General features: G+C 65.1%; 108 protein-coding genes and 3 tRNA genes (2 of these 111 cut by a window edge). 42 read left to right on the top strand and 69 right to left on the bottom strand.

From position 1 onward, the window contains the following. Together lpxO and AC1Q7Q_RS00780 are read right to left on the bottom strand one after the other, a co-directional pair. On the bottom strand, positions 1–218 hold the start of the coding sequence (gene lpxO / locus AC1Q7Q_RS00785) for a lipid A hydroxylase LpxO (protein ID WP_492375016.1). It extends 685 nt beyond the left edge of the window; 218 of the gene's 903 nt are visible here — the first part of the coding sequence; its start codon is at positions 216–218; the stop codon falls past the left edge of the window. A 191-nt stretch (positions 219–409) separates the two neighbouring features. Then, positions 410–721 carry a hypothetical protein gene (locus AC1Q7Q_RS00780; RefSeq protein WP_150986268.1) on the bottom strand — a complete coding sequence of 104 codons (312 nt, stop codon included), beginning with the start codon at positions 719–721 and terminating at the stop codon, positions 410–412. A gap of 279 nt (positions 722–1,000) precedes the next feature. Here AC1Q7Q_RS00780 and AC1Q7Q_RS00775 point away from each other — a divergent pair, with 279 nt between their 5' ends. Further along, positions 1,001–1,303, top strand: coding sequence for a hypothetical protein (locus AC1Q7Q_RS00775; protein ID WP_492375015.1), 303 nt, complete (start codon positions 1,001–1,003; stop codon positions 1,301–1,303). 129 nt (positions 1,304–1,432) lie between these two features. Here AC1Q7Q_RS00775 and AC1Q7Q_RS00770 read toward each other — a convergent pair whose 3' ends face one another. Continuing rightward, the gene (locus AC1Q7Q_RS00770; protein WP_492375014.1) at positions 1,433–2,116 is read right to left on the bottom strand and encodes a Fe2+-dependent dioxygenase; all 684 of its coding nucleotides are present in this window, start codon (positions 2,114–2,116) and stop codon (positions 1,433–1,435) included. Positions 2,117–2,356: 240 nt separating this feature from the next. Here AC1Q7Q_RS00770 and AC1Q7Q_RS00765 point away from each other — a divergent pair, with 240 nt between their 5' ends. Both AC1Q7Q_RS00765 and AC1Q7Q_RS00760 read left to right on the top strand, forming a co-directional pair. After that, positions 2,357–2,644, top strand: coding sequence for a hypothetical protein (locus tag AC1Q7Q_RS00765; protein ID WP_492375013.1), 288 nt, complete (start codon positions 2,357–2,359; stop codon positions 2,642–2,644). A gap of 123 nt (positions 2,645–2,767) precedes the next feature. Next, a complete protein-coding gene (locus AC1Q7Q_RS00760; protein ID WP_492375012.1) occupies positions 2,768–3,235 on the top strand; it encodes a hypothetical protein in 468 nt (155 codons plus the stop codon). Positions 3,236–3,364: 129 nt separating this feature from the next. Here AC1Q7Q_RS00760 and AC1Q7Q_RS00755 read toward each other — a convergent pair. The 4 genes from AC1Q7Q_RS00755 to AC1Q7Q_RS00740 form a co-directional block, all read right to left on the bottom strand. After that, positions 3,365–3,440, bottom strand: a tRNA-Met gene (locus AC1Q7Q_RS00755). A 113-nt stretch (positions 3,441–3,553) separates the two neighbouring features. Beyond that, positions 3,554–3,835: a hypothetical protein gene (locus tag AC1Q7Q_RS00750; RefSeq protein WP_174427993.1), complete on the bottom strand. Its 282-nt coding sequence runs from the start codon at positions 3,833–3,835 to the stop codon at positions 3,554–3,556. A 114-nt stretch (positions 3,836–3,949) separates the two neighbouring features. Continuing rightward, the gene (locus AC1Q7Q_RS00745; RefSeq protein ID WP_492375011.1) at positions 3,950–4,780 is read right to left on the bottom strand and encodes a DUF1266 domain-containing protein; all 831 of its coding nucleotides are present in this window, start codon (positions 4,778–4,780) and stop codon (positions 3,950–3,952) included. A gap of 274 nt (positions 4,781–5,054) precedes the next feature. Continuing rightward, a tRNA-Arg gene (locus AC1Q7Q_RS00740) sits at positions 5,055–5,131 on the bottom strand. A gap of 123 nt (positions 5,132–5,254) precedes the next feature. On the opposite strand from AC1Q7Q_RS00740, the gene greB reads away from it, so the two are divergent. Beyond that, positions 5,255–5,818 carry a transcription elongation factor GreB gene (gene greB, locus AC1Q7Q_RS00735; protein ID WP_492375010.1) on the top strand — a complete coding sequence of 188 codons (564 nt, stop codon included), beginning with the start codon at positions 5,255–5,257 and terminating at the stop codon, positions 5,816–5,818. Positions 5,819–5,895: 77 nt separating this feature from the next. On the opposite strand, the gene AC1Q7Q_RS00730 is transcribed toward greB, so the two are convergent. From AC1Q7Q_RS00730 to AC1Q7Q_RS00715, 4 genes are all read right to left on the bottom strand, one after another. Continuing rightward, positions 5,896–8,313, bottom strand: a complete 2,418-nt coding sequence (locus tag AC1Q7Q_RS00730; RefSeq protein WP_492375025.1) for a RelA/SpoT family protein — start codon at positions 8,311–8,313, stop codon at positions 5,896–5,898. 257 nt (positions 8,314–8,570) lie between these two features. Beyond that, positions 8,571–8,774 carry a DNA-directed RNA polymerase subunit omega gene (gene rpoZ / locus AC1Q7Q_RS00725; RefSeq protein WP_006162413.1) on the bottom strand — a complete coding sequence of 68 codons (204 nt, stop codon included), beginning with the start codon at positions 8,772–8,774 and terminating at the stop codon, positions 8,571–8,573. 84 nt (positions 8,775–8,858) lie between these two features. Further along, a complete protein-coding gene (gmk, locus tag AC1Q7Q_RS00720; RefSeq protein WP_043344606.1) occupies positions 8,859–9,512 on the bottom strand; it encodes a guanylate kinase in 654 nt (217 codons plus the stop codon). Between the two features lie 5 nt (positions 9,513–9,517). Beyond that, a complete protein-coding gene (locus AC1Q7Q_RS00715) occupies positions 9,518–10,459 on the bottom strand; it encodes a YicC/YloC family endoribonuclease (protein ID WP_492375009.1) in 942 nt (313 codons plus the stop codon). A 178-nt stretch (positions 10,460–10,637) separates the two neighbouring features. Here AC1Q7Q_RS00715 and AC1Q7Q_RS00710 point away from each other — a divergent pair, with 178 nt between their 5' ends. The 5 genes from AC1Q7Q_RS00710 (at position 10,638) to hemW (ending at position 15,505) form a co-directional block, all read left to right on the top strand. Next, the gene (locus tag AC1Q7Q_RS00710; RefSeq protein ID WP_492375008.1) at positions 10,638–11,687 is read left to right on the top strand and encodes a serine/threonine protein kinase; all 1,050 of its coding nucleotides are present in this window, start codon (positions 10,638–10,640) and stop codon (positions 11,685–11,687) included. A gap of 171 nt (positions 11,688–11,858) precedes the next feature. Then, the gene (locus tag AC1Q7Q_RS00705; RefSeq protein ID WP_492375007.1) at positions 11,859–12,773 is read left to right on the top strand and encodes a PP2C family protein-serine/threonine phosphatase; all 915 of its coding nucleotides are present in this window, start codon (positions 11,859–11,861) and stop codon (positions 12,771–12,773) included. Positions 12,774–12,913: 140 nt separating this feature from the next. Further along, complete coding sequence (gene rph, locus AC1Q7Q_RS00700) at positions 12,914–13,633, top strand: ribonuclease PH (RefSeq protein ID WP_150986278.1); 720 nt, start codon at positions 12,914–12,916, stop codon at positions 13,631–13,633. A 13-nt stretch (positions 13,634–13,646) separates the two neighbouring features. Next, on the top strand, positions 13,647–14,264 hold the full coding sequence (rdgB, locus tag AC1Q7Q_RS00695; protein ID WP_492375006.1) for an RdgB/HAM1 family non-canonical purine NTP pyrophosphatase: 618 nt from the start codon (positions 13,647–13,649) through the stop codon (positions 14,262–14,264). Continuing rightward, on the top strand, positions 14,261–15,505 hold the full coding sequence (hemW, locus tag AC1Q7Q_RS00690) for a radical SAM family heme chaperone HemW (protein WP_492375005.1): 1,245 nt from the start codon (positions 14,261–14,263) through the stop codon (positions 15,503–15,505). Before rdgB ends, hemW begins: the two co-directional genes overlap by 4 nt. 81 nt (positions 15,506–15,586) lie before the next feature. On the opposite strand, the gene AC1Q7Q_RS00685 is transcribed toward hemW, so the two are convergent. Then, positions 15,587–16,111 (bottom strand): outer membrane lipoprotein, encoded by a 525-nt coding sequence (locus AC1Q7Q_RS00685; RefSeq protein ID WP_492375004.1) that lies wholly within the window; start codon positions 16,109–16,111, stop codon positions 15,587–15,589. Between the two features lie 273 nt (positions 16,112–16,384). Here AC1Q7Q_RS00685 and AC1Q7Q_RS00680 point away from each other — a divergent pair. Beyond that, positions 16,385–16,474 (top strand) — tRNA-Ser (locus AC1Q7Q_RS00680). Between the two features lie 294 nt (positions 16,475–16,768). Here the strand turns inward: AC1Q7Q_RS00680 and AC1Q7Q_RS00675 are convergent. The 9 genes from AC1Q7Q_RS00675 to gudD form a co-directional block, all read right to left on the bottom strand. Further along, a complete protein-coding gene (locus AC1Q7Q_RS00675) occupies positions 16,769–19,981 on the bottom strand; it encodes a pilus assembly protein (protein ID WP_492375003.1) in 3,213 nt (1,070 codons plus the stop codon). Positions 19,982–20,036: 55 nt separating this feature from the next. Next, positions 20,037–20,582, bottom strand: a complete 546-nt coding sequence (locus tag AC1Q7Q_RS00670) for a pilus assembly PilX family protein (protein ID WP_492375002.1) — start codon at positions 20,580–20,582, stop codon at positions 20,037–20,039. Positions 20,583–20,585: 3 nt separating this feature from the next. Further along, positions 20,586–21,617 (bottom strand): PilW family protein, encoded by a 1,032-nt coding sequence (locus tag AC1Q7Q_RS00665; RefSeq protein WP_492375001.1) that lies wholly within the window; start codon positions 21,615–21,617, stop codon positions 20,586–20,588. After that, entirely contained in the window at positions 21,614–22,204 is a 591-nt protein-coding gene (pilV, locus tag AC1Q7Q_RS00660) for a type IV pilus modification protein PilV (RefSeq protein ID WP_492375024.1), read from the bottom strand. Before pilV ends, AC1Q7Q_RS00665 begins: the two co-directional genes overlap by 4 nt. Next, a complete protein-coding gene (locus AC1Q7Q_RS00655; protein ID WP_492375000.1) occupies positions 22,201–22,689 on the bottom strand; it encodes a GspH/FimT family pseudopilin in 489 nt (162 codons plus the stop codon). The genes pilV and AC1Q7Q_RS00655 overlap by 4 nt, the downstream gene beginning before the upstream one ends. A gap of 3 nt (positions 22,690–22,692) precedes the next feature. Further along, positions 22,693–23,199, bottom strand: a complete 507-nt coding sequence (locus AC1Q7Q_RS00650; RefSeq protein WP_492374999.1) for a type IV pilin protein — start codon at positions 23,197–23,199, stop codon at positions 22,693–22,695. A gap of 508 nt (positions 23,200–23,707) precedes the next feature. Then, positions 23,708–24,082 (bottom strand): hypothetical protein, encoded by a 375-nt coding sequence (locus AC1Q7Q_RS00645; RefSeq protein WP_492374998.1) that lies wholly within the window; start codon positions 24,080–24,082, stop codon positions 23,708–23,710. Between the two features lie 151 nt (positions 24,083–24,233). Next, positions 24,234–25,187, bottom strand: a complete 954-nt coding sequence (locus AC1Q7Q_RS00640) for a Bug family tripartite tricarboxylate transporter substrate binding protein (protein ID WP_492375023.1) — start codon at positions 25,185–25,187, stop codon at positions 24,234–24,236. 159 nt (positions 25,188–25,346) lie between these two features. Further along, a complete protein-coding gene (gudD, locus tag AC1Q7Q_RS00635) occupies positions 25,347–26,705 on the bottom strand; it encodes a glucarate dehydratase (RefSeq protein WP_150986285.1) in 1,359 nt (452 codons plus the stop codon). Positions 26,706–26,933: 228 nt separating this feature from the next. On the opposite strand from gudD, the gene AC1Q7Q_RS00630 reads away from it, so the two are divergent. Both AC1Q7Q_RS00630 and AC1Q7Q_RS00625 read left to right on the top strand, forming a co-directional pair. Continuing rightward, the gene (locus AC1Q7Q_RS00630; RefSeq protein ID WP_254615405.1) at positions 26,934–27,680 is read left to right on the top strand and encodes a FadR/GntR family transcriptional regulator; all 747 of its coding nucleotides are present in this window, start codon (positions 26,934–26,936) and stop codon (positions 27,678–27,680) included. A gap of 211 nt (positions 27,681–27,891) precedes the next feature. After that, positions 27,892–29,469, top strand: a complete 1,578-nt coding sequence (locus AC1Q7Q_RS00625; RefSeq protein WP_492374997.1) for an aldehyde dehydrogenase (NADP(+)) — start codon at positions 27,892–27,894, stop codon at positions 29,467–29,469. 64 nt (positions 29,470–29,533) lie between these two features. Here AC1Q7Q_RS00625 and AC1Q7Q_RS00620 read toward each other — a convergent pair whose 3' ends face one another. The 4 genes from AC1Q7Q_RS00620 to AC1Q7Q_RS00605 form a co-directional block, all read right to left on the bottom strand. Beyond that, on the bottom strand, positions 29,534–30,709 hold the full coding sequence (locus tag AC1Q7Q_RS00620; RefSeq protein ID WP_492374996.1) for an osmoprotectant ABC transporter ATP-binding protein OsmV: 1,176 nt from the start codon (positions 30,707–30,709) through the stop codon (positions 29,534–29,536). Positions 30,710–30,711: 2 nt separating this feature from the next. Continuing rightward, positions 30,712–31,359 (bottom strand): ABC transporter permease, encoded by a 648-nt coding sequence (locus tag AC1Q7Q_RS00615; protein WP_006162433.1) that lies wholly within the window; start codon positions 31,357–31,359, stop codon positions 30,712–30,714. Positions 31,360–31,369: 10 nt separating this feature from the next. After that, positions 31,370–32,254 (bottom strand): glycine betaine ABC transporter substrate-binding protein, encoded by an 885-nt coding sequence (locus AC1Q7Q_RS00610; RefSeq protein ID WP_492375022.1) that lies wholly within the window; start codon positions 32,252–32,254, stop codon positions 31,370–31,372. A gap of 97 nt (positions 32,255–32,351) precedes the next feature. Then, complete coding sequence (locus tag AC1Q7Q_RS00605; protein ID WP_174423121.1) at positions 32,352–33,068, bottom strand: ABC transporter permease; 717 nt, start codon at positions 33,066–33,068, stop codon at positions 32,352–32,354. A gap of 695 nt (positions 33,069–33,763) precedes the next feature. Here AC1Q7Q_RS00605 and AC1Q7Q_RS00600 point away from each other — a divergent pair. From AC1Q7Q_RS00600 to AC1Q7Q_RS00575, 6 genes are all read left to right on the top strand, one after another. After that, positions 33,764–34,702 carry a pirin family protein gene (locus tag AC1Q7Q_RS00600; RefSeq protein WP_492374995.1) on the top strand — a complete coding sequence of 313 codons (939 nt, stop codon included), beginning with the start codon at positions 33,764–33,766 and terminating at the stop codon, positions 34,700–34,702. Between the two features lie 413 nt (positions 34,703–35,115). Continuing rightward, on the top strand, positions 35,116–36,705 hold the full coding sequence (locus tag AC1Q7Q_RS00595; protein ID WP_492376127.1) for an ABC transporter ATP-binding protein: 1,590 nt from the start codon (positions 35,116–35,118) through the stop codon (positions 36,703–36,705). After that, positions 36,698–37,798 (top strand): ABC transporter permease, encoded by a 1,101-nt coding sequence (locus AC1Q7Q_RS00590; RefSeq protein WP_492376126.1) that lies wholly within the window; start codon positions 36,698–36,700, stop codon positions 37,796–37,798. The genes AC1Q7Q_RS00595 and AC1Q7Q_RS00590 overlap by 8 nt, the downstream gene beginning before the upstream one ends. Before the next feature lie 16 nt (positions 37,799–37,814). Further along, the gene (locus AC1Q7Q_RS00585) at positions 37,815–38,735 is read left to right on the top strand and encodes an ABC transporter permease (protein ID WP_492376125.1); all 921 of its coding nucleotides are present in this window, start codon (positions 37,815–37,817) and stop codon (positions 38,733–38,735) included. A 172-nt stretch (positions 38,736–38,907) separates the two neighbouring features. Continuing rightward, positions 38,908–40,053 carry a BMP family ABC transporter substrate-binding protein gene (locus AC1Q7Q_RS00580; RefSeq protein ID WP_006162440.1) on the top strand — a complete coding sequence of 382 codons (1,146 nt, stop codon included), beginning with the start codon at positions 38,908–38,910 and terminating at the stop codon, positions 40,051–40,053. A 257-nt stretch (positions 40,054–40,310) separates the two neighbouring features. Beyond that, positions 40,311–40,604, top strand: a complete 294-nt coding sequence (locus AC1Q7Q_RS00575) for a YkvA family protein (RefSeq protein WP_043344566.1) — start codon at positions 40,311–40,313, stop codon at positions 40,602–40,604. A gap of 31 nt (positions 40,605–40,635) precedes the next feature. On the opposite strand, the gene AC1Q7Q_RS00570 is transcribed toward AC1Q7Q_RS00575, so the two are convergent. From AC1Q7Q_RS00570 to AC1Q7Q_RS00555, 4 genes are all read right to left on the bottom strand, one after another. Further along, positions 40,636–41,610 (bottom strand): quinone oxidoreductase family protein, encoded by a 975-nt coding sequence (locus AC1Q7Q_RS00570; RefSeq protein ID WP_492376124.1) that lies wholly within the window; start codon positions 41,608–41,610, stop codon positions 40,636–40,638. A 78-nt stretch (positions 41,611–41,688) separates the two neighbouring features. Further along, positions 41,689–42,075 carry a methylglyoxal synthase gene (locus AC1Q7Q_RS00565; protein ID WP_006162443.1) on the bottom strand — a complete coding sequence of 129 codons (387 nt, stop codon included), beginning with the start codon at positions 42,073–42,075 and terminating at the stop codon, positions 41,689–41,691. A 119-nt stretch (positions 42,076–42,194) separates the two neighbouring features. Continuing rightward, complete coding sequence (locus tag AC1Q7Q_RS00560; protein WP_043344562.1) at positions 42,195–42,983, bottom strand: SDR family oxidoreductase; 789 nt, start codon at positions 42,981–42,983, stop codon at positions 42,195–42,197. A 1-nt stretch (position 42,984) separates the two neighbouring features. After that, a complete protein-coding gene (locus AC1Q7Q_RS00555) occupies positions 42,985–43,995 on the bottom strand; it encodes a DMT family transporter (RefSeq protein WP_492376129.1) in 1,011 nt (336 codons plus the stop codon). A 352-nt stretch (positions 43,996–44,347) separates the two neighbouring features. On the opposite strand from AC1Q7Q_RS00555, the gene AC1Q7Q_RS00550 reads away from it, so the two are divergent. From AC1Q7Q_RS00550 to AC1Q7Q_RS00535, 4 genes are all read left to right on the top strand, one after another. Beyond that, entirely contained in the window at positions 44,348–45,502 is a 1,155-nt protein-coding gene (locus tag AC1Q7Q_RS00550; protein ID WP_492376123.1) for an acyltransferase family protein, read from the top strand. A gap of 229 nt (positions 45,503–45,731) precedes the next feature. Further along, positions 45,732–46,670 (top strand): Bug family tripartite tricarboxylate transporter substrate binding protein, encoded by a 939-nt coding sequence (locus AC1Q7Q_RS00545; RefSeq protein ID WP_492376128.1) that lies wholly within the window; start codon positions 45,732–45,734, stop codon positions 46,668–46,670. A 114-nt stretch (positions 46,671–46,784) separates the two neighbouring features. After that, a complete protein-coding gene (upp, locus tag AC1Q7Q_RS00540; protein ID WP_043344561.1) occupies positions 46,785–47,435 on the top strand; it encodes a uracil phosphoribosyltransferase in 651 nt (216 codons plus the stop codon). A gap of 129 nt (positions 47,436–47,564) precedes the next feature. After that, the gene (locus AC1Q7Q_RS00535; RefSeq protein WP_006158366.1) at positions 47,565–47,711 is read left to right on the top strand and encodes a DUF3149 domain-containing protein; all 147 of its coding nucleotides are present in this window, start codon (positions 47,565–47,567) and stop codon (positions 47,709–47,711) included. Between the two features lie 127 nt (positions 47,712–47,838). On the opposite strand, the gene AC1Q7Q_RS00530 is transcribed toward AC1Q7Q_RS00535, so the two are convergent. Further along, positions 47,839–49,389 carry a helicase HerA-like C-terminal domain-containing protein gene (locus tag AC1Q7Q_RS00530; protein WP_492376122.1) on the bottom strand — a complete coding sequence of 517 codons (1,551 nt, stop codon included), beginning with the start codon at positions 49,387–49,389 and terminating at the stop codon, positions 47,839–47,841. A gap of 258 nt (positions 49,390–49,647) precedes the next feature. On the opposite strand from AC1Q7Q_RS00530, the gene AC1Q7Q_RS00525 reads away from it, so the two are divergent. The 8 genes from AC1Q7Q_RS00525 to rng all read left to right on the top strand — a co-directional run bounded on the left by AC1Q7Q_RS00525 (position 49,648) and on the right by rng (position 57,244). Beyond that, positions 49,648–50,373 (top strand): YebC/PmpR family DNA-binding transcriptional regulator, encoded by a 726-nt coding sequence (locus AC1Q7Q_RS00525; RefSeq protein WP_416047880.1) that lies wholly within the window; start codon positions 49,648–49,650, stop codon positions 50,371–50,373. 105 nt (positions 50,374–50,478) lie between these two features. Continuing rightward, on the top strand, positions 50,479–51,747 hold the full coding sequence (purD, locus tag AC1Q7Q_RS00520; RefSeq protein WP_477134028.1) for a phosphoribosylamine--glycine ligase: 1,269 nt from the start codon (positions 50,479–50,481) through the stop codon (positions 51,745–51,747). Positions 51,748–51,965: 218 nt separating this feature from the next. Beyond that, positions 51,966–52,877, top strand: coding sequence for an oxygen-dependent coproporphyrinogen oxidase (hemF, locus tag AC1Q7Q_RS00515; RefSeq protein ID WP_492376120.1), 912 nt, complete (start codon positions 51,966–51,968; stop codon positions 52,875–52,877). Between the two features lie 10 nt (positions 52,878–52,887). Beyond that, positions 52,888–53,658 carry a nicotinate-nucleotide adenylyltransferase gene (locus AC1Q7Q_RS00510; protein WP_253930161.1) on the top strand — a complete coding sequence of 257 codons (771 nt, stop codon included), beginning with the start codon at positions 52,888–52,890 and terminating at the stop codon, positions 53,656–53,658. Positions 53,659–53,674: 16 nt separating this feature from the next. Next, on the top strand, positions 53,675–54,433 hold the full coding sequence (gene rsfS, locus AC1Q7Q_RS00505) for a ribosome silencing factor (RefSeq protein ID WP_183036055.1): 759 nt from the start codon (positions 53,675–53,677) through the stop codon (positions 54,431–54,433). A gap of 23 nt (positions 54,434–54,456) precedes the next feature. Further along, positions 54,457–54,927 (top strand): 23S rRNA (pseudouridine(1915)-N(3))-methyltransferase RlmH, encoded by a 471-nt coding sequence (rlmH, locus tag AC1Q7Q_RS00500; RefSeq protein WP_043344552.1) that lies wholly within the window; start codon positions 54,457–54,459, stop codon positions 54,925–54,927. Between the two features lie 112 nt (positions 54,928–55,039). Then, entirely contained in the window at positions 55,040–55,645 is a 606-nt protein-coding gene (locus AC1Q7Q_RS00495; RefSeq protein WP_492376119.1) for a Maf family protein, read from the top strand. A 132-nt stretch (positions 55,646–55,777) separates the two neighbouring features. Next, positions 55,778–57,244 (top strand): ribonuclease G, encoded by a 1,467-nt coding sequence (gene rng / locus AC1Q7Q_RS00490; protein ID WP_043344550.1) that lies wholly within the window; start codon positions 55,778–55,780, stop codon positions 57,242–57,244. A gap of 12 nt (positions 57,245–57,256) precedes the next feature. On the opposite strand, the gene AC1Q7Q_RS00485 is transcribed toward rng, so the two are convergent. Beyond that, positions 57,257–57,919, bottom strand: coding sequence for a TetR/AcrR family transcriptional regulator (locus AC1Q7Q_RS00485; RefSeq protein WP_492376118.1), 663 nt, complete (start codon positions 57,917–57,919; stop codon positions 57,257–57,259). 89 nt (positions 57,920–58,008) lie between these two features. Here AC1Q7Q_RS00485 and AC1Q7Q_RS00480 point away from each other — a divergent pair, with 89 nt between their 5' ends. Then, positions 58,009–58,929 (top strand): sterol desaturase family protein, encoded by a 921-nt coding sequence (locus AC1Q7Q_RS00480; protein ID WP_492376117.1) that lies wholly within the window; start codon positions 58,009–58,011, stop codon positions 58,927–58,929. 118 nt (positions 58,930–59,047) lie between these two features. Next, positions 59,048–59,557 (top strand): hypothetical protein, encoded by a 510-nt coding sequence (locus tag AC1Q7Q_RS00475; protein WP_492387116.1) that lies wholly within the window; start codon positions 59,048–59,050, stop codon positions 59,555–59,557. A 30-nt stretch (positions 59,558–59,587) separates the two neighbouring features. Here the strand turns inward: AC1Q7Q_RS00475 and AC1Q7Q_RS00470 are convergent, their stop codons facing one another. From AC1Q7Q_RS00470 to AC1Q7Q_RS00455, 4 genes are all read right to left on the bottom strand, one after another. Continuing rightward, on the bottom strand, positions 59,588–60,802 hold the full coding sequence (locus tag AC1Q7Q_RS00470; RefSeq protein WP_492373988.1) for a cation:proton antiporter: 1,215 nt from the start codon (positions 60,800–60,802) through the stop codon (positions 59,588–59,590). 76 nt (positions 60,803–60,878) lie between these two features. Further along, the gene (locus AC1Q7Q_RS00465) at positions 60,879–61,466 is read right to left on the bottom strand and encodes a peroxidase-related enzyme (protein ID WP_492373987.1); all 588 of its coding nucleotides are present in this window, start codon (positions 61,464–61,466) and stop codon (positions 60,879–60,881) included. A 95-nt stretch (positions 61,467–61,561) separates the two neighbouring features. Beyond that, a complete protein-coding gene (gene msbA, locus AC1Q7Q_RS00460; RefSeq protein WP_492373986.1) occupies positions 61,562–63,331 on the bottom strand; it encodes a lipid A export permease/ATP-binding protein MsbA in 1,770 nt (589 codons plus the stop codon). After that, a complete protein-coding gene (locus AC1Q7Q_RS00455; RefSeq protein WP_492373985.1) occupies positions 63,328–64,578 on the bottom strand; it encodes an O-antigen ligase family protein in 1,251 nt (416 codons plus the stop codon). The genes msbA and AC1Q7Q_RS00455 overlap by 4 nt, the downstream gene beginning before the upstream one ends. A gap of 11 nt (positions 64,579–64,589) precedes the next feature. Between AC1Q7Q_RS00455 and AC1Q7Q_RS00450 the strand changes: the two genes are divergently transcribed. Further along, on the top strand, positions 64,590–65,357 hold the full coding sequence (locus tag AC1Q7Q_RS00450; protein WP_492373984.1) for a glycosyltransferase family 2 protein: 768 nt from the start codon (positions 64,590–64,592) through the stop codon (positions 65,355–65,357). On the opposite strand, the gene AC1Q7Q_RS00445 is transcribed toward AC1Q7Q_RS00450, so the two are convergent. Both AC1Q7Q_RS00445 and dnaE read right to left on the bottom strand, forming a co-directional pair. Further along, positions 65,305–66,561, bottom strand: a complete 1,257-nt coding sequence (locus AC1Q7Q_RS00445) for a glycosyltransferase (RefSeq protein WP_492373983.1) — start codon at positions 66,559–66,561, stop codon at positions 65,305–65,307. The genes AC1Q7Q_RS00450 and AC1Q7Q_RS00445 overlap by 53 nt on opposite strands. Before the next feature lie 96 nt (positions 66,562–66,657). After that, a complete protein-coding gene (dnaE, locus tag AC1Q7Q_RS00440) occupies positions 66,658–70,170 on the bottom strand; it encodes a DNA polymerase III subunit alpha (protein ID WP_492373982.1) in 3,513 nt (1,170 codons plus the stop codon). 182 nt (positions 70,171–70,352) lie between these two features. On the opposite strand from dnaE, the gene AC1Q7Q_RS00435 reads away from it, so the two are divergent. Beyond that, complete coding sequence (locus AC1Q7Q_RS00435) at positions 70,353–71,210, top strand: sulfurtransferase (protein ID WP_492373981.1); 858 nt, start codon at positions 70,353–70,355, stop codon at positions 71,208–71,210. A 15-nt stretch (positions 71,211–71,225) separates the two neighbouring features. Here AC1Q7Q_RS00435 and AC1Q7Q_RS00430 read toward each other — a convergent pair whose 3' ends face one another. The 5 genes from AC1Q7Q_RS00430 to rpsP form a co-directional block, all read right to left on the bottom strand. Continuing rightward, entirely contained in the window at positions 71,226–71,906 is a 681-nt protein-coding gene (locus AC1Q7Q_RS00430) for an NUDIX hydrolase (protein ID WP_416047866.1), read from the bottom strand. Positions 71,907–72,049: 143 nt separating this feature from the next. Then, positions 72,050–72,457, bottom strand: a complete 408-nt coding sequence (gene rplS, locus AC1Q7Q_RS00425; protein ID WP_150986317.1) for a 50S ribosomal protein L19 — start codon at positions 72,455–72,457, stop codon at positions 72,050–72,052. A gap of 75 nt (positions 72,458–72,532) precedes the next feature. Beyond that, the gene (gene trmD / locus AC1Q7Q_RS00420; protein ID WP_043344527.1) at positions 72,533–73,339 is read right to left on the bottom strand and encodes a tRNA (guanosine(37)-N1)-methyltransferase TrmD; all 807 of its coding nucleotides are present in this window, start codon (positions 73,337–73,339) and stop codon (positions 72,533–72,535) included. An 81-nt stretch (positions 73,340–73,420) separates the two neighbouring features. Next, positions 73,421–74,008: a ribosome maturation factor RimM gene (gene rimM, locus AC1Q7Q_RS00415; protein ID WP_241754494.1), complete on the bottom strand. Its 588-nt coding sequence runs from the start codon at positions 74,006–74,008 to the stop codon at positions 73,421–73,423. Between the two features lie 160 nt (positions 74,009–74,168). Further along, positions 74,169–74,423: a 30S ribosomal protein S16 gene (gene rpsP, locus AC1Q7Q_RS00410; protein ID WP_043344523.1), complete on the bottom strand. Its 255-nt coding sequence runs from the start codon at positions 74,421–74,423 to the stop codon at positions 74,169–74,171. A 145-nt stretch (positions 74,424–74,568) separates the two neighbouring features. On the opposite strand from rpsP, the gene AC1Q7Q_RS00405 reads away from it, so the two are divergent. The 5 genes from AC1Q7Q_RS00405 (at position 74,569) to AC1Q7Q_RS00385 (ending at position 79,147) form a co-directional block, all read left to right on the top strand. Beyond that, the gene (locus tag AC1Q7Q_RS00405) at positions 74,569–75,702 is read left to right on the top strand and encodes a PQQ-dependent sugar dehydrogenase (protein ID WP_492373980.1); all 1,134 of its coding nucleotides are present in this window, start codon (positions 74,569–74,571) and stop codon (positions 75,700–75,702) included. Positions 75,703–75,861: 159 nt separating this feature from the next. Continuing rightward, on the top strand, positions 75,862–76,269 hold the full coding sequence (locus AC1Q7Q_RS00400) for a hypothetical protein (RefSeq protein WP_492373979.1): 408 nt from the start codon (positions 75,862–75,864) through the stop codon (positions 76,267–76,269). 276 nt (positions 76,270–76,545) lie between these two features. Then, positions 76,546–77,031, top strand: coding sequence for an NINE protein (locus AC1Q7Q_RS00395; RefSeq protein ID WP_492373978.1), 486 nt, complete (start codon positions 76,546–76,548; stop codon positions 77,029–77,031). Positions 77,032–77,066: 35 nt separating this feature from the next. Next, positions 77,067–77,990: a LysR family transcriptional regulator gene (locus AC1Q7Q_RS00390; RefSeq protein ID WP_492373977.1), complete on the top strand. Its 924-nt coding sequence runs from the start codon at positions 77,067–77,069 to the stop codon at positions 77,988–77,990. Positions 77,991–78,064: 74 nt separating this feature from the next. After that, positions 78,065–79,147, top strand: coding sequence for a PA0069 family radical SAM protein (locus AC1Q7Q_RS00385; RefSeq protein WP_492373976.1), 1,083 nt, complete (start codon positions 78,065–78,067; stop codon positions 79,145–79,147). 25 nt (positions 79,148–79,172) lie between these two features. Here the strand turns inward: AC1Q7Q_RS00385 and AC1Q7Q_RS00380 are convergent, their stop codons facing one another. Then, the gene (locus AC1Q7Q_RS00380) at positions 79,173–79,676 is read right to left on the bottom strand and encodes an Lrp/AsnC ligand binding domain-containing protein (protein ID WP_006158394.1); all 504 of its coding nucleotides are present in this window, start codon (positions 79,674–79,676) and stop codon (positions 79,173–79,175) included. A gap of 109 nt (positions 79,677–79,785) precedes the next feature. Between AC1Q7Q_RS00380 and AC1Q7Q_RS00375 the strand changes: the two genes are divergently transcribed. Beyond that, positions 79,786–81,090, top strand: coding sequence for a D-amino acid dehydrogenase (locus AC1Q7Q_RS00375; protein WP_492373975.1), 1,305 nt, complete (start codon positions 79,786–79,788; stop codon positions 81,088–81,090). A 76-nt stretch (positions 81,091–81,166) separates the two neighbouring features. Here the strand turns inward: AC1Q7Q_RS00375 and AC1Q7Q_RS00370 are convergent, their stop codons facing one another. From AC1Q7Q_RS00370 to AC1Q7Q_RS00335, 8 genes are all read right to left on the bottom strand, one after another. After that, positions 81,167–82,951, bottom strand: a complete 1,785-nt coding sequence (locus AC1Q7Q_RS00370; protein ID WP_492373974.1) for an acyl-CoA dehydrogenase — start codon at positions 82,949–82,951, stop codon at positions 81,167–81,169. A gap of 105 nt (positions 82,952–83,056) precedes the next feature. Beyond that, positions 83,057–83,992 carry an electron transfer flavoprotein subunit alpha/FixB family protein gene (locus tag AC1Q7Q_RS00365; RefSeq protein ID WP_477134969.1) on the bottom strand — a complete coding sequence of 312 codons (936 nt, stop codon included), beginning with the start codon at positions 83,990–83,992 and terminating at the stop codon, positions 83,057–83,059. A gap of 19 nt (positions 83,993–84,011) precedes the next feature. Further along, a complete protein-coding gene (locus tag AC1Q7Q_RS00360) occupies positions 84,012–84,761 on the bottom strand; it encodes an electron transfer flavoprotein subunit beta/FixA family protein (RefSeq protein ID WP_006158397.1) in 750 nt (249 codons plus the stop codon). A gap of 204 nt (positions 84,762–84,965) precedes the next feature. After that, positions 84,966–85,763, bottom strand: a complete 798-nt coding sequence (locus tag AC1Q7Q_RS00355; protein WP_043344507.1) for a MetQ/NlpA family ABC transporter substrate-binding protein — start codon at positions 85,761–85,763, stop codon at positions 84,966–84,968. A 68-nt stretch (positions 85,764–85,831) separates the two neighbouring features. After that, positions 85,832–86,485, bottom strand: coding sequence for a methionine ABC transporter permease (locus AC1Q7Q_RS00350; protein ID WP_043344505.1), 654 nt, complete (start codon positions 86,483–86,485; stop codon positions 85,832–85,834). After that, positions 86,475–87,509, bottom strand: coding sequence for a methionine ABC transporter ATP-binding protein (locus AC1Q7Q_RS00345; RefSeq protein ID WP_043344503.1), 1,035 nt, complete (start codon positions 87,507–87,509; stop codon positions 86,475–86,477). Before AC1Q7Q_RS00345 ends, AC1Q7Q_RS00350 begins: the two co-directional genes overlap by 11 nt. Positions 87,510–87,679: 170 nt before the next feature. After that, entirely contained in the window at positions 87,680–88,483 is an 804-nt protein-coding gene (locus tag AC1Q7Q_RS00340; protein WP_492373973.1) for an enoyl-CoA hydratase, read from the bottom strand. A gap of 11 nt (positions 88,484–88,494) precedes the next feature. After that, a complete protein-coding gene (locus AC1Q7Q_RS00335; protein WP_416047855.1) occupies positions 88,495–89,418 on the bottom strand; it encodes a histone deacetylase family protein in 924 nt (307 codons plus the stop codon). Between the two features lie 118 nt (positions 89,419–89,536). Between AC1Q7Q_RS00335 and mltB the strand changes: the two genes are divergently transcribed. Further along, a complete protein-coding gene (gene mltB / locus AC1Q7Q_RS00330) occupies positions 89,537–90,643 on the top strand; it encodes a lytic murein transglycosylase B (RefSeq protein ID WP_416047854.1) in 1,107 nt (368 codons plus the stop codon). Between the two features lie 84 nt (positions 90,644–90,727). Here the strand turns inward: mltB and cysM are convergent, their stop codons facing one another. From cysM to cmk, 11 genes are all read right to left on the bottom strand, one after another. Further along, positions 90,728–91,630, bottom strand: a complete 903-nt coding sequence (gene cysM / locus AC1Q7Q_RS00325) for a cysteine synthase CysM (RefSeq protein WP_150992214.1) — start codon at positions 91,628–91,630, stop codon at positions 90,728–90,730. Between the two features lie 70 nt (positions 91,631–91,700). Next, positions 91,701–93,011, bottom strand: a complete 1,311-nt coding sequence (locus AC1Q7Q_RS00320) for a solute carrier family 23 protein (RefSeq protein WP_492373972.1) — start codon at positions 93,009–93,011, stop codon at positions 91,701–91,703. Positions 93,012–93,287: 276 nt separating this feature from the next. After that, positions 93,288–93,665 carry a ComEA family DNA-binding protein gene (locus tag AC1Q7Q_RS00315; protein ID WP_174423161.1) on the bottom strand — a complete coding sequence of 126 codons (378 nt, stop codon included), beginning with the start codon at positions 93,663–93,665 and terminating at the stop codon, positions 93,288–93,290. 185 nt (positions 93,666–93,850) lie between these two features. Beyond that, positions 93,851–94,846, bottom strand: a complete 996-nt coding sequence (gene rfaD, locus AC1Q7Q_RS00310) for an ADP-glyceromanno-heptose 6-epimerase (protein ID WP_174423162.1) — start codon at positions 94,844–94,846, stop codon at positions 93,851–93,853. Positions 94,847–94,886: 40 nt separating this feature from the next. Further along, positions 94,887–95,834, bottom strand: a complete 948-nt coding sequence (rfaE1, locus tag AC1Q7Q_RS00305) for a D-glycero-beta-D-manno-heptose-7-phosphate kinase (RefSeq protein WP_174423163.1) — start codon at positions 95,832–95,834, stop codon at positions 94,887–94,889. A 70-nt stretch (positions 95,835–95,904) separates the two neighbouring features. Beyond that, positions 95,905–97,278 carry a UDP-glucose dehydrogenase family protein gene (locus AC1Q7Q_RS00300; RefSeq protein WP_492373971.1) on the bottom strand — a complete coding sequence of 458 codons (1,374 nt, stop codon included), beginning with the start codon at positions 97,276–97,278 and terminating at the stop codon, positions 95,905–95,907. 66 nt (positions 97,279–97,344) lie between these two features. Continuing rightward, a complete protein-coding gene (gene lapB / locus AC1Q7Q_RS00295) occupies positions 97,345–98,583 on the bottom strand; it encodes a lipopolysaccharide assembly protein LapB (protein ID WP_492373970.1) in 1,239 nt (412 codons plus the stop codon). Between the two features lie 3 nt (positions 98,584–98,586). Next, complete coding sequence (locus tag AC1Q7Q_RS00290) at positions 98,587–98,916, bottom strand: lipopolysaccharide assembly protein LapA domain-containing protein (RefSeq protein WP_492373969.1); 330 nt, start codon at positions 98,914–98,916, stop codon at positions 98,587–98,589. A gap of 205 nt (positions 98,917–99,121) precedes the next feature. Further along, the gene (locus tag AC1Q7Q_RS00285) at positions 99,122–99,619 is read right to left on the bottom strand and encodes an integration host factor subunit beta (protein ID WP_492373968.1); all 498 of its coding nucleotides are present in this window, start codon (positions 99,617–99,619) and stop codon (positions 99,122–99,124) included. Between the two features lie 32 nt (positions 99,620–99,651). Beyond that, positions 99,652–101,346, bottom strand: a complete 1,695-nt coding sequence (rpsA, locus tag AC1Q7Q_RS00280) for a 30S ribosomal protein S1 (protein WP_006158411.1) — start codon at positions 101,344–101,346, stop codon at positions 99,652–99,654. 151 nt (positions 101,347–101,497) lie between these two features. Continuing rightward, positions 101,498–102,160 (bottom strand): (d)CMP kinase, encoded by a 663-nt coding sequence (gene cmk, locus AC1Q7Q_RS00275; protein WP_492373967.1) that lies wholly within the window; start codon positions 102,158–102,160, stop codon positions 101,498–101,500. 134 nt (positions 102,161–102,294) lie between these two features. On the opposite strand from cmk, the gene AC1Q7Q_RS00270 reads away from it, so the two are divergent. Then, positions 102,295–102,528 carry a DUF2061 domain-containing protein gene (locus AC1Q7Q_RS00270; protein WP_492373966.1) on the top strand — a complete coding sequence of 78 codons (234 nt, stop codon included), beginning with the start codon at positions 102,295–102,297 and terminating at the stop codon, positions 102,526–102,528. On the opposite strand, the gene aroA is transcribed toward AC1Q7Q_RS00270, so the two are convergent. The 7 genes from aroA to gyrA form a co-directional block, all read right to left on the bottom strand. Then, positions 102,529–103,839, bottom strand: coding sequence for a 3-phosphoshikimate 1-carboxyvinyltransferase (gene aroA / locus AC1Q7Q_RS00265; RefSeq protein WP_492373965.1), 1,311 nt, complete (start codon positions 103,837–103,839; stop codon positions 102,529–102,531). A 93-nt stretch (positions 103,840–103,932) separates the two neighbouring features. Further along, entirely contained in the window at positions 103,933–104,841 is a 909-nt protein-coding gene (locus AC1Q7Q_RS00260) for a prephenate dehydrogenase (RefSeq protein WP_492373964.1), read from the bottom strand. 140 nt (positions 104,842–104,981) lie between these two features. Then, positions 104,982–106,097 (bottom strand): histidinol-phosphate transaminase, encoded by a 1,116-nt coding sequence (gene hisC, locus AC1Q7Q_RS00255; RefSeq protein WP_492373990.1) that lies wholly within the window; start codon positions 106,095–106,097, stop codon positions 104,982–104,984. Between the two features lie 44 nt (positions 106,098–106,141). Then, positions 106,142–107,281, bottom strand: a complete 1,140-nt coding sequence (pheA, locus tag AC1Q7Q_RS00250; RefSeq protein WP_492373963.1) for a prephenate dehydratase — start codon at positions 107,279–107,281, stop codon at positions 106,142–106,144. A 117-nt stretch (positions 107,282–107,398) separates the two neighbouring features. Continuing rightward, positions 107,399–108,559, bottom strand: coding sequence for a 3-phosphoserine/phosphohydroxythreonine transaminase (gene serC, locus AC1Q7Q_RS00245; RefSeq protein WP_043344478.1), 1,161 nt, complete (start codon positions 108,557–108,559; stop codon positions 107,399–107,401). A 122-nt stretch (positions 108,560–108,681) separates the two neighbouring features. Continuing rightward, a complete protein-coding gene (locus AC1Q7Q_RS00240; RefSeq protein WP_043344476.1) occupies positions 108,682–109,245 on the bottom strand; it encodes a DUF2059 domain-containing protein in 564 nt (187 codons plus the stop codon). Between the two features lie 81 nt (positions 109,246–109,326). Next, positions 109,327–112,003, bottom strand: partial view of a DNA gyrase subunit A gene (gene gyrA / locus AC1Q7Q_RS00235; RefSeq protein WP_253931343.1) — the 3' portion only. It continues 38 nt past the right edge of the window; only the last 2,677 of its 2,715 coding nucleotides appear in the window; the start codon falls outside the window, past its right edge — the gene reads right to left on this strand; the stop codon is at positions 109,327–109,329.

Genomic DNA, 112,003 nt, shown 5'->3' with positions numbered 1-112,003 from the left:
GGCCATGCGGCGCGGATCTTCTCCAGCTCGGGAAAACGCTCGACGGGGATGTAGGGCGTGCGCGGCACGCCGGAAAAGATGTACATGAAGCAGTTGACCGGGGCCACCAGGGCCGAATGGTCGAGCAACTGGCGCCAGATGCGCAGCCTCACCTTGCCGCGGAAATGCACGTACAGGATCGCTCCCAGGTACGCCGCGACGATTATCCACTTGATCACCCGAAATCCTCCATATCAGCAGTACCGCGCGCAGTTGCATACGCGTAGCAACGCGACGGTGTCGGGGGCGAAAACCCGTAGTGTATCGAAATGGGAGGCGCCCTGCTGGATGATAGCGATACGCCACACGCCGATCCATCGCTCAGGATCGGCGGCGCAAGCGGCCTAAGCCGCCGGAGGGCGGCCCCGCCTCAGGGCGTGCCGCGGGATTGCCGGGCGATGCGCTCGATCAGCGCGTTGGCGTCGTCCGGCAAGCCCTGCAGCGTCAGCAGGCGCGCGTTGAGTACCATGTTCTCCAGCACCAGCTTGGCGGTGGAAGCCCACATGGTCGCCAGCAACGCGTCCACCGGCATGCCGGCCGTCTCCATGGCGCTGGAGCGCTGCGCCACCAGGCGGCACACCAACGCGCGCAGCGTGGCGTCGTCGAAAGGCAGGTCGGCATAGTCGATGGGGTCTTCCTTCTCGACTTCCACCATCAGTTGCAGCAGCATGTCTTCGGTCATCGGCAAGCTCCCAGGAAGGCTTCAAGGGTCGGATGGTCCTGTTGATGACGCTAATCCTCGGCCCTTGCGTTGTCAATGTGGTGGCCGATCGGCACTGGCGCATTGGCACAATGACGCAATGACAACAGGCACCGGGCCCGGCACCCGCACCCGCGCCTGGGACGGGGACAGGGACATCCGATGACTCAGGGTAAGCGATAGACAGGTCCCATCAATCAGCAATGAACAAAGCGTGTAAGCTCCGGTCTGATCTTTACTTCCAACCAAACACCAGAGTTCATGACCGAGCGTTTGTTGTCAGCCATGCGTCAATACGCATGGTTCAGTGGTGTCAAGCACCACGTGGTCCAAGGTGTCGAAGCGCTGGCTACCTTGCTCAAGTCTCCCGCAGTCGCAGCCCGCGCAGTGGCTGCCATCGTTGCAGAAACCGAACAGGGCGTGCAGGTGTGGGTGTCCTACTTCGGCAAGCCGATGGATCCGCATACCCAATACGTGTTCTGGCCGATGCAGCGCGCGCTCAAGCCCGCGCGACGACGCGTAGCCATGGCCCCGCTGCCACCGCAGCACCGGGATCGCCGCTAGCCTCGCTGCACCATGCATCGCGAATGGCTGGCCGATGCCGGCGATTCGCGAGTATCAAGCCGAGGCATCCTGCCTCAACATCCCCTCCCCGCTTCGCTCCCCCGTTTCCCTCGTTTCCCACGCCGCCGCTCAGGAGTCGGCCCAGCGCCGCAGCAGGTTGTGATACACGCCGGTAAGCCCCACCACGGCCGCGTCCTTGTGCCCCAGTGCCTGGCCGACACGCTGGATCTGCGTATCGAGCTCAAACAGTACCGAACGCTGACCCTCGTCGCGCACCATGCTTTGAATCCAGAAAAATGACGATACGCGCGCACCGCGCGTGACCGGGCTGACGTGGTGCAGGCTGGTCGCCGGGTACAGCACCATATGCCCCGCTGGCAGCTTCACGCGTTGCTGCCCGTAGGTATCCTCCACCACCAGTTCGCCGCCGTCGTAGTCTTCCGGCTCCGTCAGGAACAGGGTCGCCGAGAGGTCGCTGCGCACGCGGAAGTTGGTGCCGCGCAGGTGGCGGATCGCGTTGTCGATATGGTTGTCGAACGCGTGCCCGCCCTCGTAGCGGTTGAACAAGGGCGGATAGACCTTGAGTGGCAGCGCGGCCGAGATAAAGAGCGGATTGGCGCCCAGCGCATCCTGGATCAGGTCGCCTACCTGGCGCGCTACCGGCGAGCCTTCGGGCAGTTGGAGGTTGCGCTTGGCCAATGCCGACTGATGCCCGGAAGTGGCGTTGCCGTCGGTCCACTCAGCCGCGTCCATCCAGGCGCGGCATTGGGCAACCTGCGCCTTTGTCAGCACATCGGGGATCTGCAGCATCATGATTTCAATTACCTCGGCAAGACGGTTGGTCTGGGGCACCTTGCCGTGCCCCAGGCGAGCGCCGATTGTAAGAGAAAGCCATCGATCATACAAATGGGAATCATTATCAGTAACGACTGACCTTGACCTGACGCAAGCCCTGTACAGGGGAGCCGCCCTGTAGGCCTTGTGCCGACATGCGTCGGGCATGCGGCCTACTACAATGGATTGCACCCAGTCCACATTGCCAAGGAGACGGAAATGCCCGAACCGGTACACGACGAAGCGTTGGTCAACCTCTACCTCGAGCAGATTTCCGCCCTGTCGATCAGCGCCTTCGATGGCGCGGATGTGACCGAGGAACTGGGACAGGTCGTGCGCGAGGCCGTCGGTCAGTGCGGCGCAAGCAAGACCGCCCCGCAGGGCAATAACCTGCGCGTGCTGATCGAGCGCTTGACAGCCCGGTCCGAGGCAGCGGCGCGCGAAGGCCAGCCGCAAGTGCGAGACACGTTTTCGCGCGCGGCCGAACTGGCCCGGGCGCCCGCCTGAATCTCTGGCAGGCGCTGTGCGGGCACAAGCCAGCGCGACACTGAACCACTCAGCGGATCACAGTCTCTTATTGTTATCGCCCGGCGCCCGCCGGGCGCGATCCGTTGGCGAACCCGAAGCCCCATGCACCACGCCTTGCTCCGCTTGTTGTTAACTGTGACAGTGCTGTGCGTGGGCGCGTGCGCCGGATACCCTTACTACGACCCTTACGACAGCTACAACCCCTACGATCCCTACGGGTTCCACGAGGGCGGCGTAGCCTATCCCGCTGGCACTTACGCCTACGGGTATGGGTACGACTACGCGCTGCCCTACTATGGCGGGTTCTACGGCCCCGCCTTCTACTACGGTTACGGCGGCTATCAGGGCTATCACGGCTATCGCGCCTATGGCTACTATCGCGGCCCCGGCTACCACGCGGGCGGGCCACGATACTACGGCGGCTATCACTATCACTCCGGCATGGCGCACGGCTCCTACCATGGCGGTGGTGGCTGGAGAGGTACGGGAGGTACGGGAGGTACGGGAGGTACGGGAGGTACGGGAGGCGCACGAGGCGGACGCAGCGGAGGCGGCCGCGGGCGGCACTGATCAGCGCGAACCCATGGCGCACGCAATGCAAAGCGGCCCCGCGCAACGCTCGGGTTTCGTACCTTTGGGAATTTGCAGAACTTGGCCAGGACGGCCCGGAGACTAGCTTCGGAGACCAGAAAAGGTCTTTGGTTGCGGGGGCAGGACTTGAACCTGCGACCTTCGGGTTATGAGCCCGACGAGCTGCCAACTGCTCCACCCCGCGTCCGAGAGGCCGGATTATGGTGGATCCCGCCGCGCATTGCAATCGCTTTGTGACGTCATCGTGAAAAACCCGCCATCGAGCACACCTCGCGCACGGCAAGGACGATATGCCCGCTAGTCCGTCACCGGGCCCACGAGCTTATCCACAAGCTGGTAGGCCGCAGCGAACGCAGCAACTTCGGCAGCGTGCCGGGTAGCAAACTGCGCGCCGTCGCCCGACAAGCGCTCGATGTCGCCGGCATCGGAGGGATCCGCCCCCTCCTGGCAGACGCGCACCTCGTACCCCCACTGGGCGACCTTGCCCAAAGCCGGGACGCCGCCGTCACCCGGCTTCGATACGAGGACATAGACGTCCATGCCCCGATACGCCTCCACCCGCCAGTCCGCATTGCTCATTGGATCCTCCCATGGCTCTTGCCGCAAGCAAGAAGCATAGCGCCTGGCGCCCGCCCCAACGCGCTCCTGAACCAGCCTATGCCGCCAGCACCGGCCCCGCAAGACGGCGCGCGCCTATACACCATGGCGCGCAGCGTGATAGCGCACCCCGCGCATGGGACTATCCGAATCGTCGAGGCAATGCCGGACAAACGCCAGCTGCCGCTGCAAACCCGCGCCAGGCCCGGCCCACATTGCCCGGCCCAGCAGGTAGCTCACCGCAACCTCCTGCCAGGACGCCATCTGCGCGAAGACCTGCGACGCCGCCTGCTCGATCACGGCCCAGGACTGCGCCTCGGTTTGCATGCCACAGTCGTAGGCGGCCCGCGCGACATGTATCGCCCGGCTCATGTCCCAGGCCAGCACGCCACGCGCAAGATCGACCCGCGAGCCGAGCAGGCGACTCGCGCGCAGGTCCGGCATGGCGCGCTCGAGATTGTCAATGCAATGGGCAAGGCGCACCGGATCGAAGCGATCATTGAGCAGCACGATCTCACGCTCGCGCGCCGTGCGCGGCACCGAGAACAGGATCCGGCAGACCTGCGGATACAGCGCGCGGTGCCCCTCCTCCAGCAGCCACGCCAGCGTGCCCCGCGCCTCGCCGGCCGTATGGATATGCCAGTCGGCAGCCAGCGCGCACGCCTGCGTGCGCGAATCCACACCGGTGGCAAGGGTGCTGACGTTAAGGGTCAACCGCGCATCGTGCAAAAAGCCCACCAGCAAACTGCACGTGCGCTCGCCGATGGCCGACGCAGCCTTGCCCTCGATCGCCTGGCTACAGACACGGTCTTGCAAGACCGGCCCGCGCTCCGCCGCTGGCGGCATGCCCGGCTTGCGCTGACGGCATGCGGCACTGGCCACAACGGCGAGCACGGCGGCACAGACGAACCACGGCAACGATCGCATCGCAAGACGCTCCAGAGGAAAGCGCGATCGCTCGGCCCGGCAGATCGGGAAGCAGCAGCAAGAGAGCAATCCGGTTATGAACGCGCGAGGATGCGCACCGGAATAGAGATTAGCGAGAGGAAGCTCGGCACACGATGAGACAAGTCTCAATCGCAGCGATTGCCGTCGACGCACGGCGGAACGCCGTAGAATGGCCAGACCAGGAACCGAGAGCGTTGGCGGAAGCCAAAATGAAAAAAGAGCTTCCATTTCTGGAAGCTCTTTTTGCAATGAGTGGTGCGGCTGGCAGGATTCGAACCCACGACCCCTTGGTTCGTAGCCAAGTACTCTATCCAACTGAGCTACAGCCGCACTCGAGAAAGAAATTATAACGTACTTTTGAAATTTGGGAACCCCCCTGCCCCACTTTTTTTGCTTTTCCCGCCGGCAGGCCGCCGCTTCCTATAATGACAGCCCCGCAGATGTGATCGGATCATGAACAAGGCATTTGTCAAAGAGTCACCCGGCGACGAGGACGACGACCTTCCCGAAGGCGCCACCCCGCTGCCACCCGGCACCAAGAACTACATCTCGGCGCAAGGCTACCAGCGCTTGCGCGATGAACTGATGCACCTGATCGACACGGCGCGCCCGGAGGTGGTCCAGATCGTTTCGTGGGCCGCATCCAATGGCGATCGTTCCGAGAACGGCGATTATCACTACGGCAAGAAGCGCCTGCGCGAGATCGACCGCCGCATCCGCTTCCTGACCAAGCGCCTGGAGAAGGCCGAGGTGGTGGACCCGTCCCTGCAGGGCGACAACGACCAGATCTTTTTCGGCGCCACCGTCACCTATGCCGACCAGGCCGGCGAGGAAACCACCGTGACGATCGTCGGCACCGACGAGGTCGACCTCGACAGCAACCACGTGAGCTGGATCTCGCCGATCGCGCGCGCGCTGCTCAAGGCGCGCGAAGGCGATACGGTGCCGCTGCGCACGCCAGCCGGGGTGGAGCAGATCGATATCCTGAAAGTCAGCTATCCCGGCAGGGAAGCGTAACCGATCGCCGCCGCGCAGCCGGAAAAGCACTGAGCCCGGCTCGGCCGGGCTCAGTGCTTGCGTGCGGGAAGGCTGCGTCAGCCGTCGTTGCGGTCGCGGAAGATGCGGATGACGTCGGGGTTGCGCCGCAGAGCCCGCATCACGTTGGCAAGATGCAGGCGGTTCTGCACCTGGATGATGAACTGCATGTAGGTGGCTTCCTGATGGCCGCCCTCCTGCTGCTCCATCGCCACGTGCGCGACGTTGGCGTCGGCCGAAGTCAGGTCGGCCGCCACGCGGGCGACGATGCCCTTGACGTTGCGCACCATCACCTTGATCGACACATCGAACGAGCGCGTGGTCTTCTTCGCCCACATCACATCGATCCAGTGCTCCGGGTCCTTGCTGTGCAGGCGCTTGGCTATCTTGCAATCCTGGACGTGAATCTGCAAACCCTCGCCCTTGCCCAGGTAGCCGACGATGGAATCGCCGGGAATCGGCCGGCAGCATGACGAGAAGATCATCGACATGCCTTCATCGCCGGTGATCGGCACCGCGGGGGCTTCTTCGCCAGCGAAGGTCTGCACGGCCGCCAGCAGCGCGCTGTCGACATCGCCGGAAAGCTCTTGCAGCAGGATCTCCATGCGCTTGGCCACGACGGCCGGCACGCGCCGCCCCAGCGCCAGGTCGGCAAAGATGTCCTCCTTGTGCTTGTTGCCGGTCCACTGCACCATGCGGTCCCACACCGACTGCGGCAGCGCCTTGAGCTCGATGCCGAGCTGTCGCGCCGACTGCTCCAGCAGGCGTTCGCCAAGCTGGATGGCTTCGTCGAGCCGGGTGGTCTTGAGATAGTGGCGGATGGCCGCGCGCGCCTTGCCGGTGCGCACGAACGCCAGCCACGCCGGATTGGGCTTGGAGTACGGTGCCGTCACCACCTCGACAATATCGCCGCTCTTGAGTTCCGTGCGCAGCGGCAGCAGCTCGTTGTTGATCTTGACCGCCACGCACTGGTTGCCGAGGTCGCTGTGCACGGCATAGGCGAAATCGAGCGCGGTGGCGCCGCGCGGCAGCGCGCGGATATGCCCCTTGGGCGTGAACACATAGACCGCATCCGGGAACAGGTCGATCTTGACGTGCTCGAGAAATTCCTGCGAATCGCCGGTCTGGCTCTGGATATCGAGCAGCGACTGCAGCCACTGGTGCGCCTGCTGCTGGATATCGTTGGCCTGGTCGGCCTGATGCTTGTACATCCAGTGCGCGGCCACGCCGGCTTCCGCGATCTGGTGCATGTCGCGGGTGCGGATCTGGAACTCCACCGGCGTGCCGAACGGGCCCACCAACGTGGTGTGCAACGACTGGTAGCCGTTGATCTTGGGAATGGCGATGTAGTCCTTGAACTTGCCCGGCATGGGCTTGTACAGCCCGTGCAGCGCGCCCATCGCCATATAGGTGTGCATCTGGGTTTCGACGACGACGCGGAAACCATACACATCGAGCACCTGCGAGAACGACAGCTGCTTGTCGTGCATCTTGCGGTAGATGCTGTAGAGCGTCTTTTCACGCCCCGACAGCTCCGCCACGATGCCCGCGTCGCCCAGCGCCTTCTGCGCCGTTTCGAGAATGCGCTTGACCACCTCGCGCCGGTTGCCGCGCGCGGCCTTGACCGCTTTTTCCAACGTGGCATAGCGGAACGGCGAACCAACCTTGAAGGACAGTTCCTGCAGTTCCCGGTACGTGGTGTTGAGACCGAGCCGATGCGCGATCGGCGCGTAGATCTCCATGGTCTCGAGCGCAATCCGGCGCCGCTTTTCCGGCGGCACGAAATCCAGCGTGCGCATGTTGTGGGTGCGGTCGGCCAGCTTGACCAGGATCACCCGCACATCGCGCGCCATCGCCAGCAGCATCTTGCGGAAGCTCTCCGCCTGCGCCTGCTCGCGGCTCTGGAATTCGAGCTTGTCCAGCTTGGTCAGGCCATCGACCAGCTCGGACACCTTGGGGCCGAATTTTTCCGCCAGCTCGCTCTTGGTGATGCCCTGGTCTTCCATCACGTCGTGCAGCAACGCCGCCATGATGGATTGGACATCGAGCTTCCAGTCGGCGCACAGTTCGGCCACCGCTACCGGATGCGTGATATAGGGCTCGCCGCTCTGGCGATACTGGCCGAGGTGAGCCTCGTCCGAGAACTGGAAGGCTTCGCGCACGTGCGCCTGATCCGCCGGCTTGAGATAAGCAAGCTTCTCCATCAGCCGGGTGATCGAGATCACCTGCTGGCGCGGGGGCACTGCGGGTTGCGAGGTCGGGCCGAAGAAGTGACGATAGGACTGCGCCAGCACCGCGTCGATGAAGAGCGCATCGCCCGGCGCCGCGCCCTGCGGCGCATCGCTCAGCTCACTTTCGGCGGCGGTCTGGGCGGCTCTTGCCTTGCCTGCACCCATTGCGGGGGCAACGGCACGCTCGCCAACGACATCGTTGCCAAGCGGATCGGGAAGATTGGGAGCGCCGGTACGCGCCGTCACGGTCGACTGACTGGGCACGGCGCGCTTGCGCTGAACGGGTGGCACTGCATCGCCACTCGCGTCACCAGTGGCTTCTCCGCGCGATCGCGCCGGCGTGGCCGTAGGGCTGGCCGTCGCGACAGGGGAGGAAGGCTGGGAGGAAGACATGTGGGCGGCTTCTGTAATCTGGCTGGTTAAGCAAGTACGCGAACAAGTACGTTAGCAGAGTCTCAATGCAAAGGTACGCGTTGCTAGGACTGGCCACCGCCGCCCGAAAATCAGGTCGGTACCTTCTTGAGCATCTCGATGCCGATCTGGCCCGAGGCGATCTCGCGCAGCGCCACAACCGTGGGCTTGTCCTTGGCCTCGACCTTGGGAGTGTGACCCTGCACCAGCTGACGGGCCCGGTACGTTGCCGCGAGCGCGAGCTCGAAGCGATTCGGGATGTGTTTCAGACAATCTTCGACGGTAATACGCGCCATATGTAATCCACCTCGGGACAAAACCTTATGCGATGCCGGCTATTTTACAGCACGCGGCAAGAAACGTTCCCGCCGCGCTCCGGATCAATGAATACCGAGCTCGATGAAGAGGTCGGCGTGACGCGCCTTTTGCGATGAAAACCGCAGACGGGTAGCGCGGATGACGCTGCGAAGCTGTTCGAGCGCCTGCTCGAAAACCTCGTTGATGATGACATAGTCCGACTCGGACGCGTGGGCCATCTCGCTGCCGGCTGCCAGCAGGCGGCGCACGATCACGTTCGGCTCGTCCTGGCCGCGCTTGTTCAGGCGCTCTTCAAGCGCTTGCAGCGACGGCGGCAGGATGAAGATCTCCATGGCGTTGGAAAAACGCTGGTGCACCTGCTGCGCGCCCTGCCAGTCGATTTCCAGCAGCACATCGTTGCCCTGGGCCATCTGTTGCTCGATCCACACCCGCGAGGTGGCGTAGTAGTTGCCGTGCACTTCCGCCCACTCGAGGAATTCGCCGCGATCGCGCGCCGCGCGGAACGCGTCCACGGTGGTGAAGTGGTATTCGCGGCCATCCTGCTCGCCGGGACGCGGCGCGCGCGTGGTGTGCGAGATGGATAGGCGAATGGCCTGGTCCTGCGCCAGCAGCGCGTTGACCAGGGTGGACTTGCCGGCGCCGGAAGGCGCCACCACCATGAACAGGTTGCCGGGGTAGGCGGTGTCGATGGCGACGTGGGACGACGTTTCACTCATGATGATTATTCTAGGTTCTGAATCTGTTCTCGCATCTGCTCGATCAGCAGTTTGAGTTCCATGGCGGCATCGGCCAGTTCTTTGGCCGCTGATTTGGAGCCCAGCGTGTTCGCTTCGCGGTTGAGCTCCTGCATCATGAAATCGAGCCGCTTGCCAACCTGCCCCCCCTTCTTGAGGATATGGCGGGTTTCGTTCAGGTGGGCCTGCAGGCGCGACAGCTCTTCGGCGATGTCGATGCGGATGCCGTAGACCGTGGCTTCCTGACGGATGCGCTCGCCGATTTCGTCTCGGCTCATCGAGGGCATGCCGCCGGGCGCTACCAGGTTGAAGGCCTCCTGCAGGCGCTCGGTGAGCTTGTCCTGGTGGTGGGCGATCAGTTGCGGGATGGTGGGCGTGAGGCGCTCGACGATGGCCAGCATGGCTTCGATGCGCTCGTCCAGCGTGGCCTTGAGCGCGTCGCCCTCGCGGCGGCGCGCTTCCAGCAACTGGCCCAGCGCTTCCTTGGCCGCGCCCGTCACGGCCTCGCGCAAGGCGTCCTGCGACAACTCGGGTTCCACCAGCACGCCGGGCCAGCGCAGGATCTCGCCCATGCGCAGCGAGCCGGCTTGCGTGAAGGTGACTGCTACCGTGGCCTCGATCGAGCGGATCTGCGCCAGCAAGGCATCGTTGAGCGCCAGCGTGGTGCCGCCGGCGCCGGCATCGGCGCGCTGCAGATTGATGCGGCATTCCAGCTTGCCGCGCGACAGCTTCGCCATGAGCATTTCCCGCAGCGCCGGCTCGAAGGCGCGGCATTCTTCGGGAGCCCGGAAAAACAGGTCGAGGAATCGCGAATTGACTGTGCGGAACTCCACCGAAACGGATGCGGTCCTGCCGGTTGGCGCGCCTTGCGCGTCCGTCAGCGGCGCCTGGCGCGTCGCCAGGCCGTAGCCTGTCATGCTGTGGATCATTAAGTAGTCTCGCGAAATGGCCATCTGGCCGCATGGGTTCAAACAGCCCGGGGAGCCGGCAGCCCCGCAACCACGCTGGTTGAACGCCGAAAAGAGAGGCCAAAATGGCCGCTATTGTGTTCTTTACAAGTCTTCGATTAGTCAGGACAATCCGGAGGCAATCAAGGTCCCGAATCCTATGACAGAGCCAAAGGGCGCATCACCTCCAAAGAGCGCACCGCTGCCCATCGGCACGCTGCTGTCCAACTATCGTATTGTAAAGAAGTTGGCCAGCGGGGGGTTCAGTTTCGTCTACCTTGCCACCGACGAGACTGGCTCCCCTGTCGCGATAAAGGAGTACCTGCCGTCGTCGCTGGCACGCCGCCAGCCCGGCGAGCTGATCCCGGTGGTGCCCGAGGAAAGCGCGGCGTCGTTCCGGCTGGGGCTCAAGTATTTCTTCGAGGAAGGCCGCTCGCTGGCGAAGATTTCGCATCCCAGCGTGGTGCGCGTGGTGAATTTCTTCCGAGAGAATTCCACCGTCTACATGGTGATGAACTACGAGCTGGGCAAGACACTGCAGGAACACATCCTGCACGCGCGCCAGCAAGGCCGCGCCAAGGTGCTGCGCGAACACTTCATCCGCAAGGTCTTCCACGACCTGATGAGCGGCCTGCGCGAAGTGCATATCCACAAGCTGCTGCACCTGGACATCAAGCCCGGCAACATCTACCTGCGCGAAGACGAATCGCCCATCCTGCTCGATTTTGGTGCCGCCCGCCAGATCCTGACCATGGAGGCCGCGCGCTTCCAGCCCATGTACACGCCGGGCTTTGCCGCGCCGGAGCTGTACGGCAAGCATTCCGAGCTGGGCCCGTGGACCGACATCTACAGCCTTGGCGCCACGCTCTACGCCTGCATGGCCGGCATGCCGCCCCAGGAGGCCAACCAGCGCGAGAAGGACGACCGCATGGCGGACTCCATCACGCGACTGCGCGCCAGCTATACCGACGGCCTGGTGGACCTGGTCGAATGGTGCCTGCGGCTGCCCCCTTCCGAGCGGCCGCAGAGCGTGTTCCGGCTGCAAAAGGAGCTGCGCGAACAAACCAATGCACTAGGCGAGCAGGCCGCCGCGCCTGCAGCCGCGGCCGCCGAGCGCCCCCTCGCAAGCCGGTTCCTGACGCTGCTGCGCAAGCGCGAGGAGCCAGCCGCGGCAGTCCAGGCCAAGGAGGCCGGCGCAAGCGGCGAATAAAGCACGTAGTGGCGCCATCCCCCGCGCCATGCGCAGCCGCCTCCGTGCCCCCCTTCTGCCACCATTTACAACTATGATGAGAACCGTCGCCTCGCGGCCCGCCCGCACGCTGTGCCGGTGGAGCGCGCGGATGACGCCGCCGTCTCTCAAGAACTGACTCCTACAGCCACCATGCGATTCTCCGTCTACCAGGAAAGCAGAAAAGGCGGCCGCCGCATCAACCAGGACCGCATGGGCTATTGCTTTACGCGGGATGCCCTGCTGATGGTGCTGGCCGATGGCCTGGGCGGCCACGCGCTGGGCGAAGTCGCCGCGCAGCAAGCCTTGCAGACCCTGGCGCGCCAGTTCCAGGCCCAGGCCCGGCCTTCGATCCGCAATCCTGCCGATTTCCTGCAGGACACCATCATGCTGGCCCACCGGGAAATCCATCGCTACGCCGAGGCCAACCAGCTGGCCGACGTCCCGCGCACCACTGTGGTCTGCTGCCTGGTCCAGAACGGCCAGATCCACTGGGCCCACGCCGGCGACTCGCGCCTCTACCTGGTGCGCAAGGGCAACCTGCTGACCCGCACGCGCGACCACTCCAAGATCGAGAACCTGCTGCAGCAGGAGCGCGTGCTGCCAATGGATGTGGCCAACCACCCCGAGCGCAACAAGCTCTACAACTGCCTGGGTTCGCCCAACCTGCCGCTGATCGATATCGGCGGCCCGCTGCGGCTGGAGCCGGGCGACGTGGCGCTGCTGTGCTCCGACGGGCTGTGGGGCAGCATCGAAGAGCAACTGCTGATCGAGAAGGTCACCAACTTGTCCGTGGTGCATGCCATCCCGGACCTGATCGAGCAGGCGCTGCACAACGCCGGCGACGGCGCCGACAACACCACAGCCATCGCCATGATGTGGGAACTCGACGCCCACCTGTCCAACGAGGACTCGGTCGCCACCGAGACCCTGCCGCTCAACACGTTCACCACCTCGATCCTGGAGAACAACGGCGGCGATACCGACCTGCTCTCCGAGGAGGAGATCGAGCGCTCCATCGCTGAGATCCGCGCGGCGATCGACAAGACCAGCAATTTCATGCGCTGAGCCCGGGCCAAAGTACCGCCCGCGCCGCAATGGCGCGGGAATTCGCATGCCCCCGCGGGGGGAGTTGGCGCAGGACGCGCACGCGCAGCCCGGCGGCGTTAAAATCCGGGTCCTGAATCGATTTCCGAGAAAACCCCCACATGCGACCCAGCGGACGCGCAGCCGATGCGCTGCGCCCTATTGCTCTGACCCGCCACTACACCCGCCACGCCGAAGGTGCTGTCCTGAGTGCCTTTGGCGACACCAAGGTGCTGTGCACCGCCAGCGTGCTGGCCAAGGTGCCCCCCCACAAGAAGGGCAGCGGCGAAGGCTGGGTCACCGCCGAGTACGGCATGCTGCCGCGCGCCACCCACACGCGCTCGGACCGTGAAGCCGCCCGCGGCAAGCAGACCGGGCGCACGCAGGAGATCCAGCGCCTGATCGGCCGCGCGATGCGCTCGGTGTTCGATCTGTCCGCGCTGGGCGAATTCACCATTCACCTGGACTGCGACGTGCTGCAGGCCGATGGCGGCACCCGCACCGCGGCCATCACCGGCGCGTTCGTGGCCGCCCATGACGCTGTTTCCGCCATGCTGCGCGACGGCCAGATCAAGGCCAGCCCGATCCGCGACTTCGTTGCCGCCGTGTCGGTTGGCATGGTGGATGGCGTGGCCGTGCTCGACCTGGATTATGCCGAGGACAGCAACTGCGACACCGACATGAACGTGGTGATGACCGGCAGCGGCGGCTTTGTCGAAGTGCAAGGCACCGCCGAGGGCGTGCCGTTCAGCCGTGCCGATCTCGATGCGATGACGCGCATCGCCGAGCAAGGCATCGCCGAACTGGTGGCGCACCAGCGCCGCGCGCTGGGCCTGGCCTGATACGGTGAACGCCATGCAACGCCTGGTCCTCGCCTCCAACAACCCCGGCAAGCTCGGCGAGTTTGGCGCGCTGCTGGCGCCGCTCGGCTTCGAGGTGGTCCCGCAGGGGCAGCTCGGCATTGCCGAGGCCGAGGAGCCCTACGCCACCTTCGTCGAGAACGCCCTCACCAAGGCGCGCCACGCCAGCCGCCTGGCCGGCCTGCCCGCGCTGGCGGATGACTCCGGCATCTGCGTCGACGCGCTGGATGGCGCGCCGGGCGTCTACTCGGCACGTTATGCGCAACTCGTGGGCAAGCCCAAGTCCGATGCCGCCAACAACGCGCACCTCATCTCGCAGCTGGCCGGCAAGCTCAACCGCCACGCCTACTACTACTGTGTGCTGGTGCTGGTGCGCCATGCCGAGGATCCGCGGCCGGTGATCGCCGAGGGCGTGTGGGCTGGCGAGGTGGTCGACGCGCCGCGCGGCAACGCCGGCTTTGGCTACGACCCACACTTCCTGCTGCCGCACCTGGGCAAGACCGCGGCCGAGTTGAGCGCCGAGGAAAAAAACGCCGTCAGCCACCGTGCGCTCGCGCTCAAAGCGCTGACCGAGCGCCTGCAGGCCGGCGGCCCCGGGACTGGCTGCCCATGATCCCGATCGTTCCCCTGGCGTCCACGGGCGCCAGCGCCCCCGCCGATACCAAGTCATTGTGGCTGCAGCCGGGCCAGCTCGCGCTGCCCGGCTCCCCGCCGCTGTCGCTCTACGTGCATATTCCGTGGTGCGTGCGAAAGTGCCCGTACTGCGATTTCAACTCGCATGCCGTGCCCGGCGCGGCGGACAGCCACGACATCCCGGAAGACGCCTACCTGGATGCGCTGCGCGCCGACCTGGAGCAATCACTGCCGCTGGTGTGGGGCCGCCAGGTGCACACGGTCTTCATCGGAGGCGGCACGCCTAGCCTGCTGTCGGCCGCCGGCATGGACCGGCTGCTGTCGGATATCCGCGCGCTGTTGCCGCTGGACGCCGACGCCGAGATCACGATGGAGGCCAACCCCGGCACGTTCGAAGCAGAGCGCTTCGCCAGCTATCGCGCCAGCGGCATCAACCGCTTGTCCATCGGCATCCAGAGTTTCAACGACCGCCATCTTGCCGCGCTTGGCCGCATCCACGGCGGCGCCGAAGCCCGCGCGGCGATCGGCATCGCGCTGGACAACTTCGACAACGTCAACCTCGACCTAATGTACGCGCTGCCTGGCCAGACGATGGCGGAATGTGCCAATGACCTGGAGACGGCACTCTCGTTCAACACCACGCACCTGTCGCTCTATCACCTGACGCTGGAGCCCAACACGCTGTTCGCCAAGTTCCCGCCGGCGCTGCCGGATGACGACAGCGCGTATGAAATGCAGGACCTGATCGAAGCACGCACCGCGCAGGCGGGCTACGTCCACTACGAAACCTCGGCCTACGCCCGGCCGCACCGGCAAGCGCGCCACAACCTGAACTACTGGCGCTTTGGCGACTACCTGGGCATCGGGGCCGGCGCGCACGGCAAGCTATCGTTCCCGCACCGGGTGCTGCGCCAGATGCGCCACAAGCATCCCGCCACGTATATGGCGCAGGCCATGGCCGGCAACGCAGTGCAGGAGCAGCACGATGTCGGCGCAGCCGACCTGCCCTTCGAGTTCATGCTGAACGCGCTGCGCCTCACTGACGGCGTGCCGGCCAGCACGTTCTTCGACCACACCGGGCTGCCGCTGCACACCATCAGCCGCGACCTGGCCGCCGCCGAAAAGAAAGGCCTGCTGGAAGCGGATCTCGCTACCATCAAGCCCACAGAACTGGGACGGCGCTTCCTGAACGACCTGCAGGAGATGTTCCTGAAAGGTTGATCGCATACCACGCTGCCACAAGCAAAACGGCCACCCGAGGGTGGCCGTTTTGCTCGCGTGCGCGGCGCGAAGGCACGCCGGTCAGTACGGCGTCGCCATGTCGTTGGCCACCTGGGCGCGGGAACCGATGCGCAGACTGCTTACGTTGCGTTGCGTCACGGTAGCCATGCGGCCATCGTCCAGCCGCACGTTGACGCGATACACGGTATCGGTGCTGCTGCCTGCGCGCTTCTCGATCTGGTTGCCCGCCACGCCACCCGCCACGGCGCCGCCGATGGTGGCAATGGTATTGCCGGTGCCCCCGCCGATCTGGTGGCCCAGCAAGCCGCCGGCCACGCCGCCGATTACCGTGCCGAGCAAGCCCGAGCTGTTTTGCTGCGTCGTCACCGGCTCGATCGATTCCACCCGGCCATAGAACACCGAATTCGCGGGCGCCTGGTAGGTGTTGGTGCCCGGGGGCGGGGGCGGTGCCTGATAGGCTGCTTGCTGCGGCGCACCGTAGCCACCACCATAGCCGCCGCCATAACCACCACCGGGCGCCGCGCAACCCGCCAAACCCACCACCGCGGCCGCCGCCGCCACGCCCAACAGAGTCTTGCCGTTCATTGGTTATTCTCCTCGATTGACTGCTACTGCATGGAACAGGAGGGAGCGCCCACATGGGCACGACTCCCCTCACGCATGATAGGAGCATGAATCCGGATTGAAGGTTCCGCCGTGTCCGACAGGCACCGACAAGGCCACAGGCATTTTCTCATGCCCCCAGGCCGCGCGGCCTTGCTATAATGCGCGGCGCTGGCCGTAGCGCCAGCATCGAAGCAGCATGCGGCACGGACAGGGGCCTTCCCTGTTCGCGCTACAATGCCTGCTCTTCCCCCGGGAAGCGTGGCCGAGTGGTTTAAGGCAGCAGTCTTGAAAACTGCCGATGGGGTGACCCATCCGTGAGTTCGAATCTCACCGCTTCCGCCATCAATCCAATGTAAATCATTGATTTACAAATGGATTTCTATTTCGTCGCAACGCCCACCTACGCTTTTACCTGCACGCAAGCGTACTCACAGCCGACCGCAGCGCTTTTGTAGATTCATCACAGCATGATGCATTCTTTGCCGAGTCGCTCTCGCCTCTGCGGTACGTCGGCTGACGGGTTCCATTTCCCGCCGCACAAGCGAACGGTGCCCACCCCAGGGGCCTTCCGAAACGCGAACCCATTTCAAACGTTGGCGACAGGCTTTTCGAGTGCGGCATGACACCTGTGCCACGCTAGTGCTTGTCGCTCTCCGGATACCAGTAGATGCGCTTGCGCTTGCCGACCCCCGCGATATTGATCTTTTGGGCACCTAGCGCCGAGGTGGCATCCCCCCCTCCGGCGCCGGTCTGGTTGCCACCGCCGAGCAAGACCGGCACTACACCGCTGCCAATCGATACCATGCCGAATACCGGGGAAGGCGGAAAGCCGCCGCCATCCAGGATGATCGAACGCTGTGGGTTTTGGCCTGAAGCTGTAAGGAAGCTGAAGGAATAGCTCCGGGCAATGCCAAGATTGGGGTAGCACATGCCGGCCTGCGGCACGGCTGGCGTATTTGTGCCGATCGTGGTGTAGCCGCTGACGGTCAGTGGCGCGTTCACCGCTTTCTCACCGGGATTCGTGAGCGTGATATAGAAGCCCGCGCCAGTACCGTTGTACTTAGCCGTGGTGCTGGTGTCGTCGACGAGACTGGCCTCGGTGATGGGCGTCCAGGTGGCCGGCATGCCGAGTATGTTGGGGTCCTTCAACATGTAGAGGCGATTGACCACGTTATAGGCAGTCCCCTGCGTCGTTGAGGCGGAATAGAGAGGATGCTCTCGGTCACCCGTGCCGGCTGTAATGGCGTCGTAGGCAGCGGTGGAAATGACGTCGGGTGCATAGAAGAACTTGCGCGCGTTGTTCGTGCTGGCTGCGCCGCCGAGTGCAGCAAGCTTGTTAAGCGTCCAGTTGACAGGCGCATTGCCCGCGGTAGTCTCAAAGTCGGCTCTCCAGAGATTGCCGCCGACGTCGCCAACATACAGGCGTTCGATATAACCGTCGCCATTGCGATCAAGCCCCGTGACATCCGACGGGATGGCCCGGGTCAGGCCGGCAACCGCCAGGCATGTGCCGCTCATACCGCTACAGTTGGGCAGCGCGCTCCACACAACGGCGCCGCTGACGGCATCGAATGCCACGATGCCGCGTCCCATGGTATCAACTCCCGGCGACGGATCACTGTCCTCGGCCGAGTCATAGCCCGCGCCCATCACCACCAACGGGTTGGCGTAGCCGCGCACGCGCATTACGCGCGGCTGGGACCAGGTCTGGCCGAGTTCAGGGATATCAGCATTGGTGCGTTTCCACAGGAAGCGCGGATTGACGGGATCGGTCACGTCAATTGCATAGATCAGCCGCCCGCCGCGGCGTGCCGTCAGGTAAATGACCACACGAGGATTCGCCGCGTCGCGCAAGTCCTGCATCACGGTGGTACTTCCATCGAAGAAGTAATCCCGCGGCGCCGGAGCGGGGGTGATACCGCCAGGCGTGGTCGAGAGCTGCACCTCCGGAGAGTTGGTATAAAGGCGGCTGAGCTTGCCAAGGAACTCCGGTGCGATGAAGCCCCATAGCTCGCCGCCCGGCCTCACGCTGCCGATGCCCTGCGTCTGGTTACCGTTGATAGCATGGAACACGCCATCGTTGGTGCCGTAGAACACCACAACTCCCTTGCTGCCGCCATAGTTGACGACAGCCGGCCTGGAATGCAGTACGTCTGCGTGGATCGAACTGCGCACGGTCACCGGCGTGCCGGGACCTGGCTCTGCTTCGGTGCCGGCCAGGCTGGTGGTATCCGAAGCAGCGACGTCCTGGCCGCGTACCCAGGCGATGAGCTTGGGCAATTCGGTGGCGGTGATGGTCTTCGCGCCGCTGGTCCCCGAGTTGATGACGGCAAGGCCGCCGGTCGAACTCGTGTCCTTCAGCCATGTGTTGGAACTATCGAATGACGGCATCGCCGCGCTCGTCGGGCAACTACCCGCGCCGTTGCAGGTGATCAGTTGCCGGCTGGTCTGGCTGGTCAGCAACTGTGCGCGCAGCATCTCTCCCGCCCCCCCCTTCTCCACGACCTCTCCATCAGGGGAATCAAGGCCCCACCCGACACTTGACGGGCTATTCTGCCAGTATCCCGTGGCCGGCCAACTACCGACTGCGCTGCTCCCGTAGCCGGTCGCGCCAAAGGAAAGCGGCGGCTCCGTAGTCCAAAAACTGATGGCGTTCGGGGAGATGAAGCCCGTCGCCGCGTTGCTGATGGCAGCGTTGCCCTTGGCATCCTGCAGCACGATGTTGCCACCGGCGTCATAGCCGATCTGGTACTGCTTGAGATTGCCTTGCCACCGTGGTGCCGCGGTGGCATCCGGGCGGAACATTCCCACATAGACCTGGTTGAGGAACTGACCTTGGGCATTAACGGAGGCCGGAAGGCTGACCGAGGCAAACACGCTATTGATGGCCTGCACTTCGTTGAAGATCTGCAGCAAGGCCGAAGTCAGTCCATTGACGTCACCGAGCTGTACCACGTAAGTCTTGCCGCCGCCATTGGTCGCCATGCTGCTCGCGAACTGAACATAGTCAGGATTCTTGCTATCGGTCACCGCGATCGTGTAGGTCACGATGTTCTGACGGTTGGCCATGTTGCCCTGGACGTCAGTCTGGTACATGAAGCGAGCCCATTCGTCGCCCCAGTTGCTCTGGTATTTGTTGTTGGGAGCGGGAATGACAATCTGCTGCTGCTGAGCTGTAGTCGCGCCTGCTGCGGCCAGGGCATTGATGACATTCTGGCCGGTGTCTTGCGGCTTGCCGTTGTTCACGGCGTTGGCGATATAGATGACAAAATTGCGCTGACAGGGGTTGTCGATCGGCGAGGTGTACTTGGTGCCGGACAAGCCAGTCTGGCCGGCATAGTAGGCCCACGATTCCTGCATACCGCCACCGACCTGCGAGTTGTTCGAGTTGTCGGCCTGACGGTCGATTGTTTTCACATAGCGAAGGAAGCTGTCGACCCCGCTGTTGTCCATCAGCGGCAACTTGAAAGGTGCCACGGACGGGAACTTGAACTGGCCGCCGACGTTGCTCCCGCTGCCGAACATCATCACGCCGAGATTGAGGTTGCCCAGCAGTGTGGGGCTGGTCTTGATCGACGACACCGCGTTGTAGAGCGCGCATTGCTCGGCGCCGACGTCCTTGCCATCGTTATTGCTGGAGACGACCCCCGATGTGGAGCAGGTGAAGCTGGCCGACGCATCCCAGGTCGATGCATTGTCGAACAGGATCAGCACATTGGGCTTGCCGGCCTGGGGCTGCAAGCCAGTGTACAGATCGATGTCCTCCGCCATTGCCGGGTGCAAGGCAGAAAGCGCGAGTAACGTGGCGATGGCAATGCGCGAGGCAGCGCGTTCAGCGAATTGACGCATTGTGAGTCCTGAGTTCGGAGGTGAGGCAATCGATAACTGAGTCGTGGCCGCAAACTTACGGGCATGCCGTGCCGACCGGCACGCGTACTGAGATGCCCTGGTGCAAGGTGGTGTTGGTCGCAGTGGCTGCGCTATCGCTGACGCTGGCCTTTACATCCCATTGAGTGGCATTGCACAGTGAATTTCCGCCGCCACCGCCGGATGCCGTCAAGATGCCAGTGTCCTGGTTACCATTGCCAACGAAGCAGGAAACGTCGTCAGCATTGGACGTATCGAGATCCGTATTCTTTACCGGCTTGCTGGTCTGGCACACCGGCGCCGCAACCTGCGCCGTATAGTCAGCGCGGCCATCGCCGTTCACATCGACCGGCACGCTAGCCGCCGCTGCCGTGGGGTTGGCAGTGAAGTCATTGCTAATAACCTGCTCAATGCCTTGTTGCGCGGCATTCTGCGCTTCCACGCCGTGCTGCTGGTTAGCGGCGACCTTCACATTGATGACACTGGAGCTGACCAGCGATATCGTCATCAGCAAAAAGATCACCAGGAAAATCAGCGTGACGATCAGGGTGGCGCCGGACTGCCGGCGCAGCGCGATTTGCATGGCTTACTCCCGGCGGCCTGCCACATTGGCCAGCCTTGCCACCCGGGCGTAGACATGGCGCTTGAAGCCGTCGTTGAACGGGCCGCTTACGGTGGCACGTCCGAGATCATAGGTGCGGCTGTCTGTCCAGCCGAGTGAGGCCCTTTGCGTGCGGGCAAGGACGTTAATGCGTACAGAGGTGACGTTCTGCCAGTTGGTAAGGGCGGTCGTCCAATCATATGCGGGTACCGAGGTACAGATCGCGCTGTTGTTCACGCCGGGGTCGCTGACGTAGCAGTCGGCGGAACCGTTATTGTCGAGATCCACGCCGTAAGATAAATGCATGTCCTGAATGCCTTGTGCCACCGAATTGACCTGAAAGGCTCCGCCGGACAGTTCGGCCATCTTCAGCGTCGGCACGCCGTCACCAGCGCCGGAACACACATCGCAGGCGGCAAGATAAAAGATACGGACTACCGCCGGGCGCAACTCCGCGACAACGGTCGGGTCACATGCCTTGGTGCGCATGGTGAAGGCCGGGGCGCTGGCACCGAACACGAACGATGTGGCGTCGCTGGAACAGAACGATACCTGCATATAGGACTGCCCGGCGGCGGCGGCCGCCGCCGGCGTCGTCGACACGCGCCTTACCACAAGTATTTCCGATGCCGGCGCCAGGTTCGGCAAGCATGAGGCCACAGTGCCCGGTGCGTAGCCTTGGAGAGCGAGAGGCACTGTCGCGGGCGAGTTGACAAAACCCAAGGCATTCGGCGCTGCGGCGCACAGAGCGGGACTTGCTACGGTTGCGCCGTTCGCTACGCTGGCGGCACCAAAGAAGCCGGCAAGTTCAATCTCACGGCCTAGCGTGTCTAGCACGTAGCGCCCGTTTTCCACTTGGTCGGCGCCGTTGGAGAACTCCGAGCGTGACCGTGTGGTGGAGAAATACAGACTCCCCAGCGCCGTCAACAGCAGCAGCCCGAGCGTCATCCCGATCATCAACTCGACAAGGGAAATCCCACGCTGCCGGTGGAGTATTGCAATTCGCGGCCGATTCACGAGAGAACTCCAATGCGGACCTGAATGCTCACTGTGCGGCGATAGCTGTCATTGCCGAACTGTCCGTTGCCGCATGGCAGCGCCGGCGCGGTTGTCTTTGCAAGGCCCTGCCAGGCCACTGTGATGCGATAGATCTGGTTCGTGGCATCGAGCGCTTCGATACAGCCAAGCGCACCGATCATGCCCCCGACCGCCTTGCCGCCGTTGTTTTCCGCGCTACCCAGCAATTCCGTCCCCCAAGCTGCCAGGTCGGCGTTTGCGGTGGCTTGCTGGGCGGCGGAACCAACTGTGCAGGCTGGAGCCGGAACCGTGGCGGTTCCCGCTGTAGTCATGGTGGTCCCGCTGGCATAGCAGGCCACGGCCTGGCGGTTCGCATTGAGCCGAGCCGCCATGTCCTGAAGCAGGGTCAGCGCCTGCACGCGTTGATAGGATTCCATTTCCGACTGCCCGGAGCGGGCGATCAGGCCGGCGGTGCCAAGTAGTGCCACCAGCAGGATCACGATCGATACCAAGACCTCGATCAGCGTGGCGCCGCACTGCGCGGACTGGCATAGGCATTTGCACTTACGTGGTGCACGCGAGTTCATGTACATGTCCCCGATACCACAGCGACGCGGCCAGTTCCACTCACCTGCACGCAGATTGTCGAAGCCGCCTGAGGCGATACCGCTGGCGCTACCTGGAACGTCAGGCTGCCGGTAGCGGGCCTGCCGTCGTTGCCGACGGATAGGGAGTTGCCAGCGCTGGCGGTGATCGAAATGCCGTCATACGGACCGAAACTGCGCACCTTTTCGGTTCCCGCCGTTACGGCCCAGCCCCCGGCCCAAGTGCCGGAGGTGGCCATGGTGACGCTGCTGTTGCGCTTGACCGCCTCGCTGCGCGTCAATGTCAGCGCAGCGGAAAGATCCAGCGAGGCATTCCGTGCGCGTTGTGTCGCGATCAGGCTCGAGAACGACGGGGCTGCGGCAAACGCTACGATGGCAAACACCGTCAGTGTTACCAACAATTCTATTAGTGTGAATCCGCGATCTGCGAGCGCGCAGGCTATATTCGATGCACGAGTATTTCGCATAGGCTACTTCCAGCAGCTCGATCCCGTGCCGGAGACGCTCTTGTCCCCGGTACTCGACAGCGTCAGCGTTCCGCACGCGGTGTCGTTCGTGGCTTGCGTGCCCTGCGGCGCCGCCGTCAGGACATATCCAAGCGGCGGACCTGCGACCGCGGTGACAGTGATTTGATAGTTGGAGGAAATCGCCGCGGGAAGACTTGCATAGCCGAGTGCGGCCAGGCTTGTGGCATAGCTCCGGTTGTCCACCAGAAAGCGCTCCTGCATGCTGGCGACTTCCAGCAAGAACGACTCTGCCGCTGCGCGATTGGAGCGCACGACGTATTGGACATAGGAGGGATAAGCGGCAGCGGCAAGGATGCCGATGATTGCCACGGTGACCATCAACTCGATGAGCGTAAAGCCGCCCCCTAGCCGAGCGTGGCGACCCGAACCGCCGCACGCCGTGGCTACCCCAAACTCCCGAAATAGCCGATGCTCTCGGCTATATCGCACCGCCGGGCTTCTGTGGCCCATGCTCGCGCTCCTTTTTATTTTCCCCGGATGACCCAGTTCCGAAGTCTTACGCGGCGAGTGTAGTCGCGATTCAAGTCATGGTCAAAGGTGTCAATGAGCGTCCTTCGGGGAGCGTTGCATGGACCCCACTGCGATGCGCCTCGCGCCGCCAGTGGGTGGCCTAGAACGTGAGGTGAATGCCAAGCAGATGGCGATGGCCAAGAGCCGTTATCGCAACATTGATCGCAATCACTTTTGATTTCTTCTGCAGCCCACTCGTTTCGCCAGTGCTTGCGAAGGTGCCACTCACGGAGAGAGGGCAGGTACGCCACGATCAGCGTCGCCGTCAGCGCCACCCACGGCGCCATCCTGGCTGCCTCATTTCGCCGGACATGACGCCTCCCCTCAAGACATCGCCGCACGGAGCCGCAGTGCTAGACCTCCTAGCAATGACCCTTGGCATCGTGGCGCTCGCGCTGATCATCCACAAGTGCAGCGATCTCGGCTGAACCGGTCCGCGCTGCCCGGTTCACCCTGGCTCGACCGGCGCCGTCAGCAAGCGATACGCCTGCTCCTGCGTAATATCCAGCCGGTAGTGCCGCGCCAGCATGCGCGCGAAGTGATGCGCGGCGCCCGGCTCGCAGTGCCTCAACTGCTCGCGGTAGGCCTCCAACTCGAAACGCAGCCGCCAGCGCGGGCTCGCTAGGTAGAGCACGCCCATCAGGCCGCACCAGCGCCAGAACTGGCGCACGTGCACCTTCTCATGCTCGATCAGCGCGTGGCTCACGCCGGGCCGCACCAGGATCAGCGGCCCCGGCGCGAAGCCATCGAACCCGCGCGGAATCAACCACCGGGACTTGGTCTCGATCAGCAGGCAGAGGGGCGATTTGCAGAAGCGGATCATGGCAGGTGACAGCGGCGAGATAGCGCAAGGCGCGCATGGGCGTGCATAGGCGTGTTAGCCCAAGCCTATCAGGTCGCGCAGGCCCGCGTCCAAACCTACCCGCCAAAATAAAAACGCCCCGCTTTTGGCGGGGCAAAGAGCAATCGTGTGCTTAGTCGATGCTGATCTTGCCGGCTTCGATCACGCCCTTCCAGCGCTGGAGTTCCTGCTTCTCGAACTGCTCGAATTGCTCCGGTGTATTGGCGACCACCTCGAAACCGTTCTCGGCCAGCTTCTGGCGCATCTGCGGCTCGTTGAGCGAGCCGACCAGCGCGGCATGCAGTCTCGTCTTGACGTCCTTCGGCAGCCCGCGCGGCGCGGCCACGGCTTGCCACGAATACACGTCCACGTCCTTCACGCCGCCCTCCGCCATGGTGGGCACGTTCGGCAGCACCGCCGAGCGCTTGTCGCCGGTCACCGCCAGCGCCTTGAGCTTGCCGCTGCGGATATGCTGCAGCACCGCGTTGACGTTCTGGAACGAGACGTCCACCTGGCCGGCGAGCAGGTCGGAGATGGCCGGCGCCCCACCCTTATAAGGAACGTGGAGGCCGTCGGTGCCGGACTTTTGCCAGAACAGCGCGGCCGTCAAATGGTCCGACGAACCTGCCCCGGAGCTGGCGAACGCCACCTTGCCCGGATTCTTCTTCATGTACGCGACCAGCTCCTGCAAGTTCTTCGCGGGGAAGTCCGGCTTGGTGACCAGCACGTTGGGTGCGCGCACGGCCACCGTCAGCAGGTCGAAGTCCTTGGCCGGGTCATAGCCCAGGTTCTTTTGCAGGAACGGGTTCACGGCATAGACGCCGATCGACGCCACCAGCAAGGTGTAGCCATCGGCGGGCGCGCGCTTGACCATGGTCGCGCCGATGGCCCCGGTAGCGCCGGGGCGATTGTCGATCACGAACGGCTGGCCCAGCTTTTCATTGAGCGGCACCGCCAGCATGCGCGCGATGGTATCGGTGGAGCCGCCCGCAGGGAACGGCACCACCACGGATACGGCCTTCTGGGGCCATGCCGGCGAGGCGGCCGCTGCACTGGTCACGGCGCCTGCGGTGGCCAGTGCCGCCATGGCAGCGAGCGTGGCCGCGGCAAGCCGGCCGAACTTGCGCCGCGCGGGTGCGGCGAGCATGCCCGCGGCAGCCGGCCGGCCATCAAATTTGTTCATGGTTGTCTCCTTGTGCTTGGTGGTTTTCTTGTCTTGTATTCGTGCGGGGGCCGCAGATGCGGCTCACCGGACCATGCAGGGCGCCTTGTTGTTGAAGGTCCAGCCCGGGATCAGGAATTGCATGGCCACGGCGTCGTCGCGTGCACCCAGCCCCATGCTCTTGTAGCGCTCGTGCGCCAGCGCGAGTTGCGCCATATCGAGCTCCACGCCCAGGCCCGGCTCCGTCGGCACGGCCACCTTGCCGTTCTCGATCTTCAGTGGCGCCTTGGTCAGGCGCTCGCCGTCCTGCCAGATCCAGTGGGTGTCGATGGCGGTGACGCGGCCCGGCGCGGCGGCGGCCACGTGGGTGAACATCGCCAGCGAAATATCGAAGTGATTGTTCGAGTGCGAGCCCCAGGTCAGGCCCCACTCGGCGCACATCTGCGCCACCCGCACCGAGCCCTGCATGGTCCAGAAATGCGGATCGGCCAGCGGGATGTCCACGGATTGCAGGCGCACCGCGTGGCCCATCTGGCGCCAGTCGGTCGCGACCATGTTGGTGGCGGTGGGCAGGCCGGTGGCGGTACGGAACTCGGCCATGACCTCGCGGCCCGAGTAGCCCTCCTCCGCGCCGCAAGGATCTTCGGCATAGGCCAGCACGCCATGCTTGTCGCGGCACAGGCGCACGGCTTCGGCCAGCGACCACGCGCCGTTGGGATCCAGCGTGATGCGCGCCTTGGGGAAGCGCTCGGCGAGCGCCAGGATGGCTTCCATCTCTTCGTCGCCGCGCAGCACGCCGCCCTTGAGCTTGAAATCGTTGAAGCCATAGCGCTCATAGGCAGCTTGCGCCAGGCGTACCACGCCCTCGGCATTCATCGCGGCTTCATTGCGCAGGCGGAACCAGTCGTTGTCCGCCTCGGGCTCGCTGCGATAGGCAAGCGTGGTGCGGTTACGGTCCCCGATATAGAACAGGTAGCCCAGCATCTCCACGGCGTCGCGCTGCTGGCCTTCGCCCAACAGCGCGGCCACCGGCACGCCCAGATGCTTGCCCAGCAGGTCGAGCAGCGCCGCCTCGAGCGCGGTGACCGCATGGATGGCGATGCGCAGGTCGAACGTCTGCAGGCCACGCCCGCCCGCGTCGCGGCTGGCAAAGGCGGTGCGCACGCGATTGAGCAGCGCCTGGTGGTTGCCGATCGACTGGCCGGCGAGGAGTTCGCGCGCATCCTCCAGCGTCTGGCGGATCGCTTCGCCGCCGGGCACCTCGCCGACGCCCGTATTGCCCGCGCTGTCTTTCAGGATGACGATATTGCGGGTGAAGAACGGACCGTGCGCGCCGGACAGGTTCATCAGCATGCTGTCGTGGCCGGCCACCGGCACGACGGTCAGCTCGGTGATGACGGGCGTGCCTGCCATGGGCGCGGCGCAAAGGGATGATTGGGTCATGTTGAACTCCAGCAGGAAGAGCGGCTCGCCGCCTTGGCTGCCGGCCCTTGCGGGTTGTCTCGGGTTGGATACGCCGGCTGCTGCCGGATCCTTGTGCGCGGTGCTTGCCAGGTCCCAAAGCGGCTGCTACAGCCCATGCAACGGGAGACACCTGTTATCTGTCGTCATATAACCTACGACGCAGTATAATGAGGCCATTGCGATCCGGTCAAGTCCCAGCCCATCACCATGTCAAACCCGATGTTTGCCTCCACTCCCCCGCTGCGGCGCCGCGGCCGTACGCTTGCCGAAGAGGCGGTGAGCAACCTGAGCGAGCGCATCCAGCAAGGCCAGCTCAAGCCGGGCGACAAGTTGCCGACCGAGTCCGAGATCATGGCCGCGCTCGGCGTCAGCCGCACCGTGGTGCGCGAAGCGCTGTCGCGGCTACAGGCCAGCGGGCTGGTGGAAACCCGCCACGGAATCGGCACCTTTGTGCTGGCGCGCAGCGCCGAGAACGGCTCGCCCTTTCGCATCGATCCCGCCACCATGGGCACTGCCATGGACGTGCTGGCCATGCTGGAATTCCGCGTCAGCCTGGAAGCCGAAGCAGCCAGCCTGGCGGCATCGCGGCGCAGCGATGAGCAACTGACGGCGATGCGTGGCGCGCTCGATGAGCTCAAGCGCACGGCGGCGGGCGGCGAGGATTCTGTCGGTGCCGATTTCGAGTTCCACCTGCTGATTGCGCGCGCCACCGGCAACCGCTACTTCACGGACATCATGGGCCACCTCGGCACCATGGTGATCCCGCGCAGCCGGCTGCATGTCAGCGCGCAGGAGCGGGAGCAGTACCTTGAGCGCGTCAATATCGAGCACGAGAACATCTTTGACGCCATTGAGCGGCGCGACCCCGAAGGCGCCAAGGCCGCCATGCGCATGCACCTGACCAACAGCCGCGAACGCCTGCGCAAGGCGTCGGCGGCGGTGGAAGCCGGCTAGGGGCGGGCTGCCGGCGCATCCCGGCGGGATCCGGGATTTCCTGCTTGCCCAACGAGCGCCCCATGTTGTAGGATGTCTTACAATAATGCGCGGCGAGGCTATGTCCCCATTTATGCGTCCCGCGTGTCAGCCCGGGACCACATACACGCCGCCTCAAGCGCAAGCTATGGCGCGCCCCCACTTGATTGCAGTTGAAAAGCAGGAAACGCTAATGACCATTACCGGCGAAATGCTGATCGGCGCCAGCGCAGTGCGCGGCACCACCAAGATCCTCCATGCCACCAACCCGGCCACGGGTGAAGTCCTGGCACCGGAATTCCATGGCGGCGGCGCCGCCGAGGCCGAGCGTGCCTGCGCACTGGCCGAAGCCGCGTTCGACACCTACCGCAACACCTCGCCGGAGATCCGCGCCAGGTTCCTGGAATCGATCGCCAGCGGCCTGGAAGCCCTGGGCGACAAGCTGATCGAGCGCGCCCACGCCGAGAGCGCATTGCCTGTTGCGCGTCTGCAGGGCGAGCGCGCCCGCACCGCCGGCCAACTGCGCCTGTTCGCCAGCGTGCTGCGCGATGGCCGCTGGCAAGCCGCCACACTCGACTCCGCCCTGCCGGAGCGCACGCCGCCACGCCCCGACCTGCGCCTGCAGAAGATCGCGGTCGGCCCGGTGGCGGTGTTCGGCGCCAGCAATTTCCCGCTCGCGTTTTCGGTGGCGGGCGGCGATACCGCATCCGCGCTGGCGGCCGGCTGCCCGGTCGTCGTCAAGGCGCACTCGGCCCACCTCGGCACCTCCGAGCTGGTCGGGCGCGTGATCCAGAAGGCCGTGGCCGATGCTGGCCTGCCCGAAGGCGTGTTCTCGCTGCTGGTGGGCGCGGGCGTTGCCGTGGGCACGGCCCTGGTCGCGCATCCGTCGATCCAGGCAGTGGGCTTCACCGGCTCGCGCAGCGGCGGCCTGGCGCTGGTGCAGACGGCCAACAGCCGTCCCCAGCCGATCCCCGTCTACGCGGAAATGAGCAGCATCAACCCCGTGTTCCTGCTGCCGGCGGCCCTGGCCGCGCGCGGCGCGGAGATCGCGCGCAATCTGGTGGATTCGCTGGTGATGGGCGTAGGCCAGTTCTGCACCAACCCGGGCCTGCTGCTGGCGGTGGAAAGCCCGGCGCTGGACGTGTTCCGCCAGGGCGCGGTTGCGGCGCTGGCGGAAAAGGCGGCGGCGACCATGCTGACGCCCGGAATCAGCCAGGCTTACGACAACGGCGTGGCCCAGCTCAGCGATATCGAAGGGCTGCGCCGCATCGGCAGTGGCCAGGCCGCCAGCGGCCCCAACCAGGCCCGCCCCGCGCTGTTCGAAACCACCGCGGAGCGTTTTCTTGCGGACCACCGCATGGAAGCCGAAGTGTTTGGCCCATCCTCGGTGCTGGTCGTATGCCGCGACCACGAGGAGATGCTGGCGGTGGCGCGCCGCCTGGAGGGCCAGCTGACCGCCACCGTGCAAGCGGATGCGGGGGATCGTGCCGAGGCCGCCATCCTGCTGACCGTGCTCGAGCGCAAGGCCGGGCGCGTGCTGTTCAACGGCTATCCGACGGGCGTGGAAGTGTCGTACGCCATGGTGCACGGCGGCCCGTTCCCGGCTACGTCCGACACGCGCGCCACCTCGGTCGGCGCATCGGCCATCGAGCGCTTCCTGCGCCCGGTGTGCTACCAGAATGTGCCGGCGGAACTGCTGCCGCCCGCGCTGCAGGATGGCAACCCGCTGAACGTGTGGCGCCTCACCGACGGGCAACTGGCCCGCGACTAATCCCGCGCACCCATGGAAAAAGGGCCGGAAATTCCGGCCCTTTTTCTATCTCCCTAGCTGAGCATTACGCAGCAATGCGCTCGATGGCAGCCGGCGCCTGCGGCGGCTGGATCACCGGCGCATTCCCGCGCGAGCGGCCCGAGCTGAGATAGTCGGCGATCGACTCCTGCGTGACTTCGCCCAGGTAGACGCCATCGGCATCGACCACCGGCAGCCAGCTGGTGTTGTGCTGGTACATGCGCGAGAGCACGATGCGCAGATGCTCGTCGAACGCGGCGGTCGCCATGAATGGCCGCGTCGCATCCGCGCACATGCCCTGCCCCGCGCGCGCATCGCGCCGCGTGACGTAGCCCAGCGCGCGCTGCGCATCATCCACCACCGGCAGGTGCCGCACGTCGGCCTCGTCCATGATGGCAAACGCCTGCGCCAGCGGCATGCCGGGGCTGCAGGTCTGCGCCATGGTGGCGGCATCGCCGGCGCGCACCAGCAGCAGGCGCTTGAGCGTGTTGTCGTGACCGATGAACGCTTGCACGAAATCGTCGGCCGGACGCGCCAGCAATGCGTCGGGATGGTCGAACTGCACCAGCCTGCCGCCGCGGAACACGGCCACGCGGTCGCCCAGCTTGATGGCCTCGTCGATATCGTGCGAGACCATGATCACGGTCTTGCCGAGCTGGCGCTGCATCTGGAAGAACTCGTTCTGGATGCTCTCGCGGTTGATCGGGTCCACCGCGCCGAACGGCTCGTCCATCAGCAGCACGGGCGCATCCGCCGCCAGCGCGCGGATCACGCCGATGCGCTGCTGCTGCCCGCCCGAGAGTTCGCGCGGATATCGTGTGAGCATCTTGCCGGGGTCGAGCTGCACCATCGACATCAGCTCGCGTGCGCGCTCGCGGCTGCGCTTCTTGTCCCAGCCCAGCAGCCGCGGCACCACCATGATGTTCTCCTCGATGGTCATGTTGGGGAACAGGCCGATCTGCTGGATCACGTAGCCGATCTTGCGGCGCAGCGTGACTTCGTCCACGCGGGTGGTGTCCTCGCCGTCGATCAGGACCCGGCCGGAGCTGGGCTGGATCAGGCGGTTGATCATCTTGAGCGTGGTGGTCTTGCCGCAGCCCGAGGGGCCTAGGAAGACGCAGATCTCGCCCTTGGGCACAGTGAGCGAAACGGCATCGACGGCGCGCACTTCGGCGCCGTCTTTTTGCCTGAAGGTCTTGGTGAGTTGGTCGAGTTCAATCATGTTCAGCGAATTCCTTTCGGTGTCAGCGCCCGCTGCAACCACTGCAGGCAGGCATCGGCCACGATGGCGAGCACGCTGACCAGCACCGCGCCGATCGCCAGCTTGCTCATGTTGCTCTGGCTGATCGCTTGCAGGATCAGCACCCCGAGGCCACCCGCGCCGATGATGGCGGCAATGGTGGCCACGCCGATATTCATCACCACGGCGGTGCGCACGCCGCCGAGGATGACGGGCACGGCCAGCGGCAGGTCCACCAGCCGCATGCGCTGCCAGGTGGTCATGCCGATGCCGCGTCCGGCTTCCTGGATGCCGTCGTCGACATTGGCGAGCGCCACGCAGGTATTGCGCATGATCGGCAGCAGCGAATACAGGAACACCGCGGTCACCGCCGGCACGTAGCCCAGCGCGTGGCCAAAGCGCGCGAAGATCGGGATCATCAGCCCGAACAGCGCGATCGACGGCAAGGTCAGCACGATGGTGGCCAGCGTCAGCAGCGGCGTGGCGAGAAAGCGAAAGCGCGCGCACAGGATGCCCAGCGGCACGCCGACGACGATCGCCAGGCCCACCGCGGACCCCACCAGCGCCAGGTGCTGGCCGGTGAGCTTGAGCAGCGTCGGCCAGCTGTGTTGGAGGTAAGTCAGCAAGTCCATGCGGCCCTCTTCAGATCAGGCCGTGGCCACGCAGGAATTCCTGCGCCACCTTGTCGACCGGCTGCTGGTCGATATCGACCTTGTAGTTCATCTCGGTCATGGCCGCGTTGTCGAGCCGGGCCGCCAGCGCGTTGAGCAGGCCCGCGAGCTCGGGATGCGCATCCAGCGTTGCCTTGCGCACCACGGGCACCGCGTTATAGGCGGGGAAGAAGTGCTGGTCGTCTTCCAGCAGCACCAGGTCGAAGCCCTTGACGCGGCCATCGGTGGTGTAGACGAGACCCAGCTCGACCTGGTCGTTCTTCAGCGCGGTGTAGACCAGCCCGGGATCGAGCTGGATCACGTCGCGGCGCGAGAACGGCAGCTTGTAGAGCCCCTTGAGCGGCTTCAGCCCGTCGGGACGCGCGGCGAACTCCATATCGACCGCGAACGGATGGGCGGTGCCCTCGCCGGCGGCGCGCATCGTCTCGGCGAAGGCCGACAACGTGGTCACGCCAGCGGCCTCGGCGCGCTTTCTCGGCATCGCCAGCGCATAGGTGTTGTTGATGCCGGAAGCATCGAGCCATATCAGGCCGCGCGCGGCGTCGAGCGTCTTGACGCGCTCGTAGCTCTCGGCGGCGCCGAGCTTTTCCTCGACCTTGTTGAACACGATCAGCGCCGTGCCGGTGTAGTCCCACACCACGTCGAGCTGGCCGCTTTCCATGGCCTGGCGCATCAGCGTGCTGCCCAGGCCGGCGGTGAGCTCAGTGGTGAGGCCTTTGGCCTGCAGGTACTGCGTGGTCATCGACGACAGGATCAACTGCTCGGTGAAGTTCTTGCCGCCTACGCGAACGGTGTCGGCGTGCGCCGGCAGCGCCATGGCTGCCACTGCGGCAAGCACGGCGACACTCGCCAGCATGCGTGCCTGGCCACGGGCCGCGCGGCCCGCGCGGGCCAGCGCGCTTGTGATGAAATGCATCGGTTTCTCCTTCATGTTCGGTGCGCCCTTGCGCGCCTTAGCGCGCCAGCCCGCGGCGGCGCAGGTAGCAATAGCCGGCGGCGGCAAACAGGCCATCGAGGGCGAGTGCCAGCAGCGCGGTGGCCGCGGCGCCCAGCAACAGCAGGGGCTGGTTGTTCAGGTAGATGCCGGGGAAAATCAATTCGCCCAGGCTGTTGGCGCCGATCAGGAAGGACAGCGGCACCGTGCCGACATTGATCACCAGGCTGATGCGCACGCCCGCCAGGATCACCGGCAGCGCGTTGGGCAGCTCGACCCGGAACAGGCGCTGCATGGCGGTCATGCCAAGGCCGCGCGCGGCCTCGGTCAGTGCCGGGGAAACGCCGAGCAAGCCCTCGCAGGTATTGCGCACGATCGGCAGCAGCGAAGCCAGCCACAGCGCCAGGATGGCGGGCCGCTCGCCAATGCCGAGCACGGCCAGGGCCAGGGCCAGCACCGCCAGCGACGGCACGGTGTTGCCGATATTGAAGACCTGCATCAGGCGGTCGGCCCAGCGGCGCATGCACGGACGGCTCAGGCCGATGCCAGCCGGGATGCCGGTGACCAGCGCCAGCGCCATCGACCACGCCACCAGGCGCAGGTGGTCGGCAACGTCGTACCACAGGCGGTCCTGATATTGCAGGATGACATCCACGCCGATCCAGGTGACCAGAGCGGCCAGCGCGGCGAGCGTGAGACATCCCCAGGCCAGCGCCTGTACGGATTGCTTGGACATATTCCCCTCTGTCCGCATGCCAGATGTGGGCACGAGAAACCACATCCGGATTGACGGACGAACAAAGTGGGCTCAGGCGGGTGCAAATGGGGGCCCGCCGGCCCTGACTAGATTGCCTTGCCCGCCATGACCGGCAGATGAGCCGGTGGACGGGCGCCGGGTTTCACGCTGGAGAGCGGGAAACCCAATTGAAAGGACACCGTGCCGGTAAGGGCGGGAGTCCCGGGAGCGGCGCAGCCCGCTGCGAGATGCAGGAACGGGAGGCCAGTGGCAGCGCAAATTTGGTGGTTCCGACGCGCCGCCGGATCAATCGGCCGGTGCCACGCTTGGGCAAGCAAGGAGTTGGGGCGACACTCAAAAACGCCTGCCCGGACCCTGCCAACCCGACTTGATTACGCAGCATCGGATGACAACGAGAGCGCTATTATACCCAACTACAGCGATCTTGTCATCTTTACGCCTTCCCCGCGCTTTCGCGCCGCTTTCTGGCCGTATTTATCAGGCTTCGCCTGGCATCCCGGCGCCACTCGCGTTGTTCCAGAATTGAAGCATCACAAGGGATCAGCCGTACCATGGGCAGAACAATCTTTTGCCCGGATGGCCTCTACCGGTTCTGGCCCAAACCCTTAAATTACGAGGGTAGCCTTTGGGGCCGCGCGCCATTGCCGCCATCCCCAGCCAACAGGAGATCGATCATGGAACAACGCACTGCCATCCCTACCGCCCCCACCGTCCCGGCCACCGCCACGGAAACCGTGCAGCGCTCGCGCGCGGTCGACCGCGTGGTGCGCGGCATCGCCACCTCGGACGGCGCCGGCGTCAAGCTCACCCGCGTGCTCACGCAGAACCTGCAGCGCCGCCTGGACCCGTTCCTGATGCTGGACGCGTTTGGCACCGATAGCCGCGACGACTATATCGGCGGTTTCCCCGACCACCCGCACCGCGGCTTCGAGACCATCACCTATATGCTGGCCGGCCGTATGCGCCATCGCGACAGCGCCGGCAACGAGGGCCTGCTGGAAAACGGTGGCGCCCAGTGGATGGTGGCCGGCGCCGGCGTGGTGCACTCGGAGATGCCCGAGCAGGAAGACGGCCGCATGGAAGGATTCCAGCTGTGGCTGAACCTGCCCGCCGCGGACAAGATGACGGCGCCCTGGTACCGCGACCTGCCGGCCGCCGCCGTGCCCACGGTAGCGCTGCCGGGCGGCGCCACGGTGCGCGTGCTGGCGGGCGCCTCGCACGGGGTGGCTGGCGCGGTCACGCGCCCGGTCACGGAGCCGCTCTACCTGGACGTCTCGCTGCCGGCGGGGCAGACCTTCTCGCAAGCGCTGCCGCAAGGGCATAACGCCTTCCTGTACACCTATCGCGGCGAGATCGCGGTCGGCGCGAGCAGCAACGCCGCGGTGCTGGAAGCGCAGCGCATGGGCGTGCTGGACAACGCCGCCGGCGCTGACGGGGTCAATGTCACGGCCACGGCCGATGCGCGCTTCCTGCTGATCGCGGGCAAGCCGCTGGGCGAGCCGATCGCGCAATATGGGCCGTTCGTGATGAACACCCAGGAGGAGATCTACCAGACCCTGGCCGATTTCCGAGAAGGCCGCTTCAACCAGATCGCGGTCAGCCACGGCGCCTGACATGCTGTGAAGCACCCGGGGGCGGCATCGCGCCGCCGCCGTTCCGGTGTAGGCCGAGGCGCTCTGCTCTGGCCGCCAATCCGCCCCTTTTTTCCGTTCCGCCCCCTCCCCCTTCCCGCCAATCGGCCGTGCAGGCCGCCGTCGGCCGCCCGGCCGTCCGCGCCCCCGCCCAAATCGCCCGGCATGCGACTTGCAATCTGCCTGTATCCGTTGTGGGGCCGAGAATACTGGCCTGACCAGGTCGTCCGAACCCCACACACTTATATAATCCACGGTTAATAAACGGCATCACCGCCCAGTGATGGTTGCTGCAATGCGTAACGGCGATCCTGCCCCACGCACTGCCGCAGGTGCTGCCCGATACATAACGAACATTGATCCACGTTGCTGCCATAACAACTCGAGCCGCCTCAGTGACCTTAAGCACACCCCCAAGGCTGGCGCTTGCCCATATCAGCAAGCGCTACCCCGGCGTGACCGCCAACGACGACGTGTCCCTCGTCGTCGCCCCCGGCGAAATCCACGCCGTGCTCGGCGAGAACGGCGCCGGCAAATCCACCCTGATGAAAATCATCTTCGGCGCGGTCAAGCCGGACGCCGGCGACATGCACTTCAACGGTGCACGCGCCGCGATCCACAATCCGCACGACGCACGAAACCTGGGCATCGCGATGGTGTTCCAGCACTTTTCGCTGTTCGATACGCTGACAGTGACCGAGAACATCGCCCTTGGCCTGCCCCGGAGCAGCAAGACGGCCGCCGGCAGCCCGCATGCGGGCACCAATATGAAGCAGCTGGCCGACCAGATCCGCGAGACCGCCCAGCGCTATGGCCTGCCGCTGGAGCCGAACCGCCATGTGCACACCTTGTCGGTCGGCGAGCGCCAGCGCGTGGAAATCGTGCGGGCGCTGCTGGCCAAGCCGCAACTGCTGATCCTGGACGAGCCAACTTCCGTGCTGACGCCGCAAGCGGTGCAGACCCTCTTCATCACGCTGCGCCAGCTCGCGGCGGAAGGTACCAGCATCCTCTACATCAGCCACAAGCTCGACGAGATCCGCGAGCTTTGCCATAGCGCCACGGTGATGCGCATGGGTCGTGTCACCGGCGTGTGCGATCCGCGCCAGGAAAGCGCGGCCTCGCTGTCGCGCCTGATGATCGGCGGCGAGCCGCCGCGCGAGGCGCGCGTGCAGACCGAGCCCGGCGCCTGCCGGCTGGCGGTGCGCGGACTCTCGCTGCCGCGCTCGCATGCGTTCGCGACGGAACTTGCCGGCATCTCGCTGGACCTGCGCGCCGGCGAGATCGTTGGCATCGCCGGCGTGTCCGGCAACGGCCAGCAGGAATTGCTGGCGGCGCTGTCGGGAGAGGATGTGCGCGCCGCGCGCGATGCCATCACGCTGGACAACAAACCGGTGGGCAAGCTGGACGCGCGCCAGCGGCGCCGTGCCGGGCTAGCCTTCGTGCCCGAGGAACGCCTCGGCCGTGGCGCCGTGCCGGGCATGAGCCTGGCCGCAAATATCCTGCTTTCGCACCAGTCCGCACCCTATGTGCGGCGCGGCATGATTTCGCCCAAGGCCGCCGCCGGCCTCGCGCAAGCCGTGATCGGGCGCTTCCGCGTGAAGGCCAGCGGGCCGCACGCGCTGGCCAAGAGCCTGTCGGGCGGCAACCTGCAGAAATTCATCGTCGGCCGCGAGATCGAAAGCGGCCCTAAGGTACTGATTGTGGCCCAGCCGACCTGGGGCGTGGATGTGGGCGCCGCGGCGCAGATCCACAACGAGCTGCTGGCGCTCAAGGCCACCGGCTGCGCCTTGCTGGTGGTGTCGGAAGAACTGGACGAACTGTTCGCCATCTGCGATCGCCTGCACGTGATCGCCAAGGGCCGGTTGTCGCCGTCGATTCCAACCCAGGACGCCACGCGAGAGCAGGTGGGCCTGTGGATGAGCGGTCTTTGGGAAGGTGGGCCAGGCGGCCGGCGCGAACAAGAGGAGGCCGTGCACCATGGCTGATTTCCTCCTTCGCTCACCGCTGTCGCTGGCACCGCGCGGGCTGCCCTCGCGCCGCATGGCCTATGCCTCGCCCTTCATCGCGCTGGCCTTGACGCTGGCCTTCGGCGCGCTGCTGTTCCTGCTGCTCGGCAAGGATCCGGTAGCCGCGCTCAAGGTGTTCCTGGTCGACCCGCTCAAGGACCGCCGCGCCATCGGCGAGGTGCTGCTCAAGACCGTGCCGCTGGTACTGTGCGCGCTTGGGCTTTCAGTGTGCTATCGCGCCAATATCTGGAACATCGGCGCGGATGGCCAGCTCATCGTCGGCGGCATCTTCGCCGGCGCCACCGTGTTGCACTTCGATGTGCCGGGCAATGGCGTGAACGGCACCGTGGTGCTGGTGCTGGCCTCGCTGGCCGGCGTGGTCGGCGGCATGTTCTGGGCGTCGCTCACCGCCGCGCTCAAGGACAAGTTCAACGCCAACGAGATCCTGGTGTCGCTGATGCTGACCTATATCGCGCAGCAGTTGATGCTGTACGTGGTCAACGGGCCGCTGAAGGATCCCAACGGCATGAACTTCCCGCAGTCCAAGGTGTTCTCCTCCGAGTTCCTGCTGCCTAACCTGATGTCGGGCTCGCGCCTGCACGCGGGCTTTGTGGTGATGCTGGTGCTGGTGGTGCTGATGACCGTCTTCATCTTCCGCAGCTTCGCGGGCTACCGCCTGCAGGTGGGCGGCACCGCCCCGGCGGCGGCGCGCTATGCCGGCTTCTCGGCGCGCCGTTCGCTGTGGAGCGCGCTGATGATCTCCGGCGGCACCGCCGGCCTGGCGGGCGCGTTCGAAGTCACGGGCCCGATCGGCCAGTTGCTGCCCTCGATCTCACCCGGCTACGGCTTCACCGCGATCATCGTGGCCTTCGTGGGCCGCCTGCATCCGGTGGGCACCGTGTTCGGCGGCATCGTCATGTCGCTGTTCTATATCGGCGGCGAAATGGCTCAGTCGCGCCTGGGCCTGCCTTCGGCGCTGGGCTCGGTGTTCCAGGGCATGCTGCTGTTCTTCCTGCTGGCCAGCGATACGCTGATCGACAACCGCCTGCGCTGGCGCGCCAAGGCCGCCTGAGCGGAACCCCCAAGACATGGAACAACTCGCCCCTCTTATCGCCACCGCGATCAACGCCGGCACGCCGTTGCTGCTGGCGGCGCTTGGCTTGCTCATCAACGAACGCGCTGGCGTGCTCAACCTGGGCGCCGAAGGCATGATGCTGGTCGCCGCCGCGTTCGGCTTCATGGTCGGCTACCAGACCCAGTCGCCGCTGATCGGCTTTGCCGCCGGCGCGCTGGCTGGCATGCTGATGGCCACGCTTTTCTCGTGGCTGGCGCTGGTGCTGGCCACCAACCAGGTCGCCACCGGCCTCGCGCTGTCGATCTTCGGCACCGGGCTGTCGGCATTCATGGGTCAGCGCTTCGTCGGCTTCGCCATGCCGTCGCAGGCCAAGTCGATTCCCTTCCTGGCCGATATTCCCTTCTTCGGGCCGGCCTTCTTCCAGCAGCACTGGATGGTGTATTTCAGCCTGTTCCTGTGCTGCGCCATCATGTGGTTCCTGTTTCGCACGCGCGCAGGGCTGACGCTGCGCGCGATCGGCGAATCGCCGGAATCCGCGCATGCGCTGGGCTATCCGGTGCGCCTGATCCGCTTTGGCGCGCTGCTGTTCGGCGGCGCCTGCTGCGGGCTGGCCGGTGCCTACCTGTCGTTGGTGTACACGCCGATGTGGGTGGAAAACCTGGTGGCCGGCCGTGGCTGGATCGCGCTGGCGCTGACCACCTTCGCCACCTGGCGCCCGGGCCGCGTCTGGGCCGGAGCCTGGCTGTTTGGCGGCGTCACCATCCTGCAGTTCTACCTGCAGGGCATTGGCGTATCGGTGCCGTCGCAGATCCTGTCGATGCTGCCCTATGCCGCGACCATCGTCGTGCTGGCGCTGATCTCGCGCAACCCGGCGTGGATCCGCCTGAACATGCCGGCCTCGCTGGGCAAGCCGTTCCGCCCGGGTGCCGCCTGACCGATCCCGCCGCCGCGCCTCTCCCGGCGCTGCGCCGTGTTTTCCGTTTTTGTTTCGCTTTTATAAAGTCCGTCAGAGACTTCAGGCTTCAATCCCTCGTTGTTCAGAGCCACAGTTGCAACCTTAATCAAAACATCGGTACTCAGTACCACGGTCATTACAAGGAGAAATCATGATCGTCACGCGCAGGAAAACCCTTGCCGCACTGGCTGCCACCGCCGTGCTGGCTCTCGCGGGCTGCGGCAAGAAAGAAGCCGAAAAGCCGGCGGAAAGCGCGGCTCCGGCCTCCGCTCCCGCTGCCGAGCAAAAGGCCGAGCCGCTCAAGGTCGCCTTCGTCTACATCGGCCCGGTCGGCGATGCCGGCTGGACCTACGCCCATGACGCCGGGCGCAAGGCCGTGGAAGAAAAATACGGCGACAAGGTGAAGACGTCCTTCGTCGAGAACGTGCCCGAATCCGCCGCCGATGCAGAACGCGTGTTCCGCGATCTCGCCGCGCAAGGCAACAAGGTCATCTTCGGCACCAGCTTCGGTTACATGGAATCGATGCTCAAGGTCGCCAAGGAGTTCCCGGACGTGAAGTTCGAGCACGCCACCGGTTTCAAGACCGCCGACAACCTGGCCCAGTACGACGTGCGCACCTATGAAGGCGCTTACCTGGCTGGTGTGGTCGCCGGCAAGATGAGCAAGACCGGCAAGATGGGCGTGGTGGCATCGGTGCCCATCCCCGAGGTGATCCGCAACATCGACTCGTTCACCATCGGCGCGCGCAGCGTCAACCCCAAGGCCACCGTCAAGGTGGTGTGGGTGAACAAGTGGTTCGATCCGGGCAAGGAGCGCGAAGCCGCGACCACGCTGATCGGCCAGGGCGTGGACATGCTGATGCAGAACACCGACTCCGCCGCCGTGGTGCAGACCGCGCAGGAAAAGGGCGTGTACGCATTCGGCTGGGACAGCGACATGAGCAAGTTCGGCGAGAAGGCCCACCTGGCCGCCTCGGTGATCTCGTGGGGCGTGTACTACAACAAGGTGGTCGGCGACGTGCTGGCTAACCAGTGGAAGAACGGCACCACGTGGTGGGGCGTCAAGGAAGGCATGATCGACCTGAAGGGCTTCAACGCCGTGGTGCCGGATGACGTCAAGGCACTGGTGGAAGAGCGCAAGAAGGGCATCGCCGACGGCTCGGCTCCGATCTGGAAGGGTCCGCTCAAGGACAACACCGGCAAGGAACAACTGGCCAAGGACCAGGCAGCCGACGACGGCTTCCTGCACGGCATCAAGTTCTACGTCGAAGGCGTGGAAGGCAAGATCCCGGGCTGATCGCCAGCGCCGGTTTAGCGGTTGCCGGCAGCCTGCGCTCGCAGCGCTGCCGGCACGGTGGCGTGGCGCTTCCCGCGCCCCGCCACCTGCCCTGCACGTCCTTCACTGGATGTCCGTCACTGGATGTCCTTCGCGTCACCCCTCCCCCGCCTGAACGCCCCGCGGAACTTGAAGCGCCGAAGATTGGCCCAAGCTATCTGCGAGTGGCGCAATCGGCCACGCCGCTTGGCGTTTGTGAAAAGTGAAGGAGGCCTCTCATGTGGAAACGATTTTCGGCACTGTGGACCCTGGTGCGGCGCGACGGCCGCCTGCTGTGGTACGCGCTGCGCCATCCCGACGCCCCGCGCTGGTTGAAGCCGGCCGCGTTAGGCCTGGTGCTGTACGCCATTTCGCCCATTGACCTGATTCCCGACTTCATCCCCGGCCTGGGCCTGATGGACGACGTGGTGCTGATCCCGCTGGCGGTGCACTTCATCCTCAGGCGCCTGCCCGCGCACGTGCTGCGGCAGGCCGAGGCGCGCGCCGGCGCCCAGACAGTGCGAGCCCGCTAGCAGGCCAGGCGGCTCGCACCAGGCTTGCGCTTCAGGGCAGCAGGACGGTCGTGCCAGTGGTCTTGCGGCCTTCCAGATCGCGATGCGCCTGCGCCACATCCGCCAGCGCGTAGCGTTGGCGGACTTCAATCTTCACACGGCCGCTGGTCACCATCTCGAATAGCTCGGCCGCCATCGGCTCCAGCAATTCGCGATGGACCACATAGGTCATCAGCGTTGGCCGCGTGATGCGCAGCGAGCCCTTGTTGCCCAGCACGGACAGATCGAACGGCGGCACCGGGCCGGATGCATTGCCGAACACCACCATGGTGCCGCGCGGTTTCAGGCAATCCAGCGAGCCGTTGAAAGTGTCCTTGCCGACCGAGTCGTAGACCGCGGCGACGCCCTTGCCGCCGGTGATTTCCTTGACCTTGTCGACGAAGGATTCACGCGTGTAGACGATGGTGTGATCGCACCCATGCGCGCGCGCCAGCGCGGCTTTTTCATCGCTGCCGGCGGTGCCGATCACGGTGGCGCCCAGCGCCTTGAGCCACTGGCTGGCAATCAGGCCAACACCACCCGCGGCGGCGTGCAGCAGCACGGTATCTCCTGCCTGCACGCGGTAGCTGTCGCGCAGCAGGTACTGCGTGGTCAGGCCCTGCAGCATCATCGCCGCGCCCTGCTCGAACGAGATGGCGTCCGGCAGGCGCACCACGATATCGGCCGGCATGACCCGCACCTGCGCATAGGCGCCCGTGGGACGGCCGGCATAAGCAACACGGTCGCCCACGTTCAGGTGCCCCACGCCGGCGCCAACCGCCTCCACCACGCCGGCGCCTTCCATGCCGAGGCCACCCGGCAGCGGCTGCTTGTACAGCCCGGTGCGGAAATACACGTCGATGTAGTTGAGGCCGACCGCCTCGTGCCGCACGCGCACCTCGCCGGGGCCGGGATCCCCCACCTCGACGTCAACCCACTGCATCACCTCCGGGCCGCCGGTCTCGAAAATGCGGATGGCTTTGCTCATGTCTCTCTCCTTGTCCTGTTGATGCGTGTTGGTACGGTGGGTATGTGTGGGGGCGGCAATGCCTCGGGCCGAAGCCGCTTACTCCGGATACAGGCGCCGCAGCTCCGCGATCAGCAGATCCGCGGTGGCCACATTGGTGGCACAGGGCACGTTGTGCACGTCGCAGGCGCGCACCAGGGCATTGATATCGGGCTCGTGCGGCTGCGGCGTCATGGGGTCGCGCAGGAAAATCACCACGCCCACGCGGCCTTCGGCCAGTTGCGCGCCAATCTGCAGGTCGCCGCCCCAGGGGCCGGAGAGCATGCGCGTCACCGTCAGCCCGATTTCGTCGCTCAGGCGGCCACCCGTGGTACCGGTGGCGAGCAGTTCGCAACGTGACAGGAAATCGCGATGGCGGCCAGCAAAAGCCACGATGTCATCTTTCTTGTGGTCGTGCGCAATCAGCGCAATACGAGGGGGAGTCATCGGCATCATCCTGGCCAATCAGGGAAAAACCGGGCCGGCATGGCCCGGCCGGAAAACGCCCGCGGCGCCGGCACGGCCGCCAGGCCGCGCGCGCGTCGCGGGTTGGGTGCGGCAGCGGCTTAGAACGTGCCGGGGTAAGCGCCGCCGTCGAGGAGCACGTTCTGCCCGGTCATGTAAGCGGCGTGGCGGCTGCACAGGAAGGCGCAGGTGGCGCCGAACTCGGCCGGCTCGCCAAAGCGGCGGCTCGGGTTCTGCGCGGCGCGGCGCTTCGAGACTTCCTCGATCGACAGGCCAGCCTGCCTGGCGCCGCCTTCCATGGTCTTGTAGAGGCGATCCGTATTGAACGGGCCGGGCAGCAGGTTGTTCACCGTCACGCCGTGCTGCGCCACTTCGCGCGCCAGGCCGGCGACAAAGCCGGTCAGGCCCGAGCGCGCGCCGTTGGACAGGCCGAGCACATCGATCGGCGCCTTCACGGCGCCGCTGGTGATGTTGACGATGCGGCCCCATTTGCGCGCGATCATGCCGTCCACCGTGGCCTTGATCAGCTCGATCGGGGTCAGCATGTTGGCGTCGATCGCTGCCAGCCAGGCATCGCGGTCCCAGTCGCGGAAATTGCCCGGAGGCGGGCCGCCGGCATTGTTGACCAGGATGTCCAGGTCGCCCAGCTTGGCGACGGCTTCCAGCGCCAGCTTTCGCCCCGCCGGGGTCGTGATGTCGGTGGCGACCGCCATCACGCGCCGGCCGTGGCGCGCGCGCAGGTCCGCCGCGGCTTTTTCCAGCGCCTCGGCGCCGCGCGCCACGATCACCACATCCACGCCTTCGGCAGCCAGCGCGTCGGCGCAGGCAAAACCGAGGCCCTTGCTGGCGCCACACACCAGCGCATGCTTGCCGCGCAATCCTAGATCCATCTCATCGACTCCTTGTGTCATCGAGGCGGCCACCCGCCTGCTTGTTATCCAGCGTATCCATCGCCTTGCCGCCGCGACGAGCAGCCTGGGCCTTGCCCGCGGCCCCGCTCTTGACCACCTTGCGCGCCGACAGCAAATATATCCCGCCCATCACCAGCGCGCTGCCGGCGAGCTGCACGCCGGTGATCGGCTCGCCCAGCAGCCAGAAGCCCAGGAACAGGGTGGATACCGGTCCGAGCATACCCGCCTGCGAAGCCATCGGCGCGCCGATGCGCGCCACCGCCACCATCGTCAGCGACACCGGCAGCACCGTGCAAAACACAGAATTGACTAGCGAAAGCCACATCACGGGGGCTGGCTGCAGCAGCTCCGACAGCGGGCGGCGCAGCACCAGATATTGCACCACGCAGCACGCGGTGGAAACGCACATCGCATAGGCCACCAGCCGCAACGAACCGATGCGCTGCACCAATTCGCCTGACGCGATCAGGTAGATGCCGTAGGTCAGTGCGCTGCCGAGCACCAGCGCGGCACCGAGCCACACCTGGCCGCCGCTCACGTCGAGATCATGCGCGAAAACCAGCACGATGCCTATATAGGCCAGCGCCAGGGACAGCCACTGCCGCAAGCTGATGCGCCGCTTGAACAGCACGGCGCTGGCCAGCAGCACGAAGGACGGCGTGAGGAACAGGATCAGCCGCTCGAGCCCGGCCGTGATGTATTGCAGGCCGAGAAAGTCGAGGAAGCTGGACAGGTAGTAGCCGATGATGCCGAGGAACACGATGCGGCCGCGATCAGCCCAGGACAGCGCCGGCAGGCGCCGCGACTGCCACCAGCCGATCGCCATGAACAGCGGCACGGCAAACAGCATGCGCAGGCTGATGACCATGACCGCATCGACCTGGTAGCGGTACATCAGCTTGGCGACGATCGCCTTGCCGGAAAAAAGGATGGCGCCGACGGCAGCCACGGCCAGGCCGGCGCGCTGCGCTGCCGGCTCGGCGGCAGGCACGGTGCGGGAAAGTTGGGATGCAGACAAGGGAGAAGCCGGATAGTGGGGCAGCGCGCCGCTGGACGCGGGCGGCCCGCCAGGGACGCGAGCCGTTGTATTCGAAAAGAGGCAACTGCATCCGAGGCACATTGTGCTGCGCACAGGTGTTGGGCGGCGTACCCCAACCCGCGTGGCCAAACCCATGCAGTGCCAATGGCGGCGGTGCCTGCTTCCCGTGCCTCGGCTTTCGCTATGTGGGACGGCGCACCTTCACGCCGTAGCCGCCCGGCTAAGCTCTGCCAAGGAGAGTCCCGCGCTGCGTGCCGCCTTGTGCCAACCGCAGCCCTGGCGAGCCGGAACCGGGAGACTGGTCGTGGATGGCACGGACCGAAGCAAGCAATACGATGTACTGGACCTGATCCGGGCGCTGGCCGCGGGCCTGGTCTGCCTTGGCCATGTCCGCGCGCTGGTCATCGTCGACTATGCGGCGAGCGGGCCGCATGGCGGCGCGGCCGGCGTGGCGCTGCAGTTGTTCTATGCGCTGTGCAGCGTCGGCCACGAATGCGTAATCGTGTTCTTCCTGCTCTCGGGCTACCTGGTAGGCGGCACCGTGCGCCGCAAGATGACGCGTGGCGACTGGTCCTGGCGCAGTTATCTGGCCGACCGCATGACGCGGCTATGGATCGTACTGCTGCCCGCGCTGCTGCTCGGTCTGTTCTGGGACAGTGCCGGGATCCACCTGGCGTGGGGGCCGTTCTACCAGGGCACCGAGGGCAACGCGGCCCAGCAGATCGATATCTCGCATAACCTCGGTGTCGCGGGATTGGTTTGCAACGCGGCGTTCCTGCAAACCCTTGCCTGCGATACCTATGGCTCCAACGGGCCGTTGTGGAGCCTGGCCAACGAATTCTGGTACTACCTCTGGTTCCCTGCGCTATACGGTGCCTGGCACCTGCGCCGCACGCCGCAGGCGTTGCTGTGCGTATTGGCGGTGCTGGTCACGATGGGCCTGTTCCACGGCCTGGTCGAAGGCTTCCTCTTCTGGCTGCTGGGCGTGCTGGCGCAAGCCCTGGAAGCGCGGCTGGCGCAGATCGCAGCGATCGCGCGGCGCAAGTGGCTGGTGCTGCCGGCGCTGCTGGTGTTCCTGGCCGCCATTGCACTGACCAAGCACAAGCCGTACGCCGATGCCGCTGTCGCGCTGGGCTTCTTCGTGCTGTTGCTGGCCGTGCTGTCGACCCGCATCCGCATCGGCCACGCCGGCTTGTCGCGCCTGGCTACGTTGGCGTCCGGGTTTTCGTACTCGCTCTACCTGACGCATTTCCCGCTGACCCTGTTCATCGCCGCGACCCTGGTCAAGGTCCGCCTGCCTGTCAGCGCCGGCAGCCTGGGCCTGGCCGCGCTGATCCTGCTGGGCTGCTATGCCTACGCCTTTGCCGTCTACTGGGTGTTCGAACGCAATACCCAGCGGGTGCGCGGCCTGCTCGGGCACCCGGCGCTGCCAGCGGCGCAGCGCGGGCAGAATATCTAGCAGCCATGCCGTTGCCTGGCTAGCCAGCCTGCCTGGCTGGCTGGCAACCCTGGCAGCCAGCCTGAAACTGCCGTAAGCTCGCCGGTCGGCGCGTCAAACGCGCGCCGCATAAGAAAAACCAGGAGCATTCATGACGGCAGCACCCCTCGCTATTCTTTCCTCGCGCATTCCCGTTCCAGTCAAAAAGCAGACCGCCGCCCGCCCGCTGCTGATCGCCGCCGCGGTTGCCATGCTCGCAAGCGGCTGGCTGCCCTCGGCCGCCAGCGCAGCCGATTACCCCGTCAAGCCAATCCGCTTCATCGTGCCTTACGCTGCTGGCGGCACCACTGACCTCGTGGCGCGCACGGTCGGCCAGAAGGTGGCGGAGAAGCTCGGCCAGCCCGTGGTCGTGGAGAACCGCCCCGGCGCTGGCGGCAATATCGGCATGGAGGCGGTCGCCAAGGCCGCGCCTGACGGCTACACCATCGGCTTCGGCGCCATCTCGACCAATGCGTTGAACCCGCATATCTACAAGCACGTGCCGTTCGACCCGCGCAAGGATTTCACCGCGGTCAGCCTGCTTGGCACCTCCACCATTGTGCTGGAAGTCAGCAACAGCCTGCCGGTAAAGAATGTGGCCGAGCTGGTCAGCTACGCCAAGGCCCATCCCGGCCTGACCTACGCCACCGCGGGCACCGGCACGTCCATGCACCTGGCGGGCGCGATGTTCGCGCAGATGACGCAAACGGGCCTGACCCATGTGCCATACAAGGGCAGCAGCCCGGCCATCAACGACATGCTGGGCGGCCACGTGCAGGTGATGTTCGACAACCTGCCCGCCTCGCTGCCGCACATCCAGGGCGGCAAGCTGCGCGCGCTGGCGGTGGCCGGCAAGAGCCGCTCGCCAGCGCTGCCGAACGTGCCGACGCTGGCCGAGGCCGGCCTGGCGGGCTACGCCGTCGAGCCGTGGTTCGGCGTGTACGGCCCGGCCGGGCTACCCGCGCCGGTGGTGCAGGCACTCAATGCCGCCTTCATCGCGGCGCTGGGCAATGCGGACGTGAAGGACAAACTCGGGCAGGCAGGCTTCAACCCCAAGGGCTCGAGCGCGGCTGACCTGCAGTCGCTGACGCTGTCCGAGTACGAGAAATTCGGCAAGGTCGCCAAGAGCGCCAGCATCTCGGTGGATTGAGCGCAGGCGGGGCTGCGCGCTTGCGGCGGGAGGATCGCCGGGGGCGCGCAGCCCCGCATCCATTACAATCCGGCTGCAACGGGCCCTCGCGCCCACTCCTGCCGACTACCCGCCATGAAGCAAGATCCGCGTTTCCCCAAGCTGTACATCCTCGATCACCCGCTGATCCAGCACAAGCTCTCCCATATGCGCGACAAGGACACCTCCACGCGCACGTTCCGCGAGCTGCTGCGGGAAATCACGCTGCTGATGGGCTATGAAATCACGCGCGACCTGCCGCTGACCACGCGCCGCATCGAGACGCCCTTGGTGGAGCTGGACGCGCCGGTGATCGCCGGCAAGAAACTCACCATCGTGCCGGTGCTGCGCGCCGGCGTGGGCATGAGCGACGGCCTGGTCGAGCTGATTCCCTCGGCCCGCATCGGCCATATCGGCGTCTACCGCGACGACCAGCACCGCCCGGTGGAATACCTGGTGCGCCTGCCCGACGTGGAAGACCGCAGCTTTATCCTGTGCGACCCGATGGTCGCCACCGGCTACTCCGCCGCGCATGCGGTGGATGTGCTCAAGCGCCGCGGCGTCAAGGATGATGCGATTACGTTCGTGGCGCTGGTGGCAGCGCCGGAAGGCGTCGAAGTATTCCAGAAGGCACATCCCGGCGTGAAACTGTTCGTCGCCTCCCTGGACAGCCACCTGGACGAGCACGCGTACATCATCCCCGGTCTCGGCGACGCGGGCGACCGGCTGTTCGGCACCAAGAACTGAGTTTTCCTGGCAAGCCGGGCACTGTCTGCGCCCGGCTTGACCGGCCTCAATCCCGCCGGCCGCGGCGCTCCCTAGACTATCGGCAGCGGCACACCGTCCGGTGTGCCTCGTCTGACCTGGGAGACCCACATGGCAGCCTTGAAGATCCTGTTTTCGACCCCCACCGGGCTGATGAGCCTGGCCGTCATCGCCTTCATCATCGGCATGGGCTGGTTCTTCACCCGGCTGTTCCTGCGCAAGATGCGGGAAGACGAGGCAGCGGCGCAACGCCGCTAAGACGCAAGTCCCGCCCGCTGGCGTTATCGCCGACGGACCGGCTGGCCGATACCACGCCATGGCTATGCGCCGCGCCCGCCGATCTCGCCGGGCGTGGCACACCGGAGCGGCCGACGGCCGGCGCCTCCTACTTCTTCTTGCCCGAGCCCAGCAAGCTGCCCAGCACGCCGCGAATCAGCTCGCGCCCGACCTGCGAGCCCACCGTGCGCGCGGCCGACTTGGCCATCGACTCCAGGATGGAATCGCCGCGCCCGGTCTTGCCCGTGCCCTTGGTCAGCCCGCCGAAGATCTCGCCCGCCTGGTCCAGCCAGCCGCCGCCCTGCGCGGGCGGCGCTTCGGGCTGGCCAGCCGTAGGCGCGGGCGCGGGTGCGCCGCCGCCAGCGGCGGGGGCAGACCCAGGCGCGGCGGCGCGGCCCTTGAGCTTCTCGTAGGCCGACTCGCGATCGATGGTCTGCTCATAGGTGCCGGCCACCAGCGAGTTCGCCAGCAATTGCTTGCGCTCGTCGTCGGTGATCGGGCCGATCCGGCTGCCGGGCGCCAGCACCCAGGCGCGTTCCGTGATGCCGGGGATGCCCTTGGCGTCCAACAACGACACCAGCGCTTCGCCCACACCGAGCTCCCCGATGGCCTTTTCCAGGTCCAGCCCCGGCTTGGCCCGCATGGTGGTGGCCGCCACCTTGACGGCCTTCTGGTCACGCGGCGTGAAGGCGCGCAGCGCGTGCTGCACGCGGTTGCCGAGCTGGCCCAGCACGGTATCGGGGATGTCGACAGGATTCTGCGTAACGAAATACACGCCAACGCCCTTGGAGCGGATCAGCCGCACCACCTGCTCGATCTTGTCGAGCAGGGCCTTGGGCGCGTCGTTGAACAGCAGGTGCGCCTCGTCGAAAAAGAACACCAGCTTGGGCTTGTCAAGATCGCCCGCCTCGGGCAGTTTCTCGAACAGCTCCGACAACAGCCAAAGCAGGAAAGTGGCGTAGAGCTTGGGCGAATTCAGCAGCTTGTCGGCGGCCAGGATATTCACCACGCCCTGCCCGTTCTCGGTCTGGATGAAGTCGTCCAGGTTGAGCATGGGTTCGCCGAAGAACACGTCTGCGCCTTGTGACTCCAGCGCCATCAGCCCGCGCTGGATGGCCCCGATCGAGGCCGCGGAGATATTGCCGTATTCGGTGGTGAACTGGCCCGCGTTGTCGCCCACGTACTGCAGCATGGCGCGCAGGTCCTTGGCGTCGAGCAGCAGCAGCCCGTTGGCGTCGGCGATGCGGAAAACCAGGTTGAGCACGCCCTGCTGGGTGTCGTTGAGTTCCAGCATGCGCGACAGCAGCAGCGGCCCCATATGGGAGACCGTGGCGCGCACGGGATGGCCCTTTTGCCCGAACACATCCCACAGGGTGGTGGGGCAGGCGCCCCACACCGGCTCGGGCAGGCCGAGCTCGGCCAGCCGGGCCTTGAGCTTGTCGGAGAGCTTGCCCGGCTGGGAAATGCCGGTCAGGTCACCTTTGACGTCGGCCATGAAGACCGGCACGCCCAGCCGGGAGAAACCCTGGGCCAGGCTTTGCAGGGTCACGGTCTTGCCGGTGCCGGTGGCGCCGGTGATCAGGCCGTGCCGGTTGCCCATCTCGGGCAGCAGGGCAAGTTCCAGCTCGGCGTTCTTGGCGATGATGATGGGTTCGGCCATGGTCTCTCTGGTTGGCAAGCCGCGCGGCGCTTTCGCCGCGACCGTCCCCGCCCTTCCCGGCGGCTCCCGTGATCGGGAGGCCAGCGGCGGCGGGGCCGCGTGATAAAATGCTGGGCTGATTATGCCAGCCCCCAAGGCCGGCTCACAGACACATAAACCACCCGGCGCGCCGCCAGCGAGCACCCGTTGCCCGCCCGGCACAGCCGGCGCGCAAAGCCAAGGCGCGCGCGTCAAACATTTTCCGCTTCGGAGAGAATCATGGCCGGTCACTCAAAATGGGCCAATATCAAACACAAGAAGGCCGCGGCTGACTCCAAGCGCGGCAAGGTCTGGACCCGCCTGATCAAGGAAATCACCGTCGCCGCGAAGCTCGGCGGCGCTGACCCCGACTCCAACCCGCGCCTGCGCCTGTCCATGGACAAGGCAATGGATGCGAACATGCCCAAGGACAACATCCAGCGCGCCATCCAGCGCGGCGTGGGTGGCCTGGAAGGCGTCAACTACGAAGAAATCCGCTACGAGGGCTACGGCCTTGCCGGCGCGGCGATCATCGTCGACTGCCTGACCGACAACCGTACCCGTACCGTCGCCGAAGTGCGCCATGCCTTCTCCAAGAACGGCGGCAACATGGGTGCGGAAGGCTCCGTGGCGTTCATGTTCACCCATTGCGGCCAGTTCCTGTTCGCCCCCGGCACGCCCGAGGACAAGCTGATGGAAGCCGCGCTGGAAGCCGGCGCCGACGACGTGGTCACCAACGACGACGGCTCGATCGAAGTGCTGTGCCCGCCCAATGATTTCGGCACGGTCAAGGCCGCGCTGGAAGCCGCGGGCTTCAAGGCCGAGATGGCCGACGTCACGATGAAGCCGCAGAACGAAGTCAGCTTCGTCGGCGACGACGCCATCAAGATGCAAAAGCTGCTCGACGCCCTGGAAAACCTGGACGACGTGCAGGAAGTCTTCACCAACGCGGTGATCGAGGAGTAAGGCGCGGATCGGGTAAGACCTCGCCTCACGGCGGCAGCGCGGTTCGATGAGCCATGGCTGCCGCTTTTCGCATTTCGCATGCGTCATTTTTTCTGGCAGTAGATCATGAAAGTATTGGTTGTCGGCTCGGGTGGTCGTGAACACGCGATGGCCTGGAAATTGGCCCAGTCGCCCAAGGTGCAGGTGGTGTACGTGGCGCCGGGCAATGGCGGCACCGCGCTCGACAAGCGGCTGCAGAACGTTCCCCTGACCGATCCGGAAGTGCTCGCCGCCTTCGCCGAGCGCGAAGGCGTGAGCTTCACGGTGGTCGGCCCCGAGGCGCCGCTGGCGGCCGGCATCGTCGATATCTTCCGTGCCAAGGGCCTGCGCATCTTCGGCCCGACGCAGGCGGCAGCCCAGCTGGAATCCTCCAAGGATTTCGCCAAGGCCTTCATGCAGCGCCACGGCATCCCGACCGCCGCCTACCAGACCTTCAACGACGCCGCCGCCGCGCACGCGTATATCGATGCGCAAGGCGCGCCGATCGTGATCAAGGCCGACGGCCTGGCCGCCGGCAAGGGCGTGGTGGTTGCCGCCACGCTGGAAGAAGCGCACGCCGCGGTCGACATGATGCTGGCCGACAACCGCCTCGGCGACGCCGGCGCACGCGTGGTGATCGAGGAATTCCTTGAGGGCGAGGAAGCCAGTTTCATCGTGCTGGTAGACGGCAAGAACGTCCTGGCACTCGCCACCAGCCAGGACCACAAGCGCCTGCTCGATCACGACGCCGGCCCCAATACCGGCGGCATGGGCGCGTACTCGCCGGCCCCGGTGGTCACGCCCGCGCTGCATGCCCGCGCGCTGCGCGAGATCATCATGCCGACCGTGCGCGGCATGGAAAAAGACGGCATCACCTACACCGGTTTCCTCTATGCCGGCCTGATGATCGACAGCGAAAGCAACCTGAAGACGCTGGAGTTCAACTGCCGCATGGGCGACCCGGAAACCCAGCCGATCCTGGCGCGCCTGAAGACCGATCTGGTCGACGTGATGGAGCACGCCGTCAACGGCAAGCTCGACGAGATCGAACTGGACTGGGACCGCCGCACCGCGCTGGGCGTGGTGATGGCCGCCTTTGGCTATCCCGATGCGCCGCGCAAGGGCGATGCCATTACAGGCATCCCGGCCGAGACCGACGACAGCGTGACCTTCCACGCCGGCACCACACTCACGGATGGCACGCTGCTGACCACGGGCGGGCGCGTATTGTGCGTGGTCGGGCTGGCCGATACCGTCAAGGCGGCACAGCGCGCGGCTTATGGCGCGGCCGAGAAGATCCACTTCGACGGCATGCAGTACCGTACCGACATCGGCTACCGAGCCATCAAGCGGTAACGGACGATAAATCTACTGCACGACCCATGGCGAGCCCTGCGGTGCCCGCCATGGGCCGCCCACTACGATTTCTTCGCCCTTTACGATGGTTCGTGCTGAATTTGCCGAATCCGGCCAGGCGTTGCCTCAGCCAGTACAATCATGACATCGCTATGACGGCCGGGCAGGTTGACTGACCTGCCCGGCCGTCACCGCTCCGGCTCACCCGCCCGCATACCATGATCGATTCCCAGGCAGTCCGTGCCTATCTGCTCGGTCTGCAAGACCGTATCACCGACGCTGTTGCCGCCATCGACGGCAAGGCGTTTTCGACCGATGCCTGGGAGAAGCCGCCCACCGAGCGCCTGCGCGGCAGCGGCCGCACCCGGATCCTGGAAGGCGGCGCCGTGATGGAGCGGGCCGGCGTGGGCTTCTCGCATGTGCGGGGCGATGCGCTGCCGCCATCGGCTACCGCCAACCGGCCGGAGCTCGCCGGGCGGGGCTTCGAGGCAATGGGCGTGTCGCTGGTGTTCCACCCGCGCAACCCCTTTGTCCCCACCGTGCATATGAACGTGCGCTGCCTGATGGCGGTGAAGGAAGGCGCCGAGCCGGTGTGGTGGTTCGGCGGCGGCATGGACCTGACGCCGTACTACGGCAACACTGGTGACTGCGCACACTTCCACGCCACCTGCCGCGACGCCCTCGCCCCCTATGGCGATGACCTCTACCCGCGTTTCAAGCAATGGTGCGACGAGTATTTCTTCCTCAAGCACCGCGGCGAAGCGCGCGGCATTGGCGGCATCTTCTTCGATGACTTCTCCGCGCTCGGCTTCGAGCGCAGCTTTGCCATGATGCAATCGGTTGGCGACGCCTTCCTGGACGCCTACCTGCCGATCCTGCAGGCGCGCAAGGACACGGCCTACGGCGAGCGCGAGCGCGAGTTCCAGGCCTACCGGCGCGGCCGCTATGTCGAGTTCAACCTGGTGTTCGACCGCGGCACGCACTTCGGGCTGCAATCGGGCGGCCGCAGCGAGTCGATCCTGATGTCGATGCCGCCGCTGGCCAGCTGGCGCTATGACTGGCAACCGGAACCGGGCAGCGCGGAGGCAGCGCTGTACACGGACTTCCTGCCCGTGCGCGAGTGGGCCTGACGGCAACCCCATGGCACACGACATCGCACGATCGCTCACCGCCAACGCGGCAGACGCAGCAGGCTCGACCAAGAGCCACCGCCCCTACCGCCTCGGCATTCTCGGCGGCACCTTCGATCCGCCCCACATCGGCCACGTGGCGCTCGCCCGCCTGTGCATCGAACATCTCGAACTCGACGAGCTGGTCTGGATCCCGACCGGCCAATCGTGGCAAAAAGGCGACGACGTCACCCCTGCGGCCGACCGCCTCGCCATGACCGAACTGGCCGCGCAGGCATTGTCCGACACCCGCGCGCTGGTCCATGCCAGCCGCATGGAAGTCGACCGCGCCGGCCCCAGCTACACCGTGGATACCGTGCATGAACTGCGCGAGCACTATGGCCCCGATGCCTCGCTGGCGTGGCTCATGGGCGCCGACCAGTTGCTGCGCCTGCACACCTGGCATGGCTGGCAAGAACTGTTCGCGCACGTCCATCTTTGCGTGGCGACGCGGCCCGGTTTCGACCTCGCGGAACTGGACGGTCCGGTGCGCCAGGAGCTCGCGCAACGCCGTGCGTCCACCGACCTGATACAATCCATGCCCTCCGGCCGCATGTGGATCGACCAGACGCTCGCCGTCGACCTCTCCTCCACCGCCCTACGCCAACGCCTGGCTGCCGGACAACCGGCAGATGACCAGCTGCCGTCCGGCGTGGCACACTACATCGCGAGCCGCGGCCTGTATCGGCCGACGCAGTCGGATCTGCCCATCCCGGCCCGCCCCCAAACCGATCTCAGCTGAACTGAAAAAAAGCACCATGGATATTCGCAAACTGCAACGCGCCATCGTCGACGGCCTCGAAGATGTCAAAGCGCAGGACATCAAGGTGTACGACACCACCCACCTGACCGAGCTGTTCGACCGGGTGGTGATCGCCAGCGGGAGCTCGAACCGCCAGACCAAGGCGCTGGCCGCCTCGGTCCGCGATACCGTCAAGGAAGCCGGCGGCCATATCGTTGCGGTGGAAGGGCTGGAAACGGGCGAATGGGTGCTGGTCGACTGCGGCGACGCCGTCGTCCACATCATGCAGCCGCAGCTGCGCATGTACTACAACCTGGAAGAACTCTGGGGTGACAAGCCGGTACGCCTGAAGCTGTCCACGGCCAAGAAGGGCCTGGCCAAGGCCAGCGAGCCGATCGACGGCGAAGATGAAGACGACGCCCCGGTCGTGCGCACCGCGCGCCGCGCCACCGGCCTGCGCCCGGCATTGGCCCGTCTGCCCGAAGGCATGAAAGAGCCTTCGCCGCCGCTTGGCCACGAAGATACGGACCCGGACGCCATCGCCACCAACCGCGCCCCGACCGTGCAAAAACGCCTGACCAGCGCGCTGGGCTCGGCACCGGCACGCAAGGCGCCGGCCAAGACGGCCGCGCCGCGCAAGACCGCAGCCGGCACCGGCGTGGCACGCAAGACCGCCACCAAGACGGCTGCGACCAAGACTGCCGCCAAGGCGCCGGCCAAGACGGCGGCCGCCAAGGCTCCGGTCGCGCGCAAGCGCACCACCCGCTCGGCCTGAGCCGGACCGGTCCGCTTCCCGCCATGCAGTTGCTGATCGTGGCCGTTGGCCACAAGATGCCCGGCTGGATCGAAACCGGATTCGCGGAGTACGCGAAGCGCATGCCGCCCGAGCTGCGCATCGAGCTGCGCGAGATCAAGCCCGAGACACGCTCGTCGAGCAATAACGCCACCACCGTGATGCAACGCGAGGCGGCCCGCATCGAGGCAGCACTGCCCAAGCAATGCCGCATTGTGGCGCTGGACGAGCGCGGGCGCGACCTCACCACGGTGCAGCTCGCCGCCCAGCTGGGCGACTGGCAGCGTGAAGGCGGCGATGTCGCCTTCCTGATCGGCGGCGCCGACGGCCTCGATCCCGCCCTGAAGGCTCGCGCTCAGACCCTGCTGCGGCTGTCCAGCCTGACCATGCCGCACGGCATGGTGCGCGTGCTGCTGGCTGAGCAGCTCTATCGGGCCTGGTCGGTCACGCAGAACCACCCCTACCACCGCGCCTGAAACCAGGCGCGCGCCCGTGTCGCGCACCGGGCGAGGCCGAGGGTACAATGCGACCGAAGCGGCGCATGCGCTGCAGCCGCATTTGGCGTGCCCTACCCCCCACTGCCCTGCCGTGACCCATACCTTCCTCTATCTCGCCTCCCAGAGCCCGCGCCGGCGCGAGCTGCTGACCCAGCTTGGCGTTGCCTACGAACTGCTGCTGGCCGACGGCGACGAAGACGCCGAGGCGCTGGAAGTTGTTTTGCCGGGTGAGAGCCCGGACGACTACGTGCAGCGCGTATGCGCGCTCAAGGCCGAAGCCGCGCTGCGCCGGCGCGAGCGGCGCGCCCTGGCCGATGCCCCCATCCTGACCTCGGACACCACCGTCTGCCTGGACGGCGAAATCCTCGGCAAGCCCGCCGACAATGCCGATGCCGCCCGCATGCTGGGCGCCCTGTCCGGGCGCACCCACCGCGTGCTGACCGCGGTAACCGTGGTTTCCGCGCTCGGCCAGCGCCACGCGCTGTCGGTTTCCGAGGTGAGCTTTCGCACCATGGCCGCCGACGAGATTGCCGCCTACGTCGCCAGTGGTGAACCGGCCGGCAAGGCCGGCGCCTATGGCATCCAGGGCCGCGCCGCCGAGTTCGTCGAGCGAATCGACGGCAGCTATTCGGGTATCATGGGTTTGCCCCTGTTCGAGACGGCTTCGCTGCTCAGACAGGCCCATCTGCGGTTCTGAGAACCCCGCCGCCGCCCATCCGTTCGCGCTTCAAGCTGCTGCCACCCTGGCCACGGCAGCGCCCGCGGGAAGCATGGCAGCACACTGCGGACAACCACCTGGCCGGTCAGCCGGCGACGAGTTTCATCCACTATGACTGAAGACATCCTCGTCAACATCACACCGCAGGAAACACGCGTGGCCATCGTGCAGCAGGCCGCCGTGCAGGAACTCCACGTCGAGCGCACGCTGTCGCGCGGGCTCGTCGGCAATATCTACCTCGGCAAGGTCGTGCGCGTGCTGCCCGGCATGCAATCCGCCTTCATCGATATCGGGCTGGAGCGCGCCGCCTTCCTCCACGTCGCCGACATCTGGCACCCGCGCGATCCGGACAAGAACGCCAACGCCGCGCCACTTGCCATCGAGAAGACACTCTACGAAGGCCAGGCCCTGATGGTCCAGGTCATCAAGGACCCGATCGGCACCAAGGGCGCGCGGCTGTCCACACAGGTCAGCATTGCCGGGCGCACCCTGGTCTACCTGCCGCAGGACCCGCACATCGGCATCTCCCAGCGCATCGAGGGCGAGGTCGACCGCGAAGCCCTGCGCGCCCGCGTGCAAGGGCTGGTACCGGCGGATGAGCGCGGCGGCTTCATCGTGCGCACCATCGCCGAGGAATCCAGCAACGAAGAACTCGGCAACGACATTGCCTACCTGCGCAAGATCTGGGCTTCGATCCGCCAGAACGCCACCACGCTGCCCGCGCCCAACCTGCTTTACCAGGACCTCAACCTGGCCCAGCGCGTGTTGCGCGACTTCGTCAACGATGCCACCAACGTGATCCAGGTGGACTCGCGCGAGAACTTCCAGAAGCTGGTCGAGTTCGCCCAGGAGTACACCCCCGCGGTGCTGCCACGCCTGTCGCACTACACCGGCGAGCGCCCCGTCTTCGACCTCTTCAATATCGACGCCGAGATCGAGAAGGCGCTGTCGCGCCGGGTCGACCTGAAGTCCGGCGGCTACCTGATGATCGACCAGACGGAAGCCATGACCACCATCGACGTCAACACCGGTGGCTACGTCGGCGCGCGCAACTTCGACGACACGATCTTCAAGACCAACCTGGAAGCGGCGCATACGATTGCGCGCCAGCTGCGGCTGCGCAACCTGGGCGGCATCATCATCATCGATTTCATCGATATGGAAAACACCGAGCACCGCGACCAGGTGCTCTCGGAACTCAAGCGCGCGCTGTCGCGCGACCGCACCCGCATCACAGTCAACAGCTTCTCGCAGCTCGGGCTGGTGGAGATGACCCGCAAGCGCACGCGCGAGTCTCTCGCGCACGTGCTGTGCGAGCAGTGCCCCGTGTGCACGGGCAAGGGCCAGGTCAAGACGCCGCGCACGGTCTGCTACGACATCCTGCGCGAGATCATGCGCGAATCACGCCAGTTCAACCCGCGCGAGTTCCGCATCCTTGGCTCGCAGCACGTGATCGATTTGTTCCTGGAGGAAGAAAGCCAGCATCTGGCCATGCTCGGCGACTTCATCGGCAAGCCAATCTCGCTGCAGGTGGAATCGACGTTCCACCAGGAACAGTACGACATCATTTTGATGTGATCAGGAACGGCATCAGGCACCCCTCGCGGCTGCCTGATGCTGCGCGGCACCCTCATTCAGGAATCCCCGGATCAAGCGCACCAGGTTGTCCTCCAGTTCAGGATCGGCCAGCAGGGTTTCGTCCGCCGCCAGCGCGCTGCGCATCACGCCCATGACGGCCTGCGTCAGGACGAAGGCGGCCATCGGCCGCATGACAAGCGCGCGGTTCTCGGCGTCCACGGCGTGGCCCGAACTGAGCCACTGCGCGACCTGCGCCGCGGAGCCTTCCAGCGCCTGCCTGCTGCCCGAGGCCAGCGCTACCTCCAGCAAGAGCTTGCGCACGCGGTGACGGCCGCCAAACGCACTTAGCAATGCACGCACCAACAGCCTGGCGCGCGCCGTCGGATCGGGCGTGCCGGGCGTGCTGAGCAAGAGGCCCAGGCGCCCCATCACGCTCTCGATCTCCCGACGCCCCAGTGCTTCCATCACTTCCTGCTTGTTCGAGAAATACTGGTAAAGCGTACCGATGCTGATGCCGGCCACCTCGGCAATCCGGTTGGTGCTCACCCCCTCCAGCCCCTCCTTGTCCAGGAGGCGGATGGTCGACTCAAATATGAGTTCCAGCTTCTCCAGGGACCGCGCTTGCATCGGCCGGCGCCGCTTCGGGCCGTTGTCTACAGGGGTTTGCAGGGTCATGGCGTGGACTCCGGAACGCGAGTAAGCAAACATGATACTAGCTCATATAATCGTCCGCATACTATCCCCTTCATGCTCCGGGAGCGGTCATGACCCGTCTGGAAATCCTTCAGCTCTATGCCTTGCCGGTGGTGGTCGGCGCGTCCCTGATGGAAGCGCTGGTGCTGCACTGGCGCAAGCCCGGCACGTTCGACTGGCATGAGGCGTGGCTGTCGCTGGTAGACCTGGCCGGGCGCAAGATCCTGGTCTTCCTGCCCTTGTCGCTGGCGGCGCCCATATTCGCGCTAGCCTGGGAGCACCGCCTGCAAACCATCGTGCTCAACAGCTGGCTGCTGGGTTTGGTCTTGTTCATCGGCCAGGAGTTCTGCTACTACTGGTACCACCGCGCGGCGCACCGCGTGCGCTTCTTCTGGGCTACGCACGCCGTCCATCACTCGCCTAACCAGCTCACCTTGTCGACGGCTTACCGCCTTGGCTGGACCGGCAAGCTGACAGGCACCACGCTGTTTTTCACGCCCCTGGTGTGGCTGGGCTTTCCGCCCGAGGTGGTGATCGCGACCTTGTCGCTGAACCTGCTCTATCAATTCTGGATTCACGCGACCTGGATCCCGCGGCTCGGCTGGTTGGAATATGTCCTGAATACGCCGTCCGCGCATCGGGTTCATCACGCCGCCAATATCGAATACCTGGATGCCAACTTCGGCGGCGTGCTGATCGTCTTCGACAGGCTCTTCGGCACCTACGTGGCCGAGCGCGACGAGGTGCCGTGCCGCTATGGGCTGGTCACCCCGATGCGCTCGCGCAATCCGCTGCGTGTCGAGTTCCAGCAGTGGCTCGACCTTGGACGGGACCTCGCGCAAGCACGCAGCCTGGGGGCGATGCTCGGCTTTCTCTTCCTGCCGCCCGGCTGGCGCCCCGACGGACAGGGCCACACCACCGAAGCGCTTCGCCGTCAGCTCACGCTTGTCCGCCCGCTTGCCTCGAAGGGCAGCGGCGCCTCGCCGAAGTAGCGAGAGCGGTGCGCGTGCGCACGCTTTCCTCTCGCCTTCCTTGCCCCATCCTCTATAAATATGGAGACAGGTGGCCGCATTCAGATTTCCTCGCGGGCACCGGGCGCAAGGAGTCACCATGAAGAAGAAGCGCTTGCTGTTGTGGCCGTTAGCTGCCGCATTGGCGGCATGCACGGTGACATTGCCTCCCCCCTCCCCGCCGGCTGCGCGCGTACCCGAGACAAAAAAGGCCCCCGCCCCCGTGGCGCGGGAACGCGCCACGCCCATTCCCCCGCACGACATCGATATCGCCGCCGATTGCCAGCGCACGGAGGAAGACGGCTTTCGCGAGGATGCCCATATGCGGGTGGCCAGCAACGATGTGCGCAGCCTGAGCTGGAAGCTGTGGGTGGGCCGGCATGGTTCCTGCCACTTCGATCTCACCGAGTTCCGCCAGGTGCGCAAGACCCCGCATATCGAACTGCAGGCGATCGATGGCAGCGGTTGCACGCTAATGGTCTGGCAGGACCCGCGGCGCGTCACGCTGGCGCATGCGCATTGCGAGCAGCATTGCACCCCGGGTATCTACGAACAGGCGTGGCCGGTGCTGTTCGATCCGCGCAGCGGCACATGCGCGCAGATCCGCTAGCGCTGCCGGGCTGTTGACGGCAAGCGCGGCTCAGCGCTCGCGCAAGCGCGCCGCCGTGCGCGTCAGCGGCTTGGCCAGCACGGTGGTGGCCAGCGCCATCAGCAGCAGGCCGGAGAAGGCCGTCATGCCGATCAGCCCGGCTTCGAACAAGATTCCCAGCACAACCACTTCCATCAGCCCCTTGGTCTGGACCAGCGCGCCCAGCATCCAGGCCTCGCGCCGCGGCAGGCCGGCCAGGCGCGCCGGCAATGCGGTTCCGACCACCTTGCCGGCCACCGCGACCATGGTACTCAGGCCGAACGCCAAAAGCGTCGCCTGACCGCCGATGGCGATGTCGGTACGCAGCCCGGTCATCAGGAAAAAGAACGGCATCAGGACCACCACGGTGGCGGGCTCGAGCTGGCGCCGGAGCTCGCCGGCCGCATCGCGCGGCAGCACGACGCCAGCGAGAAAGCCACCGAGGATGTAGTGCAGGCCGATCGATTCGGAAATCAGCGCCGAGCCGAAGATCAGCACCGCGACCAGCGCCAGGCGTGCGTCGTTGGTGGCCATCCGCGGCAGCATGCGCGCCAGCAGCGGGCGTACCAGCCACAGCATCGCACCAACGTAGGCAAGGCCCAGGCAAGCCAGCCGCAGGAAGTCATAGGTAGAGGAACGGCCCGCGCTGGCAAGGATGCCCGACAGCACCAGCCAGATGGCCGCATCGCTGAAGGCGGCGCAGCCGACCGCCAGCTGGCCGGGCACGGAGTCGGACAGCTTCATTTCCCGCAGGATGGCCCCCAGCACCGGCAGCGCCGTCACCGCCATGGAAACCCCCACGGCGAAAGCGAATTGCCAGGCGGATGCCGCATGCCCCACGGCACCCGGCGTGGCGTAGGCCAGCCAGGCGCCGGCTGCCGTGCCGAGCGCGAACGGCACCAGCACGCTGCCCAGCGCGGCCGCCATCGCTATGCGCCGTATCCCTGGCTGCTGCGCGCCACCGATGTGCAAGCCAGAGAGAAAGGCAAACAGCACCACCGCCAGCCATTGCAGCCCGGAGAGCGCGGATAGCTGCGCCGGCCCGAACAGGGCCTGCCAGCCTTGCGGCCACAGCGCGCCAAGCAGGGATGGCCCGAGCAGGATACCGCCCACGATCTGCATGGCCACCAGCGGCACAATGCTGCCGATGCGCAGCCCGCGCCACAGGATGAACGGTGTACCGACCACCAGGCAGGCCTGGGCAAAGAAGAGCGAGACGGGATTCAAGGCGACGGGCGGATCGAGAGAAGTGGAACAAGGAGGCGGGCGCGCCAGGCGCCCACCGAGCGTGCATCCAGAGGCGCTACTTAGCCTTCGGCACGCGCCCCATCAGGTAGAACTCTTCGTTCGGCCGCATGCTGATGGTATTCGCCATGCGGTTGGACAGGCCGAAGAAGGCGGTGATGGCAGCGATATCCCAGGCATCCTCGTGGCTGAACCCATGCTTGGCCAATGCCGCGAAATCGGCATCGCCAACCTCGGCCGAGGCCTCGCAGACCTTGAGGGCGAAGTCGAGCATGGCGCGCTGGCGCGGCGTGATGTCGGCCTTGCGGTAATTGACGGCCACCTGGTCGGCCAGCGTCGGCTTTTTCTCGTAGATGCGCAGGATGGCGCCGTGCGCCACCACGCAGTACAGGCACTGGTTGGCGCCCGAAGTGGCCACCACGATCATCTCGCGCTCGCCCTTGGAGAGGCCGCCCTCCTTGAGCATCAGCGCATCGTGGTAGGCAAAGAAGGCGCGGAACTCATCCGGCCGGTGGGCCAGCGTCAGGAACACGTTCGGCACGAAGCCGGCCTTGTCCTGGACTTCCACGATGCGAGCCCGGATGTCCTCGGGCAGGTCGGCGATGGCGGGAACCGGGTAACGGCTCAGTGGCGGCGATGCGGTCATGGTGGTCTCCTTCGGGGTGTTCCCCTCTTTGCACTGCGCATGAACCGCCCGCGCTAGCTGCCGCGGGCAGCGGGAATCTGGCCGGCTGCGCCGGCTTACTGGGTGGCGAACTGGATCCTGTGCAGCCCGGCGTAGAGTCCCTCGGCCGAGAGCAGTTCGTCGTGGGTGCCATGCTCCGCCACCCGCCCGTGGTCGAGCACCACGATGCGATCGGCGTTCTCGATGGTGGACAGGCGGTGCGCGATGACCAGCGTTGTGCGGCCAACCATCAGGGCTTCCAGCGCGGCCTGCACCTGGCGCTCCGATTCGGAGTCGAGCGCCGAGGTGGCTTCATCGAGAATCAGGATCGGCGCGTCCTTGTACAGCGCGCGCGCGATCGCCATGCGCTGGCGCTGGCCGCCGGACAGCTTCATGCCGTTGTCGCCGATATTGGTCTCGAGCCCTTGCGGCAGGCCCTTGATCACATCGGTCAGGTAAGCGGCGGCCAGCGCGCGCTCGACACGCGCCATGTCGATCTGCGCCGCCGGATGCACGCCATAGGCCACATTGGCGGCAACCGTGTCGTTGAACAGCACCACGTCCTGGCTGACAAAGGCAATCTGGCGGCGCAGGTCATGCAGCGAGAACGCGTCGATGGTCTTGCCGTCCAGCAAGATGCGGCCCTCGGTCGGGTCGAAGAAGCGCGGCACCAGGTTGACCAGCGTGGTCTTGCCGCTGCCCGACGGCCCCACCAGCGCCACGACTTCACCGGCGCTGACGTTGAAGTTGATGTTGTCCAATGCCGGGCGGGCGGCCTCGCCGTAGCGGAAGCCCACCTTCTCGAACACCAGTTCGCCACGCGCGCGCTCGAGCGGCAGGCCGCCATCTTGCGGCTCGATCGGCTCATCGATCAGGCCGAAGATCATCTCGGCCGCGGTCAGGCCGCGCTGCAGCGGCTGGTTCAGGTCGGTCAGGTGCTTGAGCGGCGAGACCAGCAGCAGCATCGCCATCACAAAGCCGGTGAAGCTGCCCACCGTGGTGTGGTTGGTCTGCGACTGGATCATCGCTATGGTGAGGATGACAGACAGCGCCAGCGCCGCCAGGAATGCCGTGACGGGCTGGTTCAGCCCGCCTGCCACTGCCATGCGCATGGAATAGCCACGCAGGCGCTCGGCCATGGCCGCAAAACGCGACGTCTCATAAGCCTCGCCGCCATGCAGCTTGACCACCTTGTAGCCACCAGCGGCTTCCTCGACCACGTAGGCCGCGGTGTTGGTCAGCGCCTGGTGATCGCGATTAAGGCGCCGCAGGCGGCGATTGACCTTGGCCATGACGAAACCGATCACCGGCAGGATCACCGCCACCACCAGCGTCAGGCTCCAGTTGGTATAGAACAGGTAGACCAGCAGCGCCAACACGGTGAGCGAATCGCGCACCAGGGTGATCAGCACGCCGGTCAGGATCTGCATGACCTGGTTGACCTCGAAGATCACCGCATTGATCAGCGAGGCCGCAGTATTGCGGTGGTAGAACAGCGCGGGCGCATGCAGCATGCGCTCGAACATCTGCATACGCATTTTCAGCAGCACCCGGTTGGAGATCAGGGCGAGCAGGTAGCCGGAGGCGAACTGCGCCACCCCGCGTACCAGCGCCACGCCAATCAGCAGGGCCGGCACGTGCCAGAGCTTGCCGGCATATGCGCCGCCGAAACCGTTGTCGAGCAGGTCATTGACGACCTTGGGCATGATCCCTTCGGCGCCAGCTACAGCCGCCATCGCGATAATGGCAACGATGAAGACGCGCATTTCCGGACGCAGGTAGGACCAGACTCGCTTCAGGGTGTCGGCTTCCTGTGCCGGGGGCGCATTTTGTTCTTGGACTTTCACGTTTTCTCCACCCCGTCGGCGCGGGGATACTTTGCTTGTACCGCGGCCAGCCCGAGCAACAGCCCGATGATGCCGGCATAAAAAACAATATTTGCCTGGTGCGCCATCGTCACCTGTGTCAGGCCGCTGATCAGGCTGGCCATGACGACGCCGAGCCCGGCACCACTGAGGCTGAGGCCAAGCGCGTTGGCATTGCGGCTGCATTGGCGCAACATCCGCCAGAACATGGCACCGGGAACCAGAAATAATCCCAGCAGCGCCAGCACGCCTGGAACGCCGGTGGTTGCGGCAGCCTCCAGGACGTCGTTGTGTGCATGCTCGAGAACGCACGCGGGCGAGTCGTTCTCCCGGCAGAACGCGGATGACTGCGTAATGCGGGCAAACTGGCCAATACCGACGCCCATCCAGGGATGCAAACGGATCGAGTGCACGGCGAGCTGCCAGATTTCCAACCGCGAACCGACGGACGTTTCCGTATCCCCGGCCTCGAACCGGTCGATTTCGTGGCGCACCTGGTCAATCCGCTTCGCCACCGGACTACCAGGAATGAGATACGAGCCGGTCCCCAACAAGGCAAACAATGCAAGCGCGATGCAGAATCTTGCCGGTCTCAATCCGCGGTACCGGACAAATAGCAGCGGCAGCATCGTAATCAGCATGGCAAGCATTGCGCCTCGCGTGCCATTCAACGCCAGTATCATTGCGGCCAACACTAGGTTTGTCCAAGCAAGCACGTGCGCTCGACGGCTGGTTCCCGGCCTGACAAAGCCGATCAAGCCAAGCGCGGCGACCATATTGGCGAAGGCGATAGGCTGGGTCCATGCAGCGGGCCTGGTGTCGCCCAGCGCCACATACTGGTAAGCCACTAGCACGAGGCTGGCCGCCAGTGCGATCGTAATGCCAAGCCACATCGCCCGAGGATCGGGCGCGCTACGCAGGACAACTAGTAAGGTCAACAGGGCAAGCAGAATTCTCGAAGGATTATCGATCACATTCCACGGCACGTCGAAGTAAAGCTTCGACGCTAAACATACGATTACCAGGGCTAGAATAGCGAGCCCTAAGGGGTACAGCAGGTTGCGGTATGCGCCCCAAGTCTTGCGCATGCCATCGCTAGCAATAAGCGCCAGGAACACAACGCCCGCCAGGAATATCCCTGCCCCCCTCGGTATGCATAGCAACAGGATCGGAAACGCCAGGACAAGGGCGCTTGCGATCGAAGTCAGTTTTGCCGCACGAATTACCATAAACAAGCTCTATGAAAATCTCAGTCGTACTGATTACAAAAAACGAGGCACACAACATCCGGGAGTGCCTGGAAAGCGTGTCCTGGTGCGACCGCGCGATTATAGTGGATTCAGGTAGCCGGGACGGCACGGTCGAGCTGGCCCGGAGCCTGGGCGCGGAGGTCTTCGAAACCGAGCACTGGCCTGGCTTCGGCGCCCAGAAAAACCTGGCGGTATCCAAGGCCGACGGCGACTGGATCTTCTCCATCGACGCGGACGAACGGGTCACCCCCGAGCTGCGCGACGAAATTCTCGCCGCAGTGGCGTCCGGCCAGTCCGATGCGTACGAGGTACCTAGGCTGTCGCGCTTTTGCGGCCGCTTCATCCGCCACGGCGGCTGGTACCCCGACTACGTCACACGGCTGTTCCGCCGTGGCCACGCCCGCTTCACCGACGATCTCGTGCATGAGCGCGTGATAGCCGATGCACCAGTCGGCAGGCTCAATTCGCCATTGCTGCATTACACCTATGACGATTTCTCGCAGGTGCTGCAAAAGATCGACAAATACTCCAGCCTCGGCGCCCAGCAGGGCTTCGCGCGCGGCAAGACGGCGTCGCCCGCCAGCGCCGTGCTGCATGGCGCCTGGGCGTTCCTGCGCACCTACCTGCTGCGCCGCGGTTTCCTGGACGGCGCGCAGGGGCTCGGTGTGGCGCTGATGAATGGCCAGGCCAGCTACTACAAGTACATCAAGCTATGGTACCTGCAGCAGAAGAGCGAGCAGCAGGCGCCCCCACGGTAGGGGCTGCCGCGCCTGCCTGAGGCACGCCCAGCAAGTCCTCAACGCAAGCGCTGAAGGCCGCCGAGGTGGGGCCAAAGCCCATCTGCTCGATGTGCACAGCCGCATAGGCCAGCAGCCGGGCGCGCAGCGGCGCGTCCTCGAGCCCGCGGCGGATCGCCTCCGCCAGCGCGGGCACATCGCCAACCGGCGTCAGCAGGCCAGCCTTGCCCTCGGCCAGGATCTCGCGCGGGCCCACCGGGCAATCGGTACTCACCACCAACTGGCCCAGCGCCATGCCTTCAAGAAGCACATTGGGCAGCCCCTCCATCTTGGAGCTGAACGCCATCAGCCGCGCATGGTGGATCCATGCATAGGGATTGGCCTGGAAACCGGCAAAGCTGACGCGCTCGCTGATGCCGAGCTCGCGCGCGAGCGCTTCGAGCCGGCCGCGCGAAGCGCCGTCGCCCACCAGCACAAGCCGCTCGCACAAGCCCGTGCCCCTGACCAGCGCCGCGTAGGCCCGCAGCAGCGTGGTGAAATCCTTCTGGCTTTCTTCCAGCCGCCCCACCGAAACAATGTAGGGATGCGCCGGCGGCTTGAACGGCGCCTTGCCGAGCGCACGGATGCGATCGAGGTCAGTGGCGTTGTACAGGCGGATGAATTTGTCGGCGGCCTCGGGAATCAGCGCCCGCGCATCGGCCAGCATGCTGTCGTTGAGCACCACGATGCGGTCATAGTGCTCACGGCACTGGCGTCGCAGCTTGCGCAGCTTGCGGCGGTTCTCGCGCTCCAGGTGTGCCACGCTGAAATGCTGGTAGCCGATCATCGGCACCGGCAGGCGACCGGTCAGCCGCGACAGCGACATGTCGTAGTCGATCACCAGGTCATAGTCCCGCGCGATACCGCGAAAGCGCCGGTTGACCAGCGGCTTGCGCAGCGGCGGCAACAACACTTCTTCATAGATCTTGCCCAACGGGCCCAGCTTGCCGGCTTTTTTCAATTGCCGGCAGCGCGAGAGCCAGGCCTCCGGCGCGAGGATATGGATCTTGACGTCCGGCGGCAACATGGCGCGGAAATGCGTCTCCAGCGCTTCGGTCGGATAGGTCAGCGTCAGGCCGATCTCGAAGCGCTCTCGATCCAGCGAGGCCAGCAGCGACACCAGCGAGGTCTCGATGCCGCCGCGCAGGAAGTGGGTCAGGTGGAAGAGGATGCGTTGCTTGGCCATGCGGGGCTTGTGTGATCCATGAAAAGACGGGATGGACGGCAGCAATGCCGGTCAGGGCGGCGCTATGCCGGTACCGCCCCGCCGGCAAGCCCCGGGTCAGCCGTAGAGCATGCGGACGTTCTCGCCCGACAGGGCCGCGCGGAAGCTTGCCAGGGCATCGTCGGATGGCGTGACCAGCCACTGCCGCCCCAGTTCCGCCTCGCAGCGCGCGCCGGTGGTGGCGTAGCTCACGCGCACCGGCACGCCTGGCGCATTGGCCACACTCGCCAGGTAGGGCGTGAGCAACTCGCGCAGCAGTTCCGTGGAGGCATTGCCGTTGAACGCTAGGCCGACCGCCTCGGCGTACTTGGCGCGCGCCGCCACCAGGTCCATCACCGATTCAGCGGTGAAGCGCACGCCACCGGTAAAGGTGTCGTGACGGGCGTTGCCTTGCACGATCACCATCTCGTCCTCGCGGAACATATGGCGGTTGGCATCGAACAATTCGTTGAACACCGTCATCTCGACCTGTCCGGTACCGTCGTCAAGCAAGACAATCAGCATCTTGCCGCGCTGCGTCATCTGGGTGCGCATGCCGGTGATGACACCAGCGATGACTTTGCCACGCACGTCGCGGCCGTAGCCGCCGCCATTGCCTTGCACTTCCTTTTCCAGGCCGGCCAGCGTGCCCTTGAGGAAGCGGCCGACTTCGTCCCGATAGGCGTCGAACAGGTGGCCGGAGAAGTAATAGCCCAGCGCCTGCTTTTCTTCCTGCAGCATGCGCTTGGGCGCCCAGGCCGGTTCGTCGACCAGCGAGGGGCGGTGCGATTCGCCGGCGTCAGCCATCAGGTCGAACAGCGACACCTGGTTGGCTGACTCGGCCTTCTGCTCGGCGGCTTCCATGGCACGCGACACCGAGGCCAGCAACTGGCCGCGATTGGCGTTGAGGCTGTCGAAGGCGCCGGCGCGAATCAGCGCCTCGATGGTGCGGCGGTTGACCTGGCGGCGGTCGACGCGCTCGCAGAAATCGAACAGGTCGGCAAAGGGCTTTTCCTCGCGGGCGCGCAGGATGTCCTCGATGGCACCCTGCCCCGAGCCCTTGATGCCGCCAAGGCCGTAGCGGATGGTCTTGGCATCGGTCGGCGCGAAGCGGTATTCGCTGGCGTTGACGTCAGGCGGCAGCACCTGGAGCTTGTTGAGCTTGCAATCGTCAAAGAGGATCTTGACCTTGTCGGTGTCGTCCATGGCGAGCGACATATTCGCAGCCATGAACGCGGCTGGATGGTGCGCCTTGAGCCAGGCCGTGTAGTAGGCCAGCAACGCGTAAGCGGCCGCGTGCGATTTGTTGAAGCCGTAGCCCGCGAACTTTTCCATCAGGTCGAAGGTGTCGTCCGCCTTCTCGGCGGTCAGGCCGTTCTTGGCCGCACCCTCGCGGAACAGCTCGCGGTGCTGGGCCATTTCCTCGGCCTTCTTCTTGCCCATGGCGCGGCGCAGCAAGTCGGCGCCGCCCAGCGAGTAGCCGCCGATGATCTGCGCCATCTGCATCACCTGCTCCTGGTAGACCATGATGCCATAGGTCTCCTTGAGCACCGGCTCGACGCGCGGGTCCGGGTACTCCACCTTCTCGCGGCCGTGCTTACGGGCGCAGAAGCTGGGGATCAGGTCCATCGGGCCTGGGCGATAGAGTGCCACCAGCGCGATGATGTCCTCAAAGCGGTCAGGCTTGGCGTCCTTCAGCATGCCCTGCATGCCGCGGCTTTCCAGCTGGAACACGGCGACCGTGTTGGCCGTCTTGAGGATGTCGAATGCCTTGCTGTCGTCGAGCGGGATGTGGCTGCAGTTCCAGTCCGCCATGGACGGATCGAGCCTGCGGATATAGCGCTCGGCCCAGTCCAGGATGGTCAGCGTGGTCAGGCCCAAGAAGTCGAACTTGACCAGGCCGGCGGCTTCCACGTCGTCCTTGTCGTACTGGCTGACCACACCGCTCATGCCGTCGTTCTGCGCGCCCTGGGTATAGAGCGGGCAGAAATCCGTCAGCTTGCCCGGGGCGATCAGCACGCCGCCGGCGTGCATGCCGACGTTACGCGTCATGCCTTCCACGCGCTGCGCCAGCTCCAGCAGCTGGCGCACTTCTTCTTCGTTCTTCTCGCGCTCGGTCAGGAGCGGCTCTTCCTTCTTGGCTTCCTCGATGGTGACGAGCTTGCCCGGCTTGAAAGGAATCAGCTTGGCGATGCCGTCGACAAAGCCATAGCCCAGGTCGAGCACGCGGCCCACGTCGCGCACCGCGGCCTTGGCGGCCATGGTGCCGAAGGTGGCGATCTGCGATACCGCGGCGTGGCCGTACTTCTCCTTCACGTACGTGATAACGCGATCGCGCCCCTGCTGGCAGAAGTCGATGTCGAAGTCGGGCATTGAAACCCGTTCCGGGTTCAGGAACCGCTCGAACAGCAGCGCGTACTTGAGCGGATCCAGATCGGTAATACCGAGCGCATAGGCCACCAGCGAACCAGCGCCGGAGCCCCGTCCCGGCCCGACCGGCACGCCGTTGTTCTTAGCCCAGTTGATAAAGTCCGCCACGATCAGGAAGTAGCCGGGGAAGCCCATCTTGATGATGGTACCGGTCTCGAACTCCAGCCTCGCGTAGTACTCGGGGCGCTTGGCCTCGCGCACGGCTTCGTCGGGGAACAGCACCACCATGCGCTTTTCCAGGCCTTCCTTGGCCAGGTGCACAAGGTAATCGTCGAGCGACATGCCGTCGGGAGTCGGAAACAGCGGCAGGCGCGGCTTGCCCAGTTCCAGCGTGAGGTTGCAGCGGCGCGCGATCTGCACCGCGTTTTCCAGCGCGGACGGGATGTCGGCGAACAGCGCGCACATCTCGTCCTGGGTCTTGAAATACTGGTCGGTGGTGAAGCGCCGCACGCGGCGGGGGTTAGCCAGCAGCTCCCCTTCGGCGATGCAGGTGCGAGCCTCGTGCGCCGTGAAATCGTCAGGCGTCATGAACTGCACCGGGTGCGTCGCCACCACCGGCAAGCCCAGCCTGGCCGCCAACTGCACCGCCTGCTGCACATAGGCATCAGTGCCGGGCAGGCCTGCACGCTGCAGCTCGATATAGAAGCGCTGCGGGAACACCTTTGCCCAATGCGCGGCGGCCTGCGCCGCGGCCGCATCGTTGCCATTGGCCAGCGCCATGCCGATGTCACCGCCCATCGCGCCAGACAGCGCAATCAGGCCGGTGGCCAGCGGCTGGCCCTCTTCGCCGGCTTCGTCGAACCAGGCGGGGTCGATCTCGGCGCGGCCGCGGTACTGGTTGGAAAGCCACGCGCGCGACAGCAGCACGCAGAGATTGAGGTAGCCAATCCGGTCCCGGACCAACAGCAGCAAGCGCGTCGGCTTGTCGCGATCGTCGGCGTTGGTCAGCCAGACGTCGGCGCCAACCACGGGCTTGACGCCGCCGCCGCGCGCTTCCTTGTAGAAGCGGATCAGGCCGAAGGCATTGGCCAGGTCGGTCAGGGCGAGCGCGCCCATGCCATCGGCGGCCGCAGCCTTGACGGCATCGTCCAGGCGCACGATGCCGTCGACGACGGAGTATTCGGAATGAAGACGGAGATGAACGAAGCGAGGTGCAGACATGGCCGTAATTGTACCGGCTCGGCATGTCCGCGCCTGCCTTCTTTGCGCTACGAGCCCGACGGCAATACTGAGCCAGGCGCTCGGAAAAGCCCGGCAGGAGGCCTGCGAGGCGCTATAATTTCGCCTTTCCAATCAGGCAGTTACCGCGCGCTCGCAAGGCGCGGTCCCGTCGCGCGCCACCTATGCAGATCGTAAACATCTCCGCTTACAAGTTCGTCTCACTGGACGATATCCCGGTCTTGCGCCCGGAAATGCGCGCGCGCTGTGAAGCACACGGGCTCAAGGGCACGATCCTGCTCGCGCCGGAAGGCATCAACCTGTTCCTCGCCGGCGTGCGCGAGGCCATCGACGGCTTCCTCGCCTGGCTGCATGCCGACCCGCGCTTTGCCGATATCGAGCCCAAGGAGAGCCTGTCGGAAAACCAGCCCTTCAAGCGCATGCTGGTGCGTGAGAAGAAGGAAATCATCACCATGAAGATGCCGCTGATCCGCCCCGAAGCCGGTCGGGCGCCGGCGGTGACGCCAGTCGAGCTCAAGCGCTGGCTGGACCAGGGCCACGACGATGCCGGCCGCCCTGTGGTGATGCTGGATACACGCAACGCCTTTGAGGTCGCCGTCGGCACGTTCGAGCAGGCGGTCGATTACGACATCGCCAAGTTCAGCGATTTTCCGCCAGCCATTGCCGCGCACAAGGCGGAGTTCGCGGGCAAGACCATCGTGTCGTTCTGCACCGGCGGCATTCGCTGCGAGAAGGCCGCCATCCACATGCAGGAAGCCGGCATCGAGCATGTCTACCAGCTAGAGGGGGGCATCCTGAAGTATTTCGAGGAAGTGGGTGGCAGCCACTATCAGGGCGACTGCTTTGTCTTCGACTACCGCACCGCGCTGAACCCCAGCCTGGAGCCGGCTGGCCCCAAGCAGTGTTTTGCCTGCCGCGCCGTGGTCACCGCCGAAGAGCAGCAAAGCCCGCACTACGTGGTGGGCCAGAGCTGCCCGCACTGCATCGGGGAAGGCACCGGGACGGCAGCGGCGGCCGCCTGAGCGCGCTGGCGTCCCTCAGGCGGCCAGCAAGTGGTAGAGGTTGCGCAGCATGCCGGCGGTGGCGCCCCAGATAAACCGGTGGCCGCCATCCTCGCGCGGGAACGGCATGGCGTAGAACAGCCGCTCGCCGTCCACCCAGCGAAACAGGCGCTGCTCGTGATGCGACGGGTCCATCAGGAAACCTAGCGGCACTTCAAACACATCGGCAACCTCGCGCGCATCGGGCCGCAGCGTGAAGCCGTCGCGGACCAGGCCCACCACCGGGCTCACATGGAAGCCGGTGCCGGTGATGTAGTCGGGCAAGCTGCCCAGCACCTCCACATAATCGCGCGCCAGCCCCACCTCTTCCTCCGTTTCGCGCAGTGCCGTCGCCGTCCGGTCAATATCGAACGCTTCGTGGCGGCCGCCGGGGAAACTGATTTGCCCGGCGTGCGCACTCAGGTTGGCGTTGCGCTCGGTCAGCAGCACGGTCAGCCCATCCTCACGCTCCACCAACGGTACCAGCACGGCTGCATCGCGCAGCTTCAGGCTGCGGTCATAGGCGCGCGACTCATCGGTCAGCTCGGGGTCCCAGGCAGGGGGCGACTGGAGCCGATGGCGGATGAATTCCGGGCGCAGGCGCACGTCGGCCAGCGGCGGGTGCCGCGTGTCGGTGGCGACGATGGGGAGGGATTCGGGATCAAAGGCAGGACGCATAATCGTTGCGAGTATGACAGAAGCCGGCCAAACCGTTTGTGCTGCGACGCGGCAAACGTGGCACGCGGAGATGCAAAAAGGGCACCCGAAGGTGCCCTTTTTGCGCAGCCTCGACCGGCAAGCCGATCGAGGCGACTGGCGGCTTACTGAGCAGCAGCAGCCTTGGCAGCAGCCTTGGCCGGTGCCGACTTGTATGCCAGCTTTTCCTTGATCCGCGCGGACTTGCCCGAACGCTGACGCAGGTAGTACAGCTTGGCGCGGCGGACGTCGCCACGGCGCTTCACTTCGATCGCTGCGATCAGCGGCGAGTACAGCTGGAACGTACGTTCCACGCCTTCACCCGACGAAATCTTGCGCACGATGAAGGACGAATTCAGGCCACGATTGCGCTTGGCAATCACGACGCCTTCATAAGCCTGGACGCGCTTGCGGTTACCTTCCACCACGTTCACGCTGACGATCACGGTGTCGCCGGGTGCGAATGCGGGGATGGTCTTGTTCGCGGTCAGACGCGCGATTTCGTCTTTCTCGATCAGCTCGATGATGTTCATCGTTTCTTCTCCTTGTCCATCATGCCGACGTTGTATGCCCCAGGCATGGCCTGGGCCCCGGCAGAGGATGGGGTTTCACTTGGCGGGAGCGAGCTCCCGCCCTTCTTTCGCCAGCCATGTCGACAGGAATTTCTCGTCGACCCGGCTCAGCAACCCTTGACTGCGCGCTGCCTCGATCAGATCGGGGCGCTTCTTCGCAGTATTGGCCAGCGCCTGCTGGCGCCGCCACTTCTCGATCTCGGCATGATGGCCCCCGAGCAAGATATCGGGCACCCGCACACCTTCGTATTCTTCTGGCCGCGTGTAGTGCGGACAATCCAGCAGCCCGTTGACGAAGCTGTCCTGAACCGCCGACTGGGCATCGCCCAACACACCCGGCAAATGCCTGACCACTGCGTCGATCACGGCCATGGCCGGCAGCTCGCCACCGGATAGCACGAAATCGCCGAGGCTGATTTCCTCATCGACCCGACGCTCGATCAACCGCTGGTCAATCGCTTCGTAGCGTCCGCACAGCATCACCAGGCCTGGACGCTGCGCCAGTGACATCACCTTTTGGTGCGTCAGCGGCGCGCCTTGCGGCGACATCAGCACCACGTGCGGCCGCACCGGCGCCTCCTGGCCCTCCGGCTTGGCCTGCGCCGCCTGCTGGGCGGAACACGCCGCGTCGATGGCATCTTCCAGCGGCTTGGCCAGCATCACCATGCCAGGGCCGCCGCCGTAGGGGCGATCGTCGATGGTACGGTAGTTGTCGCTGGTGAAGTCGCGTGGATTCCAGGTGCGCAACGTGTAGCGCTGCTGCTTTGCCGCCCGACTGGTAATGCCCCAGTCGGTCAGCGCGCGAAACATCTCGGGAAACAGCGTGATCACGTCGAACTGCATCCGCCTCTCCCTTTACTTGCCCACCACTCGCCCACCGGCTATCGCCGACCAAGCACCCTTGCCTTCAGCAGCTCGGGCCGCTCAGTAATCCAGGCCCCAGTCCACCACCACGCGCCGGGCCGAGATATCGACCGAGCGCAGGAATGCGTCGACAAAGGGAATCAGGCGCTCACCCGCCTTGCCATCGGGCAAGGCATGCGCCACCTGCAGGATCTGGTGCGCACCGTTGTCGATCAGCCCGGACACTTCGCCCAGCGACTCGCCCTGCTCATTGAACACGGCACAGCCAATCAGATCGACCCAGTAGAATTCGTTCTCATCCGGCGCGGGGAAGTCCTCGCGACGAATCCAGACACGGCGCCCCTTGAGCGCCTCCGAGTGGTTGCGCTCGGACACGCCGCTCGCCTGGGCCACTACGGTACCGCTGTGCTCGCGGGACTGCACGATCTTCACGCACAAGGCCTCGGAGGCCACGGCATCTGCCGCGCCAACCAGGCCGGTTGGCGGCGGTTTGAGCAGCCACCAGCGGCGCGCGTGCAACAGCGCGCTTGCATCGTCGGCATGCGGCTGGACCTTGATCCAGCCCCGTATCCCATAAGCCGCACCGATATAACCGACCTCGATCAGGTCGTCCGGCAGCTTATCGGTATACGCCAGCGCAGCCGGCAACCCGGTTGCACCGCGCTTGAGACTGGGCTTTTCCTGCTCACCGGCCTCGCGCCGGGCCGAGGGCTCGAGCGGCACATTGAGTGGCCGCCGCGCCGGGGCGCCTTGCTTGCGTTCTGTCACGTGTCGTTTGCCACGCGTCGCGAAACGCGCGTCACAACAATCAGGCTGCAGCCTTGGCGGCGTTTTGCTTGACCAGACGGGCAACCGTCGGCGACAGCTGGGCGCCAACGCCGGTCCAGTACGTCAGGCGGTCTTGCACCAGACGCAGGCCTTCTTCGCTTGCCGAAGCCAGGGGGTTGTAGAAACCAATACGCTCGATGAAACGGCCATCGCGACGATTACGCGAGTCAGCAGCGACGATATTGAAGAAGGGGCGCTTCTTGCTGCCACCGCGAGCCAGACGGATTACGACCATGGGTTTGATTCCTCAGAAAACTTGATGTTCGAACACGAAACGCAAGAGTATAGACCAAATTCCGAGGCCAAACAAACACTTAGAGCGATTGACGCGACACCCGGCCGCAGGCATCGTGGTGAAAACCCCGACAGGAGCGCGCGCCATGCGATTTCATCTTCACATTCGCAGCTTCCGAACCCTGCTCGCGAGCACTTTCTCGGCGTTCGCAGCCGCGATCTGGTTCAGCCCCAATGCCAACGCCGCCCTGCCGCTGGATCAGATCCAGCTGCCCCCAGGCTTTCACATCGAATTGCTGAGCGCGGAGGTGCCGGAAGCCCGTGGCATGACCCTGTCGCCGGCAGGCACGCTCTTCATCGGCACCCGCAGCGAAGGCAAGGTGTATGCGATCCGCAACCCGCTGGCGCCCGCCCCGAAGGTGAAGACTATCGCCACCGGCCTGACCATGCCGGTGGGCGTGGCCTTCCGCAACGGCGCGCTGTACGCCTCCTCGACCTCGCAGATCGTCCGGCTAGATGATATCGATGCCCGCCTGGACAACCCGCCCAAACCCATCGTGGTAAGTGATCGCTTTCCCTCCGAAACGCACCACGGGTGGAAGTTTATCGCCTTTGGCCCGGATGGATATCTGTACGTGCCGGTCGGCGCGCCGTGCAATATCTGCGCGCCCGACGAGAACCGTTACGCCAACATCATGAAGATGAAGCCGGACGGCACCGACTTGCAGGTCGTGGCCAGGGGGGTGCGCAACTCGGTAGGCTTTGACTGGCACCCGGCCACCCGGCAGCTCTGGTTCACCGACAACGGGCGCGACATGTTGGGGGACGATGTGCCCGACGACGAGCTCAACCACCTTACCCGGGCGGGCCAGCATTTCGGCTACCCGTACTGCCACGCCGGCAGCGTCCCCGACCCCGAGTTCGGCAAGCAGCGCGCCTGCTCCGAGTTCGAGCCGCCGGCCGCAAAGCTGGGCGCGCATGTCGCCGCGCTCGGCATGCGCTTTTATACCGGCACGCAATTCCCCGCCGAGTACCGCAACAGCATTTTCATTGCCGAACACGGCAGCTGGAACCGGACCAAGCCGGTCGGCTACCGCGTCGTCCGGGTGGTACTGAATGAGCGCGGCCAGGCGGTGCGCCAGGAGGTGTTCGCGCGAGGCTGGCTGCAGGGCGACAAACCCTGGGGCCGGCCTGCCGATGTCCAGGTTGCCCCGGACGGTTCGCTGCTGGTCAGCGACGACATGGCGGGCGCGGTCTATCGCATCCGCTACGCACCCTGAGCCCTTGCCGCGCGCCGGATACAGCCCGGCCCCCAGGACAGTGGAGAAACAATCCGTTACACCGGTAACGGCTTTAGCATAGGCGCACCGAAGACGCGTGCGTACCATGAACCCATATCTCGAACAACCTCACCACGCGACAGGATACTGGGATTCCGCATGCTCCCCCGCACCCTCCTGCGCGACTCGGTGGCTGGCATCCTGTTGGCCGTTTCCTTGCTCGGCCTCAATGCTGTCAGCCATGCACAGGTCGCGTTTTGGCAACATGGCCGGCCCGAAGGCCGGATTGTGAGCAATGCGCATGGCCAGCCAGGCCACGGCGCATGGGAAATGGCGAGTGTACGCGCGGAACGGCAAGACCATGTGCGTGCCCAGATCGAACGAATGGAAGCCCGCGCGCGCGCCGATGACCGCCTGAATGGCCGCCCCCTGCCACCTCAGGAACGCGACGATGAACGCAACCGGCAGTCGGATCGCAATATGCAAGGCGACAACGGGCGTGGCGAGCAGCGCGGCTCCGGCATGGGCCCGGGCTGGCAAGCGCGCGGACGAGACGGCGGCCGCTAGGCACGCCCCCCCCCCTCCTCACTGCCTTCCATGGCTGATTGCCGTGCCCACGGCAATCACGCTCTACTCTCTACTTGCCCCCTCCTCGACGATATGCCGCGAAAGAAACTCTCGCGGGCATCCGCGTCCGACCCGCAAAGCTTCCTGCCCTGCTCCGCCGGAGTCCGCCCTCGGTTGATGCCGGCGTACAATGAGCGCCGGCGCCAGCCTGGCTGGCATTCACCTGAATTGCGCTTGCCGGCCGCCCCTGCCGGTCATTAACCTAGCTGTCGCCCCATGCCCGCCGCTACCCAAGTTTCAGCCACCGCTGCCCCCAAGCCGCTTCAGGGCAAATCCAAACTGATCACGGTCGCACTGGCCTTCCTGTTCGGCACCGTGGGCCTGCATCGCTTCTACCTGGGTGGCTTGCGCGATAAGTTTGCCTGGGCGCACCTGCTGGCGGCACTCGCCGGGGTCATCGGCGTCATGTCGATGCAAACTAGCGCCGGCTCGCCGGCCCTGAACTGGACCTTCGCCATTGCCGGCGGCACGTCGGTGATCAGCGCCTTCCTGGCGGCCATCGTGTATGGCCTGCGCCCCGACGACAAATGGGATGCCCGCTTCAACCCGCATGGCACGCCAACCCGTTCGGGCTGGCCCGTCGTGATCCTCGTCATCCTGTCCCTGCTGATCGGCACCGGCCTGCTGATGGCGGGCTTGGCCATCAGTTTCCAGACTTTCTTCGAATCCCAGGTCGAAGCCGCGCGCGCCTTGTCGCAATAAGCCTCAGGTCCCAGGCCCAGCCCCCCCCGGCGCCGATGCACTTCGACCTGCTGGACATCGCCGTGTTCGTGCGCGCAGCGTCGCTGGGCAACCTCTCGGCAGCGGCGCGCGATCTCGGGTTATCCACCTCCTCGGCCAGCAGCCGCCTGGCCCAGCTCGAGCAGCGGCTCGGCACGCGGCTGCTGCACCGGACCACGCGCCGCATCTCCCTGACCGGCGAGGGTGAGCGCTTCCTCGAACATGCCGCGCATTTGCTCGACACAGCCGGCCAGGCCGCGCAATCAGTGGGCCGCGGCGCGCAGGCGCCCCAGGGGCAGTTGCGGGTCACGGTGCCCGCATCTTTTGGCCGCCAGCACGTCTCGCCGGCCATCCCTGCCTTTCTCGCCGCCTACCCGGGACTGACGCTGGACCTGCGCCTGACCGACCAGGTGATCGGCCTGGTCGAGGCCGGCGTCGACGTGGCATTACGCATGGGTGCGTTGCCGGACTCATCCCTGGTGGCACGCCCCCTGGCCCCTAGCTATCGCGCCGTTTGCGCTTCGCCTGGCTATCTTGCTGCGCACGGCACGCCCCGGCATCCCGAAGAGTTGCGCCACCACAATTGCATCGTGCTGGGCGACCAGTCCTCCTGGCAGTTCGACACGGCGCTAGGCAAGACAGCAGTAGCGGTCGCCGGCAACCTGCGCACGGACAACGGCGAAGTCATCCGGGATGCGATCCTGGCTGGCATGGGGCTGGCGCTCAAGTCGACCTGGGACGTTGGCCCTTACCTGCGCAGCGGCGCGCTGGTCCGCGTGCTCCCCGATTACCCGGTGCTGCCGGCCGTGTCGATCTGGGCGGTCTATCCCAGCCGCCGCCAGGTGCCCGCGAAGACGCACGCATTTATCGATTTCTTTGCTGCGCGCTTCGGCTCCCCACCCTACTGGGATAACCCAGAGGCCACGGCTCCCGCCCCGTAAAAAACACAGCTTGGCTCCCTACGCGAAGTACTGTATAAATATACAGTATCAACTGTAGCCACAGGACCGCCGACGTGCCGACCCGACCACCCTCCTCCAGCCCGCTGAAAGGCCGGGCGGCGCGCTCGAACGACGTCAGCCGGTTCGACGCCTGGACCCGCGAACGGGTCGCCGACGAGTCCCAAGCCTTCGATGAGCCAGAGACACCCCAAATCCAGACCATTGTCTTCACGGAGAAGGCCAAACGCATCGTCTCGCGCAACCAATCGCCAGACCTGCCGTTCGACGCGTCCATCAACCCGTACCGCGGGTGCGAGCATGGCTGTATCTATTGCTATGCCCGGCCCAGCCACGCCTATCTGGGGCTTTCGCCGGGCCTCGACTTCGAAACCCGCCTGTACGCAAAAGACAACGCCGCCGCCTTGCTCGAGGCCGAACTGGCTCACCGCAACTACGTACCGACGGTGATCGCGCTGGGGGCCAATACGGATCCTTACCAACCCATCGAGCGGGATCTCAAGATCACGCGCGGCATCCTGGAAGTGCTGGAGCGATTCAACCATCCGGTGGCCATCACGACCAAGTCGGGCGTGGTCACGCGCGACATCGACATCCTGCAGCGCATGGCGGCCAAGAACCTGGTCCGGGTCCATATGTCGGTCACATCGCTCAAGAACGAGATCGCCCGCACGCTGGAGCCCCGCGCAAGCGCGCCGGCGCGCCGCCTGGCAGCCATCGCTTCCCTGAGCGAGGCCGGCATCCCGGTGGGGGTGATGGTGGCGCCAGTCATTCCGAGCCTGACCGATCCGGAAATGGAGTCCATCCTTGACGCCGGCGCCAGGGCCGGCGCGAAAACCGCGGCGTATATCCTGCTGCGCCTGCCGCGCGAGGTGGAGCAGTTGTTCTCAGAGTGGCTGGCCACCTACCATCCGCTGCGCGCCCGGCACGTCGAAAGCCTGGTCGCGCAAATGCGCGGAGGCCGGGCCTACGACTCACGGTTCGGCACGCGCATGACCGGCACCGGCATCTTTGCCGAACTGCTGCGCAAGCGCTTCAAGCTGGCCTGCCAGCGCTTCGGGCTCAATGCTGAGCGCCACCCCCTCACCATCGAACATTTCTCCCAGGCGAGCGCCGCGCCGCAGATGTCGCTGTTCTAGGCCGGATGCGCAGGACAGCGAGGCTTCAGGCGTGCGGCGCCTTCTCGTCGACCGCGATCGCCAGCGTTTCCTTGATCTCTTCCATCACCACGTAACTCTTGGACTGGGCGGCGCCCGGCAACTGCAACAGGATGTCGCCCAGCAGGCGGCGGTACTCGCCGATCTCGCGGATGCGCGCCTTGATCAGGTAGTCGAAATCGCCCGAGACCAGATGGCACTCCAGTACTTCCGGAATGCGCGACACCTCGCGGCGGAACTGCTCGAACATATTGCCGGACTTGTTGCCCAGCGAGATCTCGACAAACACCAGCAAGCCGCTGCCGAGCAGCGCGGGATTCAGGCGCGCGTAGTAGCCCATGATGACGCCGTCACGCTCCATGCGCTTGACCCGCTCGATGCATGGCGTGATGGTCAGGCCAACCGCTTCCGCCAGTTCCTTCATCGACATACGCCCGTCCGCCTGGAGCAAGGCCAGGATCTTCCGATCCAGCCGGTCCAGGCTGCGCACGGGCTGACGACTCGTTCTCATTAGTTATTCCTGTTTCTCTGAAAATTACAATAACTATGACTGCTCATATTTAAATAGTATAGATGTAAATACTTTATCCACTCTATTTCTTGGTTGCGAGCCCCCGACTATGCGCGTTCTCGTTCTTGGCAGTGGCGTAATTGGCGTTACCAGCGCCTGGTACCTGGCCCGTGCCGGCCATGAAGTCACCGTGATCGACCGAGAGGCCGCACCCGCGCTGGGGACCAGTTTCGCCAACGCCGGCCAGATCTCCCCGGGCTATGCGTCGCCCTGGGCCGCACCCGGCGTGCCGCTCAAAGCCATCAAGTGGATGTTCCAGGAGCACGCACCGCTGTCCATCAAACCGGACGGCACGCTGTTCCAGCTGCAATGGATGTGGCAGATGCTGATGAACTGCAGCGCTGAGCGCTATGCGGTCAACAAGGAACGCATGGTGCGCCTGGCCGAGTACAGCCGCGACTGCATCGTCGCCCTGCGCGCCGATACCGGCATCGCCTACGAAGGCCGCCAGCAAGGCACGCTGCAACTCTTCCGCACCGCCGAGCAGCTCGACGGCGCCGCCAAGGACATTGCCGTGCTGGAGCAAGCCGGCGTGCCCTACCAGTTGCTATCGCGCGAGGAACTCGCCGCCAGCGAACCGGCCCTGGCCGCCGTCAGCCACAAGCTGACCGGCGGCCTGCGGCTACCCAACGATGAAACCGGCGACTGCCAGCTGTTCACCCGGCAACTCGCCGCCATGGCCGAAGGCCTGGGCGTGCAGTTCCAATACAACCGCTCCATCGACGGGCTGCTGACCAAGGGTGATGCCGTTACCGGCGCCATGGTGGGCGGCGAGCCTGTCATGGCCGACCTGGTCGTGGTGGCATTGGGCAGCTGGTCGAAACCGTTCGTGAAGAATTTCCTGCCGGGCCTGTCGAACCTGCCGGTGTATCCACTCAAGGGCTTCTCGCTCACGGTGCCGATGACCAATGCCGATCGCAGCCCCGTTTCCACGGTGCTCGACGAAACCTTCAAGGTGGCAATCACCCGCTTCGACGATCGCATCCGCGTGGGCGGCATGGCGCAGATCGTGGGCTACGACCGCACGCTCGACCCGGCCAAGCGCCGCACCCTGGAGCATGTGGTCACGGACCTGTTCCCGGGCGCGGGCGATGTCAGCCGTGCCAGCTTCTGGACCGGCCTGCGCCCGATGACACCGGATGGCACGCCCATCGTCGGCCCCACGCAGGTCAAGGGCCTGTGGCTCAATACCGGCCATGGCACACTGGGCTGGACCATGGCCTGCGGCTCGGGCAAGCTGCTGTCGGACCTGGTGTCCGGCACCTCGCCGGCGATCCGCGCGGACGACCTATCGGTGGCTCGCTATCTCAAGCCAGCGAGAACGCACGCCGCCCCGCGCCACGCAGCGGCCTGATCCGCGCATCGGTTTCGAGGAAGTAAAAAAAGGCGACCCGCGGGTCGCCTTTTTTCTTGCCTGGACCAGGAAGACCTCAGAACTGCGCTTCGCTCAACGCATTGACCGGCACCGCGCCCGCCACGATGGCATCGCGCAAACCCGATGCCTGTGACAGGATGTGCTCCGCGAAGAAATGCGCCGTCGAGATCTTGGCGTCGTGGAAGGACGGATCCTCGCCACGCTTCGCATCCGCCGCGAGCATCGCGCGGCCAAGCTGCCAGCCCGAAAACACGATGCCGCAGAGCTTCAGGTAAGGCACGCTGCCGGCAAACACGGCATTCGGGTCCGACTTGGCATTGGCCACGACGAACGCCACGACGGTCTCCAGCGCGGCGCGCCCCTTGGCCAGTTGCGCCTGCACCGCGGTGAAGGCCGCGCCACCATGCTTGCCCAGCGCTGCCTCGGTCTCGGCAATCTGCGCGCAGATCGCACGGGCCACCGCGCCACCGTCGCGCAGCGTCTTGCGGCCGACGAGGTCGTTCGCCTGGATCGCGGTCGTGCCTTCGTAGATCGGCAGGATGCGGGCATCGCGATAATGCTGGGCCGCGCCGGTCTCCTCGATGAAGCCCATGCCGCCGTGCACCTGCACGCCCAGGCTGGTCACATCGATCGATAATTCGGTGCTCCAGCCCTTGACGATGGGCACCATGAACTCGTAGAACGCCTGGCTTTGCTTGCGCACCGCGTCGTCGGCATGCTGGTGCGCCGTGTCGCACGCGGCGGCGGCCACATACGCTACCGCGCGCGCGCCTTCGATCAGCGAGCGCATGGTCATCAGCATGCGCTTGACGTCCGGGTGATGAATGATGGTCACAGCTTCGCGTGCGGAACCATCGACCGGACGGCTTTGCACGCGCTCGCGGGCAAAATTCACAGCCTGCTGGTAGGCCCGCTCCGACACGGCGATGCCTTGCATGCCGACCGAGAAGCGCGCCGAGTTCATCATGATGAACATGTATTCCAGGCCGCGGTTTTCCTCGCCGACCAGCGTGCCGATGGCGCCACCGTGGTCGCCGAACTGCAGCACGGCTGTGGGGCTGGCCTTGATGCCCAGCTTGTGCTCGATCGACACGCAGTGCGCATCATTGCGCGCGCCCAGCGAACCATCCTCATTCACCAGGAACTTGGGCACAATGAACAGCGAGATGCCCTTGACGCCCTCGGGTGCCGTGGGCGTGCGCGCAAGAACGAGATGGACGATGTTCTGCGCCATGTCGTGCTCACCGTAGGTGATGAAGATCTTGGTGCCGAACACCTTGTAGGTACCGTCACCCTGCGGCTCGGCGCGCGTGCGCACGGCCGCCAGGTCCGAGCCGGCCTGTGGCTCGGTCAGGTTCATGGTGCCGGTCCATTCGCCGGAGATCAGCTTGGGCAGGAAGGTGGCCTTCTGCGCGTCGCTGCCCGCGGTCAGCAGGGCTTCGATGGCGCCGTCTGTCAGCAACGGGCACAGGGCGAACGACAGGTTCGCCGTGTTCAGCATCTCGTTGCAGGCGGTGGCGATCAACTTGGGCAAGCCCTGGCCGCCAAATTCCTGCGGATGCAGCACGCCCTGCCAGCCACCTTCGCCAAACTGGCGGAACGCGTCCTTGAAACCGGGCGTGGTGGTAACCACACCGTCCTTCCAGCTGCTCGGATCGGTGTCGCCAATGCGGTTGAGCGGCGCCACCACTTGTTCGTTGAATTTAGCTGCCTCGTCGAGCACCGCCTGCGCCGTCTCCGGCGTGGCGTCCTCGAAGCCGGGCAGCTTGCTGACTGCGTCAAGATCAGCCAGTTCGTTCATCACGAACAGCATGTCCTTGAGCGGGGCACGGTAGGTCATCGATGTCTCCGGTATGTATAAAAAAGCCGTTCTCGGGCGGGCCCGGAACGGCTAGTACTTCCTGATCGAGCCCGGCGCGTCAAACGCCGTGCCGGGCGGTGGGGATCAGCCCAGCGCCGCCACCAGTTCGGGCACGACGGTGTTCAGATCGCCAACCAGGCCGTAGTCGGCCACCGAGAAGATCGGGGCTTCGGCATCCTTGTTGATCGCCACGATCACCTTGGAGTCCTTCATGCCGGCCAGATGCTGGATCGCGCCGGAAATGCCGACGGCGATGTACAGCTGCGGCGCAACGATCTTGCCGGTCTGGCCGACCTGGTAATCGTTGGGCACGAAGCCGGCATCGACAGCAGCGCGGGACGCGCCCATCGCGGCGTTCAGCTTGTCGGCCAGCGGCGTCAGCACCTTGGTGTAGTTCTCGCCGGAACCCACGCCACGGCCACCGGACACGATGATCTTGGCGGCGGTCAGCTCGGGGCGGTCGCTCTTGGTGACTTCGCGCGAAACGAATTGCGAGATGCCAGCGTCGGCCACGGCGGGCAGGCTTTCCACGGCGGCCGAGCCACCTTCGGCTGCGGCAGCGTCAAAGCCGGTACCGCGCACGGTGATGACCTTGACCTTGTCCGACGATTGAACGATCGAGATCGCGTTGCCGGCGTAGATCGGGCGCTCGAACGTGTCCGGGCTGTCGACCTTGGTGATGTCCGACAACTGGGCTACGTCCAGCTTGGCCGCGACGCGCGGCAGGATGTTCTTGCCGTAGGCCGATGCGGGCGCCAGGATGTGGCTGTAGTCGCTGGCGATGGCCAGCACTTGCTCGGCCACGTTTTCGGCCAGGCCGTCGGCGAACTGCGGCGCGTCGGCCAGCAGCACCTTGGACACGCCGGCGATCTTCGCGGCAGCGGCAGCGGCGGCGGCGGCATTGGCGCCGGCCACCAGCACGTGGACATCGCCGCCGCACTGGGCGGCTGCCGTCACGGTATTCAGCGTGGCGGCCTTGATGGATTGGTTGTCGTGTTCAGCAATGACGAGTGCAGTCATGTTTTATCTCCTGGCGCGCTCAGATGACCTTGGCTTCGTTCTTCAGCTTTTGCACCAGCGTCGCAACGTCCGGCACCATCACACCCGCGCTACGCTTGGGCGGCTCAACGACCTTGACGGTCTTCAGACGCGGCGCCACGTCCACGCCGAGATCTTCCGGCTTGACGATGTCGAGCGGCTTCTTCTTGGCCTTCATGATGTTCGGCAGCGTGACATAACGCGGCTCGTTCAGGCGCAGGTCGGTGGTCACCACCGCCGGCAGCTTGAGCGACAGGGTCTCCAGACCGCCGTCCACTTCACGCGTCACCGATGCGCGGCCATCGGCCACCACCACCTTCGAAGCGAAAGTGGCTTGCGGCAGGCCCGCCAGCGCAGCCAGCATCTGGCCGGTCTGGTTGGAGTCGTCGTCGATGGCCTGCTTGCCCAGGATCACCAGTTGCGGCTGTTCCTTGTCGACCAGGGCCTTGAGCAGCTTGGCCACGGCCAGCGGCTGCAGGTCTTCGTTCGATTCCACCAGGATGCCGCGGTCGGCACCGATGGCCATCGCCGTACGCAGGGTTTCCTGGCACTGGGTCACGCCGCAGGACACGGCGATCACCTCGGTGACCACCCCGGCTTCCCGCAGGCGCACCGCTTCTTCCACGGCGATTTCGTCAAACGGGTTCATGCTCATCTTGACGTTAGCCAGATCCACACCCGTGCCGTCCGACTTCACCCGGACCTTGACGTTGTAATCCACCACGCGCTTGACTGCGACGAGTACTTTCATGCGCTCACTCCACTGATAGTCGATAGTCAGAAATTTGGTTCGCCCGCCATTATAACCACCGGGTGGGTGGCACTCTTATTTTTCGAACGGTCGTACTATTTTATCGGTAAAGAATTGCCGGGCATAGCCCGGCAATGTGAAAACCTCGCCGTATTGTGCCGCAGGATGCCCTGCGGCACACGGTTTTTGAGGGTTTTTTCAAACTTACCAGGCGGTAATCACCGAATCCTTGAAAGTGCTCTGGACGTACTGCTTGATCTCCGGCGAATGATAGGCCTTGACCAGCTTGGCTACCCAGGGCTTGTTCTTGTCGGCTTCGCGGATGGCGATCAGGTTGGCATAGGGACCCTTGGGGCCTTCCATGGCAATCGCGTCCTTGGTGGGCGACAGGCCAGCCGATTCAGCGTAGTTACCGTTAATGGCGGCGGCGTCGAGGTCATCCAGCGAACGCGGCAGCTGCGCGGCGTCCAGTTCGACGATTCGGATCTTCTTCGGGTTGGAAACGATGTCCAGCGGCGTGGCCTTCAGGCCGGCATCCGGGCGCAGCTTGATCAGGCCCTTGCTTTGCAGCAACAGCAAGCCACGACCGCCATTGGTGGGGTCGTTCGGCACGCCAACGCGCGCGCCGTCCTTGAGCTGGTCGAGCGACTTGATCTTCTTGGAGTACACGCCCATCGGGAAGGTCACGGTGAAGGCGATGTGGGTGAACTTGTAGCCACGGTCCTTGATCTGCGCTTCCAGGTACGGCAGGTGCTGGTAGCTGTTGGCGTCCAGGTCGCCAGCGGCCAGCGCGGCGTTCGGCTGGACATAGTCACTGAACTCCACCAGCTGGATATTCAGGCCGTCCTTGGCCGCGACCTTCTTCACCTGCTCCATGATCTGGGCGTGCGGGCCTCCGGTGACGCCGATCTTGATCGGCTTTTCCTGCGCCATGGCGCCAGTGGCCAGGGTGGCGCCCAGGGCGGCGCCGACAATCCATTGCAGCAAGTTACGACGTTGCATGTTGACTTCCTTTATCTCGATGGCTCTATGTCTTTGCAGATAGCCAGGCGGATCGCCGGGCCGACTTGTTACTTGTGGCTGATGCGCCGCACCAGCCAGTCGCCGAAGCTTTGCACCGCTTGTACGAAGACGATCAGGATCAGCACCACCGCCACCATCACCTCGGTGATGTAGCGCTGGTAGCCGTAGCGGATGCCGAGGTCGCCCAGGCCGCCGCCACCGATGGCGCCGGCCATGGCCGAGTAGCCCACCAGGCTGACAAAGGTGATGGTCAGGCCGGCCACGATGCCGGGCATGGCCTCGGGCAGCAGCACCTTCATCACGATCTGGCCGGTGCTCGCACCCATCGACTGGGCGGCCTCGACCAGGCCTTTGTCGACTTCGCGCAGCGCGCTTTCCACCAGCCGTGCGATAAACGGGATCGCGGCGATGGTCAGCGGCACCACGGCCGCGGTCGTGCCGATCGACGAGCCCACGATAAAGCGCGTGAACGGAATCACCACCACCAGCAGGATGATGAAGGGGATCGAGCGCACGGCGTTGACCACCACGCCAATGGTGCGGTTGAACAGCGGGTGCGACAGCACGCCGCCGCGGTTGGTCAGGTGCAGCAGCACGCCCAGCGGCACGCCAAACAGCGCGCCGACCACGCCCGAGATGCTCACCATCAGCAGCGTCTCGTTGAACGAGGTCAGGAACAGGTCAAACATTTCAGACCACATGCTCGATCTCCTCCACCACCACGCCTTCTTGTTGCAGATACTCCATTGCCGCCTTCACGTCGGCCAGGTCGCCGGTGGCCATGATGGCCAGCGAGCCGAAGGCCTGGCCCTGGATTTCGTCGATATGCCCGTGCAGGATGTTGAAGTCCAGCCCGTAGCGGCGAATCGCCTGGGCCAGCACTGGCTGGTCCACGCCCGCGCCGGTGAAGGCCAGGCGATAGACGTGGTCGCGCCCGTTGCCGAGGCGGCTCTCCACGCGCTTGAGCACGCTTTGCGGCAGTTCCTGCGCGATCACGTCGCCGATCATGGCGCGCGTGACCGCATGCTGCGGACGCAGGAAGACGTCGATCACCCGGCCGGTTTCCACCACCTGGCCAGCCTCAAGCACGGCCACGCGGTCGCAGACCTGCTTGATCACTTCCATCTGGTGCGTGATCATGACGATGGTCAGGCCCAGCTCGCGATTGATCTGCTTGAGCAGTTCCAGGATGGAGCGCGTGGTCTCCGGATCGAGGGCGGACGTGGCCTCGTCCGAAAGCAGCACCTTGGGCTTGCTGGCCAATGCACGTGCAATCCCCACGCGCTGCTTCTGCCCGCCGCTGATCTGGGCAGGATAGCGATCCTTGAGCGCCGTCAGGCCAACCAGCTCCAGCAGCGGCAGCACCGTGTCGGAGATCTCGCTGCGGGATTTGCCAGCCAGCTCCAGCGGCAGCGCCACGTTGTCATAAACGGTGCGCGACGACAGCAGGTTGAAATGCTGGAAGATCATGCCGATGTCGCGGCGTGCCCGGCGCAACGCGCCGCTGTCGAGCGCGGTCAGTTCCTGGCCGGCGACGAAGACGCGGCCGGCGCTGGGGCGGTTAAGCAGGTTGATGGCGCGCACCAGCGTGCTCTTGCCAGCGCCGCTGCGGCCGATGATGCCGAAGACCTCACCTGCCGCAATCGACAGGTTGACGTCCCGCAGCGCATGCACCTCACCCGACCCGCCGGGGAAGCGCTGCGAAAGACCTTGCAGTTCGATCATGTGAAAAGAAAACGGCAACAGGCGAGTTTGTCTCTAGCACTGTTGCCGCATTTTATTTTTTTGGGCGAAGCGCGCATTTTAAGCGATCCGCTTCATACCAGAAACGACTTTTTGCCGATGTCTTTATGCGCTGTGGGCATATAGCCCAACAAAAACCAAAAAAAAGAGATTTACAAGACATCCCACAAGGGCGGGCGCTTGTCGAGGAAGGCCTGCACGCCTTCCAGCGCCGTCGGATCCATCATGTTGCAGGCCATGGTCTGCCCGGCGAGCTGGTAGGCCGCTTCGATGCCCATCTCCAGCTGGCGGTAGAACAGGCCCTTGCCGGCGGCCACGGCGGCGGCCGGCTTGGCGCAGATGCTGGCCGCCAGGCGTGCAACCTCGGCATCGAGGGCATCGGCGGGCACCACGCGGTTGACCAGCCCGCGGTCGCGGGCTTGCAGCGCGTCGATCATGTCACCGGTCAGCAGCATTTCCATGGCGTGCTTGCGCGACAGGTTGCGCGACAGCGCCACGCCTGGCGTGGCGCAGAACAAGCCAAGGTTGACGCCCGATACCGCAAAGCGAGCCACATCGGCGGCCACCGCCAGGTCGCACATCGCCACCAGTTGGCAGCCGGCCGCTGTGGCAATGCCCTGCACGCGCGCGATCACCGGCTGCGGCATCTTCTGCATCGCCATCATCATGCGGGTGCAGCGGTCGAACAGGCGGCGGTAGTAGTCGTGCGACGGGCTGGCGCGCATCTCGCGCAGATCATGTCCCGCGCAGAACGCACGGCCGGCGGCGGCCAGCACCACGACGCGGACCGAGGCATTGGCGCCGGCGCGGGCAAACGCCGCGCACAGCGCATCCAGCAGGTCCTCTGACAGCGCGTTGAACGCCTCCGGGCGGTTCATCGTCAGGCGCAGCACGCCCGGGGCGTCGAGGCTTTCGCTCACCAGCGGGGTCACGGCGCGGTTATCGGTTTCAGCCATGCGAGGGCCTCCTATCGTTCGAGCAGCACCTTGAGGTGTGCACACACGCTACGGCTCAGCGCGCTCAGGTTATAGCCGCCTTCAAGGCAACTGACGATGCGCCCCTTTGCATGGGCGCGGGCGACGTCGACCAGTTGGGCGGTGATCCAGGCATAGTCCTGCTCGACCAGCCCCATCTGCCCGAGGTCATCCTCTCGATGGGCGTCGAAGCCAGCCGAGATAAACAACATCTGCGGCTTGAACTCGTTCAGGCGCGGCAGCCAGATCGTCTCCACCACTTCGCGCACCGCCAGGCCGTTGGTATAGGCCGGCAGCGGGATGTTCGACATATTGGTGGCAATGTGCTCGGTGCCGCTGTAGGGATAAAACGGATGCTGGAAGAAGCTGCACATCAGCACCTGGGCGTCGCCACGGAATGCAGCTTCGGTGCCATTGCCGTGATGCACGTCGAAATCGACGATGGCCACGCGCTCCAGCCCGTGCGCGGCGAGCGCATGACGCGCGGCGATCGCCACATTGTTGTAGAAGCAGAAACCCATGGCCCGGTCCGGCTCGGCATGGTGGCCCGGCGGGCGCACGCAGCAGAACGCATTCTCGATCTCGCCCGCCATCACCGCGTCGGTAGCAGCCACCGCGGCGCCTGCCGCATGGGTGGCGGCGGCGAGCGTGTGCGGATTCATCAGGGTATCGGGATCGATCGGGTGGTAGCCGCTGGCCGGGCTGGCCGCGGCCAGCGAGGCGATGTACTGCGGAAGATGCACGCGCCCGATCTGCTCGGCGGTGGCGGCGCTCGCCTCGCGCCGGTCAAGCAGGCCATCCATGCCGTGCGAGATCAGGTGATCCTCAATGGCCTGCAGGCGCTCAGGGCACTCCGGATGGAATGGCCCCATCTCATGCAGCAGGAACTCGGGATGCGTGTAATAGCCTGTGGGCATGTCTTATTGCTTTCATCGTGGTCTCCATTCGTTACGTTAGCACATGCCGCGCCAGCCACCCAGCGACCTGCCGCGCGGACACCATCCGCTATACTCGCAGCGACTTGCAAAGGACACCATGACCGACTCCCAGCGCTCCCTGCGCCGCCCGCTTCTGGGCGCCGCACTTTCCGCTGCCGCATTGAGCTTGTGCGGCGTCTCCCCCGCCCTGCTTGCAGCCGGCAAGCGCCGCGTGAGCATGCGCGAAGAAGAAATCGAGCCGGGCCGCTACCGTGACAATCCCAAGAGCCGCGCCTTCATCGACGAGATGGTGGCACGCCACGGCTTTGCCCGCCAGACGCTGGAAGGCTGGTTCGGCCAGGCCGTGTATTCATCCACGGTGGTGCGCCTGATCATGCCGCCCGCCACGCCGGGACGCAAAAGCTGGCGCACCTACCGCTCGCGCTTTATCGAGCCGATCCGCATCAACGCGGGCGTGCGCTTCTGGCAGCAAAATCGCGAAACACTGCGCCGCGCGGAAGCCGAGTTCGGCGTGCCGGCCTCGGTGATCGTCGGCATCATCGGTGTCGAGACCATCTATGGCCGCGACATGGGTACCTTCCGCGTGATCGACTCGCTTTCCACGCTGGCCTTCGATTATCCGGACGTGCCCAACCGCGAAGCGCGCACCACGCTGTTCCGCAACCAGCTGACCGACTACCTGCTCTGGTGCCGCGACACCAACACCGATGTGTTCTCGGTGCTGGGCTCCTTCGCGGGTGCCGTGGGCATTCCGCAGTTCATGCCCACAAGCCTGCGCGAATACGCCATCGACTATGACGGCGACGGCCGCATCGACCTGCGCAGCAGCGCCACCGACGCGATCGGCAGCGTGGCGCGTTTCCTGCAGCTGCACGGCTGGGAACCGGGCCGCCCGGTGGTCTGGCGCATCGCCGCCGACGAGGGCAGCCGCGGCATCGCCGCCGCAGCCGCGGATGGCGAGCCATGGCCCACCCGCACGCTCAACCAGTTGCTCAAGGCCGGCCTGCGCGTGGACGAGCCGATCGACCCGACACGCGAAGGCGAAACCGGCGTGCTGGTGGTGGACCTGCCCACGCCCGGCGAAACCACCGACTACATGCTCGGCCTGCGCAACTTCTATGTGCTGACGCGCTACAACCGCAGCTTCTTCTACGCGCTGGCTGTGTACCAGCTGGGCGAGGCGGTCAAGGCGGCGATGGGCTAAGCCGGCATCCGCTGCGCGACAAGCAAAAAGCCCCCGCAAGACTGAACTCGCGGGGGCTTTTTCAATGCGCGCGGCAGGGCGGCATCAGGCCGGGAACACCCCGGTCGAAAGGTAGCGATCACCGCGATCGCACACCACGAACACGATGGTGGCATTCTCCACTTCCTCGGCGATACGCAGCGCGACGCACAGCGCGCCCGCAGCCGAGATGCCGCAGAAGATCCCTTCCTCGCGCGCCATGCGACGTGCCATGTGCTCGGCATCGCCCTGGCTGACAGGCTCGGTACGGTCAATGAATTTCGGATCGTAGATCTTCGGCATGTACGCCTCGGGCCACTTGCGGATGCCGGGAATACGCGAGCCTTCAGCCGGCTGCGCACCCACGATCTGGATCCCTGCGTTCTGTTCCTTCAGGTAGCGCGAGACACCGGTAATGGTGCCCGTGGTGCCCATGGCAGAGACGAAGTGAGTAATGCGCCCTTCGGTGTCGCGCCAGATCTCCGGGCCGGTGGTCTCGTAATGCGCCAGCGGATTGTCCGGATTGGCGAACTGGTCCAGGATCACGCCGCGGCCGTCGCGCTCCATGGAGTCCGCGAGGTCACGCGCGTATTCCATGCCGCCCTTGACCGGCGTCAGGATGATCTCCGCGCCGTAGGCAGCCATGCTCTGGCGGCGCTCCATGCTCAGGTCTTCCGGCATGATCAGCACCATCTTGTAGCCGCGGATGGCGGCTGCCATGGCCAGCGCGATGCCGGTATTGCCCGAGGTAGCCTCGATCAGCGTATCGCCCGGCTTGATGCGCCCGCGCGACTCGGCGCGGGCAATCATCGAGACCGCCGGCCGGTCCTTGACCGAGCCCGCCGGGTTGTTGCCCTCGAGCTTGCCGAGGATTACGTTGCCGCGCGGGGTACCGGCGGCGCCGGGGATGCGCTGCAGTTGCACCAGCGGCGTATTGCCGATGGTGTCTTCAATCGTCTTGTAGGCCATGGTGAGCGGGATTCCAATGTCGGCGGACATTGTAATCCAGTCGCAAAGCCTGCGTTGCCGACGTGGCGTGTCAGGCCTCGGCTTCGGCTTCGGCTTTGCGGCTGCCCAGCAGGTGGTACAGCAGAATCGCGCCGAAAGTGGCGGTACCGATGCCGCCCAGCGTCATGCCGCCCAGCTTCAGCGTCAGGTCGCCAGCCGCCACGGTCAACGTGGCGCCGACCGTGATCAGGTTGCGCGAACTGGAGAAATCGACCTTGTTCTGCACCCAGATACGCCCGGCAGTGGCGGCGATCAGGCCGAACACCACGATGGTCAGGCCACCGATCACGGGGCCCGGGATGGTCAGGATCAGCGCACCGAACTTGGGCGAAAAGCCCAGCACCAGCGCCACCACCGCCGCCACCACGAAGATCAGCGTGGAGTAGATCTTGGTCACCGCCATCACGCCCATGTTTTCGGCGTAAGTGGTCACGCCCGTGCCGCCGCCGCCGGCGGAAATGATGGTGGCAATGCCGTCGCCGATGAAGGCGCGGCCGATATATGGATCGAGATTGCGGCCGGTCATCACGCTGATGGCCTTGATGTGCCCGAGGTTTTCCGCCACCAGCACGATCGCCACCGGCGCGATCAGCAGCATGGCGCTGGCCTGGAACACTGGCGTGGAGAAGACCGGCAGCCCGAACCAGGCCGCGGCGGCCACGCCGGAGAAGTCGATGCCTTTGCCCATGCCCAGCCCGTTGGTGCAAAGGTAGTACAGCACGTAGCCGAACAGCCCGCCCACCAGTACCGGCAGCCGGCGCAGCATGCCCGGCGCATGCACCGCCACCACGCCCACCGCCAGCACGGTCGCCAGGCCCACCCAGGTATCCAACGGCGCGCCGCTCACGGCCTTGACCGCCACCGGCGCGAGGTTCAGGCCGATGGCCGCGACGATGGCACCCGTCACCACCGGCGGCATCAGCCGCTCCACCCAGCGATACCCCACCGCCTGCACCACCAGTCCGATCAGCAAGTACAACACGCCCGCGGCGATGATGCCGCCGAGCGCCACCGGGATATTCGGGTTGGGGCCGCTGCCGGCGTAGCCGGTCGCCGCGATCACCACCGCGATGAAGGCAAAGCTGGAGCCCAGGTAGCTCGGCACCCTGCCGCGCACGCACAGAAAGAAAATCAGCGTGCCGATGCCGGAAAACAGGATGGCGATATTGGGATTGAAGCCCATCAGGATCGGCGCGATCGCGGTCGAGCCGAACATCGCTACCACGTGCTGGATACCTGCCAGCAGGGTCTGGCCGGCGGGCAGTCGCTCATCAGGCGCAATCACGCCGTGCGTCTTCAGCCGCCACTTGGGCAGGAATCCCGCGTCCTCGTTATTTCCCATTGTCCAGCTCCCTTTTTATTGGCCTGGCCGCCCCGAATGCAGGCAGGTCCGGCGCGATCTTGGATTTTGTTGGCCACGCAGCCGGCTCGGGCCGCAACAGCGTCCGCATGATACCGCGCGGCCGCATTCGTGATAAGCCACACGGCACTAGCACGAGCCATACCAGCGCCGGATCCTCGTGCTGGTGCACGCGCAGCAAAAAGCCCCGGGCTCGGCCGGGGCTTCGACGATCGGATAGCTTGGATGCGGGCGCCCCGCTGCACGCCCGCGGCAACCTTAGCGAACGGCCTTGGCGGGCGGCTTCTCCGTCTTGGCGTCTTTCTTGGCCGGGGCCGCCGCCACCGTGGCCTTCGGCGCCGCAGCGCCGCCGGCACCGATGGTCATGCCGGCCTCCTGCAAGCGCACGACAGATTTCTGCCCCAGGCCCTTGACCCGATCGGCGAGATCCGCGGCATCCTTGAAGGGACCACCCCGGCTGCGCTCGCTGACAATGGTGCTGGCCGTGGCCGGCCCGATGCCCTTGAGCGACACCAGCGCGGCCTCATCGGCGGTATTCACATCGACAGCCGCAAACGCGGCACCCGATAGCGAGAACCAGACGGCGGCGGCCAGCAGGACCTGCCTGGACGCGCGCGTCAAAGTTGGCTTGAACATGGGAGTTTCTCCTATCCATTGATGAAGGTCGCTTCGCCCTGGCAGGACGAAGCAACACGCAGGATAGGAGCGCGCAACTGGCTTGGCGCACCTCGCAACAAAAGTTCACCTCAACGCTACCGAGGTGTCTCCACAGCGCGCGCAAGGCGCACAAAAGGCGCCCTTACGCGCGCGTCTTTGCGACTTCAGCCCTTGTTCTGCAGCAGCCAGCGGCAGTAGCGCGACACGCCTTCTTCCACAGTGTAGAAGGCATCCTTGTACCCAGCGCCACGCAGGCGCGAGACATCGGACTGGGTGTAGCACTGGTACTTGCCGCGCAGCGCGTCGGGGAACTTGATGTACTCCACCAGTCCCTCCTGCACCATCTCGTCGAGCGTCAGCTGGGGGCGGCCATCGGCCTCGCGCAGCGTGTTGACCACCGTCGCGGCAATGTCGTTGAACGGCTGCGCGCGGCCGGTGCCGAGGTTGAAGATGCCCGACTTGTCCGGATGCTCCAGGAAGAACAGGTTGACCTTCACCACGTCCTCCACCGAGATGAAGTCGCGGGTGTGGCCACCCGGCGCATAGCCGCCATACTCGCCAAACAGCTTCACCGTGCCGTCGGCGCGGAACTGGTTGAAATTGTGGAACGCCACCGAGGCCATGCGGCCCTTGTGCGCTTCGCGCGGGCCATACACGTTGAAGTAGCGAAAGCCCACGATCTGCGACAACGCGGACGGCAGCGTGCGCCGCACCACCTGGTCGAACAGGAACTTCGAGTAGCCGTAGACGTTCAGCGGCTTCTCGTATTGGCGCTCTTCCTTGAACACCTGCGAGGCGCCATAGGTGGCTGCTGAAGAGGCGTAGAGGAACTGCGTGCCCTGCTCCAGGCAGGCATCCATCAACGCCTGGGTGTAGCGGAAATTGTTCTCCATCATGTAGCGGCCGTCGGTCTCCATGGTGTCGGAGCAAGCTCCCTCATGGAACACCGCGCGCACCTTGCCAAACTCACCGCGCTTGAAGCGCTCGAGAAACTCGCTCTTGTCGAGGTAGTCGCGGATCTCGCAGTCGACGAGGTTGTGGAACTTGTCGGCGCGCGTCAGGTTGTCGACGGCGACGACATTGTCTTCGCCGCGCTCGTTCAGGCCCTTGACGAGGTTGCTGCCGATAAAGCCGGCAGCGCCGGTTACGATGATGGTCATGGTCGTGTGGGCTCAAACGAGCCAGGAGGCAGCGCGGCCATTACGCCGGCGTGCCGAACAATTCAGGATAGGTGACGACCGCGGTGCCCAGCTTGCCCACCACGATGCTGCCTGCGCGATTGGCGTGCTGCACGGCCTCCTTAAGCGGCACGCCAGCGCCCAGCATGGTCGCCAGCGTGGCAATCACGGTGTCGCCGGCGCCGGACACGTCGTAGACTTCGCGCGCCTGCGCCGACACGTGCAGCACCTCGGCTTCGGTGTAGAGCGTCATGCCCTCTTCCGAGCGCGTCAGCAGCAGCGCTTCGAGATGCAGCTCGCGCCGCAGGTTCTGGGCCCGGATGGTGAGATCGGACTCGGTCTTCCAGGCGCCCACCACGTGCCGCATTTCGGCACGGTTGGGGGTGATCAGCGTCGCGCCGCGATAGCGTGAGTAATCGTCGCCCTTGGGGTCGACCAGCACCAGGCAGCCCGCGGCGCGGCCAGCCTCGACCATGCGGCCCACGTGGGCCAGGCCGCCCTTGCCGTAGTCGGAGAGCACCAGGACCTTGTACTCTTTGACCAAGGCAAGGAAACGATCCTGCACCGCGGCCAGCACTTCATGTCCCGGTGCATTCTCGAAGTCCACGCGCAGCAACTGCTGCTGGTGCGCCACCACGCGCAACTTGATGGTGGTGTTGACGCTGGGGTCGCGATGCAGGTAGGGCTGCACGTGGCTGGCGCTGAGCAGCGCCTCCAGCGTGCGGCCGGGCTCGTCATCGCCGACCACGCCCAGCATGCCCACCTGGGCGCCCAGCGCGGCGGCATTGCGCGCCACGTTGGCAGCGCCGCCAAGGCGTTCGTCGCTGCGCTTGATCTGCACCACCGGCACCGGGGCTTCCGGGGAGATACGCTCGACATCGCCGAACCAATAGCGGTCGAGCATCATGTCGCCCGCCACCAGGATGCGCGATTGATTGATCTGTTGCTGCGGAATATGGTTCTTGCTCATGGACATCCTTGGCAACACAGCCCGGTCCGTCAGCCGGGGCGTTGGCTTGTCGTTCCCGTTGGGTTGCGTTTCAGCGCGTCGTGGTCGGCCGCCCGATCGCATGATATTCGATGCCCGCTTCCTGCATGGCTTCGGGCTCGTACAGATTGCGTCCGTCGAAGATGACGGGGGCCTTCAGGCGGCGCTTGATCTGGTTGAAATCCGGGCTGCGGAACACCTTCCATTCTGTGACGATGACCAGGGCATCGGCACCGTCGAGCGTGTCCATCTGCGCGTCGCTGAAATGCACGCGTGCAAAGCCACCGTCGATGTGTGCGAGATCGAGGGCCAGCGCATGCTTGGCCTCGGCCATCGAGATCGGATCATGCACGCGCAGCGAGGCGCCGCGCGACACCAGCGCTTGCGCCAGCACCCGCGACGGCGCTTCGCGCATGTCGTCGGTATTGGGCTTGAAGGCCAGGCCCCAGATCGCAAAGGTGTGCCCGGCGAGATCCTCGCCAAAGCGGCGCACGACCTTGTCGGCCAGCACCTGCTTTTGCGCGTCGTTGACCGCTTCCACCGCTTCCAGCACGCGCATGGGCTTGCCATGCGCGCTGGCGGTGCGCATCAGCGCCTGCACATCCTTGGGGAAGCACGAGCCGCCATAGCCGGCACCGGCGTACAGGAAACTATAGCCAATGCGCGGATCGGAACCGATGCCCATGCGGACCAGCTCGATATCAGCACCGACTTCATCGGCCAGGTTCGCCAGCTCGTTCATGAACGAGATGCGCGTGGCCAGCATCGAGTTGGCGGCGTACTTGGTGAACTCGGCCGAGCGCACGTCCATATAGAACGTACGCTCGTGATTGCGGTTGAAGGGCGCGTAGAGCTGGCGCATGATCGCCTTGGCATGCCGGCCAGCCACGTCGGCATTGCAGCCCAGCACGATACGGTCGGGACGCATGAAGTCCTCCACCGCGGCGCCTTCCTTCAGGAATTCCGGATTGGAGACCACCGAGAACTGCAGGTCCTCGAGGCCGCGCGCGGCCAGCTCTTCACGAATGGCTTCGGCGACACGATCGCCGGTGCCGACCGGCACGGTGGACTTGTCCACCACCACCTTGAAGCCGGTCATGTACTTGCCGATATTGCGGGCAGCCGCCAGCACATATTGCAGATCGGCGGAGCCATCCTCGTCAGGCGGCGTGCCAACGGCAATGAACTGCACGTCGGCATGCTCCACGCTGGCCGCCACATCGGTGGAAAACGTCAGCCGGCCAGCCTCGCGATTACGCTGGATCAGCTCTTTCAAGCCCGGTTCGTAGATTGGCACACCGCCGGCATTGAGCATCGCGATCTTGCGTTCATCGACGTCCAGGCAAAACACGTCGTTGCCCAGCTCGGCCAGGCAGGCCCCGGTCACTAGACCGACGTAGCCGCTGCCGATAATGGTGACTTTCATAACTTGTACTCCAGATAGGGATTGGCGTGCGACGCTAAAGCAGCAACATCGACATCGGCGCCAGCATCAGCCGAGCGCCTCGGAACGGCGCGGTGCGTAGGTTTCCCAGCGGTTGCAGCCAGGGCACTGCCAATAGAACAACCGGGCGCGGAAACCGCACTCGCGGCAGGTATAGCGCGCCAGGTTACGCGTGCGGTGCTGCAGCAGGTCGCGAATCGCCGACACCTCCTGCTCATGTTCGACATCGTGCGCGGAGCCCGCCGGCTCGCCGTCAGCCGCATCGGCCGCATCGGCCGTGACAGCCACGCTGGCTTGCGCTACCTCGGCGGCCTGCGCCTCAAAATACTTGGTCAGCGCCTGCAACGACGGCTGCCGGCGCAATTGCTCTCGCATCAGGACGGCCGCGGCATGCGCGCCGTGCTGCTCCAGCTCGGCGCGATAGGCACTATCGAGCAGCTCGGCAGCCAGGTTCGTCTTCAGCAGTCCGCGCAGCCACTCCAGCGCCTGGCCATCGTCGCCGAGCTGGCGGTACGCTTTGACCACCCGATCCGCCACCAGCGGCAGGTAAGACGCGTCCTGCTTCTCGATGCCCAGCCAGTGGCCAAGCGCGCCTTGCGCGTCGCCCGCGGCCATGGCCACATCGCCCAGCAGCATCGGCGCACGCACATTGGCGGGGTTTTCCTTGGCAGCCTGCTGCAGCCAGCCAATGGCGTCATCGGGCTGCTTGCGCTGCAGCGCGTCCTGCGCCAGTTCGCAGCAGAACTGCGCGATCTGCACACTGTAGTCCTTCTGCTCCAGCGGCTGCAGCTCGCGTGCCGCGTCGATGGCTTTCTTCCACTCTTTCTCGACTTCGTAGAGCTCCAGAAGCACATGCTTGGCCGGGGCCGCGTACGGCCCTGACATCAGCCGGCGCAGCGATTCCTCCGCGCGATCAAGCAGGCCGGCACGCAGGAAATCCTGGCCCAGCTCATAGAGTGCGTGTTCGCGCTCGGCATCGGGAAGATCCTGGCGGCTAGCCAGGTTCTGGTGCACGCGGATGGCGCGTTCGGTTTCACCACGCCGGCGGAACAAAGCGCCAAGCGCAAAGTGCAGCTCGGTGGTCTCGGGGTCCAGGCGCACCACCTCGATGAACGCGTCGATGGCTTGGTCGGGCTGCTCGTTGAGCAGGAAATTCAGCCCCTTGAAATAGGAGCGCGGCAGCGCGCCCTGCTCGCTCATCAGCTGGCGCGCATCGAAGCGGGCAGCCATCCAGCCGAGGCCGAAAATGAGCGGCAGCGCCAGCAGCCACCAGGTTTCAAAAATCATGGGTCAGACTTTCGGGCCAACTACGTTGTAAGGAATACCGGAACCTGCCGCGGCCTGTGGGTCGCGCGCACCTTCCGCCGACTGGCTGCGCGCCTCGCCCAGCGCACGCCGCAGCCGGCCCGCCTCCATGCGCTGGCGCATCAGCACGGGCGCCAGCGCAGCGAGCGCGGCGAGGATGCCCAGCCCGAACGCGGCCAGCAAGATCAGGATCAGCGGCGCGCGCCAGACGGCATCAAAAAAGAGTTGCAGTGAGACGTCGGCGGTATTGCGCAGCGCCAGCACGAACAGCAGCGCGAACAGGACGATGCGGATGATCCAGGCGACAAGTTTCATGCGGGCTTCATGCGGCAGATGGGATGAATCGGACTCCGGTGATGCGGACGTCGGCGGGCGGTGCCCCCTCGGTGGATTCCCGGCATTGTAGCGGAATCGCCTCGCGCCAACGGTAACGTCTTGTATGCTCGCACAATGAAAAAGCGCCCCGATAAGGGGCGCTTTTTTGACTATCCAGGCACATCACAAGCCAAACGCAGCGGATTCAGGACTGGGCCAGCTTCAGCCCGCCATCATCATGCAAGGCGTTGCCGGCAGCGGCTGCCGGCTTCGCCGGGCCAGGCGCGGTCACATGACCTGCACCAGCCGTAGCGCCATGGCCATTGCTGCCGCCATGGGTGCCGCCATTCGCATTGCCGTTGCCAACGAGACTTCCGTTGGCATTGGCGCCAGTGCCGCCGCTACCTGCCTGCGGCAGCGCCGGGCTGCGATCGACTCGTTCACGCAACTCCTTGCCCGCCTTGAAGTGCGGCACCCGTTTCTCGGGCACCAGCACACGTTCGCCGGACTTGGGGTTGCGTCCCACGCGCGGCGGACGCCGGTTCAGACCAAAACTGCCGAATCCGCGAATCTCGATGCGGTGGCCATCAGCCAGCGCTTCGGACATCGCGTCGAGGATCGTCTTCACCGAGATGTCCGCATCCCGCAGCAACAGCTGCGGGAACCGGGCAGCCAGTTTTTCGACAAGCTCGGACTTGGTCATGGGCATCCGCTAGCAGGCGTAAGAACCAATGCTTACTGGTTGTCCTGGCCGAGCTTGGCCTTCAGCAGCGCGCCCAGGTTGGTCGTGCCAGCCGTGCCGGTGTCGGCAGCGAACTTTTGCATGGCTTCTTGCTGCTCGACGTTGTCCTTGGCCTTGATCGACAGGTTGATGTTGCGCGACTTGCGGTCGACGTTCACCACCAGGGCGGTGATTTGTTCGCCTTCCTTCAGCACGTTGCGAGCATCTTCCACGCGGTCAGCCGAGATTTCGGATGCGCGCAGGTAGCCTTCGACGTCATCAGCCAGTTGCACGACAGCGCCCTTGGCATCAACAGTCTTGATCGTGCCGTTGACCAGGGAACCCTTGTCGTTAGCCGAGATGAAGTTGTTGAACGGGTCGCCCGACAGCTGCTTGATACCCAGCGAGATGCGCTCCTTGTCGACGTCGATGCCCAGAACCACGGCTTCCACTTCGTCGCCCTTCTTGTACTTGCGCACGGCTTCTTCGCCGGTTTCTTGCCAGGACAGGTCGGACAGGTGCACCAGGCCGTCGATGCCACCGGGCAGGCCGATGAACACGCCAAAGTCGGTGATCGACTTGATCTGGCCGCCCAGCTTGTCGCCCTTCTTGTGGTTACGGCTGAAATCGTCCCACGGATTGGCCTTGCATTGCTTCATGCCCAGGCTGATACGACGCTTGTCTTCGTCGATATCCAGAACCATGACTTCGACTTCGTCGCCCAGCTGGACAACCTTCGACGGAGCGACGTTCTTGTTGGTCCAGTCCATTTCGGAAACGTGGACCAGGCCTTCGATGCCGGCTTCGATTTCAACGAATGCGCCGTAGTCGGTCAGGTTGGTCACCTTGCCGAACAGGCGGGTGCTTTGCGGGTAACGACGCGAGATGCCGACCCACGGATCTTCGCCCAGTTGCTTCACGCCCAGCGAGACGCGGTTCTTCTCTTGGTCGAACTTGAGGATCTTGGCGGTGATTTCCTGGCCAACCGACAGCACTTCGCTCGGGTGACGCACACGACGCCATGCCAGGTCGGTGATGTGCAGCAGGCCGTCGATGCCACCCAGGTCCACGAATGCGCCGTAGTCCGTGATGTTCTTGACGATACCGTTGACGATAGCGCCTTCCTTCAGGGTTTCCATCAGCTTCTGGCGCTCTTCGCCCAGGGTCGCTTCCACAACGGCGCGGCGCGACAGCACCACGTTGTTGCGCTTGCGGTCCAGCTTGATGACCTTGAATTCCAGGGTCTTGCCTTCGTACGGCGTGGTGTCCTTGATCGGACGCACGTCGACCAGCGAGCCCGGCAGGAACGCGCGGATGCCGTTGACCATGACGGTCAGGCCGCCCTTGACCTTGCCAGTGACCGTGCCCGAGATGATTTCGCCGTCTTCCAGCGCCTTCTCGAGGTTCAGCCACGATGCCAGGCGCTTGGCCTTGTCGCGGGAGAGAATCGTGTCGCCATAGCCGTTCTCGAGCGCGTCGATGGCCACGGAGACGTAGTCGCCGGCCTGCACTTCGAGTTCGCCCTGGTCGTTCAGGAACTCCTCCACCGGCACAAAGGCTTCCGATTTGAGGCCGGCGTTGACGACCACGAAATTGTGGTCGATGCGCACGACTTCAGCGGAAATCACTTCGCCAGCCTTCATATTGGAGCGGGCGACGGATTCCTCGAACAGTGCGGCAAAGGATTCGTTAGTTTGCAGGTCGGACATAAACTTGAGTATCAATCCGCAGTACTCGGGCCGGCGCGTGGATCGCGCTCAGTCTGCACCGGGCAGCGGGGTCAGGTTGAACAACACCGGCGGATCTGCGCTTGCAGGCTCTGCCGGCACTTCGATGTTGCAGCGGCTCGACTAGCGCGAGTCAGGAACCCGGCGCGCCATACCAATGCAGCACCTGCGCCACCGCCTGATCCACCGTCATGTCGGAGGTATCGAGCAAGTGCGCATCCTCTGCGGGACGCAGCGGCGCGGCCGTGCGGGAGCGATCCCGCTGGTCGCGCGACTCAAGGTCTCGCAAAAGGTCTTCGATATTAGCAGAAATTCCCTTATCAATCAATTGTTTATAGCGCCTGCGAGCGCGCGCCTCGACACTTGCCGTCAGGAACACCTTCAGCCTGGCGTCCGGGAAAATCACGGTGCCCATGTCGCGACCGTCGGCAACCAGGCCCGGCAGCTTGCGAAAACCGCGCTGCAACGCCGTCAGGGCGTCGCGCACCGGCTGGTGCACGGCGATCGCAGAGGCCCTATTGCCGGTGGCTTCCGCGCGGATGGCCAGGCTGACCTCTTCGCCGCGCAGCCAGACACGGTCAGGCCCGAACTTCACATCGAGGCGGGTAGCCAGGCTGGCCAGCCCCTCCACATCCTGCATGTCGATGCCCGCACGCTCGCTGGCGAGCGCCACCAGGCGGTACAACGCACCGCTGTCCAGCAAATGGAAGCTGAGCGCGTCGGCCACCTTGTGCGCTACGGTGCCCTTTCCCGATGCGGTGGGCCCGTCGATGGTGATGACGTCGACGATAGTCATTGTTTATTAATACAGAACAAAATATTGATTTCTTAAATCAATTGGGAATCATTAGCATGTAGTTCATGACAGGCACCGGACAAAATCGCGGGCCCAAGCAGCAAACAACCGACATCTTCGCGAGGCAATCTACCATGGCTAAGACCCTGTCGTTCGGCATCATGCACGTTGTCATTGCCTTTGGCGTCACTTATGCCCTGACCGGCAATCTGGCTGTCAGCGGCGCCGTGACCTTCATCGAACCGGCAGTCAACACTGTGGCGCATTACTTCTTCGACCGCTACTGGGAACGGCGCGAACCCGTGGCGAAGCACAAGACCCTGCCCCAAACCGGGCGCGGCGCCGATGACCTGCCACTGGCCGCGTGATCAGCGCGCCACCGCGCCAAACACCTCGAAGTAATCCGGGAACGTCTTTGCAACGCAGCCAGGCTCGTTGATGCGCACCGGCAGCGGACCGAACGCGGCCAGCGAAAAGCACATCGCCATGCGGTGGTCATCGTAAGTATCGATGCCGGCGGCCGGGGTCTGCCAGGCGGATTGGGCCGGTGGCGTCACCTTCAGGTAATCCGCACCCTCCTCCACTTCGACGCCTAGCTTGCGCAACTCGGTGGCCATGGCGCTGATGCGGTCGGTTTCCTTGACTCGCCAGCTGGCGATATTGGTTAGCGTAGTAGGCCCCTCGGCGAACAGCGCCGCCACCGCCAGGGTCATGGCAGCGTCCGGAATATGGTTGCAGTCCAGCTCGATGCCGTTCAAGCGGCCATCGTCGCGCTCGGTGCCGCGGACCTCGATCCAGTTGGCGCCGGCCATCACGTTGGCGCCCATGCGGTTAAGCGCCTCGGCAAACTTGACGTCGCCCTGGATGCTGGCCATGCCCACGCCCTCCACCCGCAGCGGGCCGCCGCCGATGGCGCCCGCAGCCAGGAAGTAGGAGGCCGAGGACGCGTCGCCCTCGACAAAAATTTCGCCCGGCGAGCGGTATGCCGCGCGAGCCGGCAGGATGAAGCGTGACCAGCCCTCGCGCCGGATCTCGATGCCAAAGCGCGCCAGCAGGTTGAGCGTGATCTCCACATAGGGCTTGGAAATCAGCTCGCCCACCACTTCGATCTCGATGGTGTCGCCAGGCGCATCGGCCAGCGGCAAGGCCATCAGCAACGCCGTCAGGAACTGGCTGGACACGTCGCCACGCACGCGGATCGGCGCATCGATGCGAATCCGTGCGGGAGAAATCTGCAAGGGCGGATAGCCCTCGGTGCCAAGGTAGGCGACGCTCGCGCCAATCTGGCGCAGACCATCGACCAGATCGCCGATCGGCCGCTCATGCATGCGCGGCACGCCGGACAGCTTGTAGCTCCCGCCCTGCAGCGCCAGCGCCGCGGTCAGCGGGCGAATGGCCGTCCCCGCATTGCCCATGAACAGCTCGGCTGCCTTGTTGGGAAATTTGCCGCCCACGCCGCGCACCACGCAAGCACCTTCCTCCCGGCGCCATTCCACGCCCAGCGTGCGCAGCGCCTGCAGCATCACGCGCGTGTCATCCGAGTCGAGCAGGTCGCACACGCGGGTCTCGCCCTCGGCCAGCGCCGCCAGCAACAGGACCCGGTTCGAGATGCTCTTGGAACCCGGCAGGCGAACCGTGCCCGAAGCGCGAGTGAAGGGACCGAGCGTGAGATGTTCCATGGTTTCCATGCTAGTTGGCGGGCGGCTTTCGATGAAAGGCGCGCCGCTTTCGTTGGTGACGTGGCGTTCGTGTAGCGCCGGATTGCGTGGCGATCAGGGCTCGGCGTTGACAGCCGGCGCGCGCTGCGCGCCCCATTGCTGCCGCACTTGGCTGGCGCGCTGGAAAATACGCTCCAGGCCCTCGCCGTTGCTGTTTTCGATCAGGGTCTTCAGATGCGCCAGCATGGCCTGGTAGGTGCTGAGCTCGCTCAACATCGCCTCGCGGTTGCCAACGCAGATATCGCGCCACATCTCCGGCGACGACGCCGCGATCCGGGTGAAATCCCGGAAGCCGCCGCCCGCGAAATCGAGCTTGAGCGCCGCGTCTTCGGCATTGGCCACCTGGGCCACCAGCGCATAGGACAGCAGGTGCGGCAAATGGCTGACGGCGGCAAACACGGCATCGTGCTGCACGGCCGACATCACGCTGCACTGGGCGCCCGCGGTCTCCCACATGGCGCGCACGGCCGCAACGTCAATGCGGCTATTTTCCTGCAGCGGGCACAGCACGACTTTCTTGCCAACATAGAGATCGTCCAGCGCCGCTTCCACGCCATGCAGCTCGCGCCCGGCAATCGGATGCGCCGGCACGAACTGGGCCGCCTTGTCGCCCAACGCGGTCTTGGCCGCCATGATGACGTCGGACTTGGTGCTGCCGGCATCCGTGATGATCGTAGCTGGCTCCAGATGCGGCTCAAGTGCATGGAGCAGCGCAAAGGTCTGCGCCACCGGCGCGCACAGCACGATCATGCTGGCGCCCTTGGCGGCGTCTTCCAGCGTGGCCGCCTCGTCAATCACGCCCAGCTTGAGCGCTCGCTCGAGCGAAGCTTGCGAGCGGCCGACGCCGACCACCGTGCCGACCGCACCTGCGCGCTTGAGCGCGAGTGCCAGCGAGCCGCCGATCAGGCCGACGCCGACAATGACGACACGGGAAAAAAATGGAGCGGACGCAGGAACGGTCACGGGGATACGCTGCCAGGCAAGGAAGTTCGGGAATCCGATATTGTAACTTCTCCGCCGGAGGGCGGCGCCGCCATTGCGCCTTTGCGCGAGCTTGCATGCCACCGGCCCGCAGAGGGCCGGGGCATTGCTTGCAACAGTGCTTACTTGAGGGCCTTTTCCAGCGCCGCGATAAACGCCGCGTTTTCCTCGGGCAGGCCGATGGTGATACGCAGCCATTGCGGCAGGTTGTAGTTGCCCACCGGCCGTACGATCACGCCCTGCTTGAGCAGCGCCAGGTTGACGCGCGCGCCGGCGCCATCGTCCCGCCCCACGCGCACCAGCACGAAATTGCCCGAGGACGGCACGTATTGCAGGCCAAGCCGGTCGAACGCCGCCACCAGTTGCGCCTTGCCGGCACGGTTCAGCTCGGCGCTGCGCTGCAGGAAGGCCGCATCGCCCAGCGCCGCCACCGCCGCTGCCTGGGCCAGGCTGTTGACATTGAAGGGTTGGCGGATGCGGTTGAGCAGATCGGTCAGCGCGGGCTGCGCCACGGCGTAGCCAATGCGCAGCCCGGCCAGGCCATAGGCCTTGGAGAAGGTGCGCGATACCAGCAGGTTGGGATACTTGCGGACCCACGCGATCGAATCGTACTGCTGCGCGTCGTCCAGGTATTCGTTGTAGGCCTCGTCCAGCACCACCACCACATCGGCCGGCACCTTGGCCAGGAAGGCCTCGATCTCGGCGGCCGGCAGGAAGGTGCCGGTCGGGTTGTTAGGATTGGCGATAAAGACCAGGCGCGTGTCCGGGGCGATGGCCTCGGCCATGGCGTCGAGATCGTGGCCGTAGTCGCGCGCCTTGACCTCAATGGCGCGCGCGCCGACTTCCTGCGTGGCCAGCGCGTACACCGCGAAAGAATGCTCGGCATAGACGATCGACTCGCCCGGCTTGACCAGCGCATGCGCCGCGATTTCCAGGATATCGTTGCTGCCGTTGCCTAGCGTGAGCCAGTCGGCCGGCACGTCGAAGCGGGCCGACAGCGCGCCCTTCAAGGCGAAGCCGTTCGCGTCCGGGTAACGGCCCAGGTCGGCCACGGCGGCAGCGATAGCGGTCCGGGCCGATTCGGGCATGCCGAGCGGATTCTCGTTCGAGGCCAGCTTGACGATGGTGGACTCGACCAGGCCAAACTCGCGCGCCACTTCGGAAATCGGCTTGCCCGCCACGTACGGGGAAATCGCCCGCACATACTCGGGACCGAACTGCTTGCCCTGCTCTGCCATGTTCATTCCTTCTCTGAAACGTTGTTCGCGGATCGCCGATCCTGTTACCGGCTGGACGGATACGAGCCCAGCACCTTGAAGTAAGCCGCGTTGCGGCGCAGCTCTTCCAGCGCGCGCGCCACTGAAGCATCGTGCTGGTGGCCTTCGACGTCGACGTAGAAGTAGTACTCCCACGCGCCGCTGCGCGCGGGGCGCGACTCGAACCGGCACATCGACACGCCGTTGTCGGCCAGCGGCGCAAGCAGCTGGTAGACCGCACCGGCCTTGTTGGGCACCGAGAGGATCATCGAGGTCTGGTCGCTGCCGGAGGGCTCGGTCTCGTAGCGGCCGATCACGGCGAAGCGCGTGCGGTTATGCGGATCATCCTGGATGTGCGTGCGCACCAGATGCAGGTGGTAGCGATTGGCCGCCGACTCGCCGGCGATGGCCGCCACGGTGGGATCCTCGCTGGCCATGCGTGCCGCTTCCGCATTGCTCGACACCGCCTGGCGCTCCAGGTGCGGGTAGTTGGCCGTGAGCCAGTGCTGGCACTGCGCCAGCGCCTGCGCATGCGCGCGCACCACGGTCACACCCTTCATATCGGGCGACGACGCCATCAGGTTGTGGTGCACCTTCAGCGCGATCTCGCCACTGATCTTCAGCGAGGTCTGCAGGAACAGGTCCAGCGTGCGCGAGACCGCGCCCTCGGTGGAATTCTCCACCGGCACCACGCCGTACTCAACGGTGCCGGCTTCCACCGCGCGGAACACCTCATCAATGCTGGGGCAGGGTACGCCGCTGACCTCGTGGCCAAAGTGCGCGTACAGCGCCTGCTCCGAGAACGTGCCTGCCGGGCCGAGGAAGGCCACCTCGAGCGGCTTCTCCAGCCCGCGGCAAGCCGACATCACTTCACGCCAGATTGCCGCCACGCTGTCGTCTAGCAGGGGGCCGGGGTTGGCCCCCTGCACCTTGCGGATCACCTGCAGCTCGCGCTCGGGACGGAACACCGGCGCGCCGTATTTCTTCTTGACCTCGCCCACATCGAGGGCGAGTTGCGCGCGGCGGTTCAGCATCGCCAGCAGTTCGCGGTCGAGCGTGTCGATCTGCTCACGCAGCGGCGTCAGCTCGACGCCCAGCGCCTTTTCGGCCGCGCCATTGTCCTGCTGCGCCTCCCCCTGCACGCCTTGCTTGTCTTGATTTGTCATTGTATGAATCCGCTACGCCACGCCATTGCGCAGTGCCAATGGCAGTGAAATGGCCTTGGGAAAAACCGAATCGGCACCGCTGCGGCATCGCCAAGCGATGCCGCAGCGAACAAAGGATCAGGCCGCGGTCCGCTCGAACTCGCGCATGTACTCGATCAGGGCGGCAACGCCCTCGATCGGCATGGCGTTGTAGAGGCTGGCGCGCATGCCGCCGACCGACTTATGGCCCTTCAACTGCACCAGGCCATTGGCGCGCGCGCCTGCCAGGAAGGCGTCGTTGCGGGATTCGTCGGCCAGGAAGAACGGCACGTTCATGCGCGAGCGGCTGCCAGGATCGATCTCGTTGCGGTAGAACGCGCTCTGGTCGAGGAACTCGTACAGCGCGTGCGATTTGGCGATATTGCGTTGCTCGATGGCGCCTACGCCGCCTTGCGCCTTGAGCCACTTGAAAACCAGCCCGGCGATATAGATGGAATAGGTCGGCGGCGTGTTGTACATCGAGTCATGCTCGGCCACCAGGCGCCAGTTGAAGGCGGACGGGCACAGGGGATGCGCATGGCCCAGCAGGTCTTCGCGCACGATCACGATAGTCAGGCCGGCCGGCCCGATGTTCTTTTGCGCGCCGCCGTAGGCTACCTGCACGCGCGACCAGTCGACCGGGCGCGACAGGATGTGGCTGGAAACGTCGGCGACCACGACCGGTCCGCCGTCGCGGTGCTGGCCGATGTCGGGCACGTCCTGGAACTCCACGCCAACGATGGTTTCGTTGGTGCACAGGTGCACGTAGGCAGCATCGTCCGACAGCTTCCAGTCAGCCACATCCGGGATGCGGGCGAACTTTTGCGCGGTGCTGGTGGCTGCGATATTCACTTCGCCGTAGCGGCGCGCTTCCTGTTCGGACTTGACCGACCAGGTGCCGGTGACGACGAAATCCGCCTTGGGACGATCCGCGTTCACGCGGCGCATCAGGTTCAGCGGCACGATGCCGTTTTCGCCGATGGCACCGCCCTGCAGGAACAGGATGCGGAAGTTCTTCGGCACCTGCAGCAGTTCGCGCAGGTTGGCCAGCGCCTCGGCCTGGATGCTCTCGAACTCGCGGCTGCGGTGGCTCATTTCCATCACCGACACGCCGGATCCGTGCCACGACAGCATCTCGTCGGCTGCCTGCAGCAGCACTTCGGTCGGCAGGGCCGCCGGACCGGGCGAGAAGTTATAGACACGCTCGGCCACGGCGCGCTGCATCATGGCGGCAAGTGCTGGATTCTGGGGTTCGTTCATGGATCGAGATGGAAATGAAAAATGGCTGCCGGTATTACCCAAGCAGCCATTATCCATCAAACCCGCGCCAGATTGGGGAGGCGAGGACAGCGCCCCGCCCGCCCAGCCTGCCCGCCGGCGAATTACTTCGCCGCGGCGGCGATTTCCTTCTCGGCGGCGTCGCGCATCGACTTGCCGACTTGCGGGCCGTACTTTTGCATCATCGAGCCCCAGATTTCCTGGGTCGCCTTGCCCTGGTTAGCCATGAACTTCTGGCCGGTCGGCGACTTCAGGAACGTGGTCAGGTCCTTGATTTCCTGGGCGCTGTAGTACTTGCCGAAGGCGTCGTAGTGGGCCTTCATGGCATCGGTCTTGAAGCCATCGGTGGTGAACGCCGTGCCGGCACCATCGACCATGCGCTGCACCGCGCCGTTCTTCTTGAGCTTCTCGACGGCAGCCTGCTTTTGCTTGTCGTTGAGCGTCTTGTTCTCGACCAGTACCTGCTCCAGGACCATAGGCGCTTCCTGCTTGGCGCCTTGCTGCCAGTTCTCGGCCTGGCCCTTGACGGCCTGGTCGGCTTGCATCACGGTCAGCAGTTCCTTGATGGCAGCGGTCTTGTCGGCGTCCTGGGCATGCGCCGCGTTGGCCAGCATCATGGCCGGTACGAAGGCAGCCAGAACAGCGATACGTCGATAGGTTTTGAGCATTGTGACTCCCTTGTAAATATGTCCGTTTTAGTCCCGCAGCCGGCAATCGAGTTCCGGATAACGGGTCAATGTTGCAACAACTTACGAATTTGATCCTGTGTCAGGTGTGCCGGCGTCGGTGCCGTCCTGCGCACCTGCCTGCTCACCGTCGGCAGCCGGAGCCGCCGCATCCACCGCGTCAGCCCCTTCTTCGAGTTCGTCGCCCGCCACACCGTTGTCGGCATCGCTTTCGACGATTCGCTGCAGGCCGGACAGCTTGGTGCCCTCGTCCACATTGATCAGGGTCACGCCTTGCGTGGCACGTCCCATCTCGCGGATTTCAGACACACGTGTGCGGATCAGCACGCCGCCGGTCGTGATCAGCATGATCTCGTCCTCCGGCGACACCAGCGCGGCAGCCACTACCCGGCCGTTGCGCTCGCTCGTCTGGATCGCAATCATGCCCTTGGTGCCACGGCCATGTCGAGTGTACTCGGCGATCGGGGTGCGCTTGCCGTAACCGTTTTCGGTGGCGGTCAGCACACTGCCCACTGCGACGGCCTGCTCGCTGGTCTCAGCCGGGGCCACCAGCATGGCGATCACGGTCTGGCTTTCTTCCAGGTTCATGCCGCGCACGCCGCGGGCCTGGCGGCCCATCGGACGCACGTCGTTTTCGTCGAAGCGCACGGCCTTGCCGGAATCCGAGAACAGCATCACGTCGTGCTGGCCGTCGGTGACGGCAGCGCCGATCAGGTAGTCGCCCTCATCGAGGTCGACTGCGATGATGCCGGCCTTGCGCGGGTTCGAGAACTCGGTCAGCGCCGTCTTCTTGACAGTGCCGCGCGCGGTGCTCATGAAGATGAAGTGCTCGGCGTCGAACTGGCGCACCGGCAGGATGACGTTGATCTTCTCGCCATCGGACAGCGGGAACATATTGACGATCGGCCTGCCGCGCGAGTTGCGCGACCCCTGTGGCACCTCGTACACCTTCAGCCAGTACAGCCGGCCGCGGTTCGAGAAGCACAGGATGTAGTCATGCGTGTTGGCGACGAACAGCGTGTCGATCCAGTCGTCTTCCTTGGTGGTGGTCGCCAGCTTGCCGCGGCCGCCGCGCTTTTGCGCGCGGTACTCGGAAATCGGCTGGCTCTTCATATAGCCACTGTGCGACAGGGTCACCACCATGTCCTGCGGGGTGATCAGGTCCTCGGTATCGAGCTCGGTGGCGTTGAGCTCGATGTGCGAACGGCGCAGGTCGCCAAACTCGGCACGGATGGCGGTCAGCTCGTCGGTGATGATGGTGCTGATGCGCTCCGGGCGCGACAGGATGTCGAGCAGGTCGGAGATGACCGCCATGACATCGCGGTATTCCTGGACGATCTTGTCCTGCTCCAGGCCCGTGAGGCGCTGCAGGCGCATCTGCAGGATTTCCTGGGCTTGCGAGTCGGACAGGCGGTACAGCCCGTCGGCTTGCATGCCGAAGATGGCCGGCAGACCGTCCGGGCGGTAGGACGCCCGGCCGCCGGCGGTGTCGCCTTCAGCGCGTGCCAGCATTTCGCGCACCAGGCTGGAATCCCAGGCCTTGGCCATCAGCCCTTGCTTGGCGATGGGGGGCGTGGGCGCCGCCTTGATGATCGCGATGAACTCATCGATGTTGGCGAGAGCCACCGCCAGGCCCTCCAGCACATGGCCGCGCTCGCGCGCCTTGCGCAGCTCGAACACGGTGCGGCGGGTGACGACCTCGCGCCGGTGCGACAGGAAGCAATCCAGCATCTGGCGCAGGTTCAGCAGGCGCGGCTGGCCATCGACCAGCGCCACCATGTTCATGCCGAAGGTGTCCTGCAGCTGGGTGTGCTTATATAGATTGTTCAGCACCACTTCCGGCACTTCGTTGCGCTTGAGCTCGATCACCACGCGCATGCCGGATTTGTCGGACTCGTCGCGGATATCGGAGATGCCCTCGACCTTCTTGTCCGTCACCAGCTCGGCGATGCGCTCGAGCAGGGTGCGCTTGTTGACCTGGTAAGGCAGCTCGTCGACGATAATCGCCTGGCGCTGGCCACGGTCGATATCCTCGAAGTGCGTCTTGGCGCGCATGACGACGCGGCCGCGGCCGGTGCGGTAGCCTTCGCGCACGCCCTGGATGCCATAGATAATGCCGGCGGTCGGGAAGTCCGGCGCCGGAATCAGCTCGATCAGTTCGTCAATCGTAGCTTGCGGATTACGCAGCAGATGCAGGCAGCCATCGACCACTTCGTTAAGGTTATGCGGCGGGATATTGGTGGCCATACCCACCGCGATACCCGACGAACCATTAATCAGCAGATTCGGGATGCGTGCCGGCAGAATCAGCGGCTCATGTTCGGAGCCGTCATAATTCGGCCCGAAATCGACAGTTTCCTTATCGATATCGAGCAGCATCTCGTGGGCAATCTTGGACAGGCGGATTTCGGTATAACGCATGGCTGCCGCGTTATCCCCGTCCACCGAACCGAAGTTACCCTGGCCATCGACCAGCATGTAGCGCAGCGAGAAATTCTGCGCCATCCGCACGATCGTATCGTATACAGCAGTGTCGCCGTGGGGGTGATACTTACCAATCACGTCCCCGACGATACGGGCCGATTTCTTGTACGGCCGGTTCCAGTCGTTGTTAAGCTCATGCATCGCATAGAGCACACGCCGGTGTACCGGCTTCAAGCCATCCCGCACATCGGGAAGCGCGCGCCCGACGATCACGCTCATGGCGTAATCGAGATAGGAACGGCGCATTTCCTCTTCG

This window comes from Cupriavidus sp. GW823-FHT07A04, assembly GCF_058794615.1.
The sequence above is the reverse complement of the archived record's forward strand: the minus strand, read 5'-3'. Positions and strand labels throughout refer to the sequence as shown.

Bases quoted from the DNA above. Each gene is read 5' to 3' on its own strand.
- AC1Q7Q_RS00780 (WP_150986268.1), bottom strand. From the start codon at position 721: ATGACCGAAGACATGCTGCTGCAACTGATGGTGGAAGTCGAGAAGGAA.
- AC1Q7Q_RS00775 (WP_492375015.1), top strand. From the start codon at position 1,001: ATGACCGAGCGTTTGTTGTCAGCCATGCGTCAATACGCATGGTTCAGT.
- AC1Q7Q_RS00770 (WP_492375014.1), bottom strand. From the start codon at position 2,116: ATGATGCTGCAGATCCCCGATGTGCTGACAAAGGCGCAGGTTGCCCAA.
- AC1Q7Q_RS00765 (WP_492375013.1), top strand. From the start codon at position 2,357: ATGCCCGAACCGGTACACGACGAAGCGTTGGTCAACCTCTACCTCGAG.
- AC1Q7Q_RS00760 (WP_492375012.1), top strand. From the start codon at position 2,768: ATGCACCACGCCTTGCTCCGCTTGTTGTTAACTGTGACAGTGCTGTGC.
- AC1Q7Q_RS00750 (WP_174427993.1), bottom strand. From the start codon at position 3,835: ATGAGCAATGCGGACTGGCGGGTGGAGGCGTATCGGGGCATGGACGTC.
- AC1Q7Q_RS00745 (WP_492375011.1), bottom strand. From the start codon at position 4,780: ATGCGATCGTTGCCGTGGTTCGTCTGTGCCGCCGTGCTCGCCGTTGTG.
- greB (WP_492375010.1), top strand. From the start codon at position 5,255: ATGAACAAGGCATTTGTCAAAGAGTCACCCGGCGACGAGGACGACGAC.
- rpoZ (WP_006162413.1), bottom strand. From the start codon at position 8,774: ATGGCGCGTATTACCGTCGAAGATTGTCTGAAACACATCCCGAATCGC.
- gmk (WP_043344606.1), bottom strand. From the start codon at position 9,512: ATGAGTGAAACGTCGTCCCACGTCGCCATCGACACCGCCTACCCCGGC.
- AC1Q7Q_RS00715 (WP_492375009.1), bottom strand. From the start codon at position 10,459: ATGATCCACAGCATGACAGGCTACGGCCTGGCGACGCGCCAGGCGCCG.
- AC1Q7Q_RS00710 (WP_492375008.1), top strand. From the start codon at position 10,638: ATGACAGAGCCAAAGGGCGCATCACCTCCAAAGAGCGCACCGCTGCCC.
- AC1Q7Q_RS00705 (WP_492375007.1), top strand. From the start codon at position 11,859: ATGCGATTCTCCGTCTACCAGGAAAGCAGAAAAGGCGGCCGCCGCATC.
- rph (WP_150986278.1), top strand. From the start codon at position 12,914: ATGCGACCCAGCGGACGCGCAGCCGATGCGCTGCGCCCTATTGCTCTG.
- rdgB (WP_492375006.1), top strand. From the start codon at position 13,647: ATGCAACGCCTGGTCCTCGCCTCCAACAACCCCGGCAAGCTCGGCGAG.
- hemW (WP_492375005.1), top strand. From the start codon at position 14,261: ATGATCCCGATCGTTCCCCTGGCGTCCACGGGCGCCAGCGCCCCCGCC.
- AC1Q7Q_RS00685 (WP_492375004.1), bottom strand. From the start codon at position 16,111: ATGAACGGCAAGACTCTGTTGGGCGTGGCGGCGGCGGCCGCGGTGGTG.
- AC1Q7Q_RS00675 (WP_492375003.1), bottom strand. From the start codon at position 19,981: ATGCGTCAATTCGCTGAACGCGCTGCCTCGCGCATTGCCATCGCCACG.
- AC1Q7Q_RS00670 (WP_492375002.1), bottom strand. From the start codon at position 20,582: ATGCAAATCGCGCTGCGCCGGCAGTCCGGCGCCACCCTGATCGTCACG.
- pilV (WP_492375024.1), bottom strand. From the start codon at position 22,204: ATGAACTCGCGTGCACCACGTAAGTGCAAATGCCTATGCCAGTCCGCG.
- AC1Q7Q_RS00655 (WP_492375000.1), bottom strand. From the start codon at position 22,689: ATGCGAAATACTCGTGCATCGAATATAGCCTGCGCGCTCGCAGATCGC.
- AC1Q7Q_RS00650 (WP_492374999.1), bottom strand. From the start codon at position 23,199: ATGGGCCACAGAAGCCCGGCGGTGCGATATAGCCGAGAGCATCGGCTA.
- AC1Q7Q_RS00645 (WP_492374998.1), bottom strand. From the start codon at position 24,082: ATGATCCGCTTCTGCAAATCGCCCCTCTGCCTGCTGATCGAGACCAAG.
- AC1Q7Q_RS00640 (WP_492375023.1), bottom strand. From the start codon at position 25,187: ATGGCGGCACTGGCCACCGCAGGCGCCGTGACCAGTGCAGCGGCCGCC.
- gudD (WP_150986285.1), bottom strand. From the start codon at position 26,705: ATGACCCAATCATCCCTTTGCGCCGCGCCCATGGCAGGCACGCCCGTC.
- AC1Q7Q_RS00630 (WP_254615405.1), top strand. From the start codon at position 26,934: ATGTCAAACCCGATGTTTGCCTCCACTCCCCCGCTGCGGCGCCGCGGC.
- AC1Q7Q_RS00625 (WP_492374997.1), top strand. From the start codon at position 27,892: ATGACCATTACCGGCGAAATGCTGATCGGCGCCAGCGCAGTGCGCGGC.
- AC1Q7Q_RS00620 (WP_492374996.1), bottom strand. From the start codon at position 30,709: ATGATTGAACTCGACCAACTCACCAAGACCTTCAGGCAAAAAGACGGC.
- AC1Q7Q_RS00615 (WP_006162433.1), bottom strand. From the start codon at position 31,359: ATGGACTTGCTGACTTACCTCCAACACAGCTGGCCGACGCTGCTCAAG.
- AC1Q7Q_RS00610 (WP_492375022.1), bottom strand. From the start codon at position 32,254: ATGCTGGCGAGTGTCGCCGTGCTTGCCGCAGTGGCAGCCATGGCGCTG.
- AC1Q7Q_RS00605 (WP_174423121.1), bottom strand. From the start codon at position 33,068: ATGTCCAAGCAATCCGTACAGGCGCTGGCCTGGGGATGTCTCACGCTC.
- AC1Q7Q_RS00600 (WP_492374995.1), top strand. From the start codon at position 33,764: ATGGAACAACGCACTGCCATCCCTACCGCCCCCACCGTCCCGGCCACC.
- AC1Q7Q_RS00590 (WP_492376126.1), top strand. From the start codon at position 36,698: ATGGCTGATTTCCTCCTTCGCTCACCGCTGTCGCTGGCACCGCGCGGG.
- AC1Q7Q_RS00585 (WP_492376125.1), top strand. From the start codon at position 37,815: ATGGAACAACTCGCCCCTCTTATCGCCACCGCGATCAACGCCGGCACG.
- AC1Q7Q_RS00580 (WP_006162440.1), top strand. From the start codon at position 38,908: ATGATCGTCACGCGCAGGAAAACCCTTGCCGCACTGGCTGCCACCGCC.
- AC1Q7Q_RS00575 (WP_043344566.1), top strand. From the start codon at position 40,311: ATGTGGAAACGATTTTCGGCACTGTGGACCCTGGTGCGGCGCGACGGC.
- AC1Q7Q_RS00570 (WP_492376124.1), bottom strand. From the start codon at position 41,610: ATGAGCAAAGCCATCCGCATTTTCGAGACCGGCGGCCCGGAGGTGATG.
- AC1Q7Q_RS00565 (WP_006162443.1), bottom strand. From the start codon at position 42,075: ATGACTCCCCCTCGTATTGCGCTGATTGCGCACGACCACAAGAAAGAT.
- AC1Q7Q_RS00560 (WP_043344562.1), bottom strand. From the start codon at position 42,983: ATGGATCTAGGATTGCGCGGCAAGCATGCGCTGGTGTGTGGCGCCAGC.
- AC1Q7Q_RS00545 (WP_492376128.1), top strand. From the start codon at position 45,732: ATGCTCGCAAGCGGCTGGCTGCCCTCGGCCGCCAGCGCAGCCGATTAC.
- upp (WP_043344561.1), top strand. From the start codon at position 46,785: ATGAAGCAAGATCCGCGTTTCCCCAAGCTGTACATCCTCGATCACCCG.
- AC1Q7Q_RS00535 (WP_006158366.1), top strand. From the start codon at position 47,565: ATGGCAGCCTTGAAGATCCTGTTTTCGACCCCCACCGGGCTGATGAGC.
- AC1Q7Q_RS00530 (WP_492376122.1), bottom strand. From the start codon at position 49,389: ATGGCCGAACCCATCATCATCGCCAAGAACGCCGAGCTGGAACTTGCC.
- AC1Q7Q_RS00525 (WP_416047880.1), top strand. From the start codon at position 49,648: ATGGCCGGTCACTCAAAATGGGCCAATATCAAACACAAGAAGGCCGCG.
- purD (WP_477134028.1), top strand. From the start codon at position 50,479: ATGAAAGTATTGGTTGTCGGCTCGGGTGGTCGTGAACACGCGATGGCC.
- hemF (WP_492376120.1), top strand. From the start codon at position 51,966: ATGATCGATTCCCAGGCAGTCCGTGCCTATCTGCTCGGTCTGCAAGAC.
- AC1Q7Q_RS00510 (WP_253930161.1), top strand. From the start codon at position 52,888: ATGGCACACGACATCGCACGATCGCTCACCGCCAACGCGGCAGACGCA.
- rsfS (WP_183036055.1), top strand. From the start codon at position 53,675: ATGGATATTCGCAAACTGCAACGCGCCATCGTCGACGGCCTCGAAGAT.
- rlmH (WP_043344552.1), top strand. From the start codon at position 54,457: ATGCAGTTGCTGATCGTGGCCGTTGGCCACAAGATGCCCGGCTGGATC.
- rng (WP_043344550.1), top strand. From the start codon at position 55,778: ATGACTGAAGACATCCTCGTCAACATCACACCGCAGGAAACACGCGTG.
- AC1Q7Q_RS00485 (WP_492376118.1), bottom strand. From the start codon at position 57,919: ATGACCCTGCAAACCCCTGTAGACAACGGCCCGAAGCGGCGCCGGCCG.
- AC1Q7Q_RS00480 (WP_492376117.1), top strand. From the start codon at position 58,009: ATGACCCGTCTGGAAATCCTTCAGCTCTATGCCTTGCCGGTGGTGGTC.
- AC1Q7Q_RS00475 (WP_492387116.1), top strand. From the start codon at position 59,048: ATGAAGAAGAAGCGCTTGCTGTTGTGGCCGTTAGCTGCCGCATTGGCG.
- AC1Q7Q_RS00465 (WP_492373987.1), bottom strand. From the start codon at position 61,466: ATGACCGCATCGCCGCCACTGAGCCGTTACCCGGTTCCCGCCATCGCC.
- AC1Q7Q_RS00455 (WP_492373985.1), bottom strand. From the start codon at position 64,578: ATGGTAATTCGTGCGGCAAAACTGACTTCGATCGCAAGCGCCCTTGTC.
- AC1Q7Q_RS00450 (WP_492373984.1), top strand. From the start codon at position 64,590: ATGAAAATCTCAGTCGTACTGATTACAAAAAACGAGGCACACAACATC.
- AC1Q7Q_RS00445 (WP_492373983.1), bottom strand. From the start codon at position 66,561: ATGGCCAAGCAACGCATCCTCTTCCACCTGACCCACTTCCTGCGCGGC.
- dnaE (WP_492373982.1), bottom strand. From the start codon at position 70,170: ATGTCTGCACCTCGCTTCGTTCATCTCCGTCTTCATTCCGAATACTCC.
- AC1Q7Q_RS00435 (WP_492373981.1), top strand. From the start codon at position 70,353: ATGCAGATCGTAAACATCTCCGCTTACAAGTTCGTCTCACTGGACGAT.
- AC1Q7Q_RS00430 (WP_416047866.1), bottom strand. From the start codon at position 71,906: ATGCGTCCTGCCTTTGATCCCGAATCCCTCCCCATCGTCGCCACCGAC.
- rplS (WP_150986317.1), bottom strand. From the start codon at position 72,457: ATGAACATCATCGAGCTGATCGAGAAAGACGAAATCGCGCGTCTGACC.
- trmD (WP_043344527.1), bottom strand. From the start codon at position 73,339: ATGCAGTTCGACGTGATCACGCTGTTTCCCGAGATGTTTCGCGCGCTG.
- rpsP (WP_043344523.1), bottom strand. From the start codon at position 74,423: ATGGTCGTAATCCGTCTGGCTCGCGGTGGCAGCAAGAAGCGCCCCTTC.
- AC1Q7Q_RS00405 (WP_492373980.1), top strand. From the start codon at position 74,569: ATGCGATTTCATCTTCACATTCGCAGCTTCCGAACCCTGCTCGCGAGC.
- AC1Q7Q_RS00400 (WP_492373979.1), top strand. From the start codon at position 75,862: ATGCTCCCCCGCACCCTCCTGCGCGACTCGGTGGCTGGCATCCTGTTG.
- AC1Q7Q_RS00395 (WP_492373978.1), top strand. From the start codon at position 76,546: ATGCCCGCCGCTACCCAAGTTTCAGCCACCGCTGCCCCCAAGCCGCTT.
- AC1Q7Q_RS00390 (WP_492373977.1), top strand. From the start codon at position 77,067: ATGCACTTCGACCTGCTGGACATCGCCGTGTTCGTGCGCGCAGCGTCG.
- AC1Q7Q_RS00380 (WP_006158394.1), bottom strand. From the start codon at position 79,676: ATGAGAACGAGTCGTCAGCCCGTGCGCAGCCTGGACCGGCTGGATCGG.
- AC1Q7Q_RS00375 (WP_492373975.1), top strand. From the start codon at position 79,786: ATGCGCGTTCTCGTTCTTGGCAGTGGCGTAATTGGCGTTACCAGCGCC.
- AC1Q7Q_RS00370 (WP_492373974.1), bottom strand. From the start codon at position 82,951: ATGACCTACCGTGCCCCGCTCAAGGACATGCTGTTCGTGATGAACGAA.
- AC1Q7Q_RS00365 (WP_477134969.1), bottom strand. From the start codon at position 83,992: ATGACTGCACTCGTCATTGCTGAACACGACAACCAATCCATCAAGGCC.
- AC1Q7Q_RS00360 (WP_006158397.1), bottom strand. From the start codon at position 84,761: ATGAAAGTACTCGTCGCAGTCAAGCGCGTGGTGGATTACAACGTCAAG.
- AC1Q7Q_RS00355 (WP_043344507.1), bottom strand. From the start codon at position 85,763: ATGCAACGTCGTAACTTGCTGCAATGGATTGTCGGCGCCGCCCTGGGC.
- AC1Q7Q_RS00350 (WP_043344505.1), bottom strand. From the start codon at position 86,485: ATGTGGTCTGAAATGTTTGACCTGTTCCTGACCTCGTTCAACGAGACG.
- AC1Q7Q_RS00345 (WP_043344503.1), bottom strand. From the start codon at position 87,509: ATGATCGAACTGCAAGGTCTTTCGCAGCGCTTCCCCGGCGGGTCGGGT.
- AC1Q7Q_RS00340 (WP_492373973.1), bottom strand. From the start codon at position 88,483: ATGGCTGAAACCGATAACCGCGCCGTGACCCCGCTGGTGAGCGAAAGC.
- AC1Q7Q_RS00335 (WP_416047855.1), bottom strand. From the start codon at position 89,418: ATGCCCACAGGCTATTACACGCATCCCGAGTTCCTGCTGCATGAGATG.
- mltB (WP_416047854.1), top strand. From the start codon at position 89,537: ATGACCGACTCCCAGCGCTCCCTGCGCCGCCCGCTTCTGGGCGCCGCA.
- cysM (WP_150992214.1), bottom strand. From the start codon at position 91,630: ATGGCCTACAAGACGATTGAAGACACCATCGGCAATACGCCGCTGGTG.
- AC1Q7Q_RS00320 (WP_492373972.1), bottom strand. From the start codon at position 93,011: ATGGGAAATAACGAGGACGCGGGATTCCTGCCCAAGTGGCGGCTGAAG.
- AC1Q7Q_RS00315 (WP_174423161.1), bottom strand. From the start codon at position 93,665: ATGTTCAAGCCAACTTTGACGCGCGCGTCCAGGCAGGTCCTGCTGGCC.
- rfaD (WP_174423162.1), bottom strand. From the start codon at position 94,846: ATGACCATCATCGTAACCGGCGCTGCCGGCTTTATCGGCAGCAACCTC.
- rfaE1 (WP_174423163.1), bottom strand. From the start codon at position 95,834: ATGAGCAAGAACCATATTCCGCAGCAACAGATCAATCAATCGCGCATC.
- AC1Q7Q_RS00300 (WP_492373971.1), bottom strand. From the start codon at position 97,278: ATGAAAGTCACCATTATCGGCAGCGGCTACGTCGGTCTAGTGACCGGG.
- lapB (WP_492373970.1), bottom strand. From the start codon at position 98,583: ATGATTTTTGAAACCTGGTGGCTGCTGGCGCTGCCGCTCATTTTCGGC.
- AC1Q7Q_RS00290 (WP_492373969.1), bottom strand. From the start codon at position 98,916: ATGAAACTTGTCGCCTGGATCATCCGCATCGTCCTGTTCGCGCTGCTG.
- AC1Q7Q_RS00285 (WP_492373968.1), bottom strand. From the start codon at position 99,619: ATGACCAAGTCCGAGCTTGTCGAAAAACTGGCTGCCCGGTTCCCGCAG.
- rpsA (WP_006158411.1), bottom strand. From the start codon at position 101,346: ATGTCCGACCTGCAAACTAACGAATCCTTTGCCGCACTGTTCGAGGAA.
- cmk (WP_492373967.1), bottom strand. From the start codon at position 102,160: ATGACTATCGTCGACGTCATCACCATCGACGGGCCCACCGCATCGGGA.
- AC1Q7Q_RS00270 (WP_492373966.1), top strand. From the start codon at position 102,295: ATGGCTAAGACCCTGTCGTTCGGCATCATGCACGTTGTCATTGCCTTT.
- aroA (WP_492373965.1), bottom strand. From the start codon at position 103,839: ATGGAACATCTCACGCTCGGTCCCTTCACTCGCGCTTCGGGCACGGTT.
- hisC (WP_492373990.1), bottom strand. From the start codon at position 106,097: ATGGCAGAGCAGGGCAAGCAGTTCGGTCCCGAGTATGTGCGGGCGATT.
- pheA (WP_492373963.1), bottom strand. From the start codon at position 107,281: ATGACAAATCAAGACAAGCAAGGCGTGCAGGGGGAGGCGCAGCAGGAC.
- serC (WP_043344478.1), bottom strand. From the start codon at position 108,559: ATGAACGAACCCCAGAATCCAGCACTTGCCGCCATGATGCAGCGCGCC.
- AC1Q7Q_RS00240 (WP_043344476.1), bottom strand. From the start codon at position 109,245: ATGCTCAAAACCTATCGACGTATCGCTGTTCTGGCTGCCTTCGTACCG.